A 112,700-nucleotide genomic window follows, 5' to 3' on the forward strand; every position below is an offset into this window, starting at 1 on the left:
TCGGCGCGAAGAACCCCAAGTCGATGATGCTGCGCTTCCACACGCAGACGGCCGGGGTGCAGCTGACCGCCCAGCAGCCCGAGGTGAACCTGGTGCGCGTCGCGGTGCAGGGCCTGGCGGCGGTCCTCGGCGGCACGCAGTCCCTGCACACCAACTCCTTCGACGAGGCGATCGCGCTGCCGACGGACAAGTCCGCCCGTCTGGCGCTGCGCACCCAGCAGGTGCTCGCCTACGAGACGGACGTGACGGCGACCGTCGACCCCTTCGCCGGCTCGTACGTGATCGAGAAGATGACGGACGAGGTCGAGGCGGCGGCCGTCGAGCTGATGGCGAAGGTCGAGGACCTCGGCGGCGCGGTCAGCGCGATCGAGCACGGTTTCCAGAAGAGCGAGATCGAGCGCAGCGCGTACCGGATCGCTCAGGAGACGGACTCCGGCGAGCGGGTCGTCGTCGGTGTCAACCGCTTCCAGCTCGACGAGGAGGAGCCCTACGAGCCCCTCCGCGTCGACCCGGCCATCGAGGCCCAGCAGGCGGAACGGCTCGCGAAGCTGCGGGCCGAGCGCGACCAGGCCGCGGTGGACACCGCCCTGGCCGCCCTGAAGAAGGCGGCCGAGGGCGAGGACAACGTCCTGTACCCGATGAAGGACGCGCTGAAGGCGCGGGCGACCGTGGGCGAGGTGTGCAACGCGCTGCGGGAGGTTTGGGGGACTTACGTGCCGTCGGATGCGTTCTGAGTGATCCACTTCGGGGTACGGTGAGTAAGTTTCCGTATCCGGAGGGGAGTTGCCGGGGTGAGGCGTGCGCGGCGGACGACGGTCCTGGAGGCCGAGACCTGGCTCACCGGGGAGCTGGAGGGGTATCGCGGTGAGGTGCTCTACGGGAGGCTTACCGCGACTCCCTGGGCCGACGGCTCGCATCAGGTGACGCTGACTCATGTGACCCGCAAGTTCTACACGGCGGAGGCACGTCGTTCCGGTCTCAAGTGCGTGCTCGGCATCGGTCTCTGGCTGCCCACGGGGCCCGACGACTTCGCGGTACCCGATCTTTCGGTCGTCGAGACGGACTTCTTGGACGCCCACGTCCAGCACAACTGCTACGCCCCGCGTGCGTTCCGGATGGTGCTGGAGGTGACTGCCTGCAACTGGTCCGACGACCTCGGCCTCAAGGTCGACTGCTACGCCCAGGCCAACATCCCCGTCTACCTCATCGTCGACCGCAAACGCGACGAGGTCCTCCTCTACCAGGACCCAGCCGACGGCAAGTACCCCGACCCCCAGCGCTTCCAGCGGGGGCAGAGCGTGTCCGTGCCCGAGTCCGTCGGCGTTGCCGTCGATCTCTCCGTGGACACCCTCCTCGACGGCGACGACTAACGAAGCCCGACCCGCGTGACGTAGTCGCCGAGCCCCCTCGTCGAGTCACCGGCCCAGCCGACGTACCCGTCCGGTCGTACGAGGAACAGCCCGGTCCCGTACGTCTCGTGGGCCGGCCCGCGTACGACGGGCACCGCCTCTCCGAGGTCCGGTGCCCCCGTGGTGCCCAGCGCGAGCAGTGTCCACCCCGGCCCCCGGAACACGTCGAACAGCCGCATCCCCTCCACGACCCCGTCCGGCGCGCGGTCGCCCGCCCTCACCGGGCCCGGGGTCTCGCGGGTCTCCTCCGTCAGTGACGACTCCCGGTAGCCCAGCCCCAGCTGAGATGTAGCCTCGCCCCGCTTGGTCTCCCCGCGGTGCACGCTCGTCGACAGGCCCAGCATCTCGGCGGCGATCGGGCGCCGTTCCTCCTCGTACGTGTCCAGCAGCGCGGCGTCCGCCCCGTCCCGCAGGACCGCGCCCAGCTTCCAGCCCAGGTTGTAGGCGTCCTGGACGCTGGTGTTGAGGCCCTGGCCGCCGGCCGGTGAGTGGACATGGGCCGCGTCTCCGGTCAGGAAGACCCGGCCGGAACGGAAGCGGTCCGCCAAGGCCGCCCGGGGGCGGAAGTCGGAGGCCCAGCGGACCTCCGTCACGGCCTCGGGGGCGAGGTGCGAGCGGGTGGCGACCAGCTTGCGGACGCCGTCGAGGGAGAGGTCGACCGAGGCGCCCTCCGGGAACCGGGCCAGCAGCTGGAAGTCCTCCGTACCGGGCAGCGGGCAGATCGCCAGGAAGCCGTCGCCCTCGCCGCTCGGCGGGAAGATGTGCCAGTTGTCGCGGTCCAGGCCGGTCACCCGGACGTCGGCCACCAGCATCGGGCTCGGGTCGACCGTCTCGCCCGTCATGCCGATGCCGAGCGTCCGGCGCAGGGTGGAGCGGCCGCCGTCGGCGGCGACCACGTACCGGGCGCGGACGTCGGCGCCCGACGCGAAGTACGCGGTCACGCCCTCCGCGTCCTGGTCGAACCCGACCAGCTCCCTCCCGAACGCGACCCTCCCGCCCAGCTCCTCCAGCCGCGCCAGGAGGATCTCCTGTGTGCGCCACTGCGGCACCATCCACGGTCCGGTGTACGGCGAGTCCCCGGTCGTCTCGGCCGGGTCGAACATCCGGTGCTCGCCCGCGCGCTCGCCGTTCTGCCAGATCATGCCGACCGGATAGCTGCCGCCCGCCGCGCGGATCGCGTCGAGGACGCCGAGGTCGTCGAAGACCTCCATCGTGCGCGGCTGGATCCCCTTGCCGCGCGAGCCGGGGAAGAGCCCGTCGGCCCGCTCCACCACGAGCGCGTCCACCCCGCGCCGGGCGAGGTCGACGCCCAGCGTCAGCCCGCTCGGCCCCGCGCCCACGATCAGTACGTCCGCATGCGTCGTCATACGATCACCTCTCCTTAACGCTGTTAAGTGCCGTCGCGGGCAAGCGTGGCCTTAACGTCGTTAAACTGTCAAGCGTGAACTCGGAACGACGCGCGCCCCTCGACCGGAAGCGGGTGGCCGACACCGCGCTGCGGCTGCTCAACGAGGTGGGCCTGGACGGCCTCACCCTGCGGGCCATCGCCAAGGAGCTGGACGTCAAGGCGCCCGCCCTGTACTGGCACTTCAAGGACAAGCAGGCGCTGCTCGACGAGATGGCGACGGAGATGTACCGCCGGATGGTCACCGGGGCGTCCCTGGACCCCGCGGACACCTGGCGGGAGCGGCTGCGCAAGGCCAACCACGGCCTGCGCGAGTCGCTGCGCGGCTACCGCGACGGCGCCAAGGTCTTCAGCGGCTCACGCTTCACCGGCATCGAGCACGCCGAGCAGATGGAGGACAGCCTGCGCCTGTTCACCGCCGCCGGCTTCACCCTCGCCCAGGCCGTCCGCGCGACCACGACGACGTACCTGTACACGCTCGGCTTCGTCACCGAGGAGCAGGGGGTCGAACCCCTGCCCGACGAACGGCGCGAGGGCTTCGACGTCGAGGAACGCGCCCGGATGATGGCCGATTTCCCGCTGTCCGCCGCCGCGGGCGCGGAGATCTTCGCGGACTACGAGCAGCACTTCGGGGAAGGGTTGGAACTCGTCATCGACGGCATCGCGGCACGGTACGGAATCGACTGACCCGAGAAAGCGGATCAAGAAATGGGCCGCCTTCCGGTTCTCCGGAAAGCGACCGTGAATTTACTCCGAATTAACAGGCGTATTCACCGGCGCGGAGTCGACAACGCCGTCCGCAACTTCGGCGTCAGCCGCTCCTCCACCAGCCGGTTCAGCAGCCAGGCCAGCACCAGCATCGACCCGATCGTCAGCAGGAACGTGGCGTACGACGGCACCCCCAGGTCCTGGTGCAGGGCCTTCACCACCACCCAGCCCAGGTGCTCGTGCACCAGATAGAACGGGTACGTCAGCGCCCCCGCCACCGTCAGCAGGCGCCAGTCGACCCGGTCCAGCCGGCCCAGCGCGATCGCGCCGACCGCGAGGAAGCCGAACGCGACGACGGCGATGATGCCGAAGGACGTGCGGTGGGCGAAGGCGTTCGGGTCGGCGGCGTTCCACAGGCTGCGCACCGCGTAGTGCTGCCCGATGAGGAAGCTCACGCCGACGATCCCCCACGCGTACGCGTCCCGCCGGTCGCGGTGCACGAGGTACAGGCCGACCCCGCCGATGAAGAACGGCGCGTACTCCGGCATCAGCACGATCTCGAGCAGCGGCTCCTCGGCGCCCTGCGCGATCGCCGCCGCCAGCGTCCAGGCCGCGCAGAACATGATCACGCGCCGGCGGCTCGCGCCCGGCAGGACGACGCACAGCGCGAACAGGGCGTAGAAGCGGACCTCCGCCCACAGCGTCCAGTCCACGCCGAGCACCCGGTCCACGCCGAGCGGCTGCTGGAGCATCGTCAGGTTCACCAGGGTGTCGCTCGGCGAGAGCGCCTTGTAGGCCACGACCGGCAGCGCGAACACCGCGGTGACCAGGAGGACCGCCGCCCAGTACGCGGGCAGCAGCCGGGACGCGCGGGAGGCGAAGAAGGAGCGCAGCGGGCGGCCCCAGCCGCTCATGCAGATGACGAAACCGCTGATCACGAAGAAGATCTGGACGCCGAGACAGCCGTAGGCGAACGGCGTGTGCAGGGTGGGGAACACCTGCGACGGGGAGGTGCCCCAGGCCTGGGTGATCTCGCCGCCCCGGCCGCCGTAGTGGTAGCAGGCCACCATCAGCGCGGCCACCAGCCGCAGCCCGTCCAGCGCCCGCAGCCGCCCACCGGAGCCCCTGGCCCGGGACGCGCTCTTCGACGAGCCCCGCGGGGAGCCCTTCGACGGGTCTTCCGACGGTACGGGAACGGCGATGGGCTGCTGAGTTGAGTTCTCGACCGTCTGCGTCACGCCGCTGTCCGTTCCCGTCGTGCTCGGTGTTCTCAAAATGACGTCCATGCGGACCCTATGACGTCACTCCCAAAACTTCTGTTCGACGGCATGAGCATTCGCCTTCAGGTCCCGAGGGGTTCACCTGAGCGTCGCTTTCCTTTCTTACGGTCTCCCAACCTTCCATCAAAACCCAATAGTTCTGTGCTTTTTTCATACGCCAGGAGAATCATGACGAGGGTCCGCAGCAGATGGTCACGCCCCAGGCCGGAGGGGCCCTCATCGGCACTGCCCACCGCCCAGCCAAGCCCGGTCGAGCTGGAGGAGTGCCTGCGCGCCTGCTCCGTGCACAGCGGCAAGCTCGTCGGCAGCCTCGACTCCCGCCGCACCGCCCTCGCCGAGGCACTGCGCCAGCTCCTCGCCCTGTGGGCCACCCAGGAGCAGACGGCGCCCGCGCCCGCCACCGGCGGCCTGCTGCGCCGCGGCGCCAAGGCGGTCACCGGCGGCAGCACCCTCAGCAACGAGGTGCTCGACGCGCTCCTCGCCGTCGGCAACAAGGCGGTCGTCTGCGGCTACGACGACGAGCTCAACCTGACCCTGGTCATCAGCGACACGATCCTGACCCAGCGCCGGAACTCACGCGCCGGCTGGCGGCTGCGCGGCCGTCTCCTGGAGGCCATGGGCCTGCCCATCGCCGCCGTCGACGCCTACGAGCGCTACCTGGAGCTCACCAAGGAGGACGGCTTCGGCGTCCGCGCCCGCGTCGACGGCATCCGTGCCGCCACCTCCGCCCGCACCGAACTGCTCGCCCTGCTCGAGCGCAGCGTCCCGGACTCCGCGCGCTTCAGCGGCGGCCCGGCCACCGACGTGTGGGCCGAGGGCCTCGCCGCGCACGCCGCCGGGGACCAGCCCGGCGCCCAGGCCCGTCTGGTCGGCGCGCTGCTCGCCATGGACCGCACGGACACCGTGGAGCAGGAGGTCCAGGAGGCGATCGGCCACTACCTCGACCTCAGCACCTCCCAGCACACCCGGCCCGCCCCCGAACTCACCCAGGCGCTCGCCCTGTACGCCGACACCCGCCGCAACCGCATGCGCGGCCCGGTGCCCGACCCCCTGTTCGGGGGCGTGCAGTGGCTCAGCCTCGGCGAGTTCCGCAACCGCGTCGCCGGCCGGTCGGTGTGCCTCATCGCCAACTCCGGCACGGTCGGCGAGAGCGGCATGGGCGCGGAGATCGACGCCTACGACCTGGTGGTGCGCTTCAACTCGTACAAGATCGACCCGGTCCACACCGGCAGGAAGACCGACATCCACGTCACCATCCACAAGCACGCCTTCAACTGGGACAAGCCGGTCGACATCCGTCTGGTCTTCGGCGGCAACTCGCCCGACTGGAAGTACTCGGTGCGCAACAAGCTCGTCCCGGGCGCGCAGACGTACGTGAACGACGAGTCGCTGCGCTGGCCGGTGCGCAACATCGGCGGCTGGACGCAGGAGCAGTTCTCCGGCATCCCGACGTCCGGCTTCAACATGCTGTGGCTGCTCGACTTCCTCGACGTCAGCCCCACCCTCGACCTGATCGGCTTCGACTTCTACGAGAGCGGTGCCTACCGCCTCCCCGAGGCGATGAAGCTGGCGATCACCAATGTGCACGAATACGGCAGCGAGAAGGCGTGGGTCATGGAACGGGCCCAGAGCGTCTCCGGCATGAGGATTTCCCTGAGATGACCACGAGTCCCATATCCGCCCCGGCAGCCCCCGTCGCCGACGCCGGCGCCCTCACCGGCAAGCGGCGCGTCGCCTTCGCGAGCTTCGTCGACGAGAACTACCTGCCCGGCTTCCTCGTCCTGCTGCGCTCGCTCGCGCTGTCCAACCCGGACGTGTGCGAGGACTTCATCGTCCTCCACGACGGCCTGCGCCCGGCCTCCGTGGCCCGTATCCGCGCCCTGCACCCGCGCGTGATCTTCCGCCGCGTCGACGCCGACCACTACGACTCCTACGTCAAGGGCGACCAGGACAACTACCTGGTCCGCAAGGCGTACTTCATCCTCGACGTCTTCCGGATCCGCGACTACGACACCGTGATCACCCTGGACACCGACATGGTGGTCCTCGGCCCGGTCAAGGAACTCCTGTCGCTGCGTCACGGCCTCGGTGCCGTCGCCCAGTTCTTCTACGGCGACAGGACCCGCATGCTCAACAGCGGTCTGCTCGTCATCCAGAAGGAGTACCTGACCGACGCGTTCTGCGCGCGGATCGACGAGATCGGCCGCAGCGGAAAGTACGAGCTCGACAAGCACGACCAGGGCATCCTCAACGCCCTGCTCGACGGTGACTTCGTCGACCTCGACCCGAAGTACAACTTCGTCAAGCGCCGCCTCTCCGGCGACCTCCCGGTCCCCGAGGACACCGCCGTCCTGCACTTCACCGGCCGCCACAAGCCCTGGCAGGGCGGCGAGGCCGGCTACGGGCAGGCGCAGGAGCGCTGGGCCGAGTTCGACCTCACCGACGCCGAACTGCACGCCGCCTTCCTGGAGAACCCCGACCCCCTCCACCGCGACCTGCTGGTCCACTACGGCACCCCGCACGTCGAGCGCACCGGTGACGTCACCACCGCCCGCCGGGTCGCCCTCGCCCACATCGGCGCCGGCGACTACCAGGCCGCCGTCGACATCCTGGAGCGCGTGCACATCCCGGTCGACGAGGCCTGGCCGCACGAGGTGTACGGCCACGCCCTGATGAGCGTCTCCCGCTACGACGAGGCACGCGCCCAGCTGCTCCTGGCGACGGCCGCCCCCAACCGGGCCGCGACCGCCTTCTCGCGGCTCGCCCAGATCGCCTGGGTGCACGGCGACGACGCGCAGGCGCAGACGTACGCCATGTCCGGCCTCACCGTCGACCCCACGCACCGGGCCAGCCGCATCTGGCACCAGCGCACCCTCGGCGTCCCCGCCCAGCCGGCCGGCAGCCCCGAGGACCAGCTCGCCCACGTCGCCTTCTACATGGACCGCCAGGGCAACGCCGGCGACAAGCTGCTCCCGGAGAGCGTCCGCCTCGCCTTCGACCGGGACACCACCTCCCGCCGCTGGCACTCCGTGCACGCCCACCGCCTGTTCGACGAGGCGGCCCTGGAGCGTGTCAACGCCCGCAGGGGCCTGGTCATCGGCGGCGGCGGCCTGTTCATCCCGGACACCATGCCCAACGGCAACAGCGCCTGGCAGTGGAACGTGCCCGACGAGCTGATGAACCGCATCGACGTACCGATCGCGGTCTACGCCGTCGGCTTCAACGCCTTCGACGGCCAGTCCTACCGGGCCAACCGGTTCCGGGAGTCGCTGCGGCTGCTCGTCGAGAAGTCCGCCTTCTTCGGCCTGCGCAACCACGGCTCCATCGAGAAGGTGCGGGCGATGCTCCCGTCCCACCTGCACGACAAGGTGCGCTTCCAGCCCTGCCCGACCACGGTCACCCGCCAGCTCGTCGAGAACTGGCAGGACCCGGCCGAGCGCGAGGACACCATCCTCCTCAACGCCGCCTACGACCGCGCCGGCCTGCGCTTCGGCCACGACTACGGCTACTTCCTCGCCCAGATGGCCAAGGCCGTCAAGGAGCTGGGGAAGCTCGCCGAGGTCAAGTGCGTCGCCCACTCCCTCGACGACGAGAAGCTCGCCTTCGACCTGCGCCGCGAGCACGGCGTGTCGCTGCCCGTCATCCCGATGTACGACTTCGAGAACGACGGGATCCGCGACCTGTACGCCCGCACCAAGCTCGTCATCGGCATGCGCGGGCACGCCGGCATGATCCCGTTCGGCTGCGGCACGCCCATCATCAGCCTCATCTCGCACCCGAAGATGGCGTACTTCCTGCGCGACATCGACCGGCCCGAGTGGGGCGTCTCGGTGCACGACCGCAACCTCGCCGACCTGCTCGTGGAGCGCTCCCGCGACCTGCTCGCCGACCACGACAGGACGGTGGCCGACGTGCACGGCCGGCAGCAGGAGCTGTGGAAGGTCACCGAGGCGAACGCGGCCGACCTGCGCACCCTCCTGGGCGGCTGAGACATGGCGACGACCGCCCTGGCCGACGCACCCGACGCGCCCGCCGCCGCCCGGCCCCGTGTCCGCCGGTCACCCCTGTGGTGGCCGGTGGTCGCGGTGCCCGCGGCGGCGGCCGTTGTGTACACCGTGCTCACCCGGCGCCTCACCGGCGACATCCGGTACGTCCTCGCCGCCCTGCGCACCGGCGGTGAGGCGGGCTACTCGCCGTCGGAGGTCTTCACCCACCGGCCGTTCTTCTACCGGTGGTTCATCGCGCTCCTGGACGCCATCGGCTTCGGAGGGGTCGTCGTCCGGGAGACCCTGATGTACGCGGTGGGCGCGCTGCTCGCCGCCGCGGCGGCCTACGCCCTGTACATGGCGCTGCAGCGCCGGCTGACCGGCCGCGAGGCCGCTCTGACCGCGGGCGCCACCGGCCTGCTGCTGACCCTCACCCCGCGCACCGACTTCCTCCAGCCGGAGTGGGCGGCCGTCGTCCTCACCGTGTTCGGCATCGCGGCGGCGCTCGGCACGGCCCGTCCCTGGCCGGGCGCGCTGCTGGCCGCCGTACCGCTCGGGCTCGCGGTGATGATGAAGTACTCCACCGCCTCCACCGCCGCCTTCGGCATCCTCCTCGTCTACGTCGTCGACCGCGGCCGAGCGATCCGGGTCGCGCTTCTCGCCGTGCCCGGCGCGGTCGCCCTGTTCGCGCTGAGTGTGCTCGCCGGGTCGCACGAGTGGCAGTGGACCGAGGACATGCCGCAGATCAACCAGTCGGCGCTCAGCCGCACCGGCATCCGCCCCGGATACATCCTCGAGCGCTCGGTGGACTTCCTCGCCGACCGGTCGGTGCTCAGCCCCGTGCTGCTGCTCCTGCCGGGCGCGCTGCTGCTGCTGTGGGCCCGGGTGCGCGGCCGCGGGCGGCGCGTCGAGCTGCTCGTCATCGCCCTGGCCATCGGGTTCGGCTCGCTGGCCGTCGTGATCGTGCAGGGCAACTGGTTCGTGTACCACGCCTTCCAGCTGACCGCCGTCGCGGCCGCGATGTGGGGTCTCGCCGTCGGTGGCGCGCGCCGCTCGCCCCCGTGGTGCTTCGGCGCCGTGTCACTGCTGTTCGGTCTGCTGCCCGTCCTGTACGCGCAGGCACCCGAGGGGCTCCAACGGCCTGCCACCGTCTGGGCGTTGGGACTGGTCGCGCTGCTGGCGGCCGCGGTCGACGCCTGGCGCGAGTCCCGCGGAGGGAGCGGAAAGAGCGCGAGGAACAGCGCCCGGGGCGTGCTGCCCGCCGCACTGGTCGCCCTGGCCGGAGTGGTGTGCCTGTCCGGCGCCATGTGGCCCGGCTCCCCGCACCTGGTGTCCCACGGCAAGACGGGCCCGACCAACGCCTCGTTCCTGCGGGGCGTGGAGCGCAAGCAGCAGAACGCCGACGAGCTGCGCCAGCAGATCCCCGACGGCGCGCGGGTGCTCTACCTGGCGTTCGGCGACGACGTGTACTTCATCGACCACCCGGCCCAGTGCCGCTACCCGATCGCCACGTTCCTCCAGCGCACCCGTTTCCTGAAGGACGTCGCCGACCTGAAGTCGTTCAAGGAGAACGCCGACTGCGTCGACCACGACCCGGCGCCGTACGCGGTGCTCGACCGGGTCTGGTTCAAGCCCGGCAAGGTCGACCCCGGGCTCATGCGGCGCATCGTCGCGACGTACACCTGCCCTCCGGCCGGCGACGGACCGTCGAAGACCGTGGTGTGCGTGCGCAAGTAGGCGGCACACAAGGCAGCACACACAAGGGCCCGGTCGGCGCGCCGACCGGGCCCTTGCCGTGTCACCGGCGTCACCGCAGCCCGAGCGAGGCCGTCACCTTCCGTGCCATCTCCACCGAGTAGCTCTGCCCCCGGTCCTGCGGGTAGATCTGCGCCATCGTCGCCAGCGTGACCCGGCTCATCGGCGTCTCGTGGCCCGGGATCAGCGCCCGGTACTCCGGCGTGACGACCGGCTGGGCGAACCCGGCCTTCGAGAAGTGCCAGTCGGTGATCCAGGACTCGTCGAAGTCGGGGTTGATGCGCCGCAGGTACGGCACGAACGCCTTCAGCAGCTCGGCCGGCTCCGTCGTGAACCGCCAGTCCTCACGCTCGACGTAGTTGCCGACGTAGAGGACGTGCCGGCCGCCGTAGACCGCCGGGTCGATCATGCGGGTGTGCTCGACCACCGCGAGGAACGGGAAGTCCGGCTCGTTGATGTTGAGCCAGTAGTACGGGATGACGCTGCGGTCCAGCTCCAGCACGAAGCAGGTCGCGCCCAGGTACTGGTTCTTCCACACCGTGTCCTCGGACGGCAGCCCGGCCGCCTTCGCGAAGGCGGGCTGCGGCGTGGTCACGATCAGCCGGTCGAAGCCGTACGACGACCCGTCCGCGCAGGTCACCACGGCGGGGCCGTCCCCCTCCTGCCGGATCGTCTCCACCGCCTTGCCGAACTCGACCTTGCCGCCGCGCTCCTCGACGCCGTCGCGCAGCGCCGCGTACACCCGCTCGAATCCGCCGTCCAGGTAGCCGAGTTCGAAGGTCCGGCAGTGGATACGGGCCCACAGCCACGCCATCGACACCTGCTCGGCGCGGTCGCCGAACTTGCCGCGCAGCAGCGGCTCCCAGATCGCCTCGGTGGCCTTCTTCCCGGCCCGGCGGCGCAGCCAGGCCAGTGCCGTGAGGTCGTTGTACCGCTCGCCGCCGCGGACCGCCTTCAGCACCGCCGAGGACCCCGCGAAGCGGACCGCGTCCACCGGGGAGAACTCCGGGAAGCGCAGCATGTCGAACGGGGTGGTGAAGTCGATCAGCCTGCCGCCGCGGTAGATGCCGGTGGTCGGCTTGTGGAAGCGCAGCGCGTCCCCGAGCCCCAGCTCCTCGATGAGGGCGATCATCGCCTTGTCGCTGCGGAAGATGTGGTGGTAGTAGCGCTCCAGCGGGACGCCGCCCACCTCCAACGACGCGGCCAGACCGCCGAGTTCGTCGGCCGCCTCCAGGATGGTCACCTGGTGGCCGGCGCGTACGGCGTCCCAGGCGGCCGTCAGGCCGGTGGCACCTGCGCCGATGATGCCGAGGTTCATGCGAAGCTCCACTTTCTGTTGAGCACGAACTGCAGCGCGAGGACCAGCGGCAGCGAACCCGCCTTGACGAGGTTGGCGTCGATCCCCAGCGAGTCGGTGAAGAGCAGGAAGAGCAGGTTCGTGAGGAGGATTCCGGTCATACCGACGGCGTAGAAGCGCAGGAAGCGCACCACGATCCGGTCCCGGCGGTCGAAGGTGATCCGGGCGTTCAGGACGAAGTTGTTGGTGATGCCGATCGTGGTGCTGAGCGCGTTGGCCAGTTGCTCGTGCATCCCGGCGCTGTTGTGCAGCAGCAGGAACGCCAGCATGTCGAGCAGGACGCCGCTGCCGCCGATGAGGGTGTAGCGCACGAGCTGGCCGACCGTCCTCGCCCGGCTCCCGGAAGACGACACTCCTGAGGGCGCTACGGGAACCGCCTCAGCCGCGGTCCCGGCCCCAGTGTCGGCCGCGGTCCCGGCCGCAGTGTCGGCCGTGGTCTCGGTCGCGGTCCCGGCCGTGGTCTCAGACGCCACCACGACCGTCCCGCTCGCCGCCGCCGTCGCGCTCGTCCGCGCCGATCACCTCGCGCACCAGGTACAGCGGACGCCCCTGCGCCTCGCTGTAGATGCGCCCGACGTACGTGCCGATCACGCCCAGCGACAGCATCTGGGTGCCGCCCAGGAACAGCACGACGACCATCAGCATCGTCCAGCCGGAGACGGTGATGTCGGGCCGGAAGAACTTCATCGCCAGCGCGTACACGATGCCGACCAGCGACAGCGTCAGCACCACGAAACCCAGCTTGGTGATCATCTTCAGGGGCGCGGTGGAGAAGCTGGTCATGCCGTCGACGGCGAGGCGGGCCATCTTGCGCAGCGGGTACTTCGTCTCACCGGCGAACCGCTCGTCGCGGTCGAAGGCCACCTCCGTCTGCCGGTAGCCCATCGAGGCGACGATGCCGCGCACGAAGCGGCTGCGCTCGCGGTACTTGCGCAGCTCGTCGGCGACCCGCCGGTCCAGGAGGCGGAAGTCCCCGGTGTCCAGCGGGATGTCCACCTCGGTGGAGGAGCGCAGGATCCGGTAGTAGAGGTGCGCGGTGGCCCGCTTGAAGGCGGTGTCCTGCCGGCTGCGGCGGCGCGCGTGCACGATCTCGGCGCCCTCGCGCCAGGCGTCGACCAGCTCCAGGCTGACCCGCGGCGGGTCCTGGAGATCGGTGTCCATCACGATCACCGCGTCACCCTGGGCGACGTCCAGGCCGGCCGTGATGGCGATCTGGTGCCCGAAGTTGCGGGCGAAGTCGACCACCCGGACCCGGTCGTCCTGTTCCGCGATCCTCTTCAGGATCGGGAGCGAGCCGTCGGCGGAGCCGTCGTTGACGTACACCAGCTCGAAGTCGAGGTCCGGGCGGCCGTCGAGGGCGGCGGTCAGCTCGGTGTGGAAGGCGGTGATGCCGTCCTGCTCGTTGTAGACCGGCAGCACGTACGAGACGAGCGGCCGCCGGGCGGGCGTCGGCTCCACCGTCGCGAGGGCGACGGGGGCCGGGGCCTGGGCGGGCGGGCGTATGTCCTGCTGAGTCATCTCGGCGCGCCCTCGGATGCGAAGAGGCTTGCGGGGGAAGCTTTTTGCAGCATTCGGGGAAGCTATGGAGCATGGGTTAACCCCGCCCCAACACATCACATCCGGGAGCGGTCTTCCCTGTTGCTCTTCGTCTTTTCAGGTTTATTGACGCGGTGAATGTGTCAACGACGTATCGCTTTGCGCACAAGCCGGCGGAACCGGATCACCGCGGACGGCCGGGGAGTCTTCGCCCGCTCGGCCTCCAACGCCTTGCGGAGTTGCTCGAAGTGATCCTTACGGGTGCGTGAGAGATACTCGTCCGAGGTCAGCGGCTCGGCGATCTTCCAGGCCTGCTGCGGGCGTCCCGCGTAATGGGCGACAAAGGCCTTGGCGAGCTCCAGGACCGGCCGGAAAGGGACCCCTCCGGTGTGGTCGAGATCGACGCGTTCCTGGACTGCGGAGATCAATTCCAGTTTCTCGTCGACCGTGTACGCGTCCTCGGCGATCCGCCGCCACACCTCCTCGGGCACCGGCCGCACCACCTCGAAGGCCAGCGTGGACCGTACCGGCGGCCCCGCGAGCTCGATGTACGGCAGCAGGGCGCCCGTGCTGTGGTGCAGCCACGGCAGCCGGGGGCTGGCGAAGTCCTGGTGCAGCACCACCGCCCCCGGCTCCAGCCGGGGCAGGAACCGCTCGGCCACACAGCGGAACACCCGCTGCGTCTTGGCGATGTCGACGTGCAGGAACTCGATGGGGGAGTGGTCGTCCGGGTCCGAGGTCTGCCAGATGTCCCCGGCGTGGATCTCCAGGAAGGGCAGGAACGGCTCCAGCCGGGCCTGGAAGTCCTCCAGGAAGGAGTTCCCGTCCTCGGGCTTCGCCCCCGAGGTGAAGAACTTCTCCGTGGCGAAGGTCCCCTTGCCGACCCGGAAGAAGTCGTACGCGTGCAGTCTTCCCGTCCGCTCGTCGAACACGGGGCTCTCCTTGAGCCCCAGCGCCAACGCGTACGTGGACCCGCCCCCACCGGAACCCAGCTCCACCAGCCGGCCCTTCCCGGTGAGGTGATGCCGTCCCAGCAGATACAGGAAGCCCTGCTCCCACTTGCTCACCTGGGAGTAGGGCATGTCGTCCGGCAGCCGGACGTCGTCGAGGAGCGGGTAGAGCCGGGCGAGGTTCGACATGGTGGCCTCACGGTCGGTCGGAGAGTCTCTGCACTCACGCACGGGTGTACGAATGCGCGATGCTAGGCCCGGCCCGGGCTCACCTCGGCCGATGTTCCCGGGAGTTCACCTCGACTTCTCCCTCGCCCCCGCCTCAGCGCCGTACGGCCTTCCGCAGCGCCTTCGCGCGGCGTACCACCCGGCGGGCCGTGGAGTTGCGCGGCAGGAAGGACAGCCGCTCCGGGATGCCACCGGGCAGCCCCAGCGAGGTGAGCCGCTTGCGCTTGAAGTAGCGCTGGGTCCGCGGGCCCAGACGGGTGCGCAGGTAGGTCTCCGCGGCGGGCCGCAGAGACGGATGGAGCTGCGGCTGCATGACGAAGCCGACGGCGGTCACCAGCGCGGACAGCGTGTCAGCGGGCAGCGCGGCGTCCTTCTCCTCCAGGTCCGGCAGCAACGCGTCCGCCAGCACGACCGGCACCCGGTTGCTGTTCTGGTACGGCGTCAGCCGGTCCAGGAGCGGCTCGGTGCCGATCCGGGCGACCGACAGCTCGTAGAACGCCGACGCCGTGAACAGAGCCGTGGAGAAGCACCCCACCACCAGCGCCGGCCGCGCCCTGTCGAACAGCACCTCGGCGAGGACGGGCGTGTCCAGCACGGTCAGGTCGACGCCCAGCTTCTCGGCCTCGGCCTCCAGGATCCGGCTGTAGCGGGCCGGAGCGGTGGGGTGCGGCTTGAAGACGATGGCGCGGTGACCCCGGGCGACCGCCCCGCGCATCATCCGCACATGCAGGTCCTCCTCCTCCCGCACGGAGAGGATGCCGAGCGCGGACAGGTACTGGCCCAGCAGCAGCGCGGAGTCGTCGGGCACCCGGGGCAACTCCCCGGACGCCTCTCCGACCTGCCCGAGCACCTTCAGGAAGGCGCTCACCGGCACGGTCTGCGCGGGCACCTCGAACTCGGTGAGCAGCATCGGCACCAGACCGGACACCAGGTCGAGGTGGAGCAGCCGCCGCACCCGCGTGCCGATCAGCGGGTCGATCTTGTTGCGGGTGGGGCCGTAACTCATCAGCCCGTCGGCGTAGACGTCGACGGGCGCTCCGGTGAAGATCTGGGCGATGGCCTGCGCGGGGTTGACCTGGATCGACTCCAGGACGATCTCCACCCGGTCCTCGCCCAGCCCCCACAGCAGCCGCAGGTACCGCTCGAAGAGAGGGACGTCGTCGGGGCGCGGCGCCCAGGAGCCCGGGTGGAAGGGGCTGATCGCCTCGTTCCAGGACAGCACCGCGTCGAAGCGGTCCCGCAGCGGCTCGAAGCCCGGCATCTCGTCGACGGCCGGCGTGGTCTCCGGGTTCGTCGCGTTGTTGCACACCAGCAGCAGCCGGCGGTCCGCCGTGGGAAAGCACTCGGAGTCGAGCGCGGCGGCCAGGGTGGCGGCGCCGTACAGCGTGGAGGCGCAGAAGATCTGGGTCGTACGGGACATCAGGCGGCCGCCTTAGGGGGGGTGTCCTGGGGGGTGACCTTCGCCGAGGTGATCTTCCGGCGCAGCCGCCGCAGCTTGGAGGAGCGGCGCAGGTCCATGGTGTCGAGGACATCGGTGAGCAGCTCCTGCGGCATGCGCTTTATCGCCGCGGCGCTCATCGTGCGCAGCTGCTTGGCCACCGGCGCCTCGAACTTCTCGATCTCACCGAGGTGGTGGGCGATGATCGCGCAGTACGTGCGCACCGCCTTGGGCAGCAGCCGGTCGGCCTCCGCGTCCTGCGCGGTCTCCTCGATGACCTCGTCGAAGGCGCGGATGAAGTCCAGCTGGCGGGCGTCGCCGATCTGGGTCAGGGAGGAGGCGACCCCGCGGCGGTAGAAGACGCCGTACAGGTTCAGCACGGCGAACGACTCCGCCTCCCGGTGCAGCTTCCAGATCCACGGCCGGTCCTCGGCGGTGCGCAGACCGTCCGTGAAGTGCAGCAGGCCCCGGTCCAGCAGCCGCCGGTGGTAGGCGCCGGCCCAGGCGTAGGCGTAGTCGACGGAGGTCGTGCGGTCGGCGGGCAGGATCGCGTCGCGCGGGCTGAGGACCTCCCCGCGGCGCCCGTGCGGGTGCCGGACGACCGTGCGGGCGCGCCCGGTGGCCTGCACATGGTCGGTGCGCACGAAGTCGCAGCCCAGCTCCTCGAGCGCGGTGACCAGCTCGTTCAGGTAGCCGCGCGCGAGCCAGTCGTCGCCGTCCAGAAACGTCAGATATTCGCCCTGTGCCGCGTTGAGACCGGTATTGCGTGCGGTGGCGAGCCCTCCGTTCTCCTCATGGCGGACGAGGCGCACCTGCGCGACCTTCGAAAGATCCTCGACCGCCCGTTCGAGAATGGCGGGAGTTTCGTCCTTCGAACAGTCGTCCACCAGTACGAACTCGAAGTCCGGGCGGGCGTTCAGATGAAGACTTCTGAGCATGTCCGGGGCGTATTGCTGGACGTTGTAGAACGGCACGATCACGGAAAGCTTTGGCACCCGCAAAAGCCTAGGAGGGTGTCCGGCAGCGGAAATTTCCGGTGTGAGTACGGGGGATGAACTCGATGTGTCGGAATGGTGCATCCCGCGTATTTCCGAGAACTCGGCGGGCCAGTTGGGGCTTCGGTGGCGCGCTGTTAACTTTCCGTTGAGTCGAGGTTGGGCCAAGCACGGGTTTTGCTTTCTAGCGTCGTGGCCGTGCCACCTAGTACTTCGAAGCCTTGCCGGATCGCCGTGCTCGCGGACTCCGACACCCGCTGGAAATGGGGTGCGTTGACCGCGGGCCGGATCGCCCCGGGCGGGCGGACGGGCTCGTCCATGGAAGCCGGGTCGCGCGGCGGCACGCAAGTCGCCCCCGTCCTGGACGGGTTCCTGCTGCGCGGCCGCGCCACGCCCACCCCCCGCCAACTGGCCGAGGTGGGCGTGCACGCCGACTCCCTGCGCGAGGTCACGGCCGTGGAGTTCCTGCGCGTCATGGCGCGGGAGTCGTACGACGTGCTCGTCCTCGCGCTGGTCGGCGGGGGCGTCCAGGCGATCCTGCACGGACTGAAGCGGATCCGGGAGGGCACCGGCGAACGGCCCGTCGTCGTCACCGGCTACGTCGGTGTCGTCTACGAGAAGCTCGCCGACGGTCTGCTGCTGCGGCACGGCGCGGACCTCGTCCTCGCCAACTCCCGCCAGGACGCGGAGCGTTTCCGCGCGGTGTACGAGGGAGTGGGCGCCGACGCCTCCTCGGTGACCGAGGTGGCCCTGCCCTTCCTCGGCGGCGCCCCGTACACCGGTGAACACGACCCCTACACCGTGGTGTTCGCGGCGCAGCCCTCCGTACCGGAGAGCCGTAAGGACCGCACGTACCTCCTGAACCGGCTCGTCCAGCACGCCCGTCTGCACCCCGAACGCGAGGTACTGCTCAAGCTCCGCTCCAAGCCGGGTGAACACACCACCCACATCGAGGAGTTGCCCTACCAGAAGCTGGCGCAGAAGCTCGACCTGCCGCCCAACCTGCGCCTGGTCTACGGCAACATGGGCGAGGTCCTCGACCGCACCGACCTCATGGTCACGGTCAGCTCCACGGCCGCCCTCGAGTCGCTGCACCGCCGTATCCCCACCGTGGTCCTCACCGACCTCGGGGTGCGCGAGGCGCTCGGCAACCACCACTTCGTCGGCTCCGGCTGCCTCGCCTCCTGGGACCAGCTCGACGCCGGGCACCGCCCCGCCCCCGACGAGGAGTGGGTGGCCCGCCAGGGCGTGGCCGCCGACGGCTCGTACGACAGGGCCTTCGACGCGGCCCGCGAACGCATCGCGAAACTCCTCGCCCAGCCCGGCGGCCTCCCCCCGCTCACCCCCTACTACACACCCGCCACCGCACCCGGCTACCTCCCCGGCATCCTCGCCCGCCACCACCTCGGCCCCGACGGCAGCCCCCTGCCCGGCGCCCCGGCCGCCGACAAGGAACCCGGCCCGGTCCGCCAGATCGTCCGCCGCGCCGCCCGCGGCGCCTACCGGCACGGGGTGCAGCGGGTGGCGCCGGTCATCCGGCGCATGGGGGAGCTGTGACACCTCAAGGAGAAATGTCCATGTCCGACTCCTCAGTGGGCGTGCGCCGTGTGCTCGCCGTGATCCCCGCGCGCGGCGGCTCCAAGGGCGTCCCCGCGAAGAACCTCGCCCCCGTCGGCGGACTGCCGCTGGTGGCGCGGGCGGTGCGCGAGTGCCGGGCGACCCGGCTGGTGACGGACGTCGTGGTGTCCACCGACGACCAGGCCATCGCGGCGGCGGCCCGGGAGGCCGGCGCGGAGGTCGTGCTGCGGCCGGCCGCCATCGCAGGCGACACGGCCACCTCCGAGGCCGCGGTCCTGCACGCCATGGACACCCACGAGGCCCTGCACGGCACGGCCGTCGACGTGGTGCTGCTCGTCCAGTGCACCAGCCCGTTCATCGTCCGGGAGGACATCGACGGGGTCGCCGCGGCGGTCGCCGAGAACGGCGCCGACACTGCGGTGACCGTGGCCCCGTTCCACGGCTTCGTATGGCGAGACGCAACAGGCGCAGCGGGAACGGAGGACGGCGGCACGGACGGCGGCTACGGCGTCAACCACGACAAGTCCTACCGCCCCCGCCGCCAGGACCGCCCCCAGGACCTCCTGGAGACCGGCGCCGCCTACGCCATGGACGCGGCCGGCTTCCGTGCGCACGGCCACCGCTTCTTCGGCCGCACCGACCTCGTGCGCACCGACCCCGCCCGCGTCCTGGAGATCGACGACCCGCACGACCTGGCCCGGGCGCGGGCGCTGGCGCCGCTGTTCGACGCCGACCGGCCCGGCTCCCTCCCGACCGCCGACGACATCGACGCGGTCGTCCTCGACTTCGACGGCACCCAGACCGACGACCGGGTGCTGATCGACTCCGACGGACGGGAGTTCGTCTCCGTGCACCGCGGCGACGGACTCGGCATCGCGGCCCTGCGCAGGTCGGGCCTGAAGCTCCTCATCCTGTCCACGGAACAGAACCCGGTCGTCGCCGCCCGCGCCCGGAAGCTCAGGCTCCCGGTGCTGCACGGCATCGACCGCAAGGACCTCGCACTCAAGCAGTGGTGCGAGGAGCAGGGCATCGCGCCGGAGCGCGTGCTCTACGTCGGCAACGACGTCAACGACCTCCCGTGCTTCGCCCTCGTCGGCTGGCCCGTGGCGGTCGCGAGCGCCCACGACGTCGTACGCGGCGCCGCACGCGCGGTCACCACCCTCGCCGGTGGCGACGGCGCGATCCGGGAGATCGCCGGCTGGATCCTCGGACCCTCTCTCGACTCTCTCGACCCCCTCCCCGAGTAAGGAACCCCTGACATGAGCACCAACTCCCGCCTCCGCCAGTTCGGTTCGCGTACGGCCGGCCCGGGTCGGCCCGTCTACATCTGCGGCGAGATCGGCATCAACCACAACGGTGAGCTGGAGAACGCCTTCAAGCTGATCGACGTGGCCGCCGAGGCCGGCTGCGACGCCGTCAAGTTCCAGAAGCGCACCCCCGAGATCTGCACCCCGCGCGACCAGTGGGACATCGAGCGCGACACCCCCTGGGGCCGGATGACGTACATCGACTACCGCCACCGCGTCGAGTTCGGCGAGGACGAGTACCGCGCCATCGACGACTACTGCAAGGCCAAGGGCATCGCCTGGTTCGCCTCCCCGTGGGACACCGAGGCCGTCGCCTTCCTGGAGAAGTTCGACGTCCCCGCCCACAAGGTGGCCTCCGCCTCCCTCACCGACGACGAGCTGCTGCTCGCCCTGCGCGCCACCGGCCGCACGGTCATCCTCTCCACCGGCATGTCGACCCCGAAGCAGATCCGCCACGCCGTCGAGGTGCTGGGCAGCGACAACATCCTGCTCTGCCACGCCACCTCCACCTACCCGGCGAAGGCCGAGGAACTGAACCTCCGCGTGATCAACACGCTGGAGATGGAGTACCCGAACGTCCCGATCGGCTACTCCGGCCACGAGACCGGCCTGCAGACCACCCTCGCCGCCGTCGCCCTCGGCGCCACCTTCGTCGAGCGCCACATCACCCTCGACCGCGCCATGTGGGGCTCCGACCAGGCTGCCTCCGTCGAGCCGCAGGGCCTCACCCGCCTCGTCCGCGACATCCGCACCATCGAGGCCTCCCTCGGCGACGGCATCAAGAAGGTCTACGACTCCGAGCTCGGCCCGATGAAGAAGCTGCGCCGCGTCGCCGGCGTCGTCGCCGAGGCCGAGATCGCCGCCGCGGCCGGCGAGCCCGTCACGGTCTGACCCGGATCCCTCTCCGACCACCGCCACGAGTGCCTAACGGGACGGTCGTACGACGATGAGCCCTCGCGCCGGGAACACCGGCACCACCCCCCACACCCTCGCGTTCGTCGAGAGCCCGGTGCAGCTCCTGAACGTCCTGGAATGGGCGCACTCCCAGGGACCCGGTCCCCGGGAGGAGCCCGGCGCGGGGTTCACCCTCGTCGTCCTGTCCCCGACCGACCCGATGACCCGCGGCCAGCTGCGTCGCATGGCCGAACTGGCCCGTGAGGAGGGCCACGAGGTCCGCTGGGAGGAGGCCCGTGGCGGCCCCGGGGCCCCCTTCCGCACCATCGGCGGACTGGCCCCCCTGCTGCGCAGGGCGGAACGGGTCGTCATGGGGGACCCCTTCTCCCGCTACGTCCAACTCCTGCTGACCATCACCCGGGCCACCGAACTGGTCGTCGTCGACGACGGCACGGCCACGATGGAGTTCGTCGGCCAACTCGCCCGCGGTGAACGGCTGGTGCGCTGGCACCGCACAGGCGGCCGCCCCGCCCCCCGCGACGTGTTCTTCGCCCCGGTGTCCGCCTCCGCCCGCCGCCGCCTGACCCCCAGCGCGGGCCGGCGGGTGGAGGTCTTCTCCTCCATGCCGATCAGGGAGACCCCGGCCGACGTCACGGTCACCGTCAACGCCTTCGCCTGGACCCGCGCCCGCTTCGGCCCGCCCCGTGTGACGAAGGGCGCCGACATGGTCGGCACGTCCCTCGTCGAGACGGGTGTCGTCGACGGCGACCGCTATCTGGACGCCGTCGGGGTCCTCGCCAAGGCCCACGGCTGCGCACGCTACTTCGCCCACCGCCGCGAAAGCGCCGACAAACTCCACCGCCTGGCCGTGGAGACGGGCCTGGAGGTCGTCCGCCCCGAGCTGCCGCTGGAACTGATCGCCCGCAGAGGCCCCATCGGCAGAACCGTCCTCAGCTTCCCCTCCACGGTCGTCCACACCCTCCCTCTCGCCCTCGCCGGCACCGACGTCCGCGTCGCCGTCTGCGACATCGACCCGGCCTGGCTGACCGAACACGCCTCACCCCGGGCCCAGGGCTTTCTGTCGGGGGTGACGGGAACGGCGCGGGACGTGCACCGGCTGTCAGCGGTGAGCGTGGTCTGAGCTCTCCCGCGGCCTGGGCCGACGGGCCGGAGCGGCTCTACCCGGACCTGCGGGCCAGCACGAAGGCCCTGGGCCGCGTCCCGTCCTCGTCCGGTTCGAGCACGACCCGTGCCTGGAGCTCCAGCCCGGCCTTCGCGAGGTGGGCGACGACCGTCTCCGGGTCACGCCAGAAGCAGTCCAGCGCGACCTCGCACCCGAACCGCTCCGTGAGGCGCTGCTCCTCGTCCTCGCCGGTCTGGAAGGCGAGCAGCAGATACCCGCCGGGGACGAGCACGCGCCGGAACTCCCCGAAGACGACGGGCAGGTACTCGTCCGGGACATGAATGACCGAGTACAGGGCGAGCAGACCGCCCAGGGTCCGGTCGGGCAGGTCCAGGGAGTCCATCGACCCGACGTGAAAGCGGAGCTGGGGATGAGCCCGGCGGGCGAGGGCAACCATGCGGGGGGAGACGTCGACGCCGAAGACGGGGACACCGAGGTCGTGCAGCCGCGCCGTGACGTCTCCGGGCCCGCTGCCGACGTCCGCCACCGGCTCGCTGCCTCTGCCCTTCACCAGCTCGGCGAACCCGCGGAGGAGGGCTCGGTCCAGGGGCCGGTGCCCGAGTCCGTCGGGGAAGCGCCGGGTGTACTCCTCGGCGATCGCGTCGTACGACTCACGGGCGTTCTGCACGAAGCCGAGGTCCAGGAGGGCGTTCGGTTGGCTCACGGGGGCGGACTCTAGCGGGGGCGCGTGAACGGCGGGGGAAGCTTCGCGACTTTCACCTGACGGTCGGGCCTCTCACCCGGGCCGCTCCTCCTCCCAACGGCCGAACCTCCCGAAGAAGCTTCCCTCGGCCTCGTCCCCGGCCGGGACCTCCCACACCTCCACCTGTGCCACCACCCCTTCCCCCCGTCCCCACAACCACCTGACCGCCCACACCAGGCTCCCCAGCAGCCACCCCGCCAGGAGATCATCACCAGCAGCCCGCCCAGGACCAGGAACGCCGTCCCGCGCACGCCGAGCCGCGCCAGGGCCCACGGATCAGGGAAGGCGCATCCGCACGCCCACGAGGGGTCCGCCGCCAGGGCCTGCCTCACCGTCGTTATGGGGACCCCGTGCCCGCTGCGTCCCGGCCGCTCGCGCGGCGTGGCGCAACCGGTGCGTGGAGTTGATGCTTCCGGGACCGGGGCGGCCGGAACACGGGGCCGGACCGGTTCCGGTACCTGGACAGCGACGGCGCGGTCCCGTGGGGCGTGGTATGCGTGGAGGAGAGGAAAATAGCGGGATGGGTCAGAATTTCATGATCCACTCGGGCGAAGTCGGCCGAGTTTACCCATCTCCCATGCCAGCCATGCGCCGCGCGGCCAACTTTTCCTGCCCGATCGGGTTGAAGTTTTGTTGATCGGGTCAGTTGACCGTCCCGGCGTCCTACCCTTCAAAGGGTGAAGCAACTGATGTCCCGAGAGTCCGAGGCCGATACTTCCGGGGATGCCGTGCTCCCCGGCACCTTGCCGGAAGCCCTGCGCGCCGAGCTCGTCGCCTTCCGCCGCGACATGCACATGCACCCCGAGCTCGGCAACCAGGAGTTCCGTACGACGGCGGCGATCAAGGAGCGCCTGGAGAAGGCGGGCCTGAAGCCGCGCGTCCTCTCCGGCGGGACCGGGCTCATCTGTGACATCGGCGACTGGGCGGACGGCACGCCCGTCCTCGCGATGCGCGCCGACATCGACGCGCTGCCCATCCCGGACACGAAGACCGACTGCCCGTACCGCTCCACCGTGCCCGACCGCGCGCACGCCTGCGGCCACGACGTGCACACCGCCGTCGTCCTCGGCGCCGGCCTCGTCCTCGCCGACCTGCACCGCCAGGGCCGGCTGCCGCGGCCGGTCCGGCTGATCTTCCAGCCCGCCGAGGAGGTGCTGCCGGGCGGCGCCGCCGACGCCATCGAGGACGGCGCGCTGGACGGCGTGGGCCGGATCATCGCCGTGCACTGCGACCCCCGCGTCGACGCCGGGATGATCGGACTGCGGGCCGGCGCCATCACCTCCGCCTGCGACCGCCTGGAGATCTCCCTCGACGGGCCCGGCGGCCACACCGCCCGCCCGCACCTCACCACCGACCTCGTCACCGCCGCCGCCCGGGTCGTCACCGACGTCCCCGCGCTCGTCGGCCGCCGCGTGGACACGCGCGCCGGGCTCGCGGTGACCTGGGGCCGGATCGAATGCGGCCACGCCCCGAACGTCATCCCGCAGCACGCCGAGCTCTCCGGCACCGTGCGCTGCCTCGACATCGAGGCCTGGCGGCAGGCGCCGGACCTCGTCGTCGCCGCGATCGACGAGGTCGCCAACCTGCACCGCGCCAAGTCCGAGATCAACTACGTCCGCGGCGTCCCCCCGGTCGTCAACGACGCCGGCGTCACCGACCTCCTCCGCGCCGCCATGATCGCCCGGCACGGCGAGGAGACCGTCGAGGGCACCCAGCAGAGCCTCGGTGGCGAGGACTTCTCCTGGTACCTGGAGCGGGTCCCCGGCGCCATGGCCCGCCTGGGCGTGCGCCACCCGGGCGAGCGCACGGTCCGCGACCTCCACCAGGGCGACTTCGACGCCGACGAGTCCGCGATCAAGGTCGGCGTGGAACTCTTCACGGCGGCGGCACTCCTCGACGGCGGCCTGTAGCACCCGCCTCCAGCCGAACGGCGCCCCCGCCCCCACCCTGGGGCTGCGCCCCGGGACCCCGGGCGGGGACAGCGTTCCCCGCACCCCTGCGGGGCTGCACCCCTGCGGGGCTGCACCCCTGCGGGGCTGCACCCCGGTCCCGCCCACCCGCCCGCCCGACTCGGTGGGTCGAGAGGTGGCCCCTCACCCCGGGGCTCCGCCCCGGGACCCCGGGCGGGGACTGCGTCCCCTGCACCCCTGCGGGGGCTGTGCCCCTGCCGGGGCTGCACCCCGGACCCATCCGCCCGCCCGACTCGGTGGGGTGAGGGGTGGTGCTCCTCGGGCTTCGCCCCGGACCCCGGGCGGGTCTGCGTCCCCTGCACCCCTGCCGGGGGCTGCGCCCCGGCCTCCGCCTGCCCGTCCGCCCGACTCGGTGGGGTGAGGGGCGACCCTCCACGGGGCCTCCGCCCGGACCCTGGCGGGGCCTCCGCCCCGGATCCCGGCAGGGTCTCCGCCCCGGAACCCGGCGGGGCCGCCCCCGCACCCCTACCCGGTGCTCCACCCCCACCCGAGCTCCACCCCAGCCCCCGGCCCGCCGGAGGCCCCCGCTCCGGTTGCGTCCGGGGTGGGGTTGGAGGGAGTCTGGGCGCGTGGCGTTCGTGGCTGTGCGCCATCACGGTGGAGGCGCCCCAGATATACGGAGAGTCAGGGGACTCGGGCGGTGTTGTGTCCCAAAACACGCCATTCGATCCGGTGGTTCACCGGGACGTAACCGGCCATCGGCACGAATGGATAACGGCCACGGGGTACCCCGTTCCCAGGAGTGTCTACGCGCGTTAATCTGCGCCGAACTCAGCACCCACTGCGGGGCTTTGGAGAATGGGGAACTTCAGGATGCGTCGGATATCCAAACTGACCCGCGTCGCGGTGGGGGTCGCGTCGCTCGCGCTCGCTGCCACGGCCTGTGGCGGTACCAGCAGTGAAAGCAGCGGCAGCGAGACGAAGGAGGACCTGGGTCTCGCCATCGCGTACGACATCGGCGGCAAGGGCGACCAGTCCTTCAACGATGCCGCGTACTCCGGCCTGGACAAGGCGAAGAAGGAGTTCGGCTACAAGACCGCCGACGTGGAGCCCACCGAGGGCGAGACCGACGCCGACAAGGAGCAGCGCCTGGCTTCGCTCGCGAAGCAGGGCTACAACCCGGTCATCGGCATCGGCTTCGCCTACGGCCCCGCGATGGAGGCCGTGGCCAAGAAGTACCCGAAGACGACCTTCGGCATCGTCGACTCCGTGGTCGAGGGCAGCAACGTCGCCTCCCTGGTCTTCGCCGAGGAGCAGGCCTCCTACCTCGCCGGCGTCGCCGCCGCCAAGGCCACCAAGACCAACACCGTCGGCTTCGTCGGCGGCGTGGACATCCCGCTGATCCACAAGTTCGAGGCCGGCTACAAGCAGGGTGTCCAGGACACCAGCGGCGGCAAGGTCAAGGTCATCTCGCAGTACCTGACCCAGACCGCCGAGGAGGGTGGCTTCTCCAGCCCGGACAAGGGCAAGGCCGCCGCCGAGGGCCAGATCGAGAAGAAGGCCGACGTCGTCTACCAGGCGGCCGGTCTGTCCGGTCAGGGCGTGATCGAGGCCGCCGCCAAGGCGAAGGTCTGGGCGATCGGTGTCGACTCCGACCAGTACAAGCAGGCGGCGCTGGCGTCGTACAAGAACTCCATCCTGACCTCCGCGCTCAAGGACGTCGGCGGCGCGGTGTACGCGCTGGCCAAGTCCGTCAAGGACGGCAAGCCGCTGACCGGCACCCAGACCTTCGACCTGAAGGTGAACGGCGTCGGCCTGGCGGAGAGCAACCCCGAGTTCGCGAAGATCGCCGGTCTCACCGACGCCGTGGCCAAGGCCAAGGCGGGCATCATCGACGGCACCATCAAGGTCAAGACCGAGTAGTCGGGACCAGTAGGAGACGGACCGCCGATCCGGACGGTCCGCCGATCCGGACGGTCCGGTGGTCCGGACGGTCCGGTGGTCCGGATGGACGGACACGGTCGAATCCCTACGAAGCGGGCGGGCGCCCTGGAGCGCCCGCCCGCTTCGTTGTCCCTCCACGCATCACCCACCGCCACCCCCTCTTTGCGCTCGGCAAGCATGTGAGCAGGCTCTCGCTCAGGTTGGCCACGGGCGCATAACAAGGTGGACAGAAGGGGTTTTCAGGCAGGTCTACGCGCGTTAATCTGCGGCGAAGCCAGCGCCGTAGCTGAACCGTCCGGCGCTTGTACGACTAGGAGCACCACTCATGCGCCGGATTTCCCGGATCTCGGTCGCAGGCGCAGCGACCGCCTCTCTGGCCCTCGCGCTCTCCGCCTGCGGCGGCACCTCGACCTCGGCCTCGTCGGAGTCGAAGGGCGAGGACAAGGGTCTCGCCATCGCGTACGACGTCGGCGGCAAGGGCGACCAGTCCTTCAACGACGCCGCGTACGCGGGCCTGGAGCAGGCGAAGAAGGAGTTCGGCTACGAGACGGCCGACATCGAGCCCACCGAGGGCGAGACCGACGCCGACAAGACCCAGCGCCTGGTCTCGCTGGCGAAGCAGGGCTACAACCCGGTGATCGGTGTCGGTTACGCGTACGCGCCGGCCGTCAAGGAGGCCGCGGCGAAGTACCCGGACACCACCTTCGGCATCGTGGACGACTCCACGATCAACGCGAAGAACGTGGCCGACCTGGTCTTCTCCGAGGAGCAGGCGTCCTACCTCGCCGGTGTCGCGGCCGCCAAGAGCACCAAGACCAATGTCGTCGGCTTCGTCGGCGGCGTGGACATCCCGCTGATCCACAAGTTCCAGGCGGGCTTCGAGCAGGGCGTCAAGGACACCAACCCGAAGGTCCAGGTCCTGTCCCAGTACCTGACCCAGACCGCCGAGGAGGGTGGCTTCTCCAGCCCGGACAAGGGCAAGACGGCCGCCGAGGGTCAGATCGAGAAGAAGGCCGACGTCGTCTACGCGGCCGCCGGTCTGTCCGGTCAGGGCGTGATCGAGGCCGCCGCCGCCAACAAGGTGTGGGCGATCGGTGTCGACTCCGACCAGTACAAGCAGGAAGCCCTCGCCAAGTACAAGGACCACATCCTCACCTCGGCGATGAAGGACGTCGCCAAGGCGGTCTACAACCTCTCCAAGTCGGTCAAGGACGGTAAGCCCGAGACCGGTATCGTCAGGGGCGATCTGAAGACCGGCGAGGTCGGCCTGTCGAACTCCAACCCGAAGTTCGCGTCCGACGCCGACCTCCAGGCAGCCATCACGACGGCCAAGGAGAAGATCATCAGCGGCGAGATCAAGGTCAAGAGCAGCTGATCGGCAAGGGGGTGTCTCATGGATCAGGCCGGCTCGAAGTAACGGCACTTTGTGGACTCCGGCAAGATCCATGAGGCACGCCCTTGACACCCTGAGCAGCGTGTAACCGCGGGGTTACGTCCGCTCAACGGGGTACGGGGAGGCTTGCTCCCCGTACCCCGTTGTCGCGGTGCGTCGGCCCCTTTGTATGCCGTAGGGGCGCTACGCGCGTAGACGACCCCCGTCCCCAGGAGAGTGCGCCATCAACGCGTCCAGCAGCCCTCCGGCCGGAGCGGCGGTCAACGGTCAACCGACCGCCGTCGAACTCGCCGGGATCACCAAGCGTTTCCCGGGTGTCGTGGCCAACCACGACATCCACCTCAGCGTCCGCAAGGGCACCGTCCACGCCCTCGTCGGCGAGAACGGCGCCGGCAAGTCGACGCTGATGAAGATCCTCTACGGCATGCAGAAGCCGGACGAGGGGACCATCGCGATCGACGGCGAGCAGGTCTCCTTCCACTCGCCGGCCGACGCCATCGCCCGCGGCATCGGCATGGTCCACCAGCACTTCATGCTCGCCGACAACCTCACGGTCCTCGAGAACGTGGTGCTGGGCAGCGAGAAGCTGTACGGCATCGGTGCCAAGGCCCGCCGCAAGATAAAGGAGATCTCCGACCGCTACGGCCTCGGCGTACGCCCCGACGTCCTGGTCGAGGAACTCGGCGTCGCCGCCCGTCAGCGCGTGGAGATCCTCAAGGTCCTCTTCCGCGGCGCCCGGACGCTGATCCTGGACGAGCCGACCGCCGTCCTCGTGCCGCAGGAGGTGGACGCGCTCTTCGACAACCTCCGCGAGCTGAGGTCCGAGGGCCTGTCGGTCATCTTCATCTCCCACAAGCTGGGCGAGGTCCTCTCCGTCGCCGACGAGATCACCGTCATCCGCCGAGGTACGACCGTCGGCACCGCCGTGCCCGCCGAGACCACCCCCCGCCAGCTCGCCGAGATGATGGTCGGCAGCGAGCTGCCCACGCCCGAGACGGCCGAGTCCACGGTCACCGACCGCCCGGTCGTCACCGTGGACAAGCTGCGCCTGGAGGCGGCCGGCGGCAAGGCCCTCCTGGACGACATCACCTTCACCATCCACGCCGGCGAGGTCCTGGGCATCGCCGGCGTCGAGGGCAACGGCCAGACCGAGCTGGTCGACGCGCTGATCGGCCTCAAGCACGCCGACTCCGGCACGATCACGCTGGCCGAGGAGGAGATCACCGCCTGGGCCACCCGCAAGCGCCGCGAGCAGGGCATCGGCTACATCCCCGAGGACCGCCACCGCCATGGCCTGCTCCTGGAGGCCCCCCTCTGGGAGAACCGCATCCTCGGCCACGTCACCGAGAAGCCCAACGCCAAGGGCGTCTGGCTGGACCCGAAGGCGGCCCAGGAGGACACGCGCCGGATCGTCGAGGCGTACGACGTCCGCACCCCCGGCATCGACGTCACCGCCGCCTCCCTCTCCGGCGGCAACCAGCAGAAGCTGATCGTCGGCCGCGAGATGAGCCACAAGCCCCGCTTCCTCATCGCCGCCCACCCCACCCGCGGTGTGGACGTCGGCGCGCAGGCCGCGATCTGGGACCACATCCGCGAGGCCCGCCGCGAGGGCCTGGCCGTGCTGCTGATCTCCGCCGACCTGGACGAGCTGATCGGCCTGTCCGACACCCTCCGGGTGATCTACAACGGCAGGCTCGTCGCCGACGCCGACCCGGCCACCATCACCCCGGAGGAGCTCGGCTCCGCCATGACCGGTGCCGCCACCGGACACCTCGAACACGAAGAGACCCCCGAGACCTCGGCCGACGCCCCCGAGTCTCCGGAAGACGAGGCCCGCTGATGAAGAAGTTCGACAAGGAGCGCGTGCTCCTGGCGGTGGCCGGACCGGTCATCGCGCTCGCCGTGGCCTTCGCCCTGAGCTCGGTCGTGCTGATCGCCTCGGGCAAGAACCCGGTCGAGCCGTACACGCTGATGTTCGAGCAGGCCTCGTTCTCCGACATCCAGGTCCTGATCATCAACCAGGCCTCGATGTACTACATCGCGGCGCTCGCGGTGGCCATCGGCTTCCGGATGAACCTGTTCAACATCGGTGTCGACGGCCAGTACCAGCTCGCCGCCATGATGGCCGCCATCGTCGGCGCCCACATGGACCTGCCGGCCGCGCTCCAGATCCCGCTGCTCCTCCTCACGGCCGTCCTCACCGGCGCCTTCTGGTCCGGCATCGCCGGTGTCCTCAAGGTCACCCGCGGGGTCAGCGAGGTCGTCGCGACGATCATGCTCAACGCGATCGCCACCTCCGTCATCGCCTACCTGTGGCTGCCGAGCGTCTTCGGGGTCAAGGTCGGCAACAACAACACCACCGGCGAGATGCACGAGTCCGGCTGGGTGCCCGGCATCGACATGGGCGCGGCCGGCGAGATCTACGGCCTGGTCATCCTCGCCGTCCTGCTCGGTATCGGCTACTGGGTCGTCCTCAACCGCACCCGCTTCGGCTTCGACCTGCGCGCCTCCGGCGCCTCGGAGTCGGCCGCCGCGGCCAGCGGTGTCGACCCCAAGCGCATGGTGCTCACCGCCATGCTGATCTCCGGTGCCATCGCCGGTCTCGCGGGCCTGCCGATCCTGCTCGGCGACACCCACACCTACAGCCTGAACTTCCCCACCGGCATCGGCTTCCTCGGCATCGGCATCGCCCTGCTCGGCCGCAACAGCCCCGTCGGCATCGCCTTCGCCGCCCTGCTGTGGGCCTGGCTCGACAAGGCCTCGCCCGAGCTGGACTTCCACGGCTACGACAAGGAGATCGCGGTCATCATGCAGGGCCTGATCGTCCTCTCCGTCGTCGTCTCCTACGAGGCCGTCCGTGAGTGGGGCCTGCGCCGCCAGCAGCGCCGGGTCGGCGCGGAACTGGCCGCCGGACACGTCCTCGGCGCCGACAACAACACCACGAAGGAGGTGGCCGGCCGATGACCACCCCGCAGACCTCAGCGGTCGACGTCAACCAGCCCACGCTGCAGCCCGCGGCGCCGACCGGCCGCCGCCTGTCGTGGCCCGTACTGCTGCTGGTCATCGCCGGAGCCCTGGCGCTGACCTCGATCGTCCGCATCATCACCGGCGCCGACGGCATCACCAACGTCAGCCAGATGTCCACCGCGCTCCAGCTCGCCGTGCCGATCGGCCTCGCCGGTCTCGGCGGTCTGTGGGCCGAGCGCGCGGGCGTCGTCAACATCGGCCTCGAGGGCATGATGATCCTCGGCACCTGGTTCGGCGCCTGGGCCGGATTCCAGTGGGGCCCGTGGACCGGCGTCCTGGTCGGCATCGTCGGCGGGGCGGTCGGCGGTCTGCTGCACGCCTTCGTCACCGTCACGTTCAACGTCAACCACATCGTCTCCGGTGTGGCCATCAACATCCTCGCCCTCGGCGCCACCCGCTACCTCGCGCCCCTCGCCTTCGAGGGCCACGCGGGCGGCTCCGCCAAGCAGTCCCCGGCGGTCGAGTCCCTCGGCAACTTCACGGTGCCGGGTCTGTCCGACGCCCTGAGGGACCTCAACGCCAAGGGCTGGTTCTTCGTCTCCGACATCGCCGGCCTGCTCGGCGGCCTGGTCACCAACGTCTCCTGGCTGACCCTGATCGCCGTCGCGCTGATCCCCGCCACCTGGTGGATCCTGTGGCGCACCGCGTTCGGCCTGCGCCTGCGCTCCTGCGGCGAGAACCCGGTCGCGGCCGAGTCCCTCGGTGTCAACGTCTACAAGTACAAGTACCTGGCCGTGATAATTTCCGGCGGCCTGGCCGGCCTCGGCGGTGCCTTCCTGTCCATCGTGGCCAACCCCTTCTATCTGGAGGGCCAGGTCAGCGGCCGCGGCTACATCGGTCTCGCCGCGATGATCTTCGGCAACTGGATGCCGGGCGGACTCGCCATCGGCGCCGGCCTGTTCGGCTACACCGACAGCCTCAACCTGCGCGGTGGCTCGGCCAACGTCCACGCGCTGCTGCTGCTCGGCGCGCTGCTGCTGGTCATCGGCGCGATCTGGCTGGCCGTCCGCAAGAAGTACCTCCAGGCCGCGATCACCCTGATCGTCGGCGGCCTGGTGTGGGCCTGGTACGCCGGCACCAACGAGGTCCCCAACCAGGTCGTCTCCGCCACGCCGTACGTCATCACGCTGATCGTGCTCGCCCTGTCGGCCCAGCGGCTGCGGATGCCGAAGGCGGACGGCCTGCCGTACCGGAAGGGACAAGGCAAGTGACCCCGGCCGCCACCGTCGACTGGGACGCCCTGCGCGAGGCGGCCCGGGAGGCCATGGGCCACGCGTACGCCCCGTACTCGGGCTACCCGGTCGGGGTCGCGGCCCTCGTCGACGACGGCCGTACGGTCTCCGGCTGCAACGTCGAGAACGCCTCCTACGGGCTCGGCCTGTGCGCCGAGTGCGGACTGGTCTCGGAGCTGCAGCGCACCGGCGGCGGCCGCCTCACCCACTTCACGTGTGTGGACGGCCGCGGCGAGATCCTCGTCCCGTGCGGGCGCTGCCGACAGCTGCTGTACGAGTTCGGCGGCCCGGAGCTGCTGCTGGAGACGCCGGCGGGGATCCTGCCGCTGGCGGAGATGCTCCCGCAGGCCTTCGGCCCCGACCACCTCAAGTAAGTCCCGTGCGGCCCCTCTGACCCACGCAGAGGGGCCGCCCACTTTCTGCGATTCTCAGCACCACCGACTTCTGCACCACCGGAAGGAACGCCATGGCCATGGACGCCATCTCCGTCATCCGCACCAAGCGCGACCGCGGCGAGCTCAGCGACGAGCAGATCGACTGGGTCATCGACGCGTACACGCGCGGCGAGGTCGCGGACGAGCAGATGTCGGCGCTCGCCATGGCGATCCTGCTCAACGGCATGAACCGTCGCGAGATCGCCCGCTGGACGGCCGCGATGATCGCCTCCGGCGAGCGCATGGACTTCTCGTCGCTGTCCCGCCCGACCGCCGACAAGCACTCCACGGGCGGCGTCGGCGACAAGATCACCCTTCCGCTGGCCCCGCTGGTCGCGGCCTGCGGCGCGGCCGTGCCGCAGCTCTCCGGCCGCGGTCTCGGCCACACCGGCGGCACCCTCGACAAGCTGGAGTCCATCCCCGGCTGGCGCGCCCTGCTCTCCAACGAGGAGATGCTGACCGTCCTGAACGGGACGGGTGCGGTGATATGTGCGGCCGGCGACGGGCTGGCCCCCGCCGACAAGAAGCTGTACGCCCTGCGGGACGTCACCGGCACCGTCGAGGCGATCCCGCTGATCGCCTCCTCGATCATGTCGAAGAAGATCGCCGAGGGCACCGGGTCGCTGGTGCTGGACGTGAAGGTCGGCACCGGCGCCTTCATGAAGACGCTGGAGGACGCCCGGGAGCTGGCGTCGACGATGGTCGGTCTCGGTACCGACCACGGCGTGAAGACGGTCGCCCTGCTCACCGACATGTCGACCCCGCTCGGCCTGACCGCGGGCAACGCCCTCGAGGTCCGCGAATCGGTCGAGGTCCTCGCGGGCGGTGGCCCGTCCGACGTGGTGGAACTGACCATCGCCCTGGCCCGCGAGATGCTCGACGCGGCCGGCGTGTGGGACGCCGACCCGGCGAAGGCCCTCGCCGACGGGTCCGCGATGGACGTCTGGCGCCGCATGATCGCGGCCCAGGGCGGCGACCCCGACGCGCCGCTGCCGACGTCGAAGGAGCAGCACGTGGTGAAGGCTCCGTCGTCGGGCGTCCTGACCCGCCTCGACGCCTACGGCATCGGCGTCGCCGCCTGGCGTCTGGGCGCCGGCCGCGCCCGCAAGGAGGACCCGGTGCAGGCGGGCGCCGGCGTCGAGCTGCACGCCAAGCCCGGCGACACGGTGACCGAGGGCCAGCCCCTGCTGACCCTCCACACCGACACCCCCGAGCGGTTCGACTACGCCCTCCAGGCCGTGGAGGGTTCGTACGACATCGGCGCGCCGGGGACGGCGTACTCGGCGTCGCCGGTGGTGCTGGAGCGGATCGCCTGACGGCTCATGTCCGGCGCCTTGTGAGCGCGGGCCCGCACCATCGGCTTGTCCGGCACCCCCTCTGGGGGAGTTCCAGGGCGGGCCCGTGCAGGGCCGACAGCGGGGTCCCGGGCGCAGCCCCCGGGGACGGGAAGGGTAGGGGCGGCGGGGGCGAGAAACCGCGAGCAGCCCGCGCCGCCGGCCTTCACCCGAAGACGCCCCCCTCCGCGAAGGCCAACGCGGCGAACCGTTCGCCCATGCGGCGGTGGGTGGCGGCGTCAGGATGAAGCTGATCCGGCAACGGCAGCTCGGCCGCGTCGGTCTCGCCGTAGAGGTCCCGGCCGTCGAGGTGGTGGAGGTTCGGGTCGTCGGCGGAGCGCCGGTCGACGATCCGGGCCAGCTCCTGGCGTATGACGCCCAGGGTCAGCTTGCCGCTCGCGACCTCCGCCGGGCTGCCCATGGCCACGAACCGGAGCTGTCCGGTGCCGAGGTCGGTGAAGTCCGGGGCACTGGGGCCGGGTGTGTCCTCGTGCATGGGGCAGAGGATCGGGGACACGACCAGCAGCGGTGTCGTCGGGTGGCCCTCGCGGATCGTGTCGAGGAAGCCGTGGACGGCGGGGCCGAAGGCGCGCAGGCGCATCAGGTCGGTGTTGACCAGGTTGATGCCGATCTTGACGCTGATCAGGTCGGCGGGGGTGTCCCGGAGCACGCGGGCGGTGAACGGGTCGAGCAGGGCGCTGCCGCCCAGGCCGAGGTTGATCAGCTCCACGCCGCCCAGGGAGGCGGCGAGGGCGGGCCAGATGCCGGTGGGGCTCGCGGCGTCGGAGCCGTGGCTGATCGAACTGCCGTGGTGTAGCCAGACCCTGCGGTCCGGGGCCGGTGCGGGCTCGACGGGGGCGTCGGTGCGCAGAGCCACGAGCGTGGTGGTCTCGTTGTGCGGCAGCCAGATCTCCATGTCCTTGCTGCCCTCGGGCAGGTCGGTGAAGCGGAGGGTGCCGGGCCGGCCCGGGCGGTGCTCGAAGGTGCCGGTGGTCATGTCGATGGTGATCGTGTTGCCGCCCGTGACGCTCGCCTGTGCGGTCAGGCGGCCGTTGATCAGCAGGTCGTAGACGCCGTCCGGGCGGGGTGGAGCGCCCACGTAGACGCGCTTGGTGGGCAGGGTGTCCAGTTCCAGGGTGGTGGCCCGGGTGCGGAAGGCCAGGCGTACGCCGGAGGGCTGGGCCTCCGCCATGGCGAGCTGGGGGTCGGCGCACTGGGCGCGGGCGGTTGCGGGGAGGCGGTGCGGGAGGAGGCCCTGCTCGGTGCGCTCGACTTCGAGGGCGCCGCGCAGGAGGTCGGGGGTGAGGGGGGTGGTGATCATGGTTCAACCCTGTTGGTCGACGGTTGTGGCTGAGGTGGTGCCGCGGCCCGCTCCCGTTGTGGGCCAGTTCCGCAGCGTCGCGTCGAGGGCGTCCAGGATGCGGAGCCAGGACTCCTGGGAGCCGGGCGTGCTGTGGCTGAAGCCGCCGGCCAGTTCGAGGCTGACGTAGCCGTGGAAGACGCTGCCCAGGAGGCGGACCGCGTGGGTCTCGTCCGGCTCGGTGAGGTCGTAGCCGCGCAGGATCGCCCGGGTCATCTGGGAGTGGCGAGGGCCCGCGCTGGCCGCGGCTGCTTCGGGGGAGAGCCTCAGTTGTGCTGCCGCGTAGCGGCCGGGGTGTTCGCGGGCGTAGTCGCGGTACACGTTCGCCAGGGCGGTTAGGGCGTCCTTGCCCGCTCGACCGGCCAGTGCGGCCGAGCCGCGGTCGGCCAGTTCCTCCAGGGCGAGCAGGGCGATCTTCGTCTTGAGGTCCTGGGAGTTCTTCACATGCGAGTACAGGCTCGCGACCTTGACGTCGAAGCGCCGGGCGAGCGCCGAGACGGTCACCTGGTCGAAGCCGACCTCGTCGGCCAGTTCCGCCCCTGCCTGGGCGAGGCGTTCCGGGGTGAGGCCTGCGCGCGCCATCAGTGTCCTTACATCCTGTAGGTGATCTCTGGATGCGAGTATGCATTTGCCTAAAGCTTTTAGGCAAGTGGGTGCGCGTGTTAGGGGCTTGGTCACGATGAGTTGTGCGGGGCGAGCCGGTCTACCGTTCGTGGATGCGACGACACCCCCCGTACTTGCCCTGGCCGGCCCCGTCACCCGTGACCAGGTGACGGGACTCTGCGACGACCTACGGGTGCTGCTGGAGAGAAGCGGGGCGCGGGTGGTGGTGTGCGATGTCGCCGGGCTCAGGCCGCCGGGGCTGATGGCTGTCGAACTGCTGGCCCGGCTTCAGTTGGCGGCCCGTCGGGGCGGGGGGCGCATCCGGCTGCGCGACCCCGATCCCGCGCTACGCGCCCTGCTCGACCTGGTCGGCCTCCGCTTCGAGGTGGAGGGGGAGGCCGAAGAGGGGGAACCAGCGCTTGGTGTCGAGGAAGAAGTGGAACCCGGTGAGGCGGCCGTGTGAGATCTCCAGGACCTGGATCGCCCACGGCGCGAATCCGCCCGCCTCGGGGTCCGGCTTGTACTGGGCGAAGCCCGGCAGGCCGTTGACCTGGACCGGCAGCAGACGCGAGCCCTCGCAGGCCGAGCCGAGCGTGGTCATGAAGCCCGTGATGTCGTCGTGGCCGGTCAGCCACAGGTCGAACGGCGGCATCGTCATGACCGCGTCCTCGTGGAGGAGCGACGTCAGCGCCGTCATGTCGTAGCCCTCGAAGGCGGCCACATAGCGCTCCAGGAGCTTCTGCTGCTGCTCGTCCAGCGGGTTCGACACGGCCGCGTCGGACGCCTTGTCCTGCTGCTCGGCGAGGGTCGCGCGGGCCCGCTGGAGCGCGCTGTTGACCGAGGCGACCGAGGTGCCCAGCAGCTCGGCCGCCTCGCTCGCCTTCCACGCCAGCACCTCGCGCAGGATCAGCACCGCCCGCTGCTTGGGCGGCAGTTGCTGGAGGGCGGCCATGAAGGCGAGGCGCACCGACTCCTTGGCGACGGCCGCCTCGGCCGGGTCCTCGACGGTCGGCAGCACGCGCGCGTCCGGCATCGGTTCCAGCCAGGTGTTGTCGGGGCGGGGCGAGAGGGCCGCCTGGGCGAGCGGCGTGGACTCCGAGAGGTCCATCGGGCGGGCGCGCTTGTTGCCCGCCGTCAGCATGTCCAGGCACACGTTCGTCGCGATGCGGTAGAGCCACGAGCGCAGGCTGGAGCGGCCCTCGAACTTGTCGTAGCTCCGCCAGGCACGCACCAGCGTGTCCTGCACCGCGTCCTCGGCCTCGAAGGAGGAGCCGAGCATCCGGTAGCAGTACCCCGTCAGCTCGACCCGGTGTTTCTCCAGCCTGGCGTCCAGGTCGTCCATCGTCGCCGTACCGTCGGTCATCGTCGTCCACCCACCCCTGTGGCCGGTCTGTCACGCGCCTGTGCGCCCAGTACTTCGGAAGCTACCGCAGGCCACTGACAATGGCCCCCCGAGCCGACAAAGGCCCAGGTCGCAGCGGGGGTCGGACCAACTGCTCCGGTCCAGTCGCCTCGGACCGTTCGCCTCAGACCAGTCGCCTCAGACCGGCCGCCTCAGACCAGTTGCTTCACGGACATGAGCAGATGCCGGTGAGCCTCGGGGGCGTCCGCCGCGCCCAGCAGCGCCCGCTGGCCCGTGCCCAGCAGGTCCAGACGCAGCCTCGACGCCTCGAAGGAGGTCAGCGCGTCCAGCAGGTACACCGGATTGAAGGCCACCGTGACCTCCTCGGCGCCGCTCAGTACGGCCGGCAGCCGCTGCGCTGCCACGTCGTCGCCGTACCCGGCCCGCAGCAGGACGGACTCCGCCGAGAAGTCCAGCCGCACCGGACTGTTCGCCTCCGCCACCACCGCGACCCTCCCCCACTCTCGGCTTCGCTCGAGCGGGGGGACCCCCATCCCGGCCTCCGTCAGCGCCCCGCACTCCACCTCGGCCACCGAGGCCCCCGTCATCTCGAACAGCTTCCCGTACGCCGGCAGTCGCCCGTCCAACGGCCGTACGACCGACCGCATCCGCCCGCCCTCGAAGCCGACCGGACCGCCCCCGCCGGGCCCGCGGTCCAGCCCGATCCGTACCGTGCCGCAGCGGGCCAGCGACCGCGTCACCTCGAGCAGTCTGCGCGCCGGAAGCAGCGCGTCGACCCCCTCGCCCGTCTCGGTCGCGGTCTCCGGCTTCCACCCGAGCCGCCGTACCGCGAACCGGTACCGGTCCGATGCCGACAGCGTCATCTCCTCGCCGTCCAGGCGCAGTTGGACGCCCGTGAGCACCGGGAGCGTGTCGTCGCGGCCCGCTGCCACCGCGACCTGGGCGACGGCCGTCGCGAACGCGGCCGCGTCCACGGTGCCGTACGTCTCCGGCGGCGCGGGCGGGGTGGGGTACTCCTCGCGCGGCAGGGTCGACAGGCCGAAGCTCGTGCCGCCCGCCTCGACGGTGAAGCGTGTCCCGGCCACGGCACAGCTCACCGGGCCGTCCGGCAGCACCTTGCAGATGTCCAGCAGCCGGCGCCCGAGGACGAGCACCCGCCCCTCGGCCGTCACCTCGGCGTCCGTCTCGATCCGCGCCGCCGTCTCGAAGTCGAACCCCGACACGCTCAGCCGCCCCGCCGAGGCCTCCAGCAGCAGCCCGCCCAGCACGGGCACCGGCGTACGCGTGGGCAGCGCGCGGGCCGCCCACGCCACCGCCTCGACGAGGTCACCGCGGTCGACCCTGAACTCCATGAAACGAAACCCCCTGCTCGGACCAGTCGTGGCCGCCGACGCTAGCGGCGACCACTGACAACCGGCCCTGAACAGGGGGAACGCCGAGTTCCAGCAGACTTCTCGACAGGCTTCTCGGCGGCCTTCTCGGCAGGCTTCTCGGCAGGCCTCTCAGTGAGCGGCGACCAGCTCCCGCCGCGCCGCCCGCGTCCCGAGCACCGTGATCGTCACGACGCCCAGCACCGCCAGGACACCGACGCCGACCGTGCCGGCCCAGCCGCCCGCGTGGAAGGCCATCGCGCCGGCCGTGCTGCCCGCGCTGGAGCCGATGTAGTACGCGGACTGGTACAGGGCGGAGGCCTGCGCGCGGCCGGTCGTCGCCGTCTTGCTGACCGCCGAGGACGCCACCGCGTGACCCGCGAAGAAGCCCGCCGTGATCAGGACCAGGCCCAGCAGGACCAGGGCCAGGGAGTCGGCGAGGGAGAGCAGGAGACCCGTCGCCGTCGTACCGCCCGCCAGATACAGGGCCCCGCGCCGGCCCAGGCGGCCGACCAGCCGGCCCGCCGTCGACGCCGACACCGTCCCCACCAGGTAGACCAGGAAGATCGAGCCGACGATGCCCTGGGGGAGGGAGAACGGCTCCTCCGTGAGGCGGTAGCCGATGACCGTGTACACGCCGCCGAAGACGGTCATGAAGAGCGCGCCGATCGCGTACAGGCGGCACAGCAGCGGGTTGGCGAGGTGGTCGCGGACCGTGCGGGCCAGGACGCGCGGGCGCAGCGAGCCCGGCGCGAAGTGCTTCGGGGCCGGCAGCAGCAGGCGGAAGGCCACCGCGCACGCCACCGCGACCGCGCCGATCACGCCGAGGGCGACCCGCCAGCCCCACTCCTGCGCGACCCAGCCGGTGATGACCCGGCCGCTCATCCCGCCGACGCTGTTGCCCGCCACGAACAGGCCGATCGCCGTGACCAGGGCCCGCGGACGGACCTCCTCCGCGAGATAGGCGGTGGCGGAGGCGGGCAGCCCGGCCAGGGCCGCGCCCTGCACGCCCCGCAGCACGACCAGCCAGCCCAGGGAGGGGGCGAAGGGGACCAGCACTCCGACGCCCACCGCGACGGCCAGCGAGGCCGTCATCACCGTACGGCGGCCGTAGCGCTCCGACAGGGCGCTCATCGGCAGGACGAACAACGCCAGTCCGCCCGTCGCCGCCGCGACCGTCCAGCTCGCCTCGCTCGCCGCGACCCCGAACTCACCGGAGATCAGCGGCAGCAGCGCCTGCGTGGAGTACAGGAGGGCGAAGGTCGCCACGCCGGCCAGGAAGAGGGCGAAGCTCATCCGGCGGTAGCCGGGGCCGCCCGGGGCCATACGGGAGTCGGAGGAGGGAACGGACGTGACGGCGCCCACGGTCGTGGACGCCCCGGTACTGGCGGGAGACATGCCTCGAACCTACGGACGACTCCGCTGTTCCGTCCAATGCATGGAATCGCCATAATCGTTCCCATGGTGCATCAGCAGAGGTCACAGGAGCGCCTGTCACCGTCCAGTGACACAGAAGACATCGTCACACTGCTCGCCCCGCGGCTCGCGTACTTCGCCGGCGTCGCCCGCACCGAGCACGTCACACGGGCCGCGCAGGAGATTCAGGTCCCGCAGTCCACGCTGTCCCGGGCGATGGTCCGCCTCGAACAGGACCTCGGCGTCGATCTCTTCGCCCGCCGCGGCCGGACCGTCTCCCTCACCCCCGCCGGGCGCACCTTCCTCACCTCCGTCGAACGCGCCCTCGCCGAGATCGAAAAGGCCGCCGACGAGGTGCGCGCCGACGCCGACGCGGCCACCGGCAAGGTCGCCTTCGGCTTCCTGCACACCATGGGCGCCGAGACCGTCCCCGGCCTGATCCACGCCTTCCGCGCCGACCACCCCCGCGTCCGCTTCAGCCTCGTCCAGAACTACGGCGAGGCGATGATCGAACGGCTGCGGGCGGGCGAACTCGACCTCTGCCTGACCTCGCCTGTCCCGGACGCCCCCGACCTCGTCGCCCGCCGCCTCGACGAACAGAAACTCCGCCTGGTCGTCCCAGCCGACCACCGCCTCGCCTCCCGCAGACGCGTCCGCCTCGCCGAGGCCGCCGACGAAACCTTCGTGACCCTGGAACCCGGCTACGGCCTCCGCCGCATCACCGACGACCTGTGCAAGCAGGCAGGCTTCAAGCCGCGCGTCGCCTTCGAGGGAGAGGAGGCGGAGACCCTGAGGGGCCTGGTGGCGGCAGGCCTGGGCGTGGCCTTGCTCCCCCCGCCCGCCGTACCCCGCCCCGGGGTGGTGGAACTGACGGTCACGGCCCCGAGGGCGGTACGGGAGATCGGCGTGGCATGGCTGGACGGCCACCCGGACACGCCGCCGGTGGCCGCCTTCAAGAAGTTCTTGCTGTCGAGAAGGGGGAGCCTGCTCCCCTGATGCGGGGGGTGAGGCGGGGCCACCACCGAGCCGGATGCCTCCAGCGACCTGTCCCCGCAGCCGACCTGGCGGGCAGCGGACTTCAGGGGCGCGGGGCTGTACCGATATACGGCTCCGCCGCGTGGGCGCGACCAGTCACAGACAACCCGCGCCCCGAAGACTACCGACACCCCACCGGCGCTACCGCCTCAACGACCTACCGAACCCCGCAGCCAACGGCATCCTCAACCCCAGCGGCGGCGGAGCCTCCAACGCGTCCTGGACAGGCCGCGAGAACCCCCGCCCGAACAGCACCCCCACCACGAAGTCCTCCGCCAGGCAGAGAACTTCCTCCCGGTACTGATGCAACCCGTGCCCGTCCGAGTGCACCTCGAACCGGCACACCTCCCGGTTCACCTTCTTCGCCCGCGCCGCCAACCGGAACGACAACTCGGGATCGGTCCGCTCGTCGTTCGTGCCGTGCACGATCATCACCCGCCGCCCCACCAACTGCTTCACCGGTTCGGGGGGCACCGCCACATCCTCCTCCGGCAGCCAGGGGGCGATCGCCAGCACCGAGTTGACGGCCTCGTGCCCGCCCGCGCGCAGCGCGGCCCGCCCGCCCATGTCGACCCCGGCCAGGCACACGGGGACGTCCCCGTAGCGCCGTACGGCCTCGTCGGCGGCCCAGGTGGCGTCGGCGGCGAGATGGGCCTCGCTGCCGTTCCAGCCACGGTAGCGGTAGTGCACGACGTGGACGGCCAGCCCCTCCTGCCGTCCCGCGCGCGCGAGTTTGCGCCCGAGGGCGCGGACCAGGCCGTTCGCCCACAGGGCCGAGGGTCTGCGGTCGGAGACCTCATCGCCGCCCGGGAGCAGCAGCGCCACCCCGCACACCGTCTCCGGCTCCGGGCCGATCGCCTTCCCCAGCCTGGCCGTCCGCACCGGCGTCGCTTGCTGTCCCATGACAGAACAGTGTCAGAAGAGGCGGTGTACTCCACCCGTCCGTGCGGTCACCGTTACGTATCGACGGAGTTGTACACCCCGTGATCTACGCGCGTAGGAGTTAGAGTGCGGGAATGACGAGCCAGAGCATCCAGAAGGGCGTCACCCCGAGCTCGGACCAGATCCGCCGGGCGCCCAAGGTTCTGTTGCACGACCACCTCGACGGCGGGCTGCGCCCCGGCACGATCGTCGACCTCGCCCGGGACGCCGGGTACTCCCGCCTCCCCGAGACCGACCCCGGCAAGCTCGGCGTCTGGTTCCGGGAGGCCGCCGACTCCGGGTCCCTGGAACGGTACCTGGAGACCTTCTCGCACACCGTGGGTGTGATGCAGACCCGCGACGCGCTCGTACGGGTCGCCCGCGAGTGCGCCGAGGACCTCGCCGAGGACGGTGTCGTCTACGCCGAGGTCCGGTACGCGCCCGAGCAGCACCTGGAGGGCGGGCTGAGCCTCGAGGAGGTCGTCGAGGCCGTCAACCAGGGCTTCAGGGAAGGGGAGCGGATCGCCCGGGCGAACGGCCACCGTATCCGCGTCGGCGCCCTGCTCACCGCCATGCGGCACGCCGCCCGCGCCCTGGAGATCGCCGAACTCGCCAACCGCTACCGGGACCTGGGTGTCGTCGGCTTCGACATCGCGGGCGCGGAGGCCGGTTACCCGCCCACCCGGCACCTCGACGCCTTCGAGTACCTCAAGCGCGAGAACAACCACTTCACCATCCACGCCGGCGAGGCCTTCGGACTGCCGTCCATCTGGCAGGCCCTGCAGTGGTGCGGCGCCGACCGGCTCGGCCATGGCGTGCGCATCATCGACGACATCGAGGTCGCCGAGGACGGCACGGTGAAGCTCGGACGGCTCGCCTCCTACGTCCGCGACAAGCGCATCCCGCTCGAGCTGTGCCCCAGCTCCAACCTCCAGACCGGGGCCGCCGACTCCTACGCCGAGCACCCGATCGGGCTGCTGCGCCGACTTCACTTCCGCGCCACGATCAACACGGACAATCGTCTTATGTCCGGTACGAGTATGAGCCGGGAATTCGAGCACCTGGTCGACGCATTCGGTTACACGCTCGATGATCTCGCATGGTTCTCAGTCAATGCTATGAAGTCAGCATTCATTCCTTTCGATGAACGCCTGGCCATGATCAATGACGTGATCAAGCCTGGTTATGCCGAGCTGAAGGCCGAATGGCTGTTCCAGCAGACCGCTTCCACCAGCGGATCTGTGAGTGGAGAGGGCTGAGTGCGGCCTGTTTGGTGAACCGGACTGCGGACGGGTCTTCACCGTCTGTCCGCATTTCGATGTTTGCGGAGGGTGCCTGTCCGTGTTTACGGTCGTGCACCGCTCAGATTCCCGTATTTCGAGGACGCATTCATCATGAAGCAGTCTGCTGCCAAGACCCTCGGTGTCGCCGCTCTCGGTGTCGCCTTCGCCGCCGCCGGTGCGGGTGCCGCCAACGCCGCCCCGGCCGTCCTGGACGACGCCCCCCAGGTGCTCAGTGGCGTTCAGTCGTTTCCGGCGCAGGGTGACGCCGCGAACGTCCTGCCGGGTGCCGATCGGGCGCTGGACCAGGCCCAGCCGACGCTCGTCGAGGGCCTCACCTCCGCGCAGCCCGTCGCCGAGAAGGTGCTCTCCCAGGGCCAGGCCAAGGGCCTGATCGGCGGTCTGCCGGCCGGCCAGGGCCTGCCCACGCACGGTCTGCCGACCAACGGGGTTTCGGTCGGCTGAGGCGCCGTTTCACACACGCCGTTGGGGCGCACCCGGGTGACTCCGGGTGCGCCCCAACGGCTTTCTCGTGCGTCCTCACCAGGCCGTGCGTGCCTTGTCCTCGGAGGGCAGGAAGATCCACAGCGCGATGTAGAGCAGGAACTGCGGGCCCGGCAGCAGACAGGACAGCAGAAAGATCACGCGCATCGTCGTCGGGGACGTGTGGAAGCGGCGGGCCAGCGCGGCGCACACTCCGCCGATCATGCGGCCGTGGGTGGGGCGGGCGAGGCTGCTGGACATCTGCGGCTCCTTCGTGAGCGTCGGTCCGAGGCGGCCTCCGGTGGCTGCCTCGTGTGTCTTCCACGCTAAGGAGACGAAGGGGGCGAAACGTCGCTCTACGGGGCGATCCCGACCCTGGGAATCGTCGGGGTCCGACCCTGAGCCGGCTCGTCCTGGCGGGTTGCACGGCGGTCGCGCCGCTCGGTGCGGTGGCGGAGCCAGGCACGGGTGGCCGGGACCACCGCGGTGTGCGCGAGGGCCACGCCTGCGGTGTTCAGGAGGAGGGAGTCGACGTCCACCACCCGGCCGGGGACTCCGGTCTGCAGGAGTTCGATGGCCAGGGAGAGCAGGGCGCCTGCCGTGACCGTGCGGACCAGGGAGGCGAGCGGGGAGACGTGCAGTCTGCCGTGTACCAGCGGGACCAGGACGCCGAGGGGGGCGAGGAGGGCGAGGCCCTCGCCTATGCGGCGGGCCGCCTCCGGCCAGCCCAGTTGGAGGTCGGCGCGGATGCCGGCGAACGGGTGGAGGTTGGTGGGCATCACCCAGGGGACGTGCAGGGGGCGCAGTGTGAACCAGGCGACGAACACGAGGTGTGCGACCAGGAGGACACCTCCGGTCGCACGGATGCGGATCGCGGCGCTGCCGCCGATGGAGCCTTGACGCTGCACGTCCCCCTAGACGCGGGGGCCGGTTGGATCGGTTCCGGGGGGTGGGGGGAGGTGTGTGCCACACCTCCGGTGGGGTTGGGGGCGGTTGCGTGTGCGGGTGGGTGCTCCCGGGCGCCTGCCGGCGGTGGGTGGGTCGGGGTCGTGGCGGTGCGGCGAGCCCGTCGCGTGTTGGGCGCACTGCTGCCTGCTGCCACAGTCCGAGTTGGCTGTGACGAGCTAAGCGACGGGCTCTTGCCGCACCGCCACGACCCGCTCCCGCCGGAGGGCGGCTGCGGGTGCGTGGGGGCTTGGTGGTGCGGGTGTGTTTCCCGGGGTGCGCCGCACCGGCACGACCCGCTCCCGCCGGGGGCGGCTGCGGGTGCGGGTCGTATGGGGTGCCGTCTACTCCTCTGTGACCTCTGTTGAGGGGGGTTCTTTGGTTCCCGGGCGGGAGCGGACCTCGTCCGTGCACTCGTAGCGGCGGGGGAGTTCTGTGGGAGGGCCGCCCAGGACGACCGAGCCGTCGCCTTCTGCTGCCGCCGAGTCGGAGAAGGTGCAGACGAGTTGGGCCAGGGCGTACGAGGTGAGGTCGCCGGGGGAGGTGCTCAGGCGCAGGGTGTCGTCGGGGTCCTTGGGGGACGGGCCGCTCACCTTCAGGCCGCCGCGTACGTCCGTGGTGTAGCCGGCCTCCTTCTCGGGTGCGGAGGGGGATTTCGCCAGTTCGTCGAGCAGGCCCTGGGCCACGAGGACGCGTCGTTCGGAGTCCGCCGCTCCGTCGGGGACCAGGACCGTGCGGTCCACCGCCACCAGGGAGGAACCGCAGAGGAGGAACACCTGCACCGGGACGCCCCGCGCGGTCTGTGTCGTCACGTCCGGTTCGGTGAGGGAGCAGCGCACCCGCGAGGGGGCGGGGCCGAAGTCGGTCGGTACTTCCGTCGCCCGGATTCCGCAGCCGGTGAGCAGCGCGGCGAGGAGGGGGAGGGCCAGGAGGCGTGCGGGTTTGCCGGGTGTCATCAGGTCTCCCCCTTGTCCTTCTGCGTGCCCTCTTCCGCCAGTTCCGAGGCGTCCCTCGGCAGGCGGAGGGTGAAGACCGCGCCTCCCTCGGGGGAGTTGGCGGCCATGATCTCGCCGCCGTGGATGTGGGCGTTCTCCAGGGCGATGGAGAGGCCCAGGCCGCTGCCCTCGGAGCGGGGGCGGGAGGCGCTCGCCTTGTAGAAGCGGTCGAAGACGTGCGGGAGGACGTCCTCGGGGATGCCGGGGCCGTGGTCGCGTACGGCGATGACCACCTCGTCGGCCGATTCCCGCACCGACACCCGTACCGGCGAGCCGCCGTGCTTGAGCGCGTTGCCGATGAGGTTGGCGAGGATCACGTCCAGACGGCGCGGGTCGAGGCGGGCGTGGATGCCGCGCTCGGCGTCGAGATCGACGGCGTCCAGCCAGGCGCGTGCGTCGATGCAGGCGGTGATCTGGTCGGCGACGTCGACGTCGTCCAGGACCAGGCGGGCGGTGCCGGCGTCGAAGCGGGTGACCTCCATCAGGTTCTCGACGAGGTCGTTCAGGCGCCGGGTCTCGGAGACCACCAGGCGTACGGCCGGCTCGATCATCGGGTCGATGCCGCCCGACTCGGCGTCCAGTTCCTCCTCCAGCACCTCGGTGACCGCGGTGATGGCGGTGAGGGGCGTGCGCAGTTCGTGGCTCATGTCCGCCACGAAGCGGCGGGAGGCCTCGTCGCGGGCCGCCATGTCCGCGACGCGTTTCTCGAGGGCCTCGGCTGTGCGGTTGAACGTGCGGGAGAGGTCCGCGAGCTCGTCCGTGCCCGACACGCGCAGGCGGGTGTCGAGTTTGCCCTCGCCCAGTCGGCCGGCGGCCACTCCGAGGCGGTGCACCGGCTTCAGTACGGTCGTGGCCGCGGCCTGGGCGAGCAGTGCGGCCCCTATCAGGGCGAGACCCGTGGCGATGCCCAGCGACCAGGCCAGGGAGTTGAGGTCCTTGGCCTCCGGTTCCAGCGACTTGCGCATGTAGCCCGTCGGGCCGCCGCCGATCACCTTCGTCCCGGCCACCAGGTACGGCGTCCCGTGGTCGACGACCCGCTGCCAGTACAGGTGGTACGGCGACTTGTTGCCGCTGGTGACGTCCTGTTCCTTGTTCACCGCCGTGCGCAGCGACTTGGGCACGTCCTCCAGGGCAAAGCCGTTCAGGCCGCCGGAGTTGCCGTACACCGTCTTGCCGGTCGCGTCCTCGGCGACCAGCAGGACGCTGAAGCGCTGGCTGCTGTTGGCCATCTGGCCGGCCGTGTGCTGCAGCTCGTCCTGCGACGGGTGCTCGGGCAGCGAGCCGGCCCGGTTCTGCATCTCCTGCTCGAAGTCCCGCAGCACCGCCCCCTGCGTACGCGTCAGCACGGCCTCGCGGTTGAGCCAGTACGCGATGCCGGACGCGGACACGGCGGCGGTCAGCGCCACCAGTCCGAAGACCACGACGAGCCGCAGTCGCAGGCTGGTGAAACGCAGCCGTGAAAGATGTCCCTTGCGCGCCGCGGACCAGCCGCGGAACCCCCCTTGCCCTTGTGTCACTGAGGGGCGTCCAGGCGGTAGCCGACTCCGCGGACGGTACGGATCAGGGTGGGGGAGGAGGGGACGTCCTCGACCTTGGCGCGCAGCCGCTGGACGCACGCGTCCACGAGCCGGGAGTCGCCCAGGTAGTCGTGCTCCCAGACCAGGCGCAGCAGCTGCTGCCGGGACAGCGCCTGACCGGGGCGCCGGCTCAGCTCCAGCAGCAGCCGCAGCTCGGTCGGGGTGAGCTGGAGGTCCTCGCCGTTCTTCGTCACCGTCATCGCCGCGCGGTCGATGACGAGGCTGCCGAAGGTCGCCGAGTCGTTCGACTCGCGCTCCCCGCGCCGCAGCACGGCCCGGATCCGGGCGTCCAGCACCCGGCCCTGCACCGGCTTCACCACGTAGTCGTCGGCGCCGGACTCCAGCCCGACCACCACGTCGATGTCGTCGCTGCGCGCGGTGAGCAGGATGATCGGCAGCTGGTCGGTGCGCCGGATGCGCCGGCACACCTCGAAGCCGTCGATGCCGGGCAGCATCACGTCCAAAACGATCAGATCCGGCCGCTGCTCGCGCAGCAGCTTCAGACCGTCCTCACCGCTCGCAGCGGTCGCCACACGGTGTCCCTGGCGCGTCAGTGAGAGCTCCAGGGCCGTACGGATGGCGTCGTCGTCCTCGATCAGCAACAGGGAAGGCACGGGCTCATTCTGGCCCATGGAGGTGCTGTCGTTCGACCTGTGGGCCGGGCTCATGTGCAAGGCGGTGTCCGCGCAGGTCATCGCGGGTGCGTGGCGCCGGTCGTAACGCCGATGGCTGTGAGCTCGCTGTGGTGTCGCCGTGACAGGGCCCTGTGACAGGTCTGTGACAGTCGACGGACACGGCGATGAAGTGGCGTGGGCAAGCTTTTCGGCACAGGCAAGGCAGCACCACGCCGAGCCGACCGCACCAGACCGAAACACCGGAAGTCCACGACGGGGGGCGCAAGATGAACACGCTGCACGGACTGAGCACCAGCGCAGTGGTCACGCGTCTGCACGACGTGCACCGGGGTTCCGAGAAGTCCGGTGCCGTGAGCGGGCGGGGGTGCGCTCGCGGCACCGGGCGTCAGCACACCACGTACATGACGGTGGTTGACGCACACACGGGGGAAGCGCACGGGGGATCCGCGTACAGGGAGGACACGGGGGAGCGCCGCTCGCTGTCGGAGGCGGAGTTCACCGCCTACGTCCAGGAGCGCCGCGCCTCCCTGTACGCCACCGCCTACCACCTCACCGGTGACCGCTTCGAGGCCGAGGACCTGCTGCAGAGCGCGCTGTTCTCGACCTACCGGGCCTGGGACCGGATCAGTGACAAGGCGGCCGTCGGGGGTTACCTGCGGCGGACGATGACCAACCTGCACATCAGCGCGTGGCGCCGCCGCAAGCTGAACGAGTACCCGACCGAGGAACTGCCGGAGACGCCCGGCGACACGGACGCGATGCGCGGCACCGAACTGCGCGCGGTCCTGTGGCAGGCGCTGGCCCGGCTGCCCGAACTCCAGCGCACCATGCTGGTCCTGCGTTACTACGAGGGCCGCACGGACCCGGAGATCGCGGAGATCCTCGACATCAGTGTCGGCACGGTGAAGTCCAGCATCTGGCGGTCGCTCCGCCGGCTGCGCGAGGACGAGGTCCTCAGCTTCGGCCGTGACGAGGAGGACGCCTTCGGCGAGCTCGTCGCCTGAGGCTCACGGGGGAGCCGGCTCCGTTCAGGGAAGCCGGTGAACGGGGGAAACACGGGGGAGCGGTACCGGGGGGAACCCAACGGGGGACGTTCGGGGGAGCGGTACCGCACACAGCACGGGGGAAGCACCACCCGGGGGGAACGTGGGGAAACGGGGGAGCACCGAAGGAGCGGGACTGGAGGGCCGGGGGGTCCGTCCAGTCCCGCTTTCGCATGCTCCAGCGCGGGGTCTACACCGCCGTACGCGCCGTCGAGGCGCAGTGGCCCGCCGCCGCGGACGCCAGGCGGCCCATGGCCTCGTCGCGGTCGCAGGCGTACGCGCCGAGGGCGGTCTGGCGGGCCACGATGGAGCGCTCGGCGCGCATCAGGCGCCAGCCGCGACGCAGCAGGAAGGGGACCGACTTGCGGCCCTCCTTCAGGTCCCGCAGGAACCGGCGGCGGAAGGTCTTCATCGGGCCGCGGCTCAGGCACAGCGCGTCGGCCAGCACGCCCAGTTCCCGGCAGCGGCTCACGATCTCGGCGGCGAAGATGCCCTCCGCGATGAACAGCGGGGTCCGCCCGACCTCGATCGTCTCCTCGCCGGTGCGGGCGCTGAGGGCGATGTCGTAGACGGGGACGTTCGTACGGCCCGTGCGGCACAGGTCGGTGATCGCGGCGATCGCCGTGTCCGCGTCCCAGGAGTCCGGGTGGTCCCAGTCGATGTCGGAGCTCCCCGCCACCAGCGGCAGCGTCGGATCGTCGCCCTCCTTGTAGAAGTCGTCGAGCCGCAGCACCGGGAGGCCGGAGCGGGCCGCGAGGAGGGACTTGCCGGAGCCGGAAGGGCCGCAGAGCAGCGCGACTCGCGTGGGTATGGGCGGATGGGAACTCACGGGACACCAGTGTGGGGCATCGATCGGGCCGCGAACGACCCCGTGGGGCGGCTTTGATGCGCGTGTCACATCTCAACTACCCTTCGTGTCGCCCTGATTACCTACCGCACCAGAAAGCGGGCACCGCGATGGTCCGACACGACTCCACCCCGACCCCGACCGGCCGGCGCGCCCTGATCGCCCTCGCGACGGCGGGGGCGGCGCTGGGCGCGGGCGCGGGGACGGCCGCGGCCGCCGCGGAACCGGTCCTGGACGGGGCGCGCACGCGTCCCGCCTCGCTCGGCCACGTCGCCCCGCAGGGGCCGACCGGCGCCGTCGGCCACGTCACCGGCCCCGTCTCCCGTCTCAGGCCCAACCCCCTCGCAGGCACCGGCGTCGACCCCCTCGACAACGGCGTCGGCACCCAGATCGCCGACTTCCGGCCGCTGACCTCGAAGGATCTGACCGGGCCGGTGGCGCAGGCGGAGTCGGTGGGGGCGATTCCGGTGGTGGGGCCGGCGGCCGGGTCGCTGGGCGGCTGAGCGCCCCGGCCTGACCGAGAGAGCCGCGCCGCCCCTGGACGGAGGGGAGACGCGGCTCTCCGACGGTGTGCCGGGTCAGTACGACGAGCCCGACGCGCCCAGCGACCCCGTCGGGTGCCAGACCGTCTTCGTCTCCAGGAACGCCGTCATGCGGTCGATACCGGGCGTCGCGGACCAGTCGTCCACAGGCTGTGGACGCAGGACGCGCTTGAGGTTGTCCGCCGCGGCGATCTCCAGCTCCTTGGCGAGGGCCTCGTCGGCGCCCGCGAGGTCGATCGCGTTGACGTCCTGGTGGGCGGCCAGGGGCGCCGCGATCTCCGCCGTACGGCCGGAGAGGACGTTGACCACGCCGCCGGGGACGTCGGAGGTGGCCAGGACCTCGCCCAGGGACAGGGCCGGGAGCGGGGACCTCTCGCTCGCGATCACGATCGCCGTGTTGCCGGTCGCGATCACCGGGGCGACCACCGAGACCAGGCCCAGGAACGACGACTCCTGCGGGGCCACGACGGCCACCACGCCGGTCGGCTCGGGGGAGGACAGGTTGAAGTACGGGCCCGCCACCGGGTTGCCGCCGCCCACCACCTGGGCGATCTTGTCCGTCCAGCCCGCGTACCAGACCCAGCGGTCGATCGTGGCCCCCACCTGCTCGGCGGCCTTCGACTTCGACAGGCCCTCGGCGTCGGCGACCTCGTGGACGAACTGTGCCTTGCGGCCCTCCAGCATCTCGGCGACGCGGTAGAGGATCTGGCCGCGGTTGTACGCCGTCGCGCCGGACCAGCCACCGAACGCCTTGCGGGCGGCGACCACCGCGTCACGGGCGTCCTTGCGGGAGGAGAGGGGCGCGTTCGCCAGCCACTTGCCCTTTGCGTCGGTCACCTCGTACACCCGGCCGCTCTCGGAACGCGGGAACTTCCCGCCGACGTACAGCTTGTAGGTCTTGAACACACTGAGACGGTCAACTGCACTCATTTATCGCTCGCCCTCCGGGCTCGACGGGGCGAGGTACGCCTCCAGGCCGTGGCGGCCGCCTTCGCGGCCGAAGCCCGACTCCTTGTAACCGCCGAACGGCGAGGTCGGGTCGAACTTGTTGAACGTGTTGGACCAGACGACACCGGCCCGGAGCTTGTTCGCCACCGCGAGGATGCGGGAGCCCTTCTCCGTCCAGATGCCGGCGGACAGGCCGTAAGGGGTGTTGTTGGCCTTGGCGACGGCCTCGTCCGGGGTGCGGAAGGTGAGGACGGACAGGACCGGGCCGAAGATCTCGTCGCGGGCGACGGTGTGCGCCTGGGTGACGTTCGTGAAGAGCGTCGGGGCGAACCAGTAGCCGGAGGTGGGGAGTTCGCAGGCCGGGGACCAGCGTTCGGCGCCCTCCGCCTCGCCCTGGTCGGCGAGGGTGGTGATGCGCGCGAGCTGTTCCGCGGAGTTGATCGCGCCGATGTCCGTGTTCTTGTCCAGCGGGTCGCCCAGCCGGAGCGTGGAGAGGCGGCGCTTCAGCGACTCCAGCAGCTCGTCGTGGATCGACTCCTGGACCAGGAGACGGCTGCCCGCGCAGCAGACCTGGCCCTGGTTGAAGAAGATGCCGTTGACGATGCCCTCGACGGCCTGGTCGATCGGGGCGTCGTCGAAGACGATGTTGGCGCCCTTGCCGCCCAGTTCGAGGGTGAGCTTCTTGCGGGTGCCCGCGACCGTACGCGCGATCTCCTTGCCGACGGCCGTGGAGCCGGTGAAGGCGACCTTGTCGATGTCGGGGTGGGCGACGAGGGCGGCGCCCGTCCGTCCGTCGCCCGTGACGATGTTGACGACGCCCTTCGGCAGGCCCGCCTGGCGGCAGATGTCCGCGAAGAACAGGGCCGAGAGGGGGGTCGTCTCCGCCGGCTTCAGGACGACCGTGTTGCCGGTGGCCAGGGCCGGGGCGATCTTCCACGCGAGCATCAGCAGGGGGAAGTTCCAGGGGATGACCTGGCCCGCGACGCCCAGCGGCCTCGGGTTCCGGCCGAACCCGGCGTGGTCGAGCTTGTCGGCCCAGCCCGCGTAGTAGAAGAAGTGCGCGGCGACCAGGGGGAGGTCGGCGTCGCGCGTCTCCTTGATGGGCTTGCCGTTGTCCAGGGTCTCCAGGACGGCCAGCTCGCGGCTGCGCTCCTGGATGATGCGGGCGATACGGAAGAGGTACTTCGCGCGCTCGGAGCCGGGCAGCGCCGACCACTTCTCGAAGGCCTTGCGGGCGGCCCTGACCGCGCGGTCCACGTCCTCGGCATCGGCCTGCGCGATCTCCGACAGCACCTCCTCGGTGCTCGGCGAGACCGTCTTGAAGACTTTGCCGCCGGCCGCCTCGGTGAACTCGCCGTCGATGAACAGGCCGTAGGAAGGGGCGATGTCGACGACCGAGCGGGACTCGGGCGCCGGTGCGTACTCGAATGCGGATGCCATGGTGATCAGTCCACCGTCACGTAGTCGGGGCCGGAGTAGCGGCCGGTGGCCAGCTTCTGACGCTGCATCAGCAGATCGTTCAGGAGCGAGGAGGCGCCGAAGCGGAACCAGTGGTTGTCCAGCCAGTCCTCGCCCACGGTCTCGTTGACCAGGACCAGGAACTTGATGGCGTCCTTGGAGGTGCGGATGCCGCCGGCCGGCTTCACGCCGACCTGTACCCCGGTCTGTGTCCGGAAGTCGCGGACGGCTTCCAGCATGAGCAGGGTGTTCGCGGGCGTGGCGTTCACCGCCACCTTGCCGGTCGACGTCTTGATGAAGTCCGCGCCGGCGAGCATGCCGAGCCAGCTGGCGCGGCGGATGTTGTCGTACGTCGACAGCTCACCCGTCTCGAAGATGACCTTCAGCCGGGCGGACGTGCCGCAGACCTCCCGCACGGCGACGATCTCGTCGTACACCTTCAGGTACTTGCCCGCGAGGAAGGCCCCGCGGTCGATGACCATGTCGACCTCGTCGGCGCCCGCGGCGACGGCCTCGCGGACGTCCGCGAGCTTCACGTCCAGGGCGGCGCGGCCGGCCGGGAACGCCGTGGCGACGGAGGCGACCTTGACGCCGGAGCCCGCGACGGCCGCCTTGGCGGTGGCGACCATGTCGGGGTAGACGCAGACGGCCGCGGTCGACGGCGTCGTACGGTCGGTCGGGTCGGGGTGGACCGCCTTCGCGCCGAGCGCCCGGACCTTGCCCGGGGTGTCCGCGCCTTCCAGCGTCGTCAGGTCGACCATCGAGATGGCGAGGTCGATGGCGTACGCCTTCGCGGTCGTCTTGATGGAACGGGTGCCGAGGGATGCGGCGCGCGCCTCCAGGCCGACCGCGTCGACGCCGGGCAGCCCGTGGAGGAAGCGGCGCAGCGTGCTGTCGGACGTGGTGACGTCCGCGAGGGCGTGTGCGCTGGGGGTACCTCCCACGCGTTCAGCAGTGGGGGAGGGTGCATTGGTGGGCATGGTCACCAGACGAGCATATCTACGCGCGTAGCGGCTGTACACCCCGAAGGCGGCTCCTTGAGAGAGCGGGGACGGATCCCTTCCGGGGTGCCCGGCCGGGTCGGCCCGGCGTCGCGGGCTGCGGCAGAATCGGGGCCATGACGAGCCCGGAAGACCAGTCACCAGCGCCGCAGCCCCCGGTCCCCGAGTCCAAGGACCGCATCTACCGGTCGCCCGCGGGCATCGCCGGTGGTGTGCTGCTGCTCGGGCTCGTCGGCTGGATCGGTATCGACGCGATCGTCGCGGGGGACGGGCGCACGCCCTGGCTGGCGCTCGCGACGCTGATCCTGCTGGTGCCGCTGATCGTCGCGTTCACCCTGCGGCCGGCCGTGTTCGCGAGCGAGGACCGGCTGCGGGTGCGCAATCCCCTCCGGGTGATCGTGCTGCCCTGGGGGCAGGTCGCCTCGCTGCGGGCCGGGTACTCCAACGAGGTCGTCGCCACCTCGGGGACGAAGTACCAGCTGTGGTCGATCCCCGTCTCGCTGCGGGCCCGCAACAAGGCGGCCCGGCGGGAGTCGCGGATCGCGGCGGAGCGGGCCGGCGAGCGGCAGGGGCGGAGTGGCCGGGGAGCCGGGGGGCTCGGCGGCTTCGGTGGATTCGGAGGCGGGGCGTCCCCGCGTGCGGGGGCCGGTGCCGGTGTCCCGGACGGGCCGGTGCGGGCCGAGAGCGACAAGATCATGCATGAGCTGCGGGAGCTGTGGGAGACGCGGCAGAAGGAGGAGAGCGCCCAGGGCGAGGTGACCGTGCGGTGGGCCTGGGAGATCATGGGGCCCGCTCTCGCGGGGGCTGTGGTGCTGGGGATTCTGCTGGCTGTGGGGTGAGGCCGGGGGAGGTGTCGCGGCGACGGTACTCGGGCGGTGCCGCGCGACGGGCCCTCTGAGGGTGCCGTCGGCTGCCGTGAGGACGGTCTTGACGTCGCAGTAGGCGGTGCTGCCCTTCGGGCGGAACTGCAGCTTCACGGGGAGGCCGGCCCCGGCGGCGGCCGACGTGCCGGTCGCCCAGCTCGCGTGCCGCATGCCACCGGTGACGGTGAGCGTCCTGCCCCACTTCACCGGCTCGGGAGCGGCGTCTGCGGTCACCTGGGTCGCGCCGTCGGCCGGGGCGGTGCCGGGTCACTGCCCCGCCCGGCAGCCCCGCCCCCGCGCCCTCACCGTCCCCGGGCAGGACCACCGCGTCACCGCAGGGCGAGCCGACGGACCAGTCACCCCCGGCACCCCCGACCGCGTCGCCGCGCCCCGCCACCACGCCCGCCCGGCCCTCGCCGAAGCCGACGCCCGAGCCGTCCGCCATGACCCGCTCCAAGACGCCGGGCCCGCGGGGCGGGGACGGCGCGACCACCCTGCACATCGGCTCCTGGTCGGCGCGGGTCGTCCGCGGCGGGCAGGAGGCGGTGGACGCGTGCCGCGACGCCGTGCAGTGGACGGGGCCCGACCTCGGGACGGAGGACGGCTACGCGCTGCGCACCGCCGTCCTCGTCGGCCACGACCACTGCGGCTTCGCGCGGTTCGCCCGGCTCCCCGAGGGCACGATCGTGACGGCCACGACACCGCGCGGCACCTTCCGGTACCGCGTGTACGCCACCTACGTCACCCCCGGCCGGGGCACTCCGTCGCACGGGCTCTACTGGGGCGACCTCACGCTGCAGTCCTGCGTCGGCCCGGACACCGGCTTCAGCTACCTCATGCGCGTGTGAGCCGCCCGGGCAGCCTTCGCGGGACCCGACACGCGGGACCCGACACGCGGGACCCGACACGGGGTTCACCTGTCCGCGGCAGCCTGAACCCCGTGTCCGGCTGTTGCCGGGCATCCCGCCTGCGAGCGCAGGGGGGCGCGGGACGCCAGGGAGGCGGATGCGTCCAAGGGGGGACGAGGAGCGCATCTCCCCGTCAATCACGGCGCACTCGGCCACACCATCACCATGTAGCAACTGACGTACGCCGACACCGCGACCGCCGCCGCCAGCACCAGCGCCCGGTGGCGGCGGGAGGCGCGGGCGAGGTGCAGGGCGACGGGGAGCAGCAGGGGGAAGGCCGGGAGCAGGAAGCGGGCGCGGGGGAAGTAGACGCCGCCGCTGCCCAGCACGATCAGCAGCAGCACGCCGCTGAACACCAGCAGCGGCAGCGGCTGCCGGTCCGCCACCGACAGGCCGTACAGCACCGAGCAGGCCAGCAGCGTCATCGTCACCATCACCAGGAACAGATGGGGCCTCGCGTCGCTCACCAGCAGGTCCCGCATCCGCCGCAGGGTCTGGGAGCCGCCGTTCCACTCGTTGTGCCACAGGCGCTGTACGGCGAAGTAGCCGTCCCAGCGGCCCAGCCGCAGGCCCACCCAGCCGAAGTAGCCGCACCAGCCGAGCGGGGCGAGGACGGCGGCGGCGAGGGCGCGCGGGGAGCGGCGGGCGAGCAGGGCAGCGACGGTGACCGCGGCCGCCACCGCGACACCGCTCGGGCGGGTCAGACCCGCGAGCACGGCGAGCGTCGCCGCGCACAGCCAGCGGCCCGTGAGCACGGCGTACAGCGACCAGGCCGCACACGCCGTGAACAGGGACTCGGTGTAGCCCATCCACTGCACCAGACCGACCGGGAACGCCGCCCACAGGACGGCGAGCAGAATGCCCGTACGACGGCCGTGGAGATGGTCGCCGACGGCGAAGACGCCCCAGGCGGCGGCCAGGGAGGCGACGACCGCGATGGCGAGACCGGCGGTCGCGGCGGAGCCCGGGGTGAACGCGGCGACCGTCTTGATCAGGAGCGGGTAGAGCGGGAAGAACGCCAGGTTGTTGGCGTCGTAGGCGATGCCGAGGGCGTGGGTGTAGCCGTGGTCGGCGATGCCGAGATACCACTCGGCGTCCCACTGCGTGGCCAGGATCGGCCAGACACCGTGGTGCTGCCCGTGCGCCCACAGGGCGAGGACCAGCAGGACCGTGGCGCGGACGGCGAGATAGGCGAGCAGGGCCGGTGCCGCGTGGCGCAGGACGTGGGCGCGGGCCACGGGTGGGGCCGAGGTGGTCGGTCGTCGCCGGGTGGCCGGGATGTCGGCGGCGGTGGAGGACACGGCGGCAGCTCCAGGGCGTCGGTGGTCACTACCGGTCCACCGTCCCCGGGGCGGCGAGGTGGGCCGTGGAGCGTCCGCCCGCCGTCCCGGCGCAATCACCCGATGGGGGTGCCGCCGTGCCATCGGCCGGAGGCACCCTCGGGTACGGCTCAGATGCCGGCGGCCGCCGCCAGGTCCCGCCTGAGGGCCGTGAGCAGCTCCGCCGCCTTCGCCCGGGCCGCCGGGAGACCGTCGCGCGAGGCGACCGGCACGGCGACCTCCAGGTAGCACTTCAGCTTCGGCTCCGTACCGCTGGGCCGGACGATGACCCGGGCGCCGTCGAGGGTGTAGCGCAGGCCGTCGGTGGGCGGGAGTTTGTCGGTGCCCCGGGTGAGGTCCTCGGCGCCGATGACCGCGAGGCCGGCGAGCTCGGTCGGCGGCTGCTCGCGGAGCTTCTGCATCGCGCGGGCGATGACGGAGAGGTCCTCGACGCGGACCGAGAGCTGGTCGGTGGCGTGCAGACCGTGCTCGACGGCGAGATCGTCGAGCAGGTCGAGCAGGGTGCGGCCCTGCTCCTTGAGCTCGGAGGCGAGCTCGGTGATCAGGAGGGCGGCCGTGATGCCGTCCTTGTCGCGTACGCCCTCGGGGTCGACGCAGTAGCCGAGCGCCTCCTCGTAGCCGTAGCGCAGGCCGTCGACGCGGGCGATCCACTTGAAGCCGGTGAGTGTCTCCTCGTACGGCAGCCCGGCCTTCTCGGCGATGCGGCCGAGGAGGGAGGAGGAGACGATCGACTCGGCGAAGGTGCCCCGTGCTCCGCGCCGGACGAGATGGGCGGCGAGCAGCGCGCCGACCTCGTCACCGCGCAGCATCCGCCACTCCCCGCCGTCCTTGACGGCCACGGCACAGCGGTCGGCGTCGGGGTCGTTGGCGATGATCAGGTCGGGGTCGGTCTCGCGGGCCTTCGCGAAGGCGAGGTCCATGGCGCCGGGCTCTTCCGGGTTCGGGAAGGCGACGGTGGGGAAGTCCGGGTCGGGTTCCGCCTGCTCGGCGACGAGGGCGGGCTCCGGGAACCCGGCGCGGGCGAAGGCGGCGAGGAGGACGTCCTTGCCGACGCCGTGCATCGCCGTGTAGACGGTGCGGGCGGAGCGCGGGGAGCCCTCCGCCAGTACGGCGTCGGTGCGGGCGAGGTAGGCCTCGAGGACGGATTCGTCGAGGAGCTCCCAGCCGGTGGTGGGCCGGGGCACGTCGTCGAGGGACCGTACGGCGGCGATCTCGGCGGCGATCTCCGCGTCCGCCGGCGGGACGATCTGCGAACCGTCGCCCAGGTACACCTTGTAGCCGTTGTCGCGGGGCGGGTTGTGGCTGGCGGTGACCTCGACGCCGGCGACCGCGCCCAGGTGCCTGATGGCGAAGGCCAGGACGGGGGTGGGGAGCGGGCGGGGGAGGACGGCCGCGCGCAGGCCCGCGCCCGTCATCACGGAGGCGGTGTCCTGGGCGAACTCGGCGGACTTGTGGCGGGCGTCGTAGCCGATGACGACCAGGCCGTTCTGCTCGCCCTTGGCCTTGAGGTACGCGGCCAGGCCGGCGGCGGCGCGGATCACGACGGCGCGGTTCATGCGCATCGGGCCGGCGCCCAGTTCGCCCCGGAGGCCGGCGGTGCCGAACTGCAGGGTGCCGGAGAAGCGGGCGGCGAGTTCGGTGTGGTCGCCGGCCTCGAGGAGCTTCGCGAGTTCCTCGCGGGTGTCCGGGTCGGGGTCCTCGGCCAGCCAGGACTGGGCGCGGGCGGTGAGATCGTCGTGCACGGTCGGTCAACCTCTCGTAAGTGGTCGTGAGTTTCCTCGCCCCCGCCGCCCCTACCCTTCCCGTCCCTGGGGGCTGCCGCCCCAGACCCCCGCTTCGGCCCTGAACGGGCCTCGTCCTCAAACGCCGGACGGGCTGAGTTCACCGACCGGTGCTCGAAAGCTGAGGGGGGCCGGGGCTCCGCCCCGCCGGACGGGCTGGTTGTGGTGCACCTCTCGACCGACCGAGTCGGGTGGGTGGGCAAGGACCCGGGGGTCCAGGGGGCGGAGCCCCCTGGCGGGGTCGAAGGGGTGGAGCCCCTTACAGCCGGCCCAGCACCTGCGCCAGCAGCGATCCCATCCGCGTCGCGCTGTCGCGGCCGGCCTGGAGAACCTCTTCGTGGTTCAGGGGCTCACCGGTCATACCGGCCGCGAGGTTGGTCACGAGGGAGATGCCCAGCACCTCGGCACCGGCCTCACGGGCGGCGATGGCCTCCAGAACCGTGGACATGCCCACCAGGTCGGCCCCGATCACCCGGGCCATCCGGATCTCCGCCGGCGTCTCGTAGTGCGGCCCGGGGAACTGGGCGTACACCCCCTCCTCCAGCGTGGCGTCGATCTCCTTGCACAGCGCCCGCAGCCGCGGCGAGTACAGATCGGTGAGGTCGACGAAGTTCGCGCCGACGATCGGGGAGGTCGCCGTGAGGTTGATGTGGTCGCTGATCAGGACCGGCTGCCCGGGCCGCATGCCCTCACGCAGACCGCCGCAGCCGTTGGTCAGCACGATCGTCTTGCTGCCGGCCGCCACCGCCGTACGCACGCCGTGTGCGACGGCGGCCACACCACGGCCCTCGTAGTAGTGCGTGCGGCCCAGGAAGACCAGCGCGCGCTTCTCGCCGATCTTGTACGAGCGGATCTTGCCGCCGTGCCCCTCGACCACCGGCGGCGGGAAACCGGGCAGCTCGGTGACCTGGAACTCGGCGTCGGGCGCGCCCAGCGCGTCCACGGCCGGTGCCCAGCCGGAGCCCATCACGAGGGCGACGTCGTGGGTCTCGGCGCCCGTGAGTTCGCGCAGTCGCGCGGCGGCGGCGTCGGCGGCGGCGTAGGGGTCGCCCTGGATGTCATCCGGGAGAAGAGATGCGTTCACGCGATGAGGGTAACCGGTCTGTGCCTACGCGCGTAGATGACAGAGCCCGCAGGATGGTGATCGTTGTCTTGTCGTTTCCAATGAGGGAGGGCCTCCGGGGCCGTTCCGACGTCCGGGACGAGGATGTCGGTCTCGTCGAAGGCCGTGACGTGGACGACGACGAGCCGACGCGAGCTGATCGTGTACTCGACCAGGATGTCCCGGGTGAGCCGGACCCTTCGGTCCGTCCCCGGGGCGCCGCTCGCACGGGAGACGGGAGGGAACGGATCGCGGGCGAGGGCGGCCAGACCCCTGTCGAAGGCGGTGCGCCGTCGTTCGTCGAGTCGGTCACGGGCGGCGGTGGCCTGCTCGGTACAGCGGAGCTCGTAGGCGGTGGAGGCGTCCATCCGGCCGATTCTGCGGGCGGGCAACCTTCAGCAGGGCCTCTTCCGCAGCTCCATCACATAATCGTGTGGCGCCCCCGCCGATTCGGCGGCGTCGGCGATCTCCCCGAGGTAGCGGGCCGAGGGCAGTCCCCCCTCGTACCCGTTCAGCACGTACACCCAGCCCTGCTCCTCGCCGTCCAGCGTGTGCACGCGGACCCGGATCCGGCGGTAGATGCCGAGGCCCACGCCCTCCCAGCGGTCCAGTGAGTCCTCGTCCAGGGGCGCGAGGTCGTACAGCGCGACGAAGACCTGTGCGACGGGGTCCTCGACGAGCGTCGCCAGGGCGCCCTCCCAGCCCATGTGCTCGCCGCCGAAGGTGAGCCGCCAGCCGTTCAGCCAGCCCGTCGCGCGCAGCGGCGAGTGCGGGGCGCGGCGGGTCATCAGCCGCGCGTCGAGGTTGCCGGCGTACGCGGCGTAGAGCGACATGCGATGAGAGTACGGCAGCTCGAACGGAGGTCAGTTCGGTCGTCCGGCGCCTCTCCCACAACAGCCGTACCCGCGCCCGGCCCCCCGGGGAAGTACGACGTTGAAGCGTGCGGGACAATGGGGTACGTGACTCGGATCGTGATCATCGGTGGCGGACCCGGCGGCTACGAAGCGGCGCTGGTGGCCGCACAGCTCGGCGCGGAGGTGACCGTCGTCGACTGCGACGGTCTGGGCGGGGCGTCGGTGCTGACCGACTGCGTGCCGTCGAAGACCCTGATCGCCACGGCAGAGGTGATGACCACCTTCGACTCCTCCTACGAGGAGCTGGGGATCATCGTCGCCGACGACACCCCGCCGCTGGAGCAGGCCGCCCGGGTGGTCGGCGTGGACCTCGACAAGGTCAACCGGCGTGTGAAGCGGCTCGCGCTCGCCCAGTCGCACGACATCACCGCCTCCGTCACGCGCGCGGGCGCCCGGGTCCTGCGCGGCCGGGGCCGGCTGGAGGGCATGCAGGCCCTCGACGGTTCCCGCAAGGTCGTGGTCACCGCCGCCGACGGCACCGAGGAGACCCTCACCGCCGACGCCGTCCTCCTCGCCACCGGCGGTCACCCCCGCGAGCTGCCGGACGCGCAGCCCGACGGCGAGCGCATCCTCAACTGGACCCAGGTCTACGACCTCCGTGAGCTGCCCGAGGAGCTCATCGTGGTCGGGTCGGGTGTGACGGGTGCCGAGTTCGCCGGCGCCTACCAGGCCCTCGGCTCCAAGGTCACCCTCGTCTCCTCCCGCGACCGTGTGCTGCCCGGCGAGGACCCGGACGCCGCCGCCGTCCTCGAGGACGTCTTCCGGCGCCGCGGTATGAACGTCATGGCCCGCTCGCGCGCCCAGTCCGCCAAGCGCGTCGGCGACCGCGTCGAGGTCACCCTCGCCGACGGCCGTGTCATCACCGGCTCGCACTGTCTGATGGCCGTCGGCGCCATTCCCAACAGCGCGGGTCTCGGCCTGGAGGAGGCGGGCGTCCGGGTCCGCGAGTCCGGGCACATCTGGACCGACAAGGTCTCCCGGACGACGGCCCCCGGCGTGTACGCCGCAGGTGACGTGACCGGTGTCTTCGCCCTCGCCTCCGTCGCCGCCATGCAGGGCCGTATCGCCATGTACCACTTCCTCGGCGACGCGGTGGCCCCGCTCAACCTCAAGACCGTCTCCTCCAACGTCTTCACCGACCCCGAGATCGCCACCGTCGGCTACACCCAGGCCGACGTGGACGCGGGCAAGATCGACGCGAGGGTGGTCAAGCTGCCCCTCCTGCGCAACCCGCGCGCGAAGATGCAGGGCATCCGCGACGGCTTCGTCAAGATCTTCTGCCGGCCGGGCACCGGCATCGTCGTCGGCGGTGTCGTCGTCGCGCCGCGCGCCTCGGAACTGATCCACCCCATCTCGATCGCCGTCGACAACAATCTGACGGTCGAACAGATCGCGAACGCCTTCACCGTGTACCCGTCCCTTTCGGGCTCGATCGCGGAGGTGGCACGGCAGTTGCACACGAGGAAGTCGGGCGGCGAGTTCTAGGCCCTTCCGGGCGGCCGGAATCAACTTCCCGCTGGTCACGGGGAGTTGTGGCACGTGCGGGTGGCACAGGCGCCGGAACCGGGCTCCTATACCACCTCGCACCCTGGTGTGCGAACAACTTCTATTATTCGGCGCAAAGAGCTGAAAGCAGACGGTCGCCCGCGTTACTGTCAGTTTCGTGTTCGCTGCAGAACGTCGCCAATTGATCCTCGAAATGGTGCGAGCGAACGGGGCCGTGTCGCTCCGTGAGCTCGCCCGCGTCGTCCAGACCTCCGAAGTGACCGTACGGCGGGACGTGCGCGCACTGGAGGCAGAAGGACTCCTCGACCGCCGGCACGGCGGTGCGGTACTGCCGGGCGGTTTCACGCGGGAGTCCGGCTTTCCGCAGAAGTCCCATCTCGCGACCGCCGAGAAGACCGCCATCGCCGACCTCGCCGCCAACTTCGTGGAAGAGGGCGAGGCCATCGTGGTCGGGGCGGGTACCACCACCCAGGAGCTGGCCCGCCGGCTCGCCCGGGTACCCGGACTCACGGTCGTCACCAACTCCCTGTTGGTCGCCCAGGCGTTGGCCCACGCCAACCGGGTGGAGGTCGTGATGACCGGCGGCACCCTCAGAGGCTCCAACTACGCCCTCGTCGGCAGCGGAGCCGAACAGTCCCTCCAGGGGCTCAGGGTCTCCCGGGCCTTCCTCTCCGGAAGCGGTCTCACCGCCGAGCGCGGGCTCTCCACGTCCAACATGCTCTCCGCGTCGGTCGACCGGGCCCTCGTCCAGGCCGCCGCCGAGGTCGTCGTCCTCGCCGACCACACCAAGCTCGGCACCGACACGATGTTCCAGACCGTCCCGACCGACGTCATCACCCGCCTGGTCACGGACGAGCCGCCCGCCCACGACGACCGCGCCCAGACCGAGCTGCAGGCCCTGGCGGACCAGGGCGTGCAGATCGCCGTGGCCGGGGCGCAGGGAAGCCCGGGGGGTGAAGCGGTCCCGGCGCGCCGCCAGCAGCAGCGCCGGGACGTCCCCCTCCCGTCCCCCCGCCGCGGCCAGGTCCCGGGCGCCTCGGCCGGCCTGCGCGCCGCCACGGTCCTGGGCGAACAGCCCCCGGGCGGGGAACGGGCCCGGGTGGCCGACCTCCGCCGACGCTGAGCCCGCTGCCGACACCCCGTACCGGGGCGGCAGCGCCCTCGAGTGACCAACCTGCGCCCTGAGGCCGAACGTGCTGGTGAGGATGGGTGCGCGGGCCTCATGGGGTGGGCGGAGGCCGTACCGTCGTCTCAGGGGTGGCGAAGCCGTCCGAAGGGGCGCCCGGGGGAACGTGATGGAGATCAGCGGGGCGGACGTACGGCGGGTGACGGCGCTCGTCCGGGGGCTCGAAGAGGCCGATTCCGTCGCGGAGTTGCAGGAACGGGCGCTGCCCGAGCTGATGGGGCTGGTGGCCGCCGACGCCGCGCAGTGTTACGGGCTGCCGGTCGACGGCAACGGGGTGTCCGCGCTGTCGCTGCCCCGGGACTCCTTCCACGAGGACCCGAGCGTCATCTACGAGCACCCCCTCGACCACCCGCTCACCCACCTCCTGCTCCGGACCCCGACCCCGGAGGCATGGAGGGTCAGCGACGTTGCCGAGGACCGGCAGTGGCAGCGCACCCACTGTTACAACCTCGACTTCCGTCCGTTCGGCCTGCGCCGGCACCTCGTGGCCTCGGCCGGCTCCGACCTCGGAGTGGCCCGCGGGTACGCCCTGCTCCGCGCCGGACGGGACTTCACCGAGCACGAACGCGACCTGTTCGGCCTCGCCCAGCAGCACCTCGCCCTCGTGGAACGCCGGCTGGGCGAGCGCGAGCGGTTGCGGATGCTGGCCGCGGCCGCCCTGGAACTGGTCGGCGGACCCGGGCGGGGTGTTGCCCGTGTCGATGACGACGGCCGGCCGCAGCCCCTCGACGCCACCGCCGCCCGCCTGCTCGCCGCCGTACGGGACGATCCCCGGCTCGGCGGACAGAAGTCGTTCACCGCACGGGACATCGAGGTGCGGTACGTCCCGTCGGCCGGGCCCGGACTGCCCGGGCTGCTGCTCCTGCGCGACCTGGCCCGCGGCCGGGCCGTCGCCCGCCTCTTCGGCGTCACCGAGCAGGAACACCGCACCCTGCGCCACCTCCACAGCGGCCGTACGCCGACGGAGACCGCCCGCCTGATGGGCCTCTCCCCGACCACCGTCCGCGGCTACATCGCCTCCCTGCACAGGAAGCTGGACGCGGGACACACCGCCGCCCTGCTGCACCGCGGCCGGGAACTGGGCCTGCTCATGGACTGAGCCCCAGGACCGGCGGCTGTTGCGACATGTCGCGATCCGTCAGAATTGACGGATGGTCACCGGCCGGGCCGGGCGGCTTCACTGGCGGCAGGCGCCCCGTAGCCGGGGCCCGGCTCGCCAAGGGGGACTCCATGACCACGACGCCGTCACGCACGTCCGCCGACACCTCGACTCCGGTCACCGGGAGCGGCGTGGGCCGCGTACTCCTCGCGCTCTCCGCGGTGCTGGGCCCGCTGCTGTTCCTCGCCGCCTTCAGCGTCCAGCCGTACGAGACCACCGACTCGACCAAGGAGATCGTCGCGGCCATCGCCGAGAACGAGAGCGCGGTCCAGTTCGCCCAGTGGGCCATGGCGCTGGGGCTGATCCTGCTCGTGCTGGGGACGCTCGCGGTGGGCCTGCTGGCCACGGCGCGTTCCCCGAAGCTGGGCCTGTGGGGGACGGCCGTCCTCGCCACCGGCTGGCTGGCGATCGCCACGACCCCCAACCTCGACCAGGTCGCCCTGGGCGGACTGGAGAAGGGCGTCGGCCAGGAGGCGCTCGTCGCGGTCACCGACGGCACCTACGAGCTGGCGGTGAACGGGATCCCGACCCTGTACTTCGTCGCCGCCCACGTCATCGGTGCGATCCTGCTCGGCGTGGCGTTGCTGCGAGGGCGGGCGATCGCACCCTGGGCCGCCTGGGCGCTGATCCTGTCCATGCCGGTCAACGTGGTCGGCTTCGTCGCCGGTCTGCTGCCCGTCGTCCTGCTCTCCTTCGCCCTGATGGCCGTCGGCTTCGGCGCGGCGGGGCTGGTGATCCTTCGACGGGGCACGGGCTGGATCCGATCGTCCTAGACCACTGCCACGGGGAGAGAACGAGGCGCCCGGCGGATCGTGCGGCACGATCCGCCGGGCGCCTCGACGCCGTATCCGGGCGTCGCTCCTCGATCTCGGCGTCAGTCCTTGATCTCGCAGATCGCCGCGCCCGACGTGATCGACGCGCCGACCTCCGCGGTCAGACCCTTGACGGTGCCGGAGCGGTGCGCGTTCAGCGGCTGCTCCATCTTCATGGCCTCCAGGACGACGATCAGGTCGCCCTCCTGGACCTCCTGGCCCTCCTCGACGGCGATCTTGACGATCGTGCCCTGCATCGGCGAGGCGAGGGTGTCGCCGGAGGCGACGGGGCCGGACTTCTTGGCCGCGCGGCGCTTGGGCTTGGCGCCCGCCGCGAGGCCGGTGCGGGCCAGCGACATGCCGAGGGAGGACGGCAGGGAGACCTCAAGACGCTTGCCGCCGACCTCGACGACGACCGTCTCGCGGCCGGGCTCCTCGTCCGTCTCCGTGTCGGTGGGGGCGGTGAAGGGCTTGATCTCGTTGACGAACTCGGTCTCGATCCAGCGGGTGTGGACCGTGAACGGGTCGGTGGAGCCGGTCAGCTCGGGCGCGAACGCCGGGTCCTGCACCACCGCGCGGTGGAACGGGATCGCCGTGGCCATGCCCTCGACCTGGAACTCGGCCAGGGCACGGGCGGCCCGCTGCAGGGCCTCCCCGCGGGTGCGGCCGGTGACGATCAGCTTCGCCAGCAGCGAGTCCCAGGCCGGGCCGATCACGCTGCCGGACTCCACGCCCGCGTCCAGGCGCACGCCCGGGCCGGACGGCGGGTTGAACGTGGTGACCGTGCCGGGCGCGGGCAGGAAGTTGCGGCCCGGGTCCTCGCCGTTGATGCGGAACTCGAAGGAGTGGCCGCGCAGCGGCGGGTCGTCGTAGCCGAGCGCCTCGCCGTCGGCGATGCGGAACATCTCGCGCACCAGGTCGATGCCGGCGACCTCCTCGGTGACCGGGTGCTCGACCTGGAGGCGGGTGTTGACCTCCAGGAAGGAGATCGTGCCGTCGTTGCCGACGAGGAACTCCACCGTGCCGGCGCCGACGTAGCCGGCCTCCTTGAGGATGGCCTTCGAGGAGGAGTACAGCTCGGCGACCTGCGCCTCGGAGAGGAACGGCGCCGGGGCCTCCTCGACCAGCTTCTGGTGGCGGCGCTGCAGGGAGCAGTCACGGGTGGAGACGACCACCACGTTGCCGTGGCTGTCGGCCAGGCACTGGGTCTCCACGTGCCGCGGCTTGTCCAGGTAGCGCTCGACGAAGCACTCGCCCCGGCCGAAGGCGGCGACGGCCTCGCGGACCGCCGACTCGTACAGCTCGGGGACCTCTTCGAGGGTGCGGGCGACCTTCAGACCGCGCCCGCCACCGCCGAAGGCGGCCTTGATCGCGATCGGCAGGCCGTGCTCCTTGGCGAAGGTCACGACCTCCTCGGCGCCGGACACCGGGTCGGGCGTACCGGCGACCAGGGGCGCGCCCGCGCGCTGGGCGATGTGGCGGGCGGCCACCTTGTCGCCGAGGTCGCGGATGGCCTGCGGGGGCGGGCCGATCCAGATCAGGCCCGCGTCCAGGACCGCCTGGGCGAAGTCGGCGTTCTCGGAGAGGAAGCCGTAGCCGGGGTGGATGGCGTCCGCGCCCGACTCGCGCGCGGCGTTCAGCACCTTCTCGATGTCGAGGTAGCTGGTGCCCGGCGTGTCACCGCCCAGGGCGAACGCCTCATCCGCGGCGCGGACATGCAGAGCGTCCCGGTCCGGGTCGGCGTACACGGCAACGCTCGCGATACCGGCATCCCGGCAGGCCCGGGCAACGCGGACTGCGATTTCGCCACGGTTGGCGATGAGCACCTTGCGCACGATTGAGGCTCCCTCCTTGAAACAAGCCGAGTTTAGGGACTGCCGACACGGCACTTCGACCCGTCCCCAAAGGTGAGCTTGCCCACACGGAGCGTGATGCGAGGCTCACTCGACCGCGAAATCCCTTGTAGTACCGCCGTACGCAGCACTCCTCCCGGAAACCCTAGCCCTCTACTGTGGCCAAGGTCTCTGTGAGGGCGTGCTGCGGCCCACTCTGTTTCTTTGTGGAGTCCCTACGAATGGCCCAATGATTCTTTGCTGTCGCCGGAACCCTTGTCCCGGGGTTTACCCGTTAGTAGCGTTCACGATGTCTCGAACGTACTAGGGGTAACAGCAATCTTGCTCGATGCTGGGTCGAAAGTGGGTGGGGACCGGTGGTGCGCAGACCGGTGGCAGCCGTCGTGGCGGTCGTGCTCTTCGCGGAGGCACTCGGTGTCGCCGCGCTGAACTGGTTCCTCGGGATCGTCGTGGACCGGCAGGACATGTCCCTGGCGGGCCTGGACCCGGACATGATGTCGACGTCCTCGAAGATCGGCGGCGTCGTCTTCGGCCTCTACTTCGCCCTGTGCGGCCTGGTCGCCCTGCTGGTGGCGCTCCGGGGCCGCCCGCCGGCCGGCCTCGGCCGTGTCCTGCTGATCAGCGCCGCGGTGGTGCACGGTCTGCTGGGCGCGTTCGCCTGGGGGCTCGTGGGCCCGCCGGCGTTCCTGTTCATGGTGGTCGTGCTCGCGCTCATCGTGCTGCTGCTGATGAGCTACGACCGTCAGGTGGGCGCGGGCGACGCGGAGCCCCGGGACGCCGGGCCGCAGGACGGCGGGCCGAAGGGCGAGGGGCCCGCTCCGGTCACTCCGCCGGCGGCGCCCACAACTCCGTGATGCCGACGCCCAGTTCGGCCAGCAGCCGCCGGACGAGGGGCAGGCTGATGCCGATCACGTTGCCGTGGTCCCCGTCGATGCCGTCGATGAACGGGGCCGACCGGCCGTCGAGGGTGAACGCCCCGGCGACGTAGAGGGGCTCGCCCGAGGCGACGTACGCGGCGATCTCCTCGTCCGTCGGCTCGCCGAAGCGGACGACGGTGGAGGCGACGCCGGAGGTGTAGCGCCCGCTGAGGGTGTCGTAGACGCAGTGACCGGTCTGGAGCGTGCCCGCGCGGCCGCGCATCGCCTTCCAGCGGGCGGTGGCCTCCTCGGCGTCCGCGGGCTTGCCGAGGGCCTGGCCGTCCAGGTCGAGGACCGAGTCGCAGCCGATCACCAGGGCGCCCTTGACCTCGGGCTTCGCCGCCACGACGGAGGCCTTCGCCTCGGCGAGGGCGAGCGCCAGCTCGGCGGGGGTGGGGGCGGTGACGGCGTCCTCGTCGACCCCGCTCACGATCACCTCGGGGTCGAGCCCGGCCTGCCGCAGCAGGCCCAGCCGGGCGGGGGACTGGGAGGCGAGCACGAGTCGACGGCGCGGCTGATCAGTCATGCGGTCAGCCTAGCGCCGGCGCTGGTCCGGGCCGATCAGGTCATCTGACGCCGAGCACGATCATCGCCACCAGCATGGCCAAGGCGAGGAAGAGACCGAGCCGCCTCAGGGTCTCCTGCATGTCGCGGAGTTCCTTGGGCGGCTCGTTCTTCGGGTCGGACCACAGCATGCCACCAGCGTGGGGCCTGGCCGGGGACGGTGCCTGAGTATGCGTACTCAAATCGGCGCCGGCGTTGTTCTCAGGTGCGCCAAGGCGGCGGAGCCGCATATCGATGCAGCCCCGCGCCCCTGCGTATCCCGCCGCTAGCCGGGCCAGTAAGTGCGAGCCCATGACGCCTGCCCCGGCTTGGGCAGGCGCCGGCCCGCGATGCGGGCAGGGTCGGACCACGCGTCCCTCGGGCCCTGTGCGCCGGGCGGCGTGGCCGCTGCCGCCGCGGCGCGGGCTCTCACCACCGCCAGGGCGGCGGCCAGCTCCTCCGGGGTCGGGTTGCCCCGTACGACCTTGATGTTCATGACGGCTCCCAGCAGGCCTAGAGGGGGATGTTGCCGTGCTTCTTCGGAGGCAGGGATTCCCGCTTGGTACGCAGTTGACGCAGGCCGCGCACGATGTGGCGGCGGGTGTCGGACGGCATGATGACGGCGTCGATGTAGCCGCGCTCGGCCGCGATGTAGGGGTTGAGGAGGGTGTCCTCGTACTCCTGGATCAGCCGGGCGCGTACCGCTTCCAGGTCCTCGCCGTTGGCCTCGGCTTCGGCGATGGTGCGGCGGTGCAGGATGTTGACCGCGCCCTGGGCACCCATGACGGCGATCTGGGCGGTCGGCCAGGCCAGGTTGAGGTCGGCGCCCAGGTGCTTGGAGCCCATGACGTCGTACGCCCCGCCGAAGGCCTTGCGGGTGATGACCGTGATCAGCGGGACGGTCGCCTCCGCGTAGGCGTAGATCAGCTTGGCGCCGCGGCGGATGATGCCGTCGTGCTCCTGGTCGACGCCGGGCAGGAAGCCGGGGACGTCGACGAAGGTGATCACCGGGATGTTGAAGGCGTCGCAGGTGCGGACGAAGCGGGCCGCCTTCTCGGAGGCCTTGATGTCCAGGCAGCCCGCGAACTGCATCGGCTGGTTCGCGACGATCCCGACCGGATGGCCCTCCACCCGCCCGAAGCCGGTGAGGATGTTCGGCGCGTACAGCGGCTGCGTCTCGAAGAACTCGGCGTCGTCCAGGACGTGCTCGATCACCGTGTGCATGTCGTACGGCTGGTTGGCGCTGTCCGGGACGAGCGTGTCCAGCTCCAGGTCCTCGCCGGTGACGGTGAGATCCGCCTCCTCCGGGAACGCCGGGGCCTCGCTGAGGTTGTTCGACGGCAGGTACGACAGCAGCTGCTTGACGTACTCGATGGCGTCCTTCTCGTCGCCGGCCATGTGGTGCGCCACGCCCGACGTGGAGTTGTGCGTGCGGGCGCCGCCGAGCTCCTCGAAGCCGACGTCCTCACCGGTGACCGTCTTGATGACGTCCGGGCCGGTGATGAACATGTGCGAGGTCTGGTCGACCATGACGGTGAAGTCGGTGATCGCGGGGGAGTAGACCGCGCCGCCCGCGCACGGGCCGACGACCAGCGAGATCTGCGGGATGACACCGCTGGCGTGAGTGTTGCGGCGGAAGATCTCGCCGTACGCGCCGAGGGAGGCCACGCCCTCCTGGATGCGGGCGCCGCCGGAGTCGTTGATGCCGATGACCGGGCAGCCGGTCTTCAGCGCGAAGTCCATGACCTTGACGATCTTCTGGCCGTAGACCTCGCCCAGCGCACCGCCGAAAACGGTGAAGTCCTGCGAGAACACGGCGACGGGCCGACCGTCGACGGTCCCGTACCCGGTGACGACACCGTCCCCGTACGGGCGGTTCTTCTCCAGCCCGAAGTTGGTGGAGCGGTGGCGGGCGAACTCGTCCAGTTCGACGAAGGAGTCCTCGTCGAGGAGGAGTTCGATGCGCTCACGGGCCGTCAGCTTGCCCTTCGCGTGCTGCTTCTCGACGGCACGTGCGGAGCCGGCGTGCGTCGCCTCCTGAACGCGGCGCTGGAGATCCGCGAGCTTTCCCGCGGTCGTGTGGATGTCGATCTCTTCCGGCTCGGACATCGGGATGCGGCTCCCTGCCTGCTCAAAAGGGGGGACGGTTACTCATCCGTAGCGTAGTGGTGCGCCTCCGTATCGGCAGTGCGGCGTTTACCACACCTAGGGTGGCTTGCATGACGCCGCGAGATGCATCAGGAAACAACAGCCGCTGGGGCGACCTGGAACGGCCGCCCCTCAATGCCGCGAGCCTGCGCCGGGGGCTGGTGCGGGACGGGGGGCTGTGGACCGGGCTGGAGGTGGTGCAGCGGACCGGGTCCACGAACTCCGACCTCGTGGCTCTGGCGGCTGCGGGGAAGGTGGTGGAGGGGGCTGTGCTGGTCGCCGAGGAGCAGACCTCCGGGCGGGGGCGGCTCGACCGGCAGTGGACGGCGCCCGCGCGGTCCGGGCTGTTCTTCTCCGTGCTGCTGAAGCCGGCCGAGGTGCCCGTGGAGCGGTGGGGGTGGCTGCCGCTGCTGACGGGGATCGCGGTGGCGACGGGGTTGGCGCGGGCCGCGGGGGTGGACACGGCGCTCAAGTGGCCGAACGACCTGTTGGTGACCGTGGGCGGGGAGGAGCGGAAGGCCGGGGGGATTCTCGCGGAGCGGGTCGGGGCGGACGGGGTGGTGCTGGGGGTCGGCGTCAACGTCACGTTGCGGGCCGAGGAGCTGCCGGTGCCGCAGGCGGGGTCGCTGGCGCTGGCCGGGGCGGTGAGTACGGATCGGGATACGTTGCTTCGGGCTGTGCTGCGGGCGTTGGAGGAGTGGTACCGGCGGTGGCGGGATGCTGGGGGTGATCCTGCGGTGAGTGGGGTGCAGGAGGCTTATGCGGCGGGATGCGCGACGTTGGGGCGGGTGGTGCGGGCCGAGTTGCCCGGGGAGCGGGCGGTTGTGGGGGAGGCGGTGGCTGTGGACGGGGACGGGCGGCTGGTGATCGCGACGGCGGAGGGGGTGCAGGAGCCGGTGGGAGCGGGCGACATCGTGCACCTGCGCCCCGCGTGACCTTTTTTGCCCCCGCCGCCCCTATCCTTCCCGTCCCCAGGGGCTCCGCCCCTTCGACCCCGGCGGGGGCTCCGCCCCCTGCACCCCTGGCGGGGCTGCCGCCCCGCACCCCGCTTCGGCCCTGAACGGGCCTCGTCCTCAAACGCCGGACGGGCTGGATTGCCCTGACCGGCGCTTGTCAGTCGACCTCGGACTGGCTGGTTTGCCCTGACCGGCGCTCGGCAGGCGTCGCCGGGCAGGTGGGACGTGGGGCCCGCCTCTCGTCCGACCGAGTCGGTTGGTGGGTGGGCAAAGGCCGGGGGTCTGGGGGCCGAGCCCCCGGGGGGTACCGCCTCGCCGGGGGACTTACCCCCGGTTGGACACCCCCCTCCACCTGACGGAGTGAGCTGGCGCACACCTGCCGTAGAGTTGAGGCCGGTCGATACATGACCGCGGTAGATCGGAAGGGCAGCAGGCGTGACCGTCGACGACACGGGCTCCGGCGCGGGCGCGGACGGCCGGGTTGACCCGCCGGCCGCCGAACCCGGCGACGACCCGCTCGCCCTGCGACTCGAGCAGCTCATCCTCGGCGCCGAGCGGCGTTACACCCCCTTTCAGGCGGCCCGCAGCGCCGGCGTCTCCATGGAGCTGGCGTCCCGCTTCTGGCGGGCGATGGGCTTCGCCGACATCGGGCAGGCCAAGGCGCTCACCGAGGCCGACGTGCTGGCCCTGCGCCGGCTCGCCGGTCTCGTCGAGGCGGGGCTGCTGAGCGAGGCGATGGCGGTGCAGGTGGCGCGGTCCACGGGGCAGACCACCGCCCGGTTGGCGGAGTGGCAGATCGATTCCTTCCTGGAGGGGCTGACCGAGCCCCCCGAGCCGGGGATGACCCGCACCGAGGTCACGTATCCGATCGTCGAACTGCTGCTGCCCGAGCTGGAGGAGTTCCTCGTCTATGTGTGGCGTCGGCAGCTCGCCGCCTCCGCCGGGCGGGTCGTCCAGGCCGCCGACGACGAGGAGATGGTCGACCGGCGGCTCGCGGTCGCGTTCGCGGATCTCGTCGGGTTCACACGACTGACCCGTCGTATGGAGGAGGAGGAGCTCGGCGAACTCGTCGAGGCCTTCGAGACCACCGCCGCCGACCTGGTCGCCGCGCGCGGCGGGCGGCTCATCAAGACGCTCGGGGACGAAGTCCTCTACGCCGCCGACGACGCCGGGACCGCCGCCGACATCGCGCTGCGTCTCGTGGAGACCATGAGCAACGACGAGACCATGCCCGAGCTGCGCGTCGGCATGGCCTTCGGGACCGTCACCACCCGGATGGGCGATGTCTTCGGTACGACCGTCAACCTGGCCTCGCGGCTGACCTCGATAGCGCCACGGGACGCCGTCCTCGTCGACAGTGCCTTCGCCGAGGAACTCATCCGTACCGGCGACGCCCCCGCCTCCGAGGCGGAGGCCGCCGAAGAGGCGGCCGCCGCCGAGAAGGAGGGCAAGGAACCGCCCGTCTACCGGTTCGCGCTCCAGCCGATGTGGCAGCGGCCCGTGCGCGGGCTCGGCGTGGTCGAGCCCTGGCTGCTGACCCGGCGGGGCAACAGCAACGAGTGAGCCGCGTCAGCGCGGCGCGCTGAGCGGGCCCACGCACAGGCCGATCACCGGCACGCAGAGGTCGGGGCGCTCCGGCTGCGGGGCGGGCACGGCGGTGGTGGGGATCGGTGCCGGTGTCGGTGTCGGGTTCGGTGTGTTCGGGTGTGGGGCGGTGGTCACCGGGTGCGGCGCCGGGGCCCTGGTCGCCGGGGCGGATGCGGTCGTCCGTGGTGCCGCCGGGGTGGGTGCGGCGGCGTAGGGGCCGCTCGGCGTGCGGACGAGGGCCGTCGGGGACGCGGTCGGGGTGGGAGCCGCTGTGGGCGTCGGGCTCGTGGTCGGGCCGCCGCCCAGGGGTGTGGGTGTCGTGGGCGCCGCCTCCGGGGTCGCGGCCACCGTGGCGGCCGCGTGGGTCGTGTCCGCGGTGGGTTCCATCCGCGGTTCCGCCTCCGCCGTGGCCAGGCCTCCCACGCCCGAGTCCGGTGTCAGGCGGAGGAGGCTCAGGGCGCCGGCCGCCAGGGCCAGGCCGCCCGCGGCGAGCAGGACCTTGCGGGGGCGGGGGCGGCGGTGCCGGCCGCGAGTGCGGGGGGTCCGGAGCAGGTGGGTGGGTTCGGGCGCAGTGGGTTCCTCGCCTGCCTCGCCTTGATATCCGTAGGTTCCGGTCTGCGTTTTCACCGGTGTGGTCGTCATCGCGCTCCCTCCCCGAGGTGGTTGCGCCCCCTCCGCGCCGTGGCGGACGCACGTTATGCGCTTCCATGGGCGGTGCGGGCGGAGTCGGGCGAGATGTCACTCGAACGGGTTGGCGGGGCTGTGTGCGGCAACCGGACCGGTCCGCTCTTTCCCCGGCCCCGCCCGGCTGCGATGATCAGGCGGCCAAGTTGTTAACCCGCGTTAACCCGGAGGGTGTCATGAGCGAGGAACGGTTCGGGGAGTTCGTGCTGGTCCGGCGGCACGGGGACGGACATGTCGCGGAGCTGGCCCTCGACCGCCCCAAGGCCATGAACGCCGTCTCGACCGAGATGGCCCGGTCCATCGGGGCGGCCTGCGCGGCGCTGGGCGACGACAAGGGCGTACGGGTGGTCGTCCTCACCTCGACGCATGAGCGGGCCTTCTGTGTCGGGGCCGATCTGAAGGAGCGGAACTCCCTCAGTGACGCCGAGTTGGTGCGGCAGCGGCCGGTGGCGCGGGGCGCGTACACCGGGGTGCTGGAGCTGCCGGTGCCGACGGTCGCCGCGGTGCACGGGTTCGCGCTGGGGGGCGGGTTCGAGCTGGCGCTCGCGTGCGACGTGATCGTGGCCGACCGCACGGCGGTGGTGGGGTTGCCCGAGGTGTCGGTCGGCGTGATTCCGGGGGGTGGGGGTACGCAGCTGCTGCCCCGGCGGGTGGGGGCGGCCCGGGCGGCCGAACTGATCTTCAGTGCGCGGCGGGTGGAGGCCGCCGAAGCACGGGAGCTGGGGCTGGTGGACGTGCTGGTGGAGGAGGGGCGGGACCGGGAGGAAGCGCTGGCGCTGGGCGCGCGGATCGGGGCCAACTCCCCGGTGGGGCTGCGGGCGGCCAAGCGGGCCCTGCGGCTGGGGCAGGGGCTGGATCTGCGGGCCGGGCTGGAGGTCGAGGACGCGGCCTGGCGGGCGGTGGCCTTCTCGGGGGACCGGGCGGAGGGGGTCGCGGCGTTCAACGAGAAGCGGAAGCCGGAGTGGCCGGGGGAGTGAGCCCCCGCGCCCGGAGTGACCGGGGGTGAGCCCTCTGAGCCCGACGCTGAGAGGGGAAGCCTTTGAGTCCGAAGTCGCCGAGGAGGGAAGCCTCTGTACCCGAAGTCGCCGAGGGGGTGACCTTCCTGAGTGAGGGGTGAGCTCCTTGAGTGGCCGAGGGGTGAGCCCTCGCGCCCGGAGTGGCCGGGGAAGAGAGCCCCCTGGGCAGGAAATGCCGTGTCGACACTCCCGCTGCCACCCCGGTGTCTCGTTTGTAAGTAAATATCCCTAGCCTGGTGAGATGGGTGAGGACAGACGCCTCGCGGCCGTGGTGGCGCTGGCGCAGGGGATGGCGGCCGCGCACACGCCCCGTGAGTCGTGGCGCGCGGCGGCGCTCGGGGCGTGCCGGGCGCTGGCCGGCGCCTTCGCCGCGCTCTCGGTGTGGGAGCGGGAACTCGGGCGGCTGCGGGTCCTGGTGAACGTGGGGGACCGGGCGCCGGACGAGGACGAGTTCCCGGACGGCGAGGCCTATCCGGTGCACCAGTTCCCGGAGATCACCGAGTTCCTGCACGAACGCTGGGTGACCGGCGGTGAGCCCAACGCCTGGGTGGAGACGGCGGAGGGACCCGCCGCCGGGCGGCCCGGCTACTGCCACCAGCGGGTCGCCGCCCTGCGCCGGCGCGGGCGCGGCTCCTGTGTCGTCGCGCCGATCGTGCTGCACGGCCGCGCCTGGGGCGAGCTGTACGTGGCCCGCTCCTCCGGCACTCCGGTCTTCGACCGCGGCGACGCCGACTTCGCCACCGTCCTCGCCGCCGTCGTCGCCGCCGGGATCGCGCAGACCGAGCGGCTCGAGGAGGCCCGCCGGCTCGCCTTCACCGACGCCCTCACGGGTCTGGCCAACCGCCGCGCCGTCGACGTACGGCTGGAGGAGGCGGTCGAGCGGCATCGGACGCGGGGGGATGTCGTGAGCCTGGTGGTGTGTGACCTCAACGGGCTCAAGCGGGTGAACGACACCCAGGGGCATGCCGTCGGGGACCGGCTGCTGGAGCGGTTCGGGTCCGTGCTGTCGCTGTGCGGAGCCATGTTGCCGGGGGCGCTGGCCGCGCGGCTCGGCGGGGACGAGTTCTGCCTGCTCGCCGTGGGGCCGCCCGCCGACGACGTCGTCAAGGTCGCCGGCGAACTCTGCCGCCGGGCCGGCGAGTTGGAGCTCGGCGAGGGTGTGGCCTGCGGGGTCGCCTCCACCGGGGACCCCATCGGGCCGGTGCGTTCCGCCCGCAGGCTCTTCCGTCTCGCCGACGCCGCCCAGTACCGCGCCAAGGCGCTGCAGGCCGCTCGGCCGGTCGTCGCGGGGCGGCAGGGGCCCGACGATCCCGTCGTGCGCCTCGCCGACGAGCCGCCCCAGGGGCCGTCGGCCGAGCGTCGGCGCTTCCGTGGGCGGCGCTGAGACGGTGACCTGTCGGTAAGGGGCGAACCCCGCCCCCACTGGTGACATCCTCGTCTTCACTGCGTACGCTCCTGAATATGGATATGCACACTGTGGTGGTGGGGACGTCCGGGGTGACCGCGTCCGACGTGCTCGCCGTGGCGCGCGGCGGCGCCCGGGTCGAGCTTTCCGAGGAGGCGGTGGCGGCCCTCGCCGCGGCCCGCGAGATCGTCGACGCGCTGGCCGCCAAGCCCGACCCCGTCTACGGCGTCTCCACCGGTTTCGGAGCCCTCGCCACCCGGCACATCAGCCAGGAACTGCGCGCTCAGCTCCAGCGCAACATCGTCCGCTCGCACGCCGCCGGCATGGGGCCGCGCGTCGAGCGGGAGGTCGTACGGGCGCTCGTGTTCCTGCGGCTCAAGACCGTCTGCTCCGGACACACCGGCGTGCGGCCCGAGGTCGCGCAGACCATGGCCGACCTGCTGAACGCCGGCATCACACCGGTCGTCCACGAGTACGGCTCCCTCGGCTGCTCCGGCGATCTGGCCCCGCTGTCCCACTGCGCCCTCACGCTCATGGGGGAGGGCGAGGCAGAGGGCCCGGACGGCGTCGTACGGCCCGCCGGTGAGCTGCTCGTCGCCCACGGCATCGCACCCGTCGCACTGCGCGAGAAGGAGGGGCTCGCCCTCCTCAACGGCACCGACGGCATGCTCGGCATGCTGATCATGGCCCTGGACGACCTGGAGACGCTGTACAAGTCCGCCGACGTCACGGCGGCCCTCAGCCTCGAAGCGCTCCTCGGCACCGACAAGGTCCTGGCGCCCGAGCTGCACGCCATCCGCCCGCATCCGGGGCAGGGCGCCTCCGCCGCCAACATGCTGTCGGTGCTGAAGGGTTCGGGGCTGACCGGGCACCACCAGGACGACGCGCCCCGCGTCCAGGACGCCTACTCGGTGCGCTGCGCCCCGCAGGTCGCCGGCGCCGGACGCGACACCATGGCGCACGCCCGGCTGGTGGCCGAGCGGGAGCTCGCCTCGGCCGTCGACAACCCCGTCGTCCTGCCCGACGGGCGCGTGGAGTCCAACGGGAACTTCCACGGCGCGCCCGTGGCGTACGTCCTCGACTTCCTCGCCATCGCCGCCGCCGACCTCGCCTCCATCGCCGAGCGCCGTACCGACCGGCTGCTGGACAAGAACCGCAGCCACGGTCTGCCGCCGTTCCTTGCGGACGACGCCGGCGTCGACTCCGGGCTGATGATCGCCCAGTACACCCAGGCCGCGCTGGTGAGCGAGCTGAAGCGGCTGGCCGTACCGGCCTCCGCGGACTCGATTCCGTCCTCCGCGATGCAGGAGGACCACGTGTCGATGGGCTGGTCGGCGGCGCGCAAGCTGCGCACGGCCGTCGACAACCTCACGCGGGTGCTCGCCGTCGAGCTGTACGCCGCCACGCGCGCCGTGGAGCTGCGCGAGGGACTGACGCCGGCGCCGGCGACCCGGGCGGTCATCGACGCCGTACGGGAAGCGGGAGTTCAGGGGCCCGGCCCCGACCGGTTCCTGGCGCCCGACCTCGCGGCGGCGGACGCGTTCGTGCGGGACGGGCGGCTCGTCGCGGCCGTGGAGACGGTCACCGGGCCGCTGCGGTAGAAGACCGGTCGGGGCCCTGCCGTACGCGGTCGTACGGCAGGGCCCCGAGGCAGTGACTGGGGTGCTCGAGCGAGGGCTACTTGAGCTTGGCGACCTGCGCCTGGACCACGGCAGCAGGGATCTCGGTCGCGTCGCCGGAGGCGAGCGCGGCGAAGTTCACCGTGTAGAACGTGGCGATGGTGTTGCCCTTGCGGATCACCTCGGTGTGGAAGGTGGCCGTGCCCTCGCCGTCCATGTCGACGTCCTCGGCGAACGCGATCGCCTCGTCACCGCCCCCGGTGCCCTTCTCCGAGGTGACCTTGGTGACCTTGGAGTTCTCGCCCGCGGCGGCCAGGCCGTACCCGCCGGCACAGGCCGTCACACCGTCGGACACGGCCTTCATGGCCTTCTCGGCACCGTCGCCCGCGTACGAGGAGAGGCCCACGAACGTCATGTCGATGTTGAAGGCGTCCGCGAGGTCCTCCGGGGAGGTGGTGGCGGTCGACGCCTTGTCCTCCGCGACGGAGTTGCTGGCGTTCGCGTCCGTGTCGCCCGGGGCGAGAGCGGCCGTGGCCCAGGCCAGCGGGTCGCACGCCGCCTTGTCGGTCTTCACCTCGGTCTTGGACTTCGGGAGCGTGTCGTCGCCCGAAGTGACCTTGTAGCCCTTGACCTCGCCCTGCGCGAGCAGCAGCTTCTCCAGCTCGGCCGAGGTCAGCGCGGCGGCGGCCGGTGCCGACGACGACGCGGAGGAACCGGCCCCCGAACCGGAACCCTTGGACCCCTTGTCCTTCTTCGACCCGTCGCTCGAACAACCGGTGATGAGGGCGAGCGAGAGAGTGCTCACCACGGTCACGGCGCACAGCCGCGCCCCCCAAGATCTCTTCATGGGCGGACTATGAAGGGTGGGTCAAGTAAGCGTCAAATCAATTCACATACCGAGGCGTTCCCGGCGAACGGAATACACCACGAACCCCGCACCCAGGGCGAGCAGCGTGGTTCCGCCGATCACGTACGGGGTGGTGTCGAAGCTTCCGGTGTCGGCGAGGCGGACGCCGTCGGCGCCGGCCGGGCTGTCCTCGGTGCTCGTGTTCGCGGCCCGCGCCTGAGTCGTGGCCTGCGGCGTCGCGTCCGCTCTCGCCGGGGCGTCCTGCGACGCGTTGGCGTTCGGTACGAACCACAGGGCGCCCAGCAGGGTCCCCGCGGCGGTGGCGGTCAGCAACGGACGGCGAGCGGATGACACGGAATATCGATCCCCTTGTGGCGCTGGCGAATTGGCCGTGTGGGCCGATGCTAATGAAAGGCGCGGGTCGCGGGAAAGTTGCGGGAGCCGAGAGCCGTACTCTCCGGGCATGAGCACTGAAGAGACATCCCGATATGTCCGGCTTCGTGTCGAGCTCGTCCTGGAGATCGAGAACGAGGACGCCGTGACCCAGGCCGCCCTGCGGCGGATCGCGGCGGACCCCGGGACGCCGGAGAGCGAGCGGGCGCACGCCGAGAGCGCTGTGACGGAAGACACCGCCGAGGCCCTCGCCCATCTCGTCGACCCGTTCGACCTGGTCAGCGAGGTCCCGGGCGTCGAACTCCAGCAGGCCTCCTGGTCGAGTGAGCCGATCGACTACGACCCGGACTCGCCCGACTGGGACTTCGACGAGGATGATGGGGACGAGGACGACGAGGCGGACGGCGAAGAGGGCGGCCGCACGGGCGGCATCCGCTGAGCGTCTTGGGGAATTCGTGACCCCGGGCGGCAACCGCGGCCCGGGGTTTCGTCGTCTCAAGGGGCGCACTGACCGACACCCGCGCCACGGGTCCCGGTGGACCCTTCTGCCTCCGGCGGTATCCACCGCCTGCGGACGTGGCGTGGCCCACACATTGGGAAGATGTGGAACGGGACGAACCGGTCGTAGCGTTGATGTTCTTTGACGGGGACTCTCGGGGTTTCGGGAATCGGCAACGATGGAGAAGCGTGTGATGACGAACAGTAGGCGGCGCAAGGGTCTGAGGGCCGCGTCCGCACTGCTCGGCAGTGTTCTGTTGCTCTCTGCGTGTTCCGGCGGCAGCAGTGCCTCCGACGGCGGAGGCGGCAGCTCCTCGCAGGCCAAGGCCGACGAGGCGGCGGCCCAGAAGGCCTCCGAGGCTCAGATCAAGATCACGCCCGCGGACGGTTCGGACAACGCCTCCATCAACAACTCGGCGGCCGTCACGGTGAGCAAGGGCACGCTCACCCAGGTGACGATGACCACCGCCGACGGCACCGCCGTCGAGGGCGAGCTCTCCGCCGACAAGACCAGCTGGAAGCCCAGCGTCCAGCTCGAGCGCTCCACCACCTACAAGCTCGCGGCGACCGCGAAGGACTCCAAGGGGCTCGAGGCCCACGAGAACGCGTCCTTCACCACGGTCTCCCCGGACAACAGCTTCATAGGCAACTTCACGCCCGAGGACGGCTCCACCGTCGGCGTGGGCATGCCGGTGTCGATCAACTTCAACAAGGAGATCACCAACAAGGCCGCCGTCCAGAAGGGCATCACGGTCACCTCCAGCAGCGGGCAGGAGGTCGTCTGCCACTGGTTCAACACCCAGCGCATGGACTGCCGCCCCGAGGACTACTGGCAGGAGAACTCCACCGTCACGCTGAAGCTCGCGCTCGACGGCGTCGAGGGCGCCGAAGGCGTCTTCGGCGTCCAGCAGAAGACGGTCACCTTCAAGATCGGCCGTAACCAGGTCACGACCGTCGACGCGAAGACCAAGCAGATGAAGGTCACGCAGGACGGCAAGACCATCCGGACGATCCCGATCTCCGCCGGCTCGCCCGACAACAAGACGTACGAGGGCCAGATGGTGATCTCCGAGAAGTTCAAGGAGACCCGGATGAACGGCGCGACGGTCGGCTTCACCGACGACGACGGCAAGGGCGAGTACGACATCAAGGACGTGCCGCACGCCATGCGCCTGACCACCTCCGGCACCTTCGTGCACGGCAACTACTGGGGCGCGAAGTCCATCTTCGGCTCGGTGAACACCAGCCACGGCTGCGTCGGCCTGTCCGACACCAAGGGCGCCAACGACCCGAACACGCCGGGTGCCTGGTTCTACGACAACTCGATCGTCGGTGACGTGGTGGTCGTCCAGAACACCGGTGACAAGACGGTCTCGCCGGACAACGGCCTCAACGGCTGGAACATGGACTGGGCGCAGTGGAAGGCGGGTTCGGCCGTCTGACGGCCCTCCTGACAGCCCGGTCACAGCTTTCCGATGCCGCCCCCAGGGGCGGCATCGGTGTTTTCCGGGCCGGGCACAGCCTTCTCATCGATCTCTTATCGGCGCCTTATCCCTTCATCACGCTCCGTACCTAGCTTGCGGCGCATGTTCTTCACCTACCTGAGGCGCGAACTGCGCCGCCGCAGAAAGGCGGCCCTCGTCGTCGCCTCCGGCCTCGCGCTGGGCATCGCGCTGGTCATCGTGGTCACCTCCGTGTCCTCCGGCATGGGGAAGGCCCAGGACAAGGTCCTGCAGTCCCTGTACGGACTGGGTACGGACATGACGGTCACCAAGGCCGCCTCGCCCACCGCGAACCCCTCCGAGCGGCCGCGCTTCCAGTTCGACGCGCAGGAGAACGACTCCGACGAGGAGCAGAGCAGCGACCGCGTGATGGTCCAGGGCTTCCAGACCCTGTCGGCCTCGACCGTCACCAAGGTCGGCAAGCAGAGCGGGGTCGCGGACGCGGTCGGCGGGCTGAGCCTCCAGGTCGTCAAGGTCAGCGGGCAGTTCACCCGCGGCCAGGTCCAGCAGAACGGCAACGGCGGCCAGCAGGGCGGTCCGGGCGGCGCCGGTGGCGGGAGCGGCCAGCCGCAGGGTGAAGTGCAGGGCGGCGGCGCGAACTTCGACGTCAACAACTACTCCGTCTACGGCACCGACGTCACCGAGCCCGCGCTCGGTCCGCTGACCTCCTCCAAGATCACCAGCGGTCGTACGTTCAAGTCCACGGAGACCGACGCCAAGGTCGCCGTGGTCGACTCGGCGTACGCCAAGGAGAAGAAGCTCAAGGTCGGCTCCACCGTCACCATCAAGAGCGTCAAGTTCAGCGTGATCGGCATCGCCACCGCCGACAGCGGTGACTCCGCCGCCAACGTGTACATCCCGCTGACGCAGGCGCAGACGCTCAGCGACTCCAAGGACAAGGTCACCACGATCTACGTCCAGGCGACCGACTCCCAGAAGATCGACAGCGTCAAGTCGGCGATCCAGAAGAACGTCTCGGGGACGACGGTGACGACGTCGGCCGACCTCGCGGACACGGTGTCCGGTTCCCTGTCGACGGCGTCCTCGCTCGCCACCAGTGTCGGCAAGTGGCTGTCCATCGCGGTGCTGATCGCCGCGTTCCTCGTCGCCGGGCTGCTCACCTCCTCCGCGGTGTCGCGGCGGGTGCGGGAGTTCGGCACGTTGAAGGCGCTCGGGTGGAAGTCCGGGCGGGTCACCCGCCAGGTGGTCGGTGAGGCCATGGTCAACGGGCTGCTGGGTGGAGCGCTGGGCATCGCGTTCGGTCTGGCGGGGGCGTATGTCGTGACGGCGATCAGCCCCACGCTGCAGGCGCAGCTGGGCGGCGGTGGTGGTGGCGGCCAGGGTGGCCCCGGCGGCGGGGGCTTCGGCGGGCCCGGGCGGCAGGCGGCCGCGAAGACGCTGGACGTCGCGCTGACCGCTCCCGTGACGGTGACGACCGTGGCGATGGCCGTCGGCCTCGCCGTGGCAGGTGGGTTGATCGCGGGGGCGTTCGGTGGCTGGCGGGCTTCCCGACTGCGGCCGGCGGACGCGCTGAGGCGCGTCGAGTGACCGACGCCGACACCCCGAATCCCTCACCCCACCCAGGAGTTGACCCATGTACGAACTCAGAAACGTCACCAGGCGCTACACCCGCGGCAAGGAGACCGTCCATGCCCTCGACGGCGTCGATCTGACCATCCCGGACGGGGACCGGCTCGTCATTCAGGGCCCCACCGGCGGCGGCAAGTCCACCCTGCTGCAGATGCTCGGCGGGCTCGACCGGCCCTCCGAAGGTGAGGTCGTTCTCGACGGCGTCGATCTGGCCAGGCTGTCCGAGGCCAAGTTGACGCAGGTGCGCAGTGAGAACATCGGCTTCGTCTTCCAGGCCTTCAACCTCATCCCGACGCTCACCGCGCAGGAGAACGTGGAGACCGCTCTCGTCCCCCTCGGTGTGAAGGCGAAGGAGCGGCGCGAACGGGCCGCCGAGGCGCTGACGTCCGTAGGTCTCGGCGAGCGGCTCGGGCATCTGCCCAGTGAGATGTCCGGAGGCCAGCAGCAGCGCGTGGCCATCGCCCGCGCGCTGGTGAAGCGGCCGAAGGTGCTGCTCGCCGACGAGCCCACCGGCAACCTCGACGAGTCCATGCGCGACGAGATCATGGACGTGCTCGAGACGCTGTGGAAGGAGCACGGGCTGACCTTCATCATGGTCACCCACGACTCCTCGATCGCGAAGAAGGCCCCGCGGCTGGCGACGATTCGCAAGGGCAAGATCACGGTGAAGGAGAACGTCGTCTCCTGACGTACTCGTGACGTATTGAGCCGCCCCGCACCCCCCGGCATACTGCCTGTTCCGGGGGGTTTGCGCGTGCGTGCGTACGGACCGCCGCCCGGGGGTTCCGCAAGGGGGGAACGTGCGTTCACAAATGAAAAGGGCATGCGCGGCAGCGGTGGCCACGGTGGCCGCCGTCGCGCTCGCCGCGGGCTCGACCGGCCCGGCGGCGGCCGATGCGGTCGCGAAGCCCGGGGCCGGTGGCGTCCCGGCGCAGACCTCGTTGAAGGCGCCGCACCGGATCACGCTGATCACCGGTGACCGGGTCGCCGTCGACGCCGGGGGACGGGTCGTCGCTCTGGAGCGGGCCGAGGGGCGCGGGCACATACCCGTGCAGATCCGCAAGGTGGACGGGCACACGCTGGTCGTGCCGGCCGACGCGGCCGGGCTGATTGCCGCCGGCAAGCTCGACCGGCGCCTCTTCGACATCACCGAGCTGAACACGTCCGCGACCCGCAAGGCGCAGAAGGACGGCCTGAAGGTCATCGTCGGCTATCGGGGCGCCGCCACCGCCGCCAGGGCCGACGTCCGGGACGCGGGCACCCTGCGCCGGACGCTGAAGTCGCTGAACGCGGACGCGGTGCAGACGCCGCAGCAGGACACCCCCGAGCTGTGGGACGCGGTCACCGACGGCGACGAGACGGCCGCCGGTATCGCGCACATCTGGCTCGACGGCGTCCGCCGGGCCAGCCTGGACACCTCCGTCGCGCAGATCGGCGCCCCCCGGGCATGGGCGTCCGGCTACGACGGCACCGGCGTGAAGATCGCCGTCCTGGACACCGGCATCGACGCGACCCACCCGGACCTCAAGGACCAGGTGATCGCCGCCAGGAACTTCTCCACGGCCACCGGCACCGACGACCGCTTCGGCCACGGCACGCACGTGGCGTCCGTCGCCGCCGGTTCGGGCGTCAAGTCCGGGGGGAAGTACAAGGGCGTCGCGCCCGGCGCCAAGCTCCTCAACGCCAAGGTCCTCGACGACAGCGGCTTCGGCGACGACTCCTCGATCATCGCCGGCATGGACTGGGCGGCCGAGCAGGGCGCCGACATCGTCAACCTCAGCCTCGGCGGACCGGACACCCCGCAGCTCGACCCGATGGAGGCGGAGGTGAACAAGCTGTCCGCCGAGAAGGGCATCCTGTTCGCCATCGCCGCGGGCAACGCCGGCCCGCAGACAGTTGGTTCGCCCGGCAGCGCCGACGCGGCCCTCACCGTCGGCGCCGTCGACGGCAAGGACAAGCTCGCCCCCTGGTCCAGCACAGGCCCGCGCGTCGGTGACGGCGCGATCAAGCCGGACGTCACCGCACCCGGCGTCGACATCACGGCCGCCTCCGCCGCGGGCAGCGTCATCGCGAAGGAGGAGGGCGAGAAACCCGCGGGCTACGTCACCCTCTCCGGTACGTCGATGGCGACCCCGCATGTCGCGGGCGCGGCGGCGCTGTTGAAGCAGCAGCACCCCCGGTGGACGTCCGCCGAACTCAAGGGCGCGCTGACCGCCTCCGCCCAGGGCGGCGCGTACACGCCGTTCCAGCAGGGTGCGGGCCGGATCCAGGTGGACAAGGCCGTCCGGCAGACCGTGATCGCGGAGCCGGTGTCGCTGGGCTTCGGGGTGCAGCAGTGGCCGCACACCGACGACAAGCCGGACACCAAGCCGCTGACCTACCGCAACCTCGGCACGCAGGACGTCACGCTGACGCTCTCCGTGACCGCCACCAACCCCAAGGGGCAGGCGGCCCCGGCCGGCTTCTTCAAGCTCGGCGCGACGAAGGTGACCGTCCCGGCCGGGGGCAGGGCGTCCGTCGGCGTCACCGTCGACACCAGGCTCGGCGGCACCCTCGACGGCGGGTACGCGGCGTACGTGACGGCGACCGGGGGTGGCCAGAGCGTCCGTACGGCCGCGGCCGTCCAGCGCGAGGTGCAGTCGTACGACGTCACGCTCAAGCACATCGGGCGGGACGGCAAGCCGGCCGGCGGCTACGACACCGCGCTGCTCGGCTACACCGGTCTGGCCACCGACCGTGGCTACCAGGCCCCGGTCGCCGCGTCCGGCACGACGACCCTGCGCCTGCCGAAGGGCACGTACCTGCTGGACGCCTGGATCGCGGCGGACCTCGTCGACTTCAAGGGCGGCGTCGACTGGCTGGTCCAGCCGCAGCTGAGCGTCACGAAGAACATGACGGTGACGATCGACGCCCGCAGGACGAGGGCGGCGGACATCAGGGTCCCGGACGCCGGGGCCAAGCCCCTGTCCGCGACGATCAGCTACGTCTACGACACCGCGGGCGTCGGCGTCGGCCTGAGCCTCGACTCCTTCGCCGGCCTGCGCATGGCCCACCTGGGCCCGCAGGTGAGCGGTCTGACGCAGTCCTGGAGCGGCCAGTGGGCCAAGGGCGCGGACGCCGAGTACGACGTGGCGACGGCGGCGTCGGTCCGGGCGGTCCAGGGCGCGAAGGTCCGCCACTTCAAGAAGGCCGAGCTGGCGACGGTGACGAACAGCCTCGGCGCGTCGGTGCCGGGCAAGACCGGCGCCCTGACCGTCTGGGGCGAGCTCCCCGAGGACAGCGTCCTGGGCATGCCGGTCGTGCAGAAGCTGCCGCGCACCCGCACGCTGTACCTCTCCACGTCCGACGCGGCCCGCTGGACGCTCGACTTCGAGCAGTACGGCAACGCCAAGGACCCGGAGGGCCGCCCGATCCCCGACGCGTACTACACGCTCGGCGAACCGCGCGCCTACCAGGGCGGCAAGACGTACCGGAACACCTTCAACAGGGCGGTCTTCGGACCGCGGGTGAGCAGCGAGTTCGGTCTGTTCCGCGAGGGCAACAGCATCTACGGCTATCTGCCCCTGTTCGCCGACTCGGCCGGTCACGCGGGCTCGTCCGACTTCACCTCGGTGGCCACGACCCTGTACCGCAACGGCACCAAGGTAGGCACCATCGAGGACCCGCTGTTCGGCGAGAAGGCGTTCAAGGTGCCGGCCGGTGACGCCGAGTACCGGCTGACGACGTCGGTCCGGCGCGCCTCCGACGTGGCGGCCGTGTCCTCGCGGATCGACGCGAGCTGGACCTTCCGCTCCCAGCGCCCGCCCCGCGACACCGTGGCCCAGCTGCCCGCCTCCACGGTCCGCTTCGGCGCGGCCACGGCCGCCGACAGCCGGGCGCCCGTCCTGCGCCCGGTGACCGTCCCGGTCACCGTCGAGGGCCCGGCCCGCGGCAACCAGCTCCGCTCGCTGGCGGTCTGGGTCTCCTACGACCAGGGCAGGACGTGGAAAGCCACGCCGGTCGTGAAGGGCCGAATCCTGGTCAGGAACCCGGCACATGGGCAGAGCATCTCCTTCCGAGCCGAGGTCGTCGCCAAGAACGGGAACAAGGGGACGGTGTCGATCTACGACGCGTACTTCGGCAAGTAGGACGCGACACGGCACGCAGGCCGCGTCCACGGCCCGTGAGCGGCCGTCGGCGAGTCAACCGGCCCGGCCCCGGCCTCGGTGAGGCCGCGGCCGGGCCGGCGTGTGTCCGGCCGGTATGTGTCGGGGCCGTGTGGGTCGGGTCGGCGTGGCGGTGGGGCCGTGTGGGTCGGGTCGGGTTGGCGCGGTGGCGGGGCCGTGTGGGTCGGGGCGGCGTGGCAGTGGGGTTGCGCCGGTCGGGTCGACGCGGCGGTCGGGGTTGCGCCGGTCGGGCCGGCGCGGCGGTCGGGGCGGCGCGGGTCGGCTCGGTGTGTGTCAGGTCAGTGCGCGCAGTGCCTCGCCGAGTGCGGCCACCCCTTCGGGGATGACGCCGGCCGGGGTGGCCGCGTAGCCGAGGACGAGGCCGGGGCGGCCGGGGAGTTGCCGGTGCCAGGACAGGGGCTGGCACTTCACGCCCCGGGCGAGCGCGGCGGCGGCCAGTTCGGTGTCCGGCACGTCCGGCGCGTAGGTGACCGTGAGATGCAGGCCGGCCGCCGCGCCGTGCACCACCGCGCCCGGCAGATGGCCGGCGAGGGCGTGGATCATCGCGTCACGGCGGCGCCGGTGACGGCCGCGCAGCATCCGCAGATGCCGCTCCAGGCCGCCGGACTCCATCAGCCGGGCGAGGACGAGTTGCGGCAGCACCGCGTTGCCGAGGTCGGTGAAGCGTTTCGCGTCGACCAGCGCGTCCCGGTGGCGGCGCGGCGGTACCACCCAGCCGATCCGCAGCGCGGGCGCGAGCAGTTTGGACACGCTGCCCAGGTAGCAGACCCGGTCGTCGAGGAGGGCGCGCAGCGCGGGCACCGGCGGCCGGTCGTAGCGGTGTTCGGCGTCGTAGTCGTCCTCGATGATCAGGCCGCCGTCCGCCGCCCAGCGCAGCAGCTCCCGGCGGCGCTCGCCGCTGGTCACCACGCCGGTGGGGAACTGGTGGGCGGGCGTGAGCAGCACCGCGCGGGCGCCGGTGGCGCGCAGCGCGTCGACGCGTACGCCGTCCTCGTCGACCGGCACCGGCGGGGTGGCGAGGCCGCCGTTCTCCAGGTGCTGGCGGGTGCCGAGCGAGCCGGGTTCCTCGACGGCGACGGCGCCGATACCGTCGGACCGCAGGACGGGGTGCAGCAGCGTGAGGGCCTGTGCGGTGCCGGCGACGACGAGGATCTCGTCCGGCTCCACCCGGATGCCCCGGCCGCGCGCCAGCCAGCCGGCGAGGGCGCGGCGCAGCTCCGGGGCGCCGTGCGGGTCGCCGTAGCCGAGGTGCTCGGCGGACAGCCCGGAGAGCACGGCCCGTTCCGCGCGCAGCCAGGCCGAGCGGGGGAACGCGGTGAGGTCGGGCCGGCCGGGCGTGAAGTCGATGCGGGCGGGGGCGGCGCGCAGCGCGTCGAAGACGTCGGCTCCCGGCCGGCCGAGGAACAGCGCGCCCGTCACGGCAGGGCCCCTGGTGGCCGTCACCCGCGGCGCGGCGGAGGAGACCGCGACCACGACCGTTCCGCCACGCCGGCGCCCCTCGACATGGCCGTCCTCGGTCAGCCGCCGGTACGCCTCGGCGACCACCCCGCGGGAGACGCGCAGTTCGGCGGCGAGCACCCGGGTCGGCGGCAGCCTGCTGCCCACCGTCAGCCGGCCGTCGGCCATCGCCCGCCGCAGCTGCCGGACCAGCCAGTCCGCCTTGCCGCCGGGCGGCGCTTCATCGGCGTCGAGCTGCAGGAAGTCCGAGCCGTGGGCCGGGGATCCGGCATCCGCCGCCTGTTCCCTCTCGGTCACCCCGCCCATGCTGTCACGGGTCACCCGGGCCCCTGTCCGCCGTCCGGGTAGACGAACTCCGGCGTGGCGGGGGAGAGGACGGCGGTCACGGGCTGGGCCGGCCAGTGCGCGGCCAGCTCCTCGGCGACGGTCTTCAACAGCTCCGGTACCGCCTGCTCACCGCCGTCGTGCAGGGCCTCCGCCACCACGAGGATCCGGCGGGTGTCCGCGCCGACCGCGGAGTGGCCGCTCTGCCGGTTGGTCCAGCGGCGGGCATGGGAGCGTCCGGCCGAGTCGGCGAAGATCACCTCGCCGGGCGCGGGATGCTCGACGCCTCCGCCGAAGGCCGTGTACTCCTCGTCGCCGCGGGCGTGGCGCACCTCCAGCAGCGGACCGGCGATGCGGTCGGCGTCGAGGGCCGCCACCGGGACGGCGTACGCGGCCGAGATCGCGTTGCACAGGTCGACCACCGGATGGATGCGCGGCAGGCTCCCCTCCTTGCGCAGCCGCCGCAGCAGCGACTCCGAGGCACACCGGTACTGCGTCGGCCGGAGCCCCATCCGGGCGAACGCCCGCCGCCAGGCCAGCACTTCGGGGAACCCGCTCTCGCTGCCACCCGCCAGCCGCTCCAGGGCGCGGGCGGTGTACTCGGCGACGCGCGGGCCGGCATCGGCGGTGGCGTCGACTCCGGTGGCGTACACGGTGCCGGCGGTGAGGCCGGGATGTTCGGAACGGATGGCGTCCGCGTGCCGGAACCGCATGCTCACGCCACCGCCAGCCGTGCGCTCAGGCCCACGAAGCAGATGGCGAACACCCGGCGGATCCCGGTCATCACCTGAGGCCGGGCCAGCAACCGGTCGCGCACGGCGGCGGCGCACCACCCGTAGGCGGCGAACACGACGAAGGTGAGCGCCATGAAGACGGCCCCGAGCCGCAGCATCGCGCCGACGGAGCCGGACTCCCCGGCCGGGACGAACTGCGGCAGGAAGGCGACGAAGAAGACCGTGAGCTTCGGATTGAGCAGGTTGACCAGCACCGCGGAGCCGATCACCCGGGCCGCGGACCGCTCCTCGGCCCCGTCGACGGCCAGCGCCTCCTTGTCGCGCAGCACGGCCCAGGCCATGTACAGCAGATAGCCGACCCCGAGGTACTTCACCGTCTCGTAGGCGATCGCGCTGGTGTGCAGCAGCGCGGCGAGGCCGGTGATCGTCGCCGCCAGGTGCGGCACGATGCCGAGGGTGCAGCCGAAGGCGGCGACCACGCTCGCCCGGCGGCCGTGGGACAGCCCGGCGGCGAGGGTGTACACCACCCCGGTGCCGGGAGTGACCGCCACGACCAGGGCGGTCAACAGGAACGCGATGCTCAAGGGAACCTCCGGGAAGCCCGACGTACGTGCCTGCCCTCACCCTGCCCGGGCCATGGCCCGCCCGACAGGGCCAAAGCGAGCGGCTTGCACAGGTCCAAAAGGTCTCTCGCTGAGCGCTGAGCGAACGCCGTGCCGGAGGGGCAGCCTCCGCCGCCTGTTCGTGCTTGCGTGATCCCATGACCGCCGAGACAGCCACGACAGCCAGCACAGTCATCGAGTACATCCGCTATCGCATCCCCGAAGAGCGCTCCGCGGAGCTCCTCGCCGCCTACACCCGCGCCGCACCCCACCTGGCGGCCTCACCCCACTGCGTCGACTACGAACTCGCCCGCTGCGAGGAGGACTTCGCGCACTTCATCCTGCGCATCACCTGGACGTCGACGGAGGACCACCTCCAGGGCTTCCGCACCTCCGATCTGTTCCCGGCCTTCCTCGCCGAGATCCGCCCCTACGTCGGTGACATCGAGGAGATGCGCCACTACAAGACCACGTCGGTGCACGGCCGGGGCTCCGCCGTGCCCACCCTGTACGAGTGGGCGGGCGGCGCCGAGGCCTTCTCCCGCCTGACGGAGGCCTTCTACGCCAAGGTGCTGGACGACGACCTCCTGGCCCCGGTCTTCGCGGGCCTCGCCCCCGAGCACGCCGCGCATGTCGCCCTCTGGCTCGCGGAGGTCTTCGGCGGCCCCGAGGCCTACTCCGCGACCCAGGGCGGCCACAGCCACATGGTCGCCAAGCACTTCGGCCGCGGTATCACCGAGCCCCAGCGCCGCCGCTGGGTCAACCTCATCCAGGACGCGGCGGACGAGGCCGGCCTCCCCACGGACGCGGAGTTCCGCTCGGCCTTCCTCGCGTACGTCGAGTGGGGCACCCGCCTCGCCGTGTACTTCTCGGGCCCGGACGCGAAGCCGCCGGCGGAACAGCCGGTGCCGAAGTGGGGATGGGGGATGGCGCCGCCGTACCAGGGGTGAGGGCGCGGCCGGCGATGAGGGCGCGACCAGGGATGACGGCGCGACAAGCGATGACGGCGCGACCAGGGATGACGGCGCGACCAGGGATGACGGCGAGGCTCACTCACCGGCGCGTCACCGGGGGGACATGACCTCGTACAGGTTGCCCGACGCGTCGGTGAAGTACAGTCCGCGGGCGCAGAGCGGGTGCTCGGTGCGGCGGTTGTCGGGCCGGCTCGGGTCGTCGCCGTAGGGGACGTCGAGGTCGTTCAGCCGGCCCAGGATGGCATCGAAGGTCTCCGGGTCGACGTCGAAGGCCAGGTGATGCCCCTCGGTCGTCGCCGGGTCCACCGCCATGAAGTCCAGCGTCAGCTGGTCGTTGACCCGCACGGGCGCGAAGTGCCCGCCGGCACCGTCCGGCGGCAGCTGTTCCAGCCCCATGACGGTGGCGAAGAAACGGGCGGCCGCCGTGTGATCGGCGGCCGGGACGATCGTGTGGTTGAGCGTGACGGTCATGTGTCCTCGTTCCTGTCGAGTACGCCGTGCAGGAAGACGTCGGTGAGTTCGGCCGGGGTCGGGGCGGACGCGCCGAGGGCGCCGCCCTGCAACTGGGCGAGGAGCGTGGCGAGGAAGATCGCGGCCACCTTGTCCAGAGGCAGCCGCAGGACGTCCCGGTCGGGTTCGAGCAGCTCGGTCACGGCCTCCGTCAGCGCCCGGACGGAGGTCTCCCGGGAGTCCGGCGCCGGCTGCCCACCCGCCTCACGCCCGCGCCGGCGCCCCGAGGCGTGCAGTGAGCCGACCACCGCGCCGATCCGGTCCAGATGAGCCCGCATCGCCTCGGCGACCTCGGCGAGCCGCTCCGCGAGGGGCAACTCGGTGGAGATCGAGGCGAGTTCACGCAGGACGGCCTCCGGGCTCACCGCCTCCTCCACACACGCGTCGAGAAGCTCGTCCTTGTCCGCGAACACCCGGAAGACGGTCGCCTCCCCGATCCCGGCGGCCCGCGCGATCCGCCCGGTCGTGACGGCGGCCCCGTACTCGGCGACGAGGGGAAGGGCGGCGGCGACGATCATCGCTCGGCGCTGGTCGGGGGTCATGCCGGGGGCGCGGCGGCGGGGGGTCGCCGACGGCTGGGGCGTGGGGTCTGGCATACGGCCACGATACGGAGTGAGTACTCACTCCGTAAAGAGGGACGGAGGAACTCTGGGATGAGGCGGGGCTCCGCCGGAACCTCAGCTGTCCCGGACGCAGCGCCTCCGGGGTGACATCGCGGGCCCGCGGCGCGTCTTCGGGGGTGACACCGCGGGCCCGCGACTCGTCTTCGGGGGGTGACACCGCGGGCCCGCGACGTGGAGGCGTCCGCGGCCACCGGCCGCCTCGCTGAGGTCTTCTGACGTCGCGTCGCTGAAGTCTTCTGACGTTGCGCCGAAGAGACCGGCGTTCACCCCCCTGGCTGCTCCCGGAGGGCGGGATTCCGCGCACTGGAGATCCTGATCGCAGCGGGGATCCAACCGGGCTTCCCCCACAGCACAAGGAGTCTGTCGTGCGATTCGCACCCACGGCGGGCGGCGCGCTCGCGGCCGCCGGACTGGCCCTCGGGCTCGCCACGATCCCCGCCCCCGCCCACGCCGCACCGATCACCTGTGACGAGGCAGCCCTCGTGGATGCCGTCGAAGCGGCCAATCTGGCGGGTGGCGGCACCATCGAGCTGGCCCCGGACTGTGTCTACTCCCTCGATACGGCCGAGCCACCCGTCGGTGCCAACGGACCGAACGGGCTACCGGTGATCACCGAGGCCATCACCATCAACGGCTCCAACTCCGTCATCGAACGCGCCACCGCGACCGGCACCCCGAAGTTCCGCCTCTTCGAGGTCGGCGGCACGGACGGCGAGCTCACCCTCAACAGGGTCACCCTGCGCAACGGCAACCCCACCGTCGACGGCAGCGAGGACGGCGGCGCCATCCTGGTCGACGCCGGCCGTGTCCTGGTCGTCAACAGCAGCGTCCTGAGCGGCAACACCGCTCAGGAGGGCGGCGCCGTCGCCTCCCTCACCGGCAGCAGCACCACGATCTCCAGCAGCATCATCAAGGACAACGTCGCCCTCTTCGGTGGCGGCGGCCTCTACAACCTCGGCGGCAGCCTCACGGTCGGCTCCAGTGTCGTGTCGGACAACAAGGCCCACCACGGCAGCGGCATTCACAATCTCGGCACCCTGATCCTGCAGTCCAGCGTCGTGCGGAACAACTCCGCCCCGGTCACGGGGGGCGCGGGCGGCGGTGTCTACAACACCGGCACCGCGACGATCAGCAGCAGCAGCGTGCAGACGAACACCGCCGGTATCGGCGGCGGCCTCTTCAACCTCACCGGCTCCACGACCGTCAACTCCAGCGCCATCAGCGGGAACACCGCGGCCGACGAAGGCGGCGGGATCCGCAACTACGCCACACTCAACCTCAACTCCACCAGCCTCGCGAACAACAAGGTCACCGCTGCAGGCTCCCGGGGCGGGGGGCTCTACAACGGCACGGGCACGGCGACCCTTACGCACACCTCTGTGAGGGGCAACAGCGCCGTGCTCGAAGCCGGCGGCATCTACGAGGACACCGGCGGCACGGTCGATCTGGTGACCAGCCCCGTCAACGGCAACAGCCCCAACAACTGCAGGCCCTCCGGAGCCGTCCCCGGCTGCGTCAACTGAAACGACCGGGCTGGGCGGCAGCGGACGCCGCGCGCCCAGCCCGGCAGGTTGGTCGGGCACGCGAAAAAGCCCCGGCGAAAGCGACCCGCTCATGAGTTACTGACTCGAACAGTCTGACCGACCAGGGGGGAAGCCCGCGTGCCCAGCCACGACAACGACAACCGCGGCAGTGATGTGTTCCTGATCGGCGGCGGGTGGGACGAGGCGGCCGCCGAGGCCGTCTTCGGGCCGTTCCTGCGGGCCGCTTCCGCGGCCGTGCCCCGCATCCTCTGCGTCCTCGTCGACGAGGGCAACGGTGCCAAGCAGTTCGCGCAGTACGACGCGCTGTTGCGGAAGGCCGGTGACTGTACGCCGGTGCCGTTGTTGCTGCCGATCGGGGAGCCGTTCGAACTCGGGGCCCTCACCGAGGACGTGGACGGGCTGTTCGTGTGCGGTGGGCTGACGCCGGCCTATCAGGAGGCGTTCGCGGGGTGCCGGGAGCCGCTGGCCGGGCTGCTCGCCGAGCGGGGTGTGCCGTACGCCGGTTTCTCCGCCGGCGCCGCCGTCGCGGCTCGGGACTCGGTGGTCGGGGGGTGGCTGTCGGACGGGGTCGCGGTGTGTCCGCCGGACACCGCGGAGGATCTGGAGGAGGTCGAGGTGCGGGCGGGGCTCGGGCTGGTGCCGTTCGGGGTGGATGTGCACGGGGCGCAGTGGGGGACGCTGCCGCGGCTGGTCGCCGTGGTGGCGGACGGGCGGCTCGCGCACGGGGTCGCCGTCGACGAGAACACCGTCGTGCGGGTCACGGGTGAGGGACGTGCCCATGTCGCCGGGCGGGGACGCGCCCACTCCGTGCGTCCCGCGCCGGGTGGCGGGGCCCTCGTGCGGTCCTACGGGCCGGGCGAGTCCTTCTCCGCCGTCTGAGGCCGGCGCGCGTCCCTCACCGGCGGGTGAGCGGCGCCCTCAGCCGTTGTCGTCTCCGCTGCCGTAGGGCCGCGTGAGGATCTCCAGGCGGTGGCCGTTCGGGTCGTCGAAGTACGCGCCGCGGCCGCCGTCGTTGTGGTTGATCTCGCCGGGGTGGTGGTGGAACGGATCGGCCCAGTAGGTGAGACCTGCCGCGCGGATGCGGTGGAAGATCGTGTCGAAGTCGTCCTCGGACACCAGGAACGCGTAGTGCTGCGGGGTGATCTCCCCCGCCGTTTCCATGAAGTCGAGGGTCACCCCGTTCGGGACCTCGACCGGGATGAAGGGACCGTACGGCGGGCTCACCTCCAGCCCGAGGACATCGGCGAGGAAGCGCGCCGAGGCACGCTTGTCGTGTGCGGCGACGATGGTGTGGTTCAACTGGACGGTCATCGCGGAACCCTCCTCGTCACCAAGATACTCCGGCACCAGTTAAGGTGAGGCTTGCCTAACTGGGGAATCGCAGTGTGTCGTGCGCACATTGAAGTGCGGCGAGTTGAGGCAGTCACCAGCCGCAGCCAGGCGTCGTGCCGCCGGGGCGGCACCCGTCCCGCACGAGGGCGGCACCCCGCGAGCGCCGGGCTGCGCCCCCCACCCCCCCGGCAGCGGCCATGGTTGCGCGTCCCGAAGGCGTCACCGTCCTCCGCCCTCGTCCGGACATCTCCCTCCTCCTCCACCGCCGTTCCGCCCTGGTCGCCGTTGCCCTTCTCGTCCTTCTCGCCGCGACCATGCTCACCGCCGCCTGCGTCGGGCAGACCTTCGTCCCGCCGGGTGAGGTGTGGCGGACCTTGCGCGGGGAGGCCGGGCCGTACGACCTGGTCGTCAACGAACTGCGGGTGCCGCGGATCGTCACCGGCGCCCTCGTCGGGGCCGCGCTCGGGCCGGCCGGGGCGCTGGTGCAGACCGTGACGCGGAATCCGTTGGCCAGTCCGGATGTGATCGGGGTGGGACACGGGGCCGCCGCGGCGACTGTGCTCGCGCTCGCCACGGGGGTGGTCAGGTCGCCGGGGGCGATGCCCCTCGTGTCCGTCGCGGGCGGGCTGGGCGCCGCTGCTCTCGTGTACCTGCTCGCCTGGCGGCGCGGGATGCAGCCCAACCGGTTCGTGCTCACCGGCGTCGGTATCGGTGTGGCGCTCTCCGCGGTCGTCCAGCTCTACGTCACCGACAGTGAGCTGGAGGCCGCCGAGCAGATCAAGCTGTGGCTGACCGGGAGCCTCAACGGGCGGGGCTGGGAGCAGGCCGGGCCCCTCGCGGTCGTCCTGATGCTCTCCCTGCCCGCGCTGGTGTGGGCGAGCCGGGCCGTACGGCCGTTGGGGCTCGACACGGACACCGCGGCCGCGCTCGGCGTACGGGTGGACCGGGTGCGGCTCGGTCTGACGGTCCTCGGGGTCGTCCTCGCCGCGACGGCGACCGGAGCGGCCGGGCCGATCGGCTTCGTCGCCCTCACCTCGCCCCAGCTGGCCCGCCGCCTCACCCGTACGCCCCACCTGCCGCTGCTCACCTCCGCGTTGACGGGAGCGGTCGTCCTGGTCACCGCCGATCTGGCCGCCCGTACGCTGCTGCCCCCGTTGGAGATCCCGGTCGGCGCGCTCACCGCGCTCGTCGGGGGGCCGTATCTGCTGTGGCTGCTGGGGCGGCGTACGGCGGCACACTGAGCATGCCGAGGGCCCCGGCGCGCTGCCGGGGCCCTCGGCAGGCCGTTGGGACGATCTTCAGCAGGTCATCCGGACGGCCTTCGACAGGTCGTTCCCATGGGGCCTTCGGCAGGCCCTCAGATCGTCGCCGTGTCGATCACGAACCGGTACCGCACATCGCTGCCCAGCACCCGCTCGTACGCCTCGTTGATCTCGGTGGCGCCGATCAGCTCGATCTCCGCGCCGAAGCCGTGCTCGGCGCAGAAGTCCAGCATCTCCTGGGTCTCCTGGATGCCGCCGATGCCGGAGCCGGCGAGGGTCTTGCGGCCGCCGATCACCGAGAACAGGTTCAGGGCGACGGGCTCCTCGGGCGCGCCGACGTTCACGAACGCGCCGTCCGTCTTCAGCAGGGAGAGATAGGCGTCCAGGCTGAGGGGGGCGGAGACCGTCGACAGGATCAGATCGAAGGTGCCGGCCAGCTTCGTGAACGTCTCCGGGTCGCTGGTGGCGTAGTAGTGGTCGGCGCCCAGCTTCAGGCCGTCGTCCTTCTTGCGCAGCGACTGCGACAGGACCGTCACCTCGGCGCCGAGCGCGTGGGCGATCTTCACGCCCATGTGGCCGAGGCCGCCCATGCCGACGATCGCGACCTTCTTGCCGGGACCGGCGTTCCAGTGCTTCAGCGGGGAGTACGTGGTGATGCCGGCGCAGAGCAGCGGGGCGGCCACGTCCAGCGCCAACCCGTCGGGGATGCGGACGACGTAGTTCTCGTCGACGACGATCTTCTGCGAGTAGCCGCCGTAGGTGGGCTCGCCGTTCTTGTCGAGGGCGTTGTACGTGCCGGTCATGCCGCCGCCGGTGCAGTACTGCTCCAGACCGGCCTTGCAGTTGTCGCACTCACGGCAGGAGTCGACCATGCAGCCGACGCCCACGCGGTCGCCGACGGCGAACTTCGTCACACCGGGGCCGACCTCCGAGACGACGCCCGCTATCTCGTGGCCGGGCACCATCGGGAAGATCGCCTCGCCCCAGCCCTCCCGGGCCTGGTGAATGTCGGAGTGGCAGATACCGGCGAACTTGATGTCGATCAGGACGTCGAACTCGCCGACCGCGCGGCGCTCGATCGTCGTGCGCTCCAGCGGAGCCTTGGCGGCGGGGGCGGCGTACGCGGCAACGGTGGTCGTGCCAGTGGTCATGCAGGGATCTCCTAGCAGGTCGTACGCCCGGTCTGCCTTCGAACCGGGCACGGCGACCAGCCTGCCGCACCGCCCGGCTGCCACCCAGGCCTCACCTGTGCCTACGTTCGCTGTGCCTACCACTGGCGGGGTCAGGATCGCGTGCGTACGACCGTGAATACTGGACGCATGGACGAACAGCCCGAACCCGTGCCCGAGCCCGGCGCGGGCCTGGACCGGCGTGCCGAGCTCAGCGAGTTCCTGCGTACCCGGCGGGCCCGGCTCAAGCCGGAGGACGTGGGGCTGCCGGACTTCGGGCGGCACCGCCGGGTGCCGGGACTGCGGCGCGAGGAGCTGGCGCAGCTGGCCGGCGTGTCGGTGGCGTACTACACGCGCCTGGAGCAGGGCAACGGGCGGAACGTCTCGGCGGAGGTGCTGGACTCCATCGCCCGCGCGCTGCGGCTGACCGACGCCGAGCACGCCCACCTCACCCATCTCGCCAAGCCCAAGCACAAGAAGAAGCCGGCGGCGCGGACGCAGCAGGCGCGGGCCTCGCTGGGGCAGCTGCTGGACCAGATGGAGGGGGTGCCCGCGTACATCGTCGGGCGGCGCGCGGAGATCCTCGCGTGGAACCGGATGGCCGCGGCCCTTTTCGGGGACTGGGGCGAGTTGCCGGTCGCCGAGCGGAACTGGGCCCGGCTGGTGTTCCTGCGGCCCGACTACCGCGAGCTGTTCGTGGACTGGGAGCAGAAGGCGATCGACATCGTGTGCGCGCTGCGGATGGACGCCGGATGCTATCCGGACGATCCCCGGCTGTCCGCGCTGGTCGGTGAGCTGTCGGTCAAGAGCGAGGACTTCCGGCGGCTGTGGGCCACCCACGACGTCAAGGAGAAGAGCCACGGCGTGAAGCGGCTGAAGCATCCGCTGGTGGGGGAGCTGTCCCTGAACTTCGAGGGGTTCCGGCTGCTGGGCGACGGCGAGCAGTCGATGGTGACCTATCACGCGGACCCGGGGTCACCTTCGGCGGAGGCACTGCGCCTGCTGGCGAGCTGGGGAGCCGACGCGACGCGGGCGAGGGCGGGGTCTCGGACGCCGTCCGCTTGAGCGGTGTCCTGCGCCCACGCGGGGTCACCGCGCATTCTTCGGCGCGGGGTCACCGCCCACGGCGGATCAGCCGACGGGCGTTCTTCGGCGCGGTGACCCCTCTGACGTCGGCTCAGCCCTGCAGGCCCTTGAGTCCGTCGTAGGCGGCCATCACGATCTCCAGTCCCCGAGTGTCGTCCGCGGGTTCGCGCATCTGATTCGTCACATACGCCACCGCCATGCGCGCGTCGGGTTCGATCATCACCATCGAGCCGCCCCAACCGCCCCACCCGTAGGTGCTGCCGAACAGTCCGTAGCCCAGGCCATAGCGGACCGGCATGCCCAGGACGCGGTCCTCGCCGCGGAACTGTTCCTCCCACGCCCGGTCACAGCCCGCCCGCGACAACAGCCGCACCCCGCGCACCGATCCCCCGCAGGCCATCACCGACTGCACGAGGGCGACCGAGCGGGCATTGCCGAATCCGCTCGCCGCGGGGATCTGTGCCCGACGCCAGGCCTCGCTGTTGCCGTCGCGGACCCGTATGCCGGTCCCGGCGGCCGGGGCCGCGCTGCTTCCGGGCGCGCTCGCGGTCCAGTCCTCGTCCCTCCCCGGTGGCGGGACCGTCGGCGCCACCCGATGGTCGTGCTCGCCCGGCAGCCCGATACGGAAGTCCGCGCCCAGCGGTCCGGCGATCTCGGCGGCGAAGAACTCGCCCACGCTCCGTCCGGTGATCCGGCGTACGACCTCGCCCACGAGGAACCCCTGGGTGAGCGAGTGGTACCCGGCGGCGCTGCCCGGCTCCCATTGCGGCGCCTGCCCGGCCAGCCGCGCCGTGGCGGACGGCCAGTCGTAGAGATCGTCCACGGGCCCGTCCCAGTCGGGCAGGCCCGCGGTGTGCGCGAGCAGGTGCCGCACCAGCACCGCCTCCTTGCCCGCCGCCGCGAACTCCGGCCAGTACCGGGCGACAGGAGCGGCCGGATCGAGCTCGCCGCGGTCGGCCAGAACCAGCGCGCACAGCGCCGTCATCGTCTTCGTGACGGACCAGACGTTGACGATCGTGTCCCGCTGCCACGGCACTGTGCGCTCCGCGTCGGCGAACCCGCCCCAGACGTCCACCACTGGCTCACCGCCGACGAAGACCGCCACCGCGGCGCCCGCGTCTCCGGCGTCCAGCGACGCGGCGAGCGCCGTGGGCACAGCGGTGAACAGATCGTCGTACGAGCCCTGGATGTCGGCCATACACGCTATCCAGCACCCACCGGACCACCGAAGGCAACCGAATTCCCGCCCCCGAGTCCCGCTCGATTCTCGCCCCCGAGTTCCGCTCGCGAGGCCCCAGGATGAGAAGGCGCGAACCGGGTACACGGGGGTGTTGTCTGGAGGACCTGGACTGTGGATCTCACCGACTGGCTGCTGACCTCGGGCGAACGCGGCAACGGCGCGACACGTCTGGACAGCCGCCGATCGGACCGGGCGGCTTGGTCGTACGGAAACCTGGTGCGGCCCCTCATCCACGGCGCGACGTACTTCCGAGAACTCCTCGGCGCGATCCGCGCGCAGCGCGCCGGAGACCTCCTCCTGTTCACCGACTGGCGGGGCGACCCCGACGAGCGCCTCGACGGTCCCGGCAGCGAGATCGGCACCGTCCTGTGCGAGGCGGCCGAGCGCGGTGTGGTCGTCAAAGGGCTGGTCTGGCGCTCCCACCTGGACCGCTTCCAGTTCAGTGAGACCGAGAACCGCCACCTCGGCGAGGAGATCGAAGCGGCGGGCGGCGAGTGCCTGCTCGACATGCGGGTGCGCCCCGGAGGCTCGCACCACCAGAAATGCGTCGTGCTCCGGTACGCCGACCGCCCCGAGCTCGACATCGCGTTCGTCGGCGGCATCGACCTGTGCCACAACCGCCACGACGACGCGGCACACCGAGGCGACCCGCAGTCACTGCCCATCGCCGCCGCGTACGGACGGCACCCACCGTGGCACGACATCCAGCTCGCGATACGCGGACCGGCCGTCGGAGACATCGAGGCCGGTTTCCGCGAACGCTGGAACGACCCGGCGCCGCTCACCCGCAGCCCGTTCGTCCGCCTGCGGGAGCTCGCTCACGGCGAGGACACCCATGCGGACCCGCTGCCGCCCCAGGCACCCGACCCCTCGCCCTGCGGCCCCCACACCGTCCAGGTCCTGCGCACCTACCCCAACCGGCTGCTGCGCGGCTACGACTTCGCCCCCGACGGCGAACGCAGCATCGCGCGCGGCTACCGCAAGGCGCTGCGGCGGGCCCGCGCCCTGATCTACCTGGAGGACCAGTACCTGTGGTCTCCGCACGTGGTGGAATGCTTCGCCGAGGCGCTGAGCGCCCACCCCGGTCTGCGCCTGATCGCGGTCATCCCCTCCGTCCCCGAACAGGACGGCCGGCTCACCCTGCCGATGAACCTGATCGGCCGGATCACGGCCCTGGACAGGCTGCGCCGCGCCGGTGGTGGGCGCGTCGCGGTGTACGGGCTGGAGAACCACGCCGGGACACCGGTGTACGTGCACGCCAAGGCGTGCGTGATCGACGACGTGTGGGCCTCGGTCGGATCCGACAACATCAACCTCCGCTCCTGGACCCACGACTCCGAACTCAGCTGTGCCGTCCTGGACGAGAGCACCGACCCACGCGAGCCGCGCGACCCCGGCGGTCTCGGGGACGGTGCGCGCAGCTACGCCAGGAATCTGCGCCTGGAGCTCGCACGTGAGCACCTGGACAGGGAAGCACCCGCGACCCCGCATGCGCCTGACACGCTCTGCGATCCCCTGAGCGCCTTCGACGCCTTCGCGGCGAGCGCCGCCGCACTGGACGCCTGGCACGACAACGGTCGCCACGGCCCCAGGCCACCCGGGCGCCTGCGCACCTATCGCCCGCCCACCCTCTCCCGTACGGCCAAGACCCTCTGCGCGCCTCTGCACCGACTCCTCGTCGACCCGGACGGCCGACCCTTCAGGCTGCGGCGCCGCAACGAGTACTGATGCCCGAGTGGGGCCGTGGCGGGGATGCGGCGCCTGGTGGAAAGGCCGACGATGGACGAGCAGGGCGCGGCGCGATCAGCGAATCGGCGTTCGTCGGGCCGAACCAGGCGGCGCTGGAGCAGATTTGGCCGGCTTCGAGCCCACCGGCGGCGGCCACCAGCCTGCACCCGGCGGCCCGGGATGACTGCGGCGCGGCGGCTCGGGATTCTCATCCCGGCTGTTCGTGTCAAAGGCCCGCCGGGTGGCTGGAGAGCCAGTCTGCGTGCCGGTCGCGAAGCTCGTCCCGTTCGGCCGGCGTGGTGAGGATGATGTCCGCGCCGCCGTCGTAGGGGTGGTGGATGCGGCGGAGGTTCGTGTCAGTGATGAACACCTCGACGACCGCTTCATCGGCGACGGCGCGCAGCAGGTCGTCGACGCAGCCGGGCCGCCACGGCCGTCGGTCGGCGTACAGGCGCGTATAGGTATGGAACTCCGGGTCGAAGTCATCCACATCCGGTTCGGTCCACCAGTGGATGCCGTCGGGGTGGAGTTCCTGGCGTGGCGTCGGATAACCGGCAGGGCCGGTCGGTGTGTTCGACCAATCCATGGTCACCACGAACACATCCGTGTCGGCGAACAGGTCATCGAGGACCGTGTTGTACCGATCCAGAACGATCGCGTACTCGTCCTCGGACTCCGGGTAGCGCTTCGACCCGGGGAGGCTGTGGAAGCGCACCCAGTGATCCGCGTACGTGGTGCGGAACGTGTGGGCGATGGGCGGGCCCGACGGTCGCCGTTCCTGCCACAGCGCTTCCAGCAGCGTCGGTGCGACGCCCCTGCTCACCCGTCGGCCTTGGCCACACCGATCGGGCAGGACACCCCCGTCCCACCGATGCCGCAGTAACCCGCCGGGTTCTTGTCGAGGTACTGCTGGTGGTACGCCTCCGCCGGATAGAACGTCCGGCCCTCCGCCGGGAGGATCTCCGTCGTGATCGTGCCGTGGCCCGAGGCCGTGAGGACCTTCTGGTAGGCCTCCCGGGAGGCTTCTGCCGTGGCCGACTGGGTGGGGGAGTGGGTGTAGACGGCGGAGCGGTACTGGGTGCCGACGTCGTTGCCCTGGCGGAAGCCCTGGGTGGGGTCGTGGGACTCCCAGAAGGTCTTCAGGAGGGCTTCGTACGAGACGATCTTCGGGTCGAAGACCACGCGGACCACCTCCGTGTGGCCGGTCAGGCCCGAGCAGACCTCCTCGTAGGTGGGGTTCTCGGTGTGGCCGCCCTGGTAGCCGACCAGCGTGGTCCACACGCCCGCGGGGAGCTGCCAGAACTTGCGCTCCGCGCCCCAGAAGCAGCCCAGGCCGAAGTCGGCGACCTCCAGGCCCTCGGGGTAGGGGCCGAGGAGGGGGTTGCCGAGTACCGTGTGGCGGTCGGGGACGGAGAACGCCGGCTCCGGGCGACCGCGCAGAGCCTGCTCGGGCGTCGGGAGCTGGGGCGTACGGCTGTGCAGGAACATGCGGTCTCCAATCGGGGGTCCGCAGACGTCAACGTGCGGGAGGTCCGGCGAATTCCGGGCCCGGCCTCAGTGCGGCAGCGTCGCCGGGCTGCCGCCGTTCGCCTCGTAGCCCGCCACCGCCAGCGCCCGGTAGACCGCGAACTCCGCGGCCGGGTCCGGGGACAGCGTCCACGGCAGCGCGCCCACGTGGCCGTCGACGTGTATCAGCTGGTTCATGGCCTCCGACCAGCGCTCGGCGCGCACCAGGAAGAAGACGAGGAGATGGCGGACGTGCGCCAGCATCGGGTCGTCGGAGCGGGCGGCGTGCACCGCGAACAGCGCGCCGTGGATGGCCTTCTTCACGACCTCGCTCTGGTAGAAGCCGCTGACCAGGTTCACCTCGGGCAGGTGCTCGAACACCGCGAACAGGGGCATCGCCGCCAGAAGGGAACCCTGGGGAGCTCTGGCCGCCGCGGCCTCCGCGAACGTCATCGCCGTCTCGCGCGAGCCGTGCCACTTCTCGCACCAGTAGTGCAGGGCCGCCAGATGCGCCCCCATGTGCGCCGGGGCACGGTCCAGGATCTTCAGCCAGAGCTGCTCGAACTCCGCCTGTGAGTAGTTCAGTCCGCGGGCCACCGACAGTTCGACGATGTACGGGATCGGGTCACCGGGGGCGAGCAGTGCCGCCTGGCCGCAGGCGTCCTTCGCCTCCTCCATGATGATCCGGAAGTCGTCCGTGCCCGGCGTGGACGTCCGCCACGCCTGCTGTACCAGGAACTCGGCGTGCACCGCCGCGCCGCCCGCGTCCTTGGGGGCCTCGGTCCGCCACACCCGCAGCCACTGCCCGCCGGGCGTGTCACTGACCCCTCCCGGCCGCTGCTGCAGCTCCAGCGCGGCGGCGCCGGCGAAGGCCTGGACGCGCTGCCAGCGCACCTCGCCCTCCGTCTCCGTACCGGCCAGGAGTTGCTGGGCCGCCCGGTAGTCCTGCGTGCGCTGCACCACGTCCAGGACGTCCAGCAGGTCCTGGTCGGGGCCGGGCATGCGGATGTCCAGCTCCTCCTCGCGGACGAAGCCGTAGTTCGCCGGGTCCGCGGCGTCCGGGTGGCCCGCCGGGACCTGCTCGATCATGCCGCGCCTGCGCCGCAGGAACGGCAGCAGCACGAAGCTGAGCATGACCAGCGCCATCAGGACCCACAGAATCTCCATGTCTCAAGGGTTCCAGACGCCGCCGACAATTGGCCAACCCCCTCCGCCCGACCTGTGGAAAACCTTCGGCCCGGGGCCGGGACGCGGCGAAGCCGGTGAGCGCCCGGCAGCCCGCTGTCCCCCGCCTGCCCCTTTGGCGCACTACGCTCGATGCCCATGAGCGACAGGCACATCAGTCAGCACTTCGAGACCCTGGCGATCCACGCGGGCAACACCGCCGATCCCCTCACCGGCGCGGTCGTCCCGCCGATCTACCAGGTCTCGACCTACAAGCAGGACGGCGTCGGCGGACTGCGGGGCGGCTACGAGTACAGCCGTAGCGCCAACCCGACCAGGACCGCCCTGGAGGAGAACCTGGCCGCCCTGGAGGGCGGCGTCCGGGGTCTCGCGTTCGCGTCCGGACTGGCGGCCGAGGACTGCCTGTTGCGTACGCTGCTCACCCCCGGGGACCACGTGGTCATCCCGAACGACGCGTACGGCGGCACGTTCCGGCTGTTCGCGAAGGTCGTCTCCCGGTGGGGTGTGGAGTGGTCGGTCGCCGACACCAGCGACCCGGCTGCCGTACGGGCCGCGATCACCCCGAAGACGAAGGTGGTGTGGGTGGAGACCCCCTCCAACCCGCTCCTCGGCATCACCGACATCGCCGCCGTCGCCCAGGTCGCCCGGGACGCGGGCGCCCGGCTCGTCGTCGACAACACCTTCGCCACGCCGTATCTGCAGCAGCCGCTGGCGCTCGGCGCCGATGTCGTCGTGCACTCGCTGACCAAGTACATGGGCGGTCACTCGGACGTCGTCGGCGGCGCGCTGGTCGTGAGCGACCGGGACCTCGGCGAGGAGCTGGCGTACCACCAGAACGCGATGGGCGCGGTCGCCGGGCCGTTCGACTCCTGGCTGGTGCTGCGCGGCACGAAGACGCTGTCGGTGCGGATGGACCGGCACAGCGAGAACGCGACGAAGATCGCCGACATGCTGACCCGGCACGCGCGCGTGACGCGCGTTCTGTACCCGGGGCTGCCGGACCACCCCGGTCACGAGGTCGCCGCCAAGCAGATGCGGGCGTTCGGCGGCATGGTGTCGTTCCAGGTCGCGGGCGGCGAGGAGGCGGCCGTCGAGGTGTGCAACCGCGCCAAGGTGTTCACCCTCGGCGAGTCCCTGGGCGGCGTGGAGTCCCTGATCGAGCACCCGGGGCGCATGACGCACGCGTCCGCGGCCGGCTCGGCCCTGGAGGTCCCGGCCGACCTGGTCCGTCTCTCCGTCGGCATCGAGAACGTCGACGACCTCCTGGAGGACCTCCAGCAGGCCCTCGGCTAGTCGGTCCCTGAAAGGGCTCAGGGGTACGAGGGGCACAAGGGGCTCAGGGGCTCCAGGGCGCTCACCAGTCGGTCAGGGGTGGGGTCGTCTCCGACGGCGGCTCCACCCACGGCTGGACCGTCACCGCCCAGACGGTGAACCCCACGACGGCCGCGAACAGCAGCAGCCACAGCAGACGCCGGGCGAGCGTCCGCCGGCGCAACATGCGGCTGCCCCGGCGTACGACGTCCGCGTGCAGCTCCGGCGGCATCCGCGGCACCGCCCGCTCCATGATCTGCCGTACAGCGGCCTCCCGCTCGGACCGGTTCATCCGGGCCTCCCCTCGACGGACGGCCGCACACCGGTGCCGTCACCGTGTCCGCCCGGTCGCCTCACGACGTCGCCGCCTTGGCGCCCACCACTGCCGCCGGTCGTTTTCGCGGGGGATGCAGCAGTGTTGCCGTCGCGCGGTCGCAGATGGTGTGGACGCGTTCGGACGGCAGGCCGAGGAGGGCCGCCACCTGTTCCTCGGCGACGCCCTCGTAGAGCCTGAGGACGAGGATGAGGCGTTCCTGCGGGGTGAGGCGGGCCAGGGCACCGGTGGGACGGGTGCGGGTCAGGGTGCCGTACTGGTGCCAGGCGCCGTGGGCGAAGCGGGTGGCGAGGTGCTGGCGGGCGTGGTTGTACGGGTCCTCGCCGTGGAGGCGGCCCCAGCACGCGTACGTGTGCGCGAGGACCAGGGTGAGGAGGCGCCGCGCGCGGGGGTTGTCGTCCGGTGCCTCCGCGGTGAGCAGGGTGGCGGCGTGCAGCAGCCGGCCGCCCGCGCCGGCGACGAACGCCTCGAACTCCCGGGCCCGACGGGCGCCCTCAGCCGCATGCCGTGCTCGCATCGCGCGCCTCCCGCCTGCCGGCGACCCCCTGGAAACGGATCCCGGCCGTATGCGGCGAACGGGGACCCGGTCTCATATGAGGCCAGGGGCGGGCCGTCGGTCAAGAGCCGCGCACGCGCGGGATCGACGCCCCGCGCGCGGGGCGTCAGGAAGCAGGGGCGGGCTCCGCGCCCGGAACGCCCGGGACGCCCTGGGCGGCCATCCGGGCGGACAGCGCGCTGTTGAACCGTGTGAGGAGCGTGCAGAACGCCTCGCGCTCCTCCGGCGCCCAGTCCTCGGTCAGCTCGGCCATCAACTGACGCCGGGAGGAGCGCACTTCCTCCAGGCGGGACATCCCGCGCGGGGACAGCTGGAGCACCACGGCCCGCCCGTCCTCGGGGTGCGAGGTGCGCTTGACCAGGCCGGTGTCGACGAGCGGAGCCACCTGCCGGGTGACGGTCGACGAGTCGATGCCCATGCTCGCGGCGAGCGCCTTGACGCCCATCGGACCTTCCTTGTCGAGGCGGTTGAGCAGCAGGTACGCGGCGCGGTCCATGGAGTTGCGCACCTGCCCGACGCCGCCGAGCCGGGTCTGTTCGGCACGGCGCGCGAAGACGGCGACCTCGTGCTGCAGCGTGTCGAGAAGACCGGTGTCACCGACGGTCGTCATGTCCATCGACATTTCAGGTGTTGTGGGCATGGCCGGGGGCTCACTTCATGAAGGGGGTGCTGGGTTGGGGGACAGGGTACGCGGCCGGAAGGCGGGCCGTACCGGCGCTGCGGAAACCAGTCTCGGTGGTTGGTCACAGCGGTCGTTTCCGCCTGTGAACTGCGATGCTTGAGTCATGAGCTACGGCACGGCTGACTCCTTTCGGTCCGTCACTCTCGACGATGTGCGCGGCGCCCAGAAGATGCTCTCGGGAGTGGCGCGGGTGACCGCGATGGAGGGCAGCAGGCATCTGTCCCAGCTCGTCGGGGCGCCGGTGCACTTCAAGTGCGAGAACCTCCAGCGGACGGGTTCGTTCAAGCTACGCGGCGCGTACGTGCGGATCGCCGGGCTGCTGCCGGAGGAGCGCGCCGCCGGGGTCGTCGCCGCGAGCGCCGGCAACCACGCGCAGGGCGTGGCGCTGGCGTCGTCGCTGCTGGGCGTGCGCTCCACGGTGTTCATGCCGAAGGGCGCCCCGCTGCCGAAGATCAGCGCGACCCGGGAGTACGGCGCTGAGGTACGCCTGCACGGGCAGGTGGTCGACGAGACACTGGCGGCGGCGCAGGAGTACGCGGCGGAGACCGGTGCGGTGTTCATCCACCCCTTCGACCATCCGGACGTCATCGCGGGGCAGGGCACGGTCGGGCTGGAGATCCTGGAGCAGTGCCCGGAGGTGCGCACGATCGTCGTCGGGATCGGTGGCGGGGGTCTGGCGGCGGGCATCGCGGTCGCGGTGAAGGCGCTGCGGCCCGATGTGCGGATCGTCGGCGTGCAGGCGGAGGGGGCGGCGGCGTATCCGCCCTCGCTGGCGGCCGGGCGGCCGATGGCGATCGACAACCCGGCGACGATGGCCGACGGCATCCGGGTCGGCCGGCCCGGCGACGTGCCGTTCGGGATCGTCGGTGCCCTGGTCGACGAGGTGCGCACGGTGACGGAGGACGCGTTGTCCACCGCGCTGCTGCTGTGCCTGGAGCGGGCCAAGCTGGTCGTCGAGCCGGCCGGGGCGAGCCCGGTCGCGGCGCTGCTGAGCGCGCCCGGCGCCTTCGAGGGTCCGGTCGTCGCGGTGCTCTCCGGCGGGAACGTCGACCCGGTGCTGATGCAGCGCGTTCTGCGGCACGGCATGGCCGCGCAGGGCCGCTACCTGGCCGTTCGTCTGCGTCTGACGGACCGGCCGGGCGCCCTCGCCACGCTTCTCGGGGTGTTGTCAGTGGTCGACGCTAATGTCCTCGACGTGAGCCATGTCCGGACCGACCCACGGCTCGGGCTCACGGAGGCGGAGGTCGAGCTGCACCTGGAGACGAAGGGTCCGGCGCACTGCGCCGAGGTCGGCCAGGCCCTGCGCGAGGCCGGCTACATCGTCATCGACTGAGGTCAGGCCCCTCGTCGTCACTCGTTCGAGAAAGTGCATTGAGGGACGCGATACATCGCGTTATGGTGTGTCGCGCCGACGAATCCCGACTCCCCCCACCGAACCCCCACAGGCGAAATCAACGACTTGTCCCCAACGACGTGGAGACTTATATGCCAGGCGCCATCTACGCCGAAGGCCTGGTGAAGACCTTCGGTGACGTAAGGGCTCTGGACGGCGTCGACCTCGACGTCCCGGAAGGCACGGTCCTCGGCCTCCTCGGACCGAACGGCGCGGGCAAGACCACCACGGTCCGCTGCCTGACCACCCTTCTGCGCCCCGACCGCGGCCGCGCCGTGGTCGCCGGTATGGACGTGCTCAAGCACCCCAACGAGGTCCGGCGCTCGATCGGCCTGTCCGGCCAGTTCGCCGCCGTCGACGAGTATCTGACCGGCCGCGAGAACCTCCAGATGGTCGGCCAGCTCTACCAGATGAAGGCCGCCGCGGCGAAGGCCCGGGCCGCCGAGCTGCTGGAGCAGTTCGATCTCACGGACGCCGCCGACCGCACGGCGAAGACCTACTCCGGCGGCATGCGCCGCCGGCTCGACCTGGCCGCCGCGCTGGTGGTGTCGCCGCCCGTCATGTTCATGGACGAGCCGACCACCGGCCTCGACCCGCGCAACCGCCAACTGCTGTGGGACGTGATCAAGCGCCTCGTCTCCGGCGGTACGACCCTGCTGCTGACCACGCAGTACCTGGAGGAGGCCGACCACCTCGCGCACGACATCGCGGTCGTCGACCATGGCCGGGTCATCGCCCGCGGCACCTCCGACCAGCTCAAGGCCCGCACCGGCGGCGAGCGTGTGGAGGTCGTGGTGCACGAACGCGAGCACATCCCGACGGCCGCGGAGGTGCTGGCCGGCTTCGGCAAGGGCGAGACCACCGTCGAGGAGCACACCCGCAAGCTCACCGTGCCCGTCACCGGCGGCGCGAAGCTCCTCGCCGAGGTCATCCGCGAGCTGGACACCCGCGGCATCGAGATCGACGACATCGGCCTGCGCCGCCCCACCCTCGACGACGTCTTCCTGTCCCTGACGGGACACGTGGCCGAGGCCAAGAACGACGAGAACGGCAAGGAGGCCACGGCATGAGCGCCGTCACCGACACCGTCCGGAGCACGGCGCCCACCCGCCCGTTCGGGCAGGCCGTCCGGGACTCCCTGGTCGTTGCAAAACGCAACCTGATCAGGATGTCCAGGATCCCGGAAATGGTGATCTTCGGGCTGATTCAGCCCATCATGTTCGTGGTGCTGTTCACCTACGTCTTCGGCGGATCGATGCAGATCGGCGGCAGCACCAGCGCCACCGGCTACAAGAACTTCCTCATGGCGGGGATCTTCGCCCAGACCGTCACCTTCGCCACCGCCGGAGCCGGCGCGGGCATCGCCGACGACATGCACAAGGGCCTCATCGACCGCTTCCGCTCCCTGCCCATGGCCCGCGGCGCGGTCCTCACCGGACGCACCCTCGCCGACCTCGTGCAGACGGCCCTCACGCTGCTCGTCCTCGCCGTCGTCGCCCTTCTGGTCGGCTGGCGCGTCGGCTCCGACGGCGACACGAACGCCGGCCGCGTCCTGGCCGCCTTCGGGCTGCTGCTCCTGCTCGGCTACGCCTTCACCTGGATCGGCGCCCTCATCGGCCTGTCCGTGCGCACCCCCGAGGCGGCCACCTCCGGCGGACTGATCTGGCTCTTCCCGGTCACCTTCATCTCGAACGCGTTCGTGGACACCAGCAACATGACGCCCTGGTTGCGCCACATCGCCGAGTGGAACCCCTTCAGCGCCACCGTCCAGGCCTGCCGCGTCCTCTTCGCCAACCCCGGCCAGTCGCCCTCCGACGCCTGGCCCATGCAGCACCCGGTCTGGGCCTCACTGATCTACTCGGTGCTGATCATCCTGATCTTCCGCACGCTGGCGGTGCGCAAGTACCGCTCGGCCACCGCGTGAGCACGGCCGGACCGGAGCGGTGTGACCGCGGCACCCGCGCATGACGCATGACGAGGCCCCTGGCGCCACGGGGGGCGCCAGGGGCCTCGTCCAGGCGGAAACGGCCAGTCAGCCGTTGTAGGGCTCGGCCTTGAGGATGCGCACGGAGGCCTTCTTGCCGTTCGGCAGCTCGTACTCCGCGTCCTCGCCGACCTTGTGGCCGATCACGCCGGCGCCCAGCGGGGACTGCGGCGAGTAGGTCTCGATGTCGGAGCTCGCGTACTCGCGCGAAGCCAGCAGGAAGGTCAGGGTGTCGTCCTCGTCACTGTCGAAGGCGATCGTCACGACCATGCCGGGTGCCACCGCGCCGTCCGCGGAGGCCGGGGCCTCGCCGACCTTCGCATTCTCCAGGAGCTGGGTCAGCTGGCGCACACGGAGCTCCTGCTTGCCCTGCTCCTCCTTGGCCGCGTGGTACCCGCCGTTCTCACGCAGGTCGCCCTCCTCGCGCGCGGCCGCGATCTTGGCGGCGATCTCCGTGCGCGCAGGACCAGTAAGGTACTCAAGCTCATCCTTGAGCTTGTTGTACGCCTCCTGGGTCAGCCAGGTGACGTTCTCGCTGGTCTGGGTCACAGGGTGCTCCTCGTCGGTGCTGGGAATACAAAGCATCGCCCTACCCAGAAGCATGTTCCTCCAGGGATGGGCGAAACCACGAGCCTAACAATTCAGTGGCCGAAGGGGGAGGACATAAGCCATCAGAATTACGTCAACGCAGGTCAGGGCCTACCTATTCCGGAGGACACGGTCCCGGTGTCAGTCTGTGTCAGTCCGGGTGGCAGCCGAGCAGCTCGGCCGACGTGCCCTTCGTCGTGGTACGGAGCGTGACCACCTTGTCGATGCGTGTGTCCGAGCCGGAGAAGCGGAAGTCCGCGCGGCCCACCTCGGCGCCGTTCTCGGCCTGCGAGCGGACCGTGCAGTAGCCGCTCGCGCCGGCGTCCTTGCGGACCTCCAGGTGCACCTGCACCGCGTTGTCCGTGATCTCGAAGGAGATCACCTCGCCGCTGATCTTGTTCTGGCCGACGTAGTGGTAGGCGAAGTAGCCCACCAGTGCGAGCAGGGCCGCGCCCAGGGCGGCGCCGACGAGCTTGAGCGTGCGGTCGGCGCGCTCGTCCGAGGAACGGCCGTAACGGCCCTCGGGCGGCCGCGTGCTCGCCGTACTCATGATCGTCCTCTCGACAGGGCACGGGACAAATGTCCCGAAAGGGCTCCCGGAGCCCGGCTCCGGAATTATTGACCCCCCGATTCGGTCACTATAGAAGCCGCCGATCGCACCCCTTCGTACGGGGGGCGCCGACTTACCGAGGATTGAGTCTTGACTGACCAGCTACGACTGATGGCCGTCCACGCGCACCCCGACGACGAGTCGAGCAAGGGCGCGGCCACCATGGCGAAGTACGTGTCCGAGGGGGTGGACGTGCTGGTCGTGACCTGCACGGGCGGGGAGCGCGGCTCCATCCTCAACCCCAAGCTGCAGGGCGACAAGTACATCGAGGAGCACATCCACGAGGTCCGCAAGAGGGAGATGGACGAGGCCCGGGAGATCCTCGGCGTGAAGCAGGAGTGGCTCGGCTTCGTCGACTCCGGCCTGCCCGAGGGCGACCCGCTGCCGCCGCTGCCCGAGGGCTGCTTCGCCCTGGAGGACGTCGACACCGCTGCCGGGGAGCTGGTGAAGCAGATCCGCTCCTTCCGTCCGCAGGTGATCACCACCTACGACGAGAACGGCGGCTACCCGCACCCCGACCACATCATGACCCACAAGATCTCGATGGTGGCCTTCGAGGGCGCGGACGACACCGCGAAGTACCCGGAGGACGAGTTCGGGCCGGCGTACCGGCCGCTGAAGCTGTACTACAACCAGGGCTTCAACCGTCCGCGCACCGAGGCGCTGCACCAGGCGATGCTCGACCGCGGACTGGATTCCCCCTACGGGGACTGGCTCAAGCGCTGGGACGAGACCGGGATCAAGGACCGCACGCTCACCACGCACATCCCGTGCGCCGACTTCTACGAGATCCGCGACAAGGCGCTGATCGCGCACGCCACGCAGATCGACCCCGACGGGGGCTGGTTCCGGGTGCCGCTGG

At 71.3% G+C, this 112,700-nt stretch carries 105 protein-coding genes (2 of these 105 only partly in view); 52 read left to right on the plus strand and 53 right to left on the minus strand.

Annotated features, from left to right (window positions below; genetic code table 11):
• Together IE263_RS07850 and IE263_RS07855 are read left to right on the plus strand one after the other, a co-directional pair.
• Positions 1–734: the final stretch of an acyl-CoA mutase large subunit family protein gene (locus IE263_RS07850; protein ID WP_189933687.1), read on the plus strand. It extends 847 nt beyond the left edge of the window; only the last 734 of its 1,581 coding nucleotides appear in the window; its start codon lies beyond the left edge, outside the window; its stop codon occupies positions 732–734.
• Between the two features lie 57 nt (positions 735–791).
• The gene (locus IE263_RS07855) at positions 792–1,370 is read left to right on the plus strand and encodes a Uma2 family endonuclease (RefSeq protein WP_189933689.1); all 579 of its coding nucleotides are present in this window, start codon (positions 792–794) and stop codon (positions 1,368–1,370) included.
• Here IE263_RS07855 and IE263_RS07860 read toward each other — a convergent pair.
• The gene (locus tag IE263_RS07860; RefSeq protein ID WP_189933691.1) at positions 1,367–2,776 is read right to left on the minus strand and encodes an FAD-dependent oxidoreductase; all 1,410 of its coding nucleotides are present in this window, start codon (positions 2,774–2,776) and stop codon (positions 1,367–1,369) included. The two genes, IE263_RS07855 and IE263_RS07860, sit on opposite strands and share 4 nt — an antisense overlap.
• A gap of 74 nt (positions 2,777–2,850) precedes the next feature.
• On the opposite strand from IE263_RS07860, the gene IE263_RS07865 reads away from it, so the two are divergent.
• Complete coding sequence (locus IE263_RS07865) at positions 2,851–3,501, plus strand: TetR/AcrR family transcriptional regulator C-terminal domain-containing protein (protein ID WP_189933693.1); 651 nt, start codon at positions 2,851–2,853, stop codon at positions 3,499–3,501.
• Positions 3,502–3,584: 83 nt separating this feature from the next.
• On the opposite strand, the gene IE263_RS07870 is transcribed toward IE263_RS07865, so the two are convergent.
• On the minus strand, positions 3,585–4,760 hold the full coding sequence (locus tag IE263_RS07870) for an acyltransferase family protein (RefSeq protein ID WP_229910844.1): 1,176 nt from the start codon (positions 4,758–4,760) through the stop codon (positions 3,585–3,587).
• Between the two features lie 210 nt (positions 4,761–4,970).
• Between IE263_RS07870 and IE263_RS07875 the strand changes: the two genes are divergently transcribed.
• Genes IE263_RS07875 through IE263_RS07885 form a run of 3 tightly spaced genes read left to right on the plus strand, consistent with a single transcriptional unit; the run spans position 4,971 to position 10,525 of the window.
• On the plus strand, positions 4,971–6,464 hold the full coding sequence (locus IE263_RS07875) for a glycosyltransferase family 29 protein (protein WP_189933697.1): 1,494 nt from the start codon (positions 4,971–4,973) through the stop codon (positions 6,462–6,464).
• Positions 6,461–8,791 (plus strand): glycosyltransferase, encoded by a 2,331-nt coding sequence (locus tag IE263_RS07880; RefSeq protein ID WP_189933699.1) that lies wholly within the window; start codon positions 6,461–6,463, stop codon positions 8,789–8,791. Before IE263_RS07875 ends, IE263_RS07880 begins: the two co-directional genes overlap by 4 nt.
• Before the next feature lie 3 nt (positions 8,792–8,794).
• Positions 8,795–10,525 (plus strand): hypothetical protein, encoded by a 1,731-nt coding sequence (locus tag IE263_RS07885; protein ID WP_189933701.1) that lies wholly within the window; start codon positions 8,795–8,797, stop codon positions 10,523–10,525.
• 70 nt (positions 10,526–10,595) lie between these two features.
• Here the strand turns inward: IE263_RS07885 and IE263_RS07890 are convergent, their stop codons facing one another.
• The 6 genes from IE263_RS07890 to IE263_RS07915 all read right to left on the minus strand — a co-directional run bounded on the left by IE263_RS07890 (position 10,596) and on the right by IE263_RS07915 (position 17,047).
• Positions 10,596–11,861: an NAD(P)/FAD-dependent oxidoreductase gene (locus tag IE263_RS07890; protein WP_189933703.1), complete on the minus strand. Its 1,266-nt coding sequence runs from the start codon at positions 11,859–11,861 to the stop codon at positions 10,596–10,598.
• On the minus strand, positions 11,858–12,211 hold the full coding sequence (locus tag IE263_RS07895; protein WP_229910845.1) for a GtrA family protein: 354 nt from the start codon (positions 12,209–12,211) through the stop codon (positions 11,858–11,860). Before IE263_RS07895 ends, IE263_RS07890 begins: the two co-directional genes overlap by 4 nt.
• Positions 12,212–12,362: 151 nt before the next feature.
• Positions 12,363–13,418 (minus strand): glycosyltransferase family 2 protein, encoded by a 1,056-nt coding sequence (locus IE263_RS07900; protein ID WP_229910846.1) that lies wholly within the window; start codon positions 13,416–13,418, stop codon positions 12,363–12,365.
• Between the two features lie 161 nt (positions 13,419–13,579).
• Positions 13,580–14,575: a class I SAM-dependent methyltransferase gene (locus IE263_RS07905; protein WP_189933707.1), complete on the minus strand. Its 996-nt coding sequence runs from the start codon at positions 14,573–14,575 to the stop codon at positions 13,580–13,582.
• A 133-nt stretch (positions 14,576–14,708) separates the two neighbouring features.
• Positions 14,709–16,034, minus strand: coding sequence for an alpha-2,8-polysialyltransferase family protein (locus tag IE263_RS07910; RefSeq protein WP_189933709.1), 1,326 nt, complete (start codon positions 16,032–16,034; stop codon positions 14,709–14,711).
• Positions 16,034–17,047, minus strand: a complete 1,014-nt coding sequence (locus IE263_RS07915) for a glycosyltransferase family 2 protein (protein ID WP_189933711.1) — start codon at positions 17,045–17,047, stop codon at positions 16,034–16,036. The genes IE263_RS07910 and IE263_RS07915 overlap by 1 nt, the downstream gene beginning before the upstream one ends.
• 198 nt (positions 17,048–17,245) lie before the next feature.
• Between IE263_RS07915 and IE263_RS07920 the strand changes: the two genes are divergently transcribed.
• The 4 genes from IE263_RS07920 to IE263_RS07935 are packed head-to-tail and all read left to right on the plus strand — an operon-like array spanning position 17,246 to position 21,967.
• Positions 17,246–18,604 carry a DUF6716 putative glycosyltransferase gene (locus tag IE263_RS07920; RefSeq protein WP_189933713.1) on the plus strand — a complete coding sequence of 453 codons (1,359 nt, stop codon included), beginning with the start codon at positions 17,246–17,248 and terminating at the stop codon, positions 18,602–18,604.
• Between the two features lie 20 nt (positions 18,605–18,624).
• Positions 18,625–19,872, plus strand: coding sequence for an N-acylneuraminate cytidylyltransferase (locus IE263_RS07925; RefSeq protein ID WP_189933715.1), 1,248 nt, complete (start codon positions 18,625–18,627; stop codon positions 19,870–19,872).
• A 12-nt stretch (positions 19,873–19,884) separates the two neighbouring features.
• Positions 19,885–20,823, plus strand: a complete 939-nt coding sequence (locus IE263_RS07930; RefSeq protein WP_189933717.1) for an N-acetylneuraminate synthase family protein — start codon at positions 19,885–19,887, stop codon at positions 20,821–20,823.
• 55 nt (positions 20,824–20,878) lie between these two features.
• Positions 20,879–21,967, plus strand: coding sequence for a hypothetical protein (locus IE263_RS07935; protein ID WP_189933719.1), 1,089 nt, complete (start codon positions 20,879–20,881; stop codon positions 21,965–21,967).
• A 37-nt stretch (positions 21,968–22,004) separates the two neighbouring features.
• Here IE263_RS07935 and IE263_RS07940 read toward each other — a convergent pair whose 3' ends face one another.
• Positions 22,005–22,673 (minus strand): class I SAM-dependent DNA methyltransferase, encoded by a 669-nt coding sequence (locus tag IE263_RS07940; protein WP_189933721.1) that lies wholly within the window; start codon positions 22,671–22,673, stop codon positions 22,005–22,007.
• Between the two features lie 728 nt (positions 22,674–23,401).
• On the opposite strand from IE263_RS07940, the gene IE263_RS07945 reads away from it, so the two are divergent.
• From IE263_RS07945 to IE263_RS07980, 8 genes are all read left to right on the plus strand, one after another.
• A complete protein-coding gene (locus IE263_RS07945; RefSeq protein WP_189933723.1) occupies positions 23,402–24,622 on the plus strand; it encodes a M20 family metallopeptidase in 1,221 nt (406 codons plus the stop codon).
• A gap of 873 nt (positions 24,623–25,495) precedes the next feature.
• On the plus strand, positions 25,496–26,545 hold the full coding sequence (locus IE263_RS07950; RefSeq protein WP_189933725.1) for a BMP family lipoprotein: 1,050 nt from the start codon (positions 25,496–25,498) through the stop codon (positions 26,543–26,545).
• 346 nt (positions 26,546–26,891) lie between these two features.
• Positions 26,892–27,941 carry a BMP family lipoprotein gene (locus IE263_RS07955; RefSeq protein WP_189933727.1) on the plus strand — a complete coding sequence of 350 codons (1,050 nt, stop codon included), beginning with the start codon at positions 26,892–26,894 and terminating at the stop codon, positions 27,939–27,941.
• Positions 27,942–28,182: 241 nt separating this feature from the next.
• Positions 28,183–29,799 carry an ABC transporter ATP-binding protein gene (locus IE263_RS07960; RefSeq protein WP_189934315.1) on the plus strand — a complete coding sequence of 539 codons (1,617 nt, stop codon included), beginning with the start codon at positions 28,183–28,185 and terminating at the stop codon, positions 29,797–29,799.
• On the plus strand, positions 29,799–30,923 hold the full coding sequence (locus IE263_RS07965) for an ABC transporter permease (RefSeq protein WP_189933729.1): 1,125 nt from the start codon (positions 29,799–29,801) through the stop codon (positions 30,921–30,923). The genes IE263_RS07960 and IE263_RS07965 overlap by 1 nt, the downstream gene beginning before the upstream one ends.
• Positions 30,920–32,197 carry an ABC transporter permease gene (locus tag IE263_RS07970; protein ID WP_189933731.1) on the plus strand — a complete coding sequence of 426 codons (1,278 nt, stop codon included), beginning with the start codon at positions 30,920–30,922 and terminating at the stop codon, positions 32,195–32,197. The genes IE263_RS07965 and IE263_RS07970 overlap by 4 nt, the downstream gene beginning before the upstream one ends.
• Complete coding sequence (locus IE263_RS07975) at positions 32,194–32,592, plus strand: cytidine deaminase (RefSeq protein WP_189933733.1); 399 nt, start codon at positions 32,194–32,196, stop codon at positions 32,590–32,592. Before IE263_RS07970 ends, IE263_RS07975 begins: the two co-directional genes overlap by 4 nt.
• A gap of 92 nt (positions 32,593–32,684) precedes the next feature.
• Positions 32,685–33,968 carry a thymidine phosphorylase gene (locus IE263_RS07980; protein WP_189933735.1) on the plus strand — a complete coding sequence of 428 codons (1,284 nt, stop codon included), beginning with the start codon at positions 32,685–32,687 and terminating at the stop codon, positions 33,966–33,968.
• Between the two features lie 184 nt (positions 33,969–34,152).
• Here the strand turns inward: IE263_RS07980 and IE263_RS07985 are convergent, their stop codons facing one another.
• Both IE263_RS07985 and IE263_RS07990 read right to left on the minus strand, forming a co-directional pair.
• On the minus strand, positions 34,153–35,307 hold the full coding sequence (locus IE263_RS07985; protein WP_189933737.1) for an SGNH/GDSL hydrolase family protein: 1,155 nt from the start codon (positions 35,305–35,307) through the stop codon (positions 34,153–34,155).
• A 3-nt stretch (positions 35,308–35,310) separates the two neighbouring features.
• Positions 35,311–35,928 carry a TetR/AcrR family transcriptional regulator gene (locus tag IE263_RS07990; protein WP_189933739.1) on the minus strand — a complete coding sequence of 206 codons (618 nt, stop codon included), beginning with the start codon at positions 35,926–35,928 and terminating at the stop codon, positions 35,311–35,313.
• A 97-nt stretch (positions 35,929–36,025) separates the two neighbouring features.
• Between IE263_RS07990 and IE263_RS07995 the strand changes: the two genes are divergently transcribed.
• Positions 36,026–36,412 (plus strand): STAS domain-containing protein, encoded by a 387-nt coding sequence (locus IE263_RS07995; RefSeq protein ID WP_189933741.1) that lies wholly within the window; start codon positions 36,026–36,028, stop codon positions 36,410–36,412.
• Here the strand turns inward: IE263_RS07995 and IE263_RS08000 are convergent.
• The 3 genes from IE263_RS08000 to IE263_RS08010 all read right to left on the minus strand — a co-directional run bounded on the left by IE263_RS08000 (position 36,296) and on the right by IE263_RS08010 (position 40,080).
• A complete protein-coding gene (locus IE263_RS08000; protein ID WP_189933743.1) occupies positions 36,296–37,312 on the minus strand; it encodes a sigma-70 family RNA polymerase sigma factor in 1,017 nt (338 codons plus the stop codon). The two genes, IE263_RS07995 and IE263_RS08000, sit on opposite strands and share 117 nt — an antisense overlap.
• Before the next feature lie 191 nt (positions 37,313–37,503).
• The gene (gene dnaN / locus IE263_RS08005) at positions 37,504–38,664 is read right to left on the minus strand and encodes a DNA polymerase III subunit beta (RefSeq protein WP_189933745.1); all 1,161 of its coding nucleotides are present in this window, start codon (positions 38,662–38,664) and stop codon (positions 37,504–37,506) included.
• Positions 38,665–38,814: 150 nt separating this feature from the next.
• Positions 38,815–40,080 (minus strand): MFS transporter, encoded by a 1,266-nt coding sequence (locus tag IE263_RS08010; RefSeq protein ID WP_189933747.1) that lies wholly within the window; start codon positions 40,078–40,080, stop codon positions 38,815–38,817.
• Between the two features lie 63 nt (positions 40,081–40,143).
• Between IE263_RS08010 and IE263_RS08015 the strand changes: the two genes are divergently transcribed.
• A complete protein-coding gene (locus tag IE263_RS08015; protein WP_189933750.1) occupies positions 40,144–41,094 on the plus strand; it encodes a LysR family transcriptional regulator in 951 nt (316 codons plus the stop codon).
• A gap of 180 nt (positions 41,095–41,274) precedes the next feature.
• Here IE263_RS08015 and IE263_RS08020 read toward each other — a convergent pair whose 3' ends face one another.
• Positions 41,275–42,036, minus strand: a complete 762-nt coding sequence (locus IE263_RS08020) for a dienelactone hydrolase family protein (protein WP_189933752.1) — start codon at positions 42,034–42,036, stop codon at positions 41,275–41,277.
• A gap of 113 nt (positions 42,037–42,149) precedes the next feature.
• On the opposite strand from IE263_RS08020, the gene IE263_RS08025 reads away from it, so the two are divergent.
• Together IE263_RS08025 and IE263_RS08030 are read left to right on the plus strand one after the other, a co-directional pair.
• A complete protein-coding gene (locus IE263_RS08025; RefSeq protein ID WP_189933754.1) occupies positions 42,150–43,313 on the plus strand; it encodes an adenosine deaminase in 1,164 nt (387 codons plus the stop codon).
• 135 nt (positions 43,314–43,448) lie between these two features.
• Positions 43,449–43,799 carry an ATP-binding protein gene (locus tag IE263_RS08030; protein ID WP_189933756.1) on the plus strand — a complete coding sequence of 117 codons (351 nt, stop codon included), beginning with the start codon at positions 43,449–43,451 and terminating at the stop codon, positions 43,797–43,799.
• 75 nt (positions 43,800–43,874) lie between these two features.
• Here IE263_RS08030 and IE263_RS08035 read toward each other — a convergent pair whose 3' ends face one another.
• The 5 genes from IE263_RS08035 to afsQ1 form a co-directional block, all read right to left on the minus strand.
• Positions 43,875–44,078 carry a PspC domain-containing protein gene (locus IE263_RS08035; RefSeq protein WP_189933758.1) on the minus strand — a complete coding sequence of 68 codons (204 nt, stop codon included), beginning with the start codon at positions 44,076–44,078 and terminating at the stop codon, positions 43,875–43,877.
• A gap of 95 nt (positions 44,079–44,173) precedes the next feature.
• Positions 44,174–44,725 carry a VanZ family protein gene (locus IE263_RS08040; protein WP_189933760.1) on the minus strand — a complete coding sequence of 184 codons (552 nt, stop codon included), beginning with the start codon at positions 44,723–44,725 and terminating at the stop codon, positions 44,174–44,176.
• A 381-nt stretch (positions 44,726–45,106) separates the two neighbouring features.
• Positions 45,107–45,718 (minus strand): hypothetical protein, encoded by a 612-nt coding sequence (locus IE263_RS08045; RefSeq protein ID WP_189933762.1) that lies wholly within the window; start codon positions 45,716–45,718, stop codon positions 45,107–45,109.
• Positions 45,718–47,274: an ATP-binding protein gene (locus IE263_RS08050; RefSeq protein ID WP_189933764.1), complete on the minus strand. Its 1,557-nt coding sequence runs from the start codon at positions 47,272–47,274 to the stop codon at positions 45,718–45,720. The genes IE263_RS08045 and IE263_RS08050 overlap by 1 nt, the downstream gene beginning before the upstream one ends.
• A complete protein-coding gene (gene afsQ1 / locus IE263_RS08055; RefSeq protein WP_189933766.1) occupies positions 47,271–47,948 on the minus strand; it encodes a two-component system response regulator AfsQ1 in 678 nt (225 codons plus the stop codon). The genes IE263_RS08050 and afsQ1 overlap by 4 nt, the downstream gene beginning before the upstream one ends.
• A 287-nt stretch (positions 47,949–48,235) precedes the next feature.
• Here afsQ1 and IE263_RS08060 point away from each other — a divergent pair, with 287 nt between their 5' ends.
• Complete coding sequence (locus IE263_RS08060; RefSeq protein ID WP_189933768.1) at positions 48,236–48,973, plus strand: SigE family RNA polymerase sigma factor; 738 nt, start codon at positions 48,236–48,238, stop codon at positions 48,971–48,973.
• A 229-nt stretch (positions 48,974–49,202) separates the two neighbouring features.
• On the opposite strand, the gene IE263_RS08065 is transcribed toward IE263_RS08060, so the two are convergent.
• Positions 49,203–49,841 (minus strand): uridine kinase family protein, encoded by a 639-nt coding sequence (locus tag IE263_RS08065; protein WP_229910847.1) that lies wholly within the window; start codon positions 49,839–49,841, stop codon positions 49,203–49,205.
• Between the two features lie 128 nt (positions 49,842–49,969).
• Between IE263_RS08065 and IE263_RS08070 the strand changes: the two genes are divergently transcribed.
• Positions 49,970–50,362, plus strand: coding sequence for a hypothetical protein (locus IE263_RS08070; protein ID WP_189933770.1), 393 nt, complete (start codon positions 49,970–49,972; stop codon positions 50,360–50,362).
• A 75-nt stretch (positions 50,363–50,437) separates the two neighbouring features.
• On the opposite strand, the gene IE263_RS08075 is transcribed toward IE263_RS08070, so the two are convergent.
• The 3 genes from IE263_RS08075 to deoC are packed head-to-tail and all read right to left on the minus strand — an operon-like array spanning position 50,438 to position 53,787.
• On the minus strand, positions 50,438–51,331 hold the full coding sequence (locus IE263_RS08075) for an aldehyde dehydrogenase family protein (RefSeq protein WP_189933772.1): 894 nt from the start codon (positions 51,329–51,331) through the stop codon (positions 50,438–50,440).
• Complete coding sequence (locus IE263_RS08080) at positions 51,332–52,789, minus strand: aldehyde dehydrogenase family protein (protein WP_189933774.1); 1,458 nt, start codon at positions 52,787–52,789, stop codon at positions 51,332–51,334.
• Between the two features lie 5 nt (positions 52,790–52,794).
• On the minus strand, positions 52,795–53,787 hold the full coding sequence (deoC, locus tag IE263_RS08085; RefSeq protein ID WP_189934319.1) for a deoxyribose-phosphate aldolase: 993 nt from the start codon (positions 53,785–53,787) through the stop codon (positions 52,795–52,797).
• A gap of 137 nt (positions 53,788–53,924) precedes the next feature.
• Between deoC and IE263_RS08090 the strand changes: the two genes are divergently transcribed.
• Together IE263_RS08090 and IE263_RS08095 are read left to right on the plus strand one after the other, a co-directional pair.
• Positions 53,925–54,647, plus strand: a complete 723-nt coding sequence (locus IE263_RS08090) for a PH domain-containing protein (protein ID WP_189933776.1) — start codon at positions 53,925–53,927, stop codon at positions 54,645–54,647.
• A 467-nt stretch (positions 54,648–55,114) separates the two neighbouring features.
• Positions 55,115–55,519, plus strand: a complete 405-nt coding sequence (locus tag IE263_RS08095) for a sortase family protein (protein WP_189933778.1) — start codon at positions 55,115–55,117, stop codon at positions 55,517–55,519.
• 197 nt (positions 55,520–55,716) lie between these two features.
• Here the strand turns inward: IE263_RS08095 and IE263_RS08100 are convergent, their stop codons facing one another.
• From IE263_RS08100 to IE263_RS08120, 5 genes are all read right to left on the minus strand, one after another.
• Positions 55,717–56,880: a putative hexosyltransferase gene (locus IE263_RS08100; protein WP_189933780.1), complete on the minus strand. Its 1,164-nt coding sequence runs from the start codon at positions 56,878–56,880 to the stop codon at positions 55,717–55,719.
• 149 nt (positions 56,881–57,029) lie between these two features.
• Positions 57,030–58,661: a phospho-sugar mutase gene (locus IE263_RS08105; protein ID WP_189933782.1), complete on the minus strand. Its 1,632-nt coding sequence runs from the start codon at positions 58,659–58,661 to the stop codon at positions 57,030–57,032.
• 298 nt (positions 58,662–58,959) lie between these two features.
• Positions 58,960–59,784, minus strand: a complete 825-nt coding sequence (locus IE263_RS08110) for a purine-nucleoside phosphorylase (protein WP_189933784.1) — start codon at positions 59,782–59,784, stop codon at positions 58,960–58,962.
• Positions 59,781–60,170 carry a hypothetical protein gene (locus IE263_RS08115; RefSeq protein WP_189933786.1) on the minus strand — a complete coding sequence of 130 codons (390 nt, stop codon included), beginning with the start codon at positions 60,168–60,170 and terminating at the stop codon, positions 59,781–59,783. The genes IE263_RS08110 and IE263_RS08115 overlap by 4 nt, the downstream gene beginning before the upstream one ends.
• A gap of 27 nt (positions 60,171–60,197) precedes the next feature.
• Positions 60,198–60,635 (minus strand): gamma-glutamylcyclotransferase family protein, encoded by a 438-nt coding sequence (locus tag IE263_RS08120; RefSeq protein WP_189933788.1) that lies wholly within the window; start codon positions 60,633–60,635, stop codon positions 60,198–60,200.
• 117 nt (positions 60,636–60,752) lie between these two features.
• Between IE263_RS08120 and IE263_RS08125 the strand changes: the two genes are divergently transcribed.
• The 4 genes from IE263_RS08125 to IE263_RS08140 all read left to right on the plus strand — a co-directional run bounded on the left by IE263_RS08125 (position 60,753) and on the right by IE263_RS08140 (position 65,340).
• Positions 60,753–62,201, plus strand: a complete 1,449-nt coding sequence (locus tag IE263_RS08125) for an NAD(P)H-quinone dehydrogenase (protein WP_189933790.1) — start codon at positions 60,753–60,755, stop codon at positions 62,199–62,201.
• 178 nt (positions 62,202–62,379) lie between these two features.
• Complete coding sequence (locus tag IE263_RS08130) at positions 62,380–63,345, plus strand: DeoR/GlpR family DNA-binding transcription regulator (RefSeq protein WP_189933792.1); 966 nt, start codon at positions 62,380–62,382, stop codon at positions 63,343–63,345.
• Between the two features lie 172 nt (positions 63,346–63,517).
• Positions 63,518–64,507, plus strand: coding sequence for a helix-turn-helix transcriptional regulator (locus IE263_RS08135; RefSeq protein ID WP_189934321.1), 990 nt, complete (start codon positions 63,518–63,520; stop codon positions 64,505–64,507).
• A gap of 131 nt (positions 64,508–64,638) precedes the next feature.
• A complete protein-coding gene (locus tag IE263_RS08140) occupies positions 64,639–65,340 on the plus strand; it encodes a hypothetical protein (protein ID WP_189933794.1) in 702 nt (233 codons plus the stop codon).
• A gap of 101 nt (positions 65,341–65,441) precedes the next feature.
• Here IE263_RS08140 and IE263_RS08145 read toward each other — a convergent pair whose 3' ends face one another.
• On the minus strand, positions 65,442–67,214 hold the full coding sequence (locus IE263_RS08145) for an acetyl/propionyl/methylcrotonyl-CoA carboxylase subunit alpha (protein WP_189933796.1): 1,773 nt from the start codon (positions 67,212–67,214) through the stop codon (positions 65,442–65,444).
• A gap of 389 nt (positions 67,215–67,603) precedes the next feature.
• Here IE263_RS08145 and IE263_RS08150 point away from each other — a divergent pair, with 389 nt between their 5' ends.
• Positions 67,604–68,086: a hypothetical protein gene (locus IE263_RS08150; RefSeq protein ID WP_229910849.1), complete on the plus strand. Its 483-nt coding sequence runs from the start codon at positions 67,604–67,606 to the stop codon at positions 68,084–68,086.
• Here IE263_RS08150 and IE263_RS08155 read toward each other — a convergent pair.
• The 4 genes from IE263_RS08155 to IE263_RS08165 form a co-directional block, all read right to left on the minus strand.
• Positions 68,055–68,675 carry a Maf family protein gene (locus IE263_RS08155; protein ID WP_189933800.1) on the minus strand — a complete coding sequence of 207 codons (621 nt, stop codon included), beginning with the start codon at positions 68,673–68,675 and terminating at the stop codon, positions 68,055–68,057. The genes IE263_RS08150 and IE263_RS08155 overlap by 32 nt on opposite strands.
• A 40-nt stretch (positions 68,676–68,715) precedes the next feature.
• On the minus strand, positions 68,716–68,844 hold the full coding sequence (gene mmpB / locus IE263_RS49460; RefSeq protein ID WP_268256007.1) for a morphogenic membrane protein MmpB: 129 nt from the start codon (positions 68,842–68,844) through the stop codon (positions 68,716–68,718).
• A gap of 134 nt (positions 68,845–68,978) precedes the next feature.
• Positions 68,979–69,188, minus strand: a complete 210-nt coding sequence (locus IE263_RS08160) for an acyl-CoA carboxylase epsilon subunit (protein ID WP_189933802.1) — start codon at positions 69,186–69,188, stop codon at positions 68,979–68,981.
• A gap of 17 nt (positions 69,189–69,205) precedes the next feature.
• Positions 69,206–70,801, minus strand: a complete 1,596-nt coding sequence (locus IE263_RS08165; protein WP_189933803.1) for an acyl-CoA carboxylase subunit beta — start codon at positions 70,799–70,801, stop codon at positions 69,206–69,208.
• Positions 70,802–70,911: 110 nt separating this feature from the next.
• On the opposite strand from IE263_RS08165, the gene IE263_RS08170 reads away from it, so the two are divergent.
• Together IE263_RS08170 and IE263_RS08175 are read left to right on the plus strand one after the other, a co-directional pair.
• Complete coding sequence (locus IE263_RS08170; protein ID WP_189933805.1) at positions 70,912–71,775, plus strand: biotin--[acetyl-CoA-carboxylase] ligase; 864 nt, start codon at positions 70,912–70,914, stop codon at positions 71,773–71,775.
• A 456-nt stretch (positions 71,776–72,231) separates the two neighbouring features.
• Positions 72,232–73,359 carry an adenylate/guanylate cyclase domain-containing protein gene (locus tag IE263_RS08175; RefSeq protein ID WP_189933807.1) on the plus strand — a complete coding sequence of 376 codons (1,128 nt, stop codon included), beginning with the start codon at positions 72,232–72,234 and terminating at the stop codon, positions 73,357–73,359.
• 6 nt (positions 73,360–73,365) lie between these two features.
• Here the strand turns inward: IE263_RS08175 and IE263_RS08180 are convergent, their stop codons facing one another.
• Positions 73,366–74,025, minus strand: a complete 660-nt coding sequence (locus tag IE263_RS08180; RefSeq protein ID WP_189934380.1) for a hypothetical protein — start codon at positions 74,023–74,025, stop codon at positions 73,366–73,368.
• Positions 74,026–74,243: 218 nt separating this feature from the next.
• Here IE263_RS08180 and IE263_RS08185 point away from each other — a divergent pair, with 218 nt between their 5' ends.
• The 3 genes from IE263_RS08185 to hutH all read left to right on the plus strand — a co-directional run bounded on the left by IE263_RS08185 (position 74,244) and on the right by hutH (position 78,089).
• Positions 74,244–75,044: an enoyl-CoA hydratase/isomerase family protein gene (locus IE263_RS08185; RefSeq protein WP_189933809.1), complete on the plus strand. Its 801-nt coding sequence runs from the start codon at positions 74,244–74,246 to the stop codon at positions 75,042–75,044.
• A 280-nt stretch (positions 75,045–75,324) separates the two neighbouring features.
• Positions 75,325–76,467, plus strand: coding sequence for a GGDEF domain-containing protein (locus IE263_RS08190; protein ID WP_189933811.1), 1,143 nt, complete (start codon positions 75,325–75,327; stop codon positions 76,465–76,467).
• An 83-nt stretch (positions 76,468–76,550) separates the two neighbouring features.
• A complete protein-coding gene (gene hutH / locus IE263_RS08195) occupies positions 76,551–78,089 on the plus strand; it encodes a histidine ammonia-lyase (protein ID WP_189934323.1) in 1,539 nt (512 codons plus the stop codon).
• 76 nt (positions 78,090–78,165) lie between these two features.
• Here hutH and IE263_RS08200 read toward each other — a convergent pair whose 3' ends face one another.
• Entirely contained in the window at positions 78,166–78,954 is a 789-nt protein-coding gene (locus IE263_RS08200) for a hypothetical protein (RefSeq protein ID WP_189933813.1), read from the minus strand.
• Positions 78,955–78,996: 42 nt separating this feature from the next.
• A complete protein-coding gene (locus IE263_RS08205; protein WP_189933815.1) occupies positions 78,997–79,308 on the minus strand; it encodes an LPXTG cell wall anchor domain-containing protein in 312 nt (103 codons plus the stop codon).
• A 109-nt stretch (positions 79,309–79,417) separates the two neighbouring features.
• Here IE263_RS08205 and IE263_RS08210 point away from each other — a divergent pair, with 109 nt between their 5' ends.
• From IE263_RS08210 to IE263_RS08230, 5 genes are all read left to right on the plus strand, one after another.
• Positions 79,418–79,786 carry a hypothetical protein gene (locus IE263_RS08210; protein WP_229910850.1) on the plus strand — a complete coding sequence of 123 codons (369 nt, stop codon included), beginning with the start codon at positions 79,418–79,420 and terminating at the stop codon, positions 79,784–79,786.
• A 238-nt stretch (positions 79,787–80,024) separates the two neighbouring features.
• Positions 80,025–81,287, plus strand: coding sequence for a L,D-transpeptidase (locus IE263_RS08215; protein ID WP_189933819.1), 1,263 nt, complete (start codon positions 80,025–80,027; stop codon positions 81,285–81,287).
• A 144-nt stretch (positions 81,288–81,431) separates the two neighbouring features.
• Complete coding sequence (locus IE263_RS08220) at positions 81,432–82,895, plus strand: ABC transporter permease (protein WP_189933821.1); 1,464 nt, start codon at positions 81,432–81,434, stop codon at positions 82,893–82,895.
• Positions 82,896–82,941: 46 nt separating this feature from the next.
• A complete protein-coding gene (locus IE263_RS08225; protein ID WP_189933823.1) occupies positions 82,942–83,625 on the plus strand; it encodes an ABC transporter ATP-binding protein in 684 nt (227 codons plus the stop codon).
• A 124-nt stretch (positions 83,626–83,749) separates the two neighbouring features.
• A complete protein-coding gene (locus tag IE263_RS08230; protein ID WP_189933825.1) occupies positions 83,750–87,064 on the plus strand; it encodes a S8 family peptidase in 3,315 nt (1,104 codons plus the stop codon).
• Positions 87,065–87,376: 312 nt separating this feature from the next.
• On the opposite strand, the gene pdxR is transcribed toward IE263_RS08230, so the two are convergent.
• From pdxR to IE263_RS08245, 3 genes are read right to left on the minus strand one after another with little or no spacing between them, the layout of a single operon-like run.
• On the minus strand, positions 87,377–88,867 hold the full coding sequence (gene pdxR, locus IE263_RS08235) for a MocR-like pyridoxine biosynthesis transcription factor PdxR (RefSeq protein ID WP_189934325.1): 1,491 nt from the start codon (positions 88,865–88,867) through the stop codon (positions 87,377–87,379).
• A gap of 11 nt (positions 88,868–88,878) precedes the next feature.
• Positions 88,879–89,598 (minus strand): B3/B4 domain-containing protein, encoded by a 720-nt coding sequence (locus IE263_RS08240; RefSeq protein ID WP_189933827.1) that lies wholly within the window; start codon positions 89,596–89,598, stop codon positions 88,879–88,881.
• 2 nt (positions 89,599–89,600) lie between these two features.
• Entirely contained in the window at positions 89,601–90,203 is a 603-nt protein-coding gene (locus IE263_RS08245) for a LysE family translocator (RefSeq protein ID WP_189933829.1), read from the minus strand.
• A gap of 176 nt (positions 90,204–90,379) precedes the next feature.
• Here IE263_RS08245 and IE263_RS08250 point away from each other — a divergent pair, with 176 nt between their 5' ends.
• Positions 90,380–91,171: a group II truncated hemoglobin gene (locus IE263_RS08250; RefSeq protein ID WP_189933831.1), complete on the plus strand. Its 792-nt coding sequence runs from the start codon at positions 90,380–90,382 to the stop codon at positions 91,169–91,171.
• A 114-nt stretch (positions 91,172–91,285) separates the two neighbouring features.
• Here IE263_RS08250 and IE263_RS08255 read toward each other — a convergent pair whose 3' ends face one another.
• A complete protein-coding gene (locus tag IE263_RS08255) occupies positions 91,286–91,666 on the minus strand; it encodes a VOC family protein (RefSeq protein ID WP_189933833.1) in 381 nt (126 codons plus the stop codon).
• Positions 91,663–92,301 (minus strand): TetR/AcrR family transcriptional regulator, encoded by a 639-nt coding sequence (locus IE263_RS08260; RefSeq protein WP_229910851.1) that lies wholly within the window; start codon positions 92,299–92,301, stop codon positions 91,663–91,665. The genes IE263_RS08255 and IE263_RS08260 overlap by 4 nt, the downstream gene beginning before the upstream one ends.
• A 392-nt stretch (positions 92,302–92,693) precedes the next feature.
• Between IE263_RS08260 and IE263_RS08265 the strand changes: the two genes are divergently transcribed.
• The gene (locus IE263_RS08265) at positions 92,694–93,851 is read left to right on the plus strand and encodes a hypothetical protein (protein WP_189933835.1); all 1,158 of its coding nucleotides are present in this window, start codon (positions 92,694–92,696) and stop codon (positions 93,849–93,851) included.
• Between the two features lie 138 nt (positions 93,852–93,989).
• Positions 93,990–94,751 carry a cyanophycinase gene (locus tag IE263_RS08270; RefSeq protein ID WP_229910852.1) on the plus strand — a complete coding sequence of 254 codons (762 nt, stop codon included), beginning with the start codon at positions 93,990–93,992 and terminating at the stop codon, positions 94,749–94,751.
• A 39-nt stretch (positions 94,752–94,790) separates the two neighbouring features.
• Here the strand turns inward: IE263_RS08270 and IE263_RS08275 are convergent, their stop codons facing one another.
• The gene (locus tag IE263_RS08275; protein WP_189933837.1) at positions 94,791–95,183 is read right to left on the minus strand and encodes a VOC family protein; all 393 of its coding nucleotides are present in this window, start codon (positions 95,181–95,183) and stop codon (positions 94,791–94,793) included.
• 218 nt (positions 95,184–95,401) lie between these two features.
• Between IE263_RS08275 and IE263_RS08280 the strand changes: the two genes are divergently transcribed.
• Positions 95,402–96,445: a FecCD family ABC transporter permease gene (locus tag IE263_RS08280; protein WP_189933839.1), complete on the plus strand. Its 1,044-nt coding sequence runs from the start codon at positions 95,402–95,404 to the stop codon at positions 96,443–96,445.
• Positions 96,446–96,561: 116 nt separating this feature from the next.
• Here IE263_RS08280 and IE263_RS08285 read toward each other — a convergent pair whose 3' ends face one another.
• Positions 96,562–97,617, minus strand: a complete 1,056-nt coding sequence (locus tag IE263_RS08285) for an NAD(P)-dependent alcohol dehydrogenase (protein ID WP_189933841.1) — start codon at positions 97,615–97,617, stop codon at positions 96,562–96,564.
• Between the two features lie 168 nt (positions 97,618–97,785).
• On the opposite strand from IE263_RS08285, the gene IE263_RS08290 reads away from it, so the two are divergent.
• Positions 97,786–98,700 carry a helix-turn-helix domain-containing protein gene (locus tag IE263_RS08290; RefSeq protein WP_189933843.1) on the plus strand — a complete coding sequence of 305 codons (915 nt, stop codon included), beginning with the start codon at positions 97,786–97,788 and terminating at the stop codon, positions 98,698–98,700.
• A 112-nt stretch (positions 98,701–98,812) separates the two neighbouring features.
• Here IE263_RS08290 and IE263_RS08295 read toward each other — a convergent pair whose 3' ends face one another.
• Complete coding sequence (locus IE263_RS08295; RefSeq protein WP_189933846.1) at positions 98,813–99,919, minus strand: serine hydrolase domain-containing protein; 1,107 nt, start codon at positions 99,917–99,919, stop codon at positions 98,813–98,815.
• Positions 99,920–100,072: 153 nt separating this feature from the next.
• Between IE263_RS08295 and IE263_RS08300 the strand changes: the two genes are divergently transcribed.
• Positions 100,073–101,689, plus strand: coding sequence for a phospholipase D family protein (locus IE263_RS08300; protein WP_189933848.1), 1,617 nt, complete (start codon positions 100,073–100,075; stop codon positions 101,687–101,689).
• Between the two features lie 226 nt (positions 101,690–101,915).
• Here IE263_RS08300 and IE263_RS08305 read toward each other — a convergent pair whose 3' ends face one another.
• From IE263_RS08305 to IE263_RS08315, 3 genes are all read right to left on the minus strand, one after another.
• A complete protein-coding gene (locus IE263_RS08305) occupies positions 101,916–102,404 on the minus strand; it encodes a DUF3885 domain-containing protein (protein ID WP_189934331.1) in 489 nt (162 codons plus the stop codon).
• Positions 102,405–102,508: 104 nt separating this feature from the next.
• A complete protein-coding gene (gene msrA, locus IE263_RS08310) occupies positions 102,509–103,177 on the minus strand; it encodes a peptide-methionine (S)-S-oxide reductase MsrA (RefSeq protein WP_189933850.1) in 669 nt (222 codons plus the stop codon).
• 66 nt (positions 103,178–103,243) lie between these two features.
• On the minus strand, positions 103,244–104,362 hold the full coding sequence (locus IE263_RS08315; RefSeq protein WP_189933852.1) for a hypothetical protein: 1,119 nt from the start codon (positions 104,360–104,362) through the stop codon (positions 103,244–103,246).
• Positions 104,363–104,518: 156 nt separating this feature from the next.
• Here IE263_RS08315 and IE263_RS08320 point away from each other — a divergent pair, with 156 nt between their 5' ends.
• On the plus strand, positions 104,519–105,673 hold the full coding sequence (locus IE263_RS08320; protein ID WP_189933855.1) for a cystathionine gamma-synthase: 1,155 nt from the start codon (positions 104,519–104,521) through the stop codon (positions 105,671–105,673).
• Between the two features lie 61 nt (positions 105,674–105,734).
• On the opposite strand, the gene IE263_RS08325 is transcribed toward IE263_RS08320, so the two are convergent.
• The 3 genes from IE263_RS08325 to IE263_RS08335 form a co-directional block, all read right to left on the minus strand.
• Positions 105,735–105,983 (minus strand): hypothetical protein, encoded by a 249-nt coding sequence (locus IE263_RS08325; protein WP_189933856.1) that lies wholly within the window; start codon positions 105,981–105,983, stop codon positions 105,735–105,737.
• A 61-nt stretch (positions 105,984–106,044) separates the two neighbouring features.
• On the minus strand, positions 106,045–106,542 hold the full coding sequence (locus tag IE263_RS08330) for a sigma factor-like helix-turn-helix DNA-binding protein (protein WP_189933858.1): 498 nt from the start codon (positions 106,540–106,542) through the stop codon (positions 106,045–106,047).
• Between the two features lie 145 nt (positions 106,543–106,687).
• On the minus strand, positions 106,688–107,203 hold the full coding sequence (locus IE263_RS08335; RefSeq protein ID WP_189934332.1) for a MarR family winged helix-turn-helix transcriptional regulator: 516 nt from the start codon (positions 107,201–107,203) through the stop codon (positions 106,688–106,690).
• 163 nt (positions 107,204–107,366) lie between these two features.
• On the opposite strand from IE263_RS08335, the gene ilvA reads away from it, so the two are divergent.
• The 3 genes from ilvA to IE263_RS08350 all read left to right on the plus strand — a co-directional run bounded on the left by ilvA (position 107,367) and on the right by IE263_RS08350 (position 110,580).
• On the plus strand, positions 107,367–108,596 hold the full coding sequence (gene ilvA, locus IE263_RS08340) for a threonine ammonia-lyase (protein WP_189933860.1): 1,230 nt from the start codon (positions 107,367–107,369) through the stop codon (positions 108,594–108,596).
• Between the two features lie 152 nt (positions 108,597–108,748).
• A complete protein-coding gene (locus tag IE263_RS08345) occupies positions 108,749–109,726 on the plus strand; it encodes an ATP-binding cassette domain-containing protein (RefSeq protein WP_189933869.1) in 978 nt (325 codons plus the stop codon).
• Positions 109,723–110,580, plus strand: a complete 858-nt coding sequence (locus tag IE263_RS08350) for an ABC transporter permease (RefSeq protein ID WP_189933871.1) — start codon at positions 109,723–109,725, stop codon at positions 110,578–110,580. Before IE263_RS08345 ends, IE263_RS08350 begins: the two co-directional genes overlap by 4 nt.
• A 108-nt stretch (positions 110,581–110,688) precedes the next feature.
• Here the strand turns inward: IE263_RS08350 and greA are convergent, their stop codons facing one another.
• Both greA and IE263_RS08360 read right to left on the minus strand, forming a co-directional pair.
• Positions 110,689–111,189, minus strand: a complete 501-nt coding sequence (gene greA, locus IE263_RS08355) for a transcription elongation factor GreA (protein WP_189933873.1) — start codon at positions 111,187–111,189, stop codon at positions 110,689–110,691.
• A gap of 190 nt (positions 111,190–111,379) precedes the next feature.
• A complete protein-coding gene (locus IE263_RS08360; protein ID WP_189933875.1) occupies positions 111,380–111,778 on the minus strand; it encodes a DUF4307 domain-containing protein in 399 nt (132 codons plus the stop codon).
• 171 nt (positions 111,779–111,949) lie between these two features.
• Between IE263_RS08360 and mca the strand changes: the two genes are divergently transcribed.
• Positions 111,950–112,700: the 5' portion of a mycothiol conjugate amidase Mca gene (mca, locus tag IE263_RS08365; RefSeq protein WP_189934334.1), read on the plus strand. Its footprint extends 110 nt past the window's final position; 751 of the gene's 861 nt are visible here — the first part of the coding sequence; it begins with the start codon at positions 111,950–111,952; its stop codon lies off the right edge, out of view.

The organism is Streptomyces aurantiogriseus (genome assembly GCF_014649375.1).
GTDB lineage: Bacteria > Actinomycetota > Actinomycetes > Streptomycetales > Streptomycetaceae > Streptomyces > Streptomyces aurantiogriseus.

Excerpts from the sequence above, each read along its gene's own strand:
- IE263_RS07860 (WP_189933691.1), bottom strand. The coding sequence starts at position 2,776 with ATGACGACGCATGCGGACGTACTGATCGTGGGCGCGGGGCCGAGCGGG.
- IE263_RS07875 (WP_189933697.1), top strand. The coding sequence starts at position 4,971 with ATGACGAGGGTCCGCAGCAGATGGTCACGCCCCAGGCCGGAGGGGCCC.
- IE263_RS07880 (WP_189933699.1), top strand. The coding sequence starts at position 6,461 with ATGACCACGAGTCCCATATCCGCCCCGGCAGCCCCCGTCGCCGACGCC.
- IE263_RS07885 (WP_189933701.1), top strand. The coding sequence starts at position 8,795 with ATGGCGACGACCGCCCTGGCCGACGCACCCGACGCGCCCGCCGCCGCC.
- IE263_RS07890 (WP_189933703.1), bottom strand. The coding sequence starts at position 11,861 with ATGAACCTCGGCATCATCGGCGCAGGTGCCACCGGCCTGACGGCCGCC.
- IE263_RS07900 (WP_229910846.1), bottom strand. The coding sequence starts at position 13,418 with ATGACTCAGCAGGACATACGCCCGCCCGCCCAGGCCCCGGCCCCCGTC.
- IE263_RS07905 (WP_189933707.1), bottom strand. The coding sequence starts at position 14,575 with ATGTCGAACCTCGCCCGGCTCTACCCGCTCCTCGACGACGTCCGGCTG.
- IE263_RS07910 (WP_189933709.1), bottom strand. The coding sequence starts at position 16,034 with ATGTCCCGTACGACCCAGATCTTCTGCGCCTCCACGCTGTACGGCGCC.
- IE263_RS07925 (WP_189933715.1), top strand. The coding sequence starts at position 18,625 with ATGTCCGACTCCTCAGTGGGCGTGCGCCGTGTGCTCGCCGTGATCCCC.
- IE263_RS07930 (WP_189933717.1), top strand. The coding sequence starts at position 19,885 with ATGAGCACCAACTCCCGCCTCCGCCAGTTCGGTTCGCGTACGGCCGGC.
- IE263_RS07935 (WP_189933719.1), top strand. The coding sequence starts at position 20,879 with ATGAGCCCTCGCGCCGGGAACACCGGCACCACCCCCCACACCCTCGCG.
- IE263_RS07945 (WP_189933723.1), top strand. The coding sequence starts at position 23,402 with ATGTCCCGAGAGTCCGAGGCCGATACTTCCGGGGATGCCGTGCTCCCC.
- IE263_RS07950 (WP_189933725.1), top strand. The coding sequence starts at position 25,496 with ATGCGTCGGATATCCAAACTGACCCGCGTCGCGGTGGGGGTCGCGTCG.
- IE263_RS07955 (WP_189933727.1), top strand. The coding sequence starts at position 26,892 with ATGCGCCGGATTTCCCGGATCTCGGTCGCAGGCGCAGCGACCGCCTCT.
- IE263_RS07965 (WP_189933729.1), top strand. The coding sequence starts at position 29,799 with ATGAAGAAGTTCGACAAGGAGCGCGTGCTCCTGGCGGTGGCCGGACCG.
- IE263_RS07970 (WP_189933731.1), top strand. The coding sequence starts at position 30,920 with ATGACCACCCCGCAGACCTCAGCGGTCGACGTCAACCAGCCCACGCTG.
- IE263_RS07980 (WP_189933735.1), top strand. The coding sequence starts at position 32,685 with ATGGCCATGGACGCCATCTCCGTCATCCGCACCAAGCGCGACCGCGGC.
- IE263_RS07985 (WP_189933737.1), bottom strand. The coding sequence starts at position 35,307 with ATGATCACCACCCCCCTCACCCCCGACCTCCTGCGCGGCGCCCTCGAA.
- IE263_RS07990 (WP_189933739.1), bottom strand. The coding sequence starts at position 35,928 with ATGGCGCGCGCAGGCCTCACCCCGGAACGCCTCGCCCAGGCAGGGGCG.
- IE263_RS07995 (WP_189933741.1), top strand. The coding sequence starts at position 36,026 with ATGAGTTGTGCGGGGCGAGCCGGTCTACCGTTCGTGGATGCGACGACA.
- IE263_RS08000 (WP_189933743.1), bottom strand. The coding sequence starts at position 37,312 with ATGACCGACGGTACGGCGACGATGGACGACCTGGACGCCAGGCTGGAG.
- dnaN (WP_189933745.1), bottom strand. The coding sequence starts at position 38,664 with ATGGAGTTCAGGGTCGACCGCGGTGACCTCGTCGAGGCGGTGGCGTGG.
- IE263_RS08010 (WP_189933747.1), bottom strand. The coding sequence starts at position 40,080 with ATGTCTCCCGCCAGTACCGGGGCGTCCACGACCGTGGGCGCCGTCACG.
- IE263_RS08015 (WP_189933750.1), top strand. The coding sequence starts at position 40,144 with ATGGTGCATCAGCAGAGGTCACAGGAGCGCCTGTCACCGTCCAGTGAC.
- IE263_RS08020 (WP_189933752.1), bottom strand. The coding sequence starts at position 42,036 with ATGGGACAGCAAGCGACGCCGGTGCGGACGGCCAGGCTGGGGAAGGCG.
- IE263_RS08025 (WP_189933754.1), top strand. The coding sequence starts at position 42,150 with ATGACGAGCCAGAGCATCCAGAAGGGCGTCACCCCGAGCTCGGACCAG.
- IE263_RS08030 (WP_189933756.1), top strand. The coding sequence starts at position 43,449 with ATGAAGCAGTCTGCTGCCAAGACCCTCGGTGTCGCCGCTCTCGGTGTC.
- IE263_RS08035 (WP_189933758.1), bottom strand. The coding sequence starts at position 44,078 with ATGTCCAGCAGCCTCGCCCGCCCCACCCACGGCCGCATGATCGGCGGA.
- IE263_RS08045 (WP_189933762.1), bottom strand. The coding sequence starts at position 45,718 with ATGACACCCGGCAAACCCGCACGCCTCCTGGCCCTCCCCCTCCTCGCC.
- IE263_RS08060 (WP_189933768.1), top strand. The coding sequence starts at position 48,236 with ATGAACACGCTGCACGGACTGAGCACCAGCGCAGTGGTCACGCGTCTG.
- IE263_RS08070 (WP_189933770.1), top strand. The coding sequence starts at position 49,970 with ATGGTCCGACACGACTCCACCCCGACCCCGACCGGCCGGCGCGCCCTG.
- IE263_RS08075 (WP_189933772.1), bottom strand. The coding sequence starts at position 51,331 with ATGAGTGCAGTTGACCGTCTCAGTGTGTTCAAGACCTACAAGCTGTAC.
- IE263_RS08080 (WP_189933774.1), bottom strand. The coding sequence starts at position 52,789 with ATGGCATCCGCATTCGAGTACGCACCGGCGCCCGAGTCCCGCTCGGTC.
- deoC (WP_189934319.1), bottom strand. The coding sequence starts at position 53,787 with ATGCCCACCAATGCACCCTCCCCCACTGCTGAACGCGTGGGAGGTACC.
- IE263_RS08090 (WP_189933776.1), top strand. The coding sequence starts at position 53,925 with ATGACGAGCCCGGAAGACCAGTCACCAGCGCCGCAGCCCCCGGTCCCC.
- IE263_RS08095 (WP_189933778.1), top strand. The coding sequence starts at position 55,115 with ATGACCCGCTCCAAGACGCCGGGCCCGCGGGGCGGGGACGGCGCGACC.
- IE263_RS08115 (WP_189933786.1), bottom strand. The coding sequence starts at position 60,170 with ATGGACGCCTCCACCGCCTACGAGCTCCGCTGTACCGAGCAGGCCACC.
- IE263_RS08120 (WP_189933788.1), bottom strand. The coding sequence starts at position 60,635 with ATGTCGCTCTACGCCGCGTACGCCGGCAACCTCGACGCGCGGCTGATG.
- IE263_RS08125 (WP_189933790.1), top strand. The coding sequence starts at position 60,753 with ATGGGGTACGTGACTCGGATCGTGATCATCGGTGGCGGACCCGGCGGC.
- IE263_RS08135 (WP_189934321.1), top strand. The coding sequence starts at position 63,518 with ATGGAGATCAGCGGGGCGGACGTACGGCGGGTGACGGCGCTCGTCCGG.
- IE263_RS08140 (WP_189933794.1), top strand. The coding sequence starts at position 64,639 with ATGACCACGACGCCGTCACGCACGTCCGCCGACACCTCGACTCCGGTC.
- IE263_RS08155 (WP_189933800.1), bottom strand. The coding sequence starts at position 68,675 with ATGACTGATCAGCCGCGCCGTCGACTCGTGCTCGCCTCCCAGTCCCCC.
- mmpB (WP_268256007.1), bottom strand. The coding sequence starts at position 68,844 with ATGCTGTGGTCCGACCCGAAGAACGAGCCGCCCAAGGAACTCCGCGAC.
- IE263_RS08160 (WP_189933802.1), bottom strand. The coding sequence starts at position 69,188 with ATGAACATCAAGGTCGTACGGGGCAACCCGACCCCGGAGGAGCTGGCC.
- IE263_RS08165 (WP_189933803.1), bottom strand. The coding sequence starts at position 70,801 with ATGTCCGAGCCGGAAGAGATCGACATCCACACGACCGCGGGAAAGCTC.
- IE263_RS08170 (WP_189933805.1), top strand. The coding sequence starts at position 70,912 with ATGACGCCGCGAGATGCATCAGGAAACAACAGCCGCTGGGGCGACCTG.
- IE263_RS08180 (WP_189934380.1), bottom strand. The coding sequence starts at position 74,025 with ATGACGACCACACCGGTGAAAACGCAGACCGGAACCTACGGATATCAA.
- IE263_RS08185 (WP_189933809.1), top strand. The coding sequence starts at position 74,244 with ATGAGCGAGGAACGGTTCGGGGAGTTCGTGCTGGTCCGGCGGCACGGG.
- IE263_RS08190 (WP_189933811.1), top strand. The coding sequence starts at position 75,325 with ATGGGTGAGGACAGACGCCTCGCGGCCGTGGTGGCGCTGGCGCAGGGG.
- hutH (WP_189934323.1), top strand. The coding sequence starts at position 76,551 with ATGCACACTGTGGTGGTGGGGACGTCCGGGGTGACCGCGTCCGACGTG.
- IE263_RS08200 (WP_189933813.1), bottom strand. The coding sequence starts at position 78,954 with ATGAAGAGATCTTGGGGGGCGCGGCTGTGCGCCGTGACCGTGGTGAGC.
- IE263_RS08210 (WP_229910850.1), top strand. The coding sequence starts at position 79,418 with ATGAGCACTGAAGAGACATCCCGATATGTCCGGCTTCGTGTCGAGCTC.
- IE263_RS08215 (WP_189933819.1), top strand. The coding sequence starts at position 80,025 with ATGGAGAAGCGTGTGATGACGAACAGTAGGCGGCGCAAGGGTCTGAGG.
- IE263_RS08220 (WP_189933821.1), top strand. The coding sequence starts at position 81,432 with ATGTTCTTCACCTACCTGAGGCGCGAACTGCGCCGCCGCAGAAAGGCG.
- IE263_RS08225 (WP_189933823.1), top strand. The coding sequence starts at position 82,942 with ATGTACGAACTCAGAAACGTCACCAGGCGCTACACCCGCGGCAAGGAG.
- IE263_RS08230 (WP_189933825.1), top strand. The coding sequence starts at position 83,750 with ATGAAAAGGGCATGCGCGGCAGCGGTGGCCACGGTGGCCGCCGTCGCG.
- pdxR (WP_189934325.1), bottom strand. The coding sequence starts at position 88,867 with ATGGGCGGGGTGACCGAGAGGGAACAGGCGGCGGATGCCGGATCCCCG.
- IE263_RS08240 (WP_189933827.1), bottom strand. The coding sequence starts at position 89,598 with ATGCGGTTCCGGCACGCGGACGCCATCCGTTCCGAACATCCCGGCCTC.
- IE263_RS08250 (WP_189933831.1), top strand. The coding sequence starts at position 90,380 with ATGACCGCCGAGACAGCCACGACAGCCAGCACAGTCATCGAGTACATC.
- IE263_RS08255 (WP_189933833.1), bottom strand. The coding sequence starts at position 91,666 with ATGACCGTCACGCTCAACCACACGATCGTCCCGGCCGCCGATCACACG.
- IE263_RS08260 (WP_229910851.1), bottom strand. The coding sequence starts at position 92,301 with ATGCCAGACCCCACGCCCCAGCCGTCGGCGACCCCCCGCCGCCGCGCC.
- IE263_RS08275 (WP_189933837.1), bottom strand. The coding sequence starts at position 95,183 with ATGACCGTCCAGTTGAACCACACCATCGTCGCCGCACACGACAAGCGT.
- IE263_RS08280 (WP_189933839.1), top strand. The coding sequence starts at position 95,402 with ATGGTTGCGCGTCCCGAAGGCGTCACCGTCCTCCGCCCTCGTCCGGAC.
- IE263_RS08285 (WP_189933841.1), bottom strand. The coding sequence starts at position 97,617 with ATGACCACTGGCACGACCACCGTTGCCGCGTACGCCGCCCCCGCCGCC.
- IE263_RS08290 (WP_189933843.1), top strand. The coding sequence starts at position 97,786 with ATGGACGAACAGCCCGAACCCGTGCCCGAGCCCGGCGCGGGCCTGGAC.
- IE263_RS08295 (WP_189933846.1), bottom strand. The coding sequence starts at position 99,919 with ATGGCCGACATCCAGGGCTCGTACGACGATCTGTTCACCGCTGTGCCC.
- msrA (WP_189933850.1), bottom strand. The coding sequence starts at position 103,177 with ATGTTCCTGCACAGCCGTACGCCCCAGCTCCCGACGCCCGAGCAGGCT.
- IE263_RS08315 (WP_189933852.1), bottom strand. The coding sequence starts at position 104,362 with ATGGAGATTCTGTGGGTCCTGATGGCGCTGGTCATGCTCAGCTTCGTG.
- IE263_RS08320 (WP_189933855.1), top strand. The coding sequence starts at position 104,519 with ATGAGCGACAGGCACATCAGTCAGCACTTCGAGACCCTGGCGATCCAC.
- IE263_RS08325 (WP_189933856.1), bottom strand. The coding sequence starts at position 105,983 with ATGAACCGGTCCGAGCGGGAGGCCGCTGTACGGCAGATCATGGAGCGG.
- IE263_RS08330 (WP_189933858.1), bottom strand. The coding sequence starts at position 106,542 with ATGCGAGCACGGCATGCGGCTGAGGGCGCCCGTCGGGCCCGGGAGTTC.
- IE263_RS08335 (WP_189934332.1), bottom strand. The coding sequence starts at position 107,203 with ATGTCGATGGACATGACGACCGTCGGTGACACCGGTCTTCTCGACACG.
- ilvA (WP_189933860.1), top strand. The coding sequence starts at position 107,367 with ATGAGCTACGGCACGGCTGACTCCTTTCGGTCCGTCACTCTCGACGAT.
- IE263_RS08345 (WP_189933869.1), top strand. The coding sequence starts at position 108,749 with ATGCCAGGCGCCATCTACGCCGAAGGCCTGGTGAAGACCTTCGGTGAC.
- IE263_RS08350 (WP_189933871.1), top strand. The coding sequence starts at position 109,723 with ATGAGCGCCGTCACCGACACCGTCCGGAGCACGGCGCCCACCCGCCCG.
- IE263_RS08360 (WP_189933875.1), bottom strand. The coding sequence starts at position 111,778 with ATGAGTACGGCGAGCACGCGGCCGCCCGAGGGCCGTTACGGCCGTTCC.